Annotated in this window: 76 protein-coding genes and 1 pseudogene (1 of these 77 running past the window's edge); 43 read left to right on the plus strand and 34 right to left on the minus strand. The window is 71.7% G+C overall.

Going from position 1 to position 115343, the window contains the following annotated elements:
* Window positions 1–134: 134 nt before the first annotated feature.
* Complete coding sequence (locus CLV68_RS11455; RefSeq protein ID WP_121390329.1) at window positions 135–1403, minus strand: hypothetical protein; 1269 nt, start codon at window positions 1401–1403, stop codon at window positions 135–137.
* A 367-nt stretch (window positions 1404–1770) separates the two neighbouring features.
* Between CLV68_RS11455 and CLV68_RS11460 the strand changes: the two genes are divergently transcribed.
* The gene (locus tag CLV68_RS11460; protein ID WP_147459946.1) at window positions 1771–3057 is read left to right on the plus strand and encodes a hypothetical protein; all 1287 of its coding nucleotides are present in this window, start codon (window positions 1771–1773) and stop codon (window positions 3055–3057) included.
* On the opposite strand, the gene CLV68_RS11465 is transcribed toward CLV68_RS11460, so the two are convergent.
* A complete protein-coding gene (locus CLV68_RS11465) occupies window positions 3054–3362 on the minus strand; it encodes an ArsR/SmtB family transcription factor (RefSeq protein ID WP_246009762.1) in 309 nt (102 codons plus the stop codon). The genes CLV68_RS11460 and CLV68_RS11465 overlap by 4 nt on opposite strands.
* 88 nt (window positions 3363–3450) lie before the next feature.
* Between CLV68_RS11465 and CLV68_RS11470 the strand changes: the two genes are divergently transcribed.
* Window positions 3451–4626, plus strand: coding sequence for an MFS transporter (locus CLV68_RS11470; RefSeq protein ID WP_121390332.1), 1176 nt, complete (start codon window positions 3451–3453; stop codon window positions 4624–4626).
* 108 nt (window positions 4627–4734) lie between these two features.
* Here CLV68_RS11470 and CLV68_RS11475 read toward each other — a convergent pair whose 3' ends face one another.
* Window positions 4735–5016 carry an early set domain-containing protein gene (locus CLV68_RS11475; RefSeq protein WP_121390333.1) on the minus strand — a complete coding sequence of 94 codons (282 nt, stop codon included), beginning with the start codon at window positions 5014–5016 and terminating at the stop codon, window positions 4735–4737.
* 850 nt (window positions 5017–5866) lie between these two features.
* Here CLV68_RS11475 and CLV68_RS11480 point away from each other — a divergent pair.
* The 5 genes and pseudogenes from CLV68_RS11480 to CLV68_RS11500 all read left to right on the plus strand — a co-directional run bounded on the left by CLV68_RS11480 (window position 5867) and on the right by CLV68_RS11500 (window position 36084).
* Complete coding sequence (locus tag CLV68_RS11480) at window positions 5867–7207, plus strand: serine hydrolase domain-containing protein (RefSeq protein WP_121390334.1); 1341 nt, start codon at window positions 5867–5869, stop codon at window positions 7205–7207.
* A gap of 100 nt (window positions 7208–7307) precedes the next feature.
* Window positions 7308–14837 (plus strand): annotated as a pseudogene (locus CLV68_RS11485) (amino acid adenylation domain-containing protein); the annotation flags it as partial.
* Window positions 14838–14946: 109 nt separating this feature from the next.
* The gene (locus CLV68_RS11490; RefSeq protein WP_246009763.1) at window positions 14947–33831 is read left to right on the plus strand and encodes a non-ribosomal peptide synthase/polyketide synthase; all 18885 of its coding nucleotides are present in this window, start codon (window positions 14947–14949) and stop codon (window positions 33829–33831) included.
* Between the two features lie 817 nt (window positions 33832–34648).
* Window positions 34649–35890 carry an MFS transporter gene (locus CLV68_RS11495; RefSeq protein ID WP_121390337.1) on the plus strand — a complete coding sequence of 414 codons (1242 nt, stop codon included), beginning with the start codon at window positions 34649–34651 and terminating at the stop codon, window positions 35888–35890.
* Entirely contained in the window at window positions 35887–36084 is a 198-nt protein-coding gene (locus tag CLV68_RS11500) for an MbtH family protein (protein ID WP_121390338.1), read from the plus strand. The genes CLV68_RS11495 and CLV68_RS11500 overlap by 4 nt, the downstream gene beginning before the upstream one ends.
* 235 nt (window positions 36085–36319) lie before the next feature.
* Here CLV68_RS11500 and CLV68_RS11505 read toward each other — a convergent pair whose 3' ends face one another.
* Genes CLV68_RS11505 through CLV68_RS11520 form a run of 4 tightly spaced genes read right to left on the minus strand, consistent with a single transcriptional unit; the run spans window position 36320 to window position 40213 of the window.
* The gene (locus tag CLV68_RS11505; RefSeq protein WP_246009764.1) at window positions 36320–37255 is read right to left on the minus strand and encodes a LacI family DNA-binding transcriptional regulator; all 936 of its coding nucleotides are present in this window, start codon (window positions 37253–37255) and stop codon (window positions 36320–36322) included.
* Window positions 37252–38040: a carbohydrate ABC transporter permease gene (locus CLV68_RS35055; protein ID WP_121390340.1), complete on the minus strand. Its 789-nt coding sequence runs from the start codon at window positions 38038–38040 to the stop codon at window positions 37252–37254. Before CLV68_RS35055 ends, CLV68_RS11505 begins: the two co-directional genes overlap by 4 nt.
* Entirely contained in the window at window positions 38037–38924 is an 888-nt protein-coding gene (locus tag CLV68_RS11515; protein ID WP_246009765.1) for a carbohydrate ABC transporter permease, read from the minus strand. Before CLV68_RS11515 ends, CLV68_RS35055 begins: the two co-directional genes overlap by 4 nt.
* Window positions 38921–40213 carry an ABC transporter substrate-binding protein gene (locus tag CLV68_RS11520; RefSeq protein WP_121390342.1) on the minus strand — a complete coding sequence of 431 codons (1293 nt, stop codon included), beginning with the start codon at window positions 40211–40213 and terminating at the stop codon, window positions 38921–38923. Before CLV68_RS11520 ends, CLV68_RS11515 begins: the two co-directional genes overlap by 4 nt.
* A 283-nt stretch (window positions 40214–40496) precedes the next feature.
* Here CLV68_RS11520 and CLV68_RS11525 point away from each other — a divergent pair, with 283 nt between their 5' ends.
* The 4 genes from CLV68_RS11525 (at window position 40497) to CLV68_RS11540 (ending at window position 44405) form a co-directional block, all read left to right on the plus strand.
* Window positions 40497–41984, plus strand: coding sequence for a preATP grasp domain-containing protein (locus CLV68_RS11525; protein ID WP_121390343.1), 1488 nt, complete (start codon window positions 40497–40499; stop codon window positions 41982–41984).
* 100 nt (window positions 41985–42084) lie between these two features.
* Window positions 42085–43176, plus strand: coding sequence for a carboxylate-amine ligase (locus CLV68_RS11530; protein ID WP_121390344.1), 1092 nt, complete (start codon window positions 42085–42087; stop codon window positions 43174–43176).
* A 30-nt stretch (window positions 43177–43206) separates the two neighbouring features.
* Window positions 43207–44178 (plus strand): iron-containing redox enzyme family protein, encoded by a 972-nt coding sequence (locus CLV68_RS11535; RefSeq protein WP_121390345.1) that lies wholly within the window; start codon window positions 43207–43209, stop codon window positions 44176–44178.
* Window positions 44175–44405 (plus strand): CDGSH iron-sulfur domain-containing protein, encoded by a 231-nt coding sequence (locus CLV68_RS11540; protein WP_121390346.1) that lies wholly within the window; start codon window positions 44175–44177, stop codon window positions 44403–44405. The genes CLV68_RS11535 and CLV68_RS11540 overlap by 4 nt, the downstream gene beginning before the upstream one ends.
* A 45-nt stretch (window positions 44406–44450) precedes the next feature.
* Here the strand turns inward: CLV68_RS11540 and CLV68_RS11545 are convergent, their stop codons facing one another.
* The gene (locus CLV68_RS11545) at window positions 44451–45971 is read right to left on the minus strand and encodes an alpha/beta hydrolase (protein ID WP_121390347.1); all 1521 of its coding nucleotides are present in this window, start codon (window positions 45969–45971) and stop codon (window positions 44451–44453) included.
* A gap of 112 nt (window positions 45972–46083) precedes the next feature.
* Between CLV68_RS11545 and CLV68_RS11550 the strand changes: the two genes are divergently transcribed.
* Entirely contained in the window at window positions 46084–46461 is a 378-nt protein-coding gene (locus CLV68_RS11550; protein ID WP_121390348.1) for a YchJ family protein, read from the plus strand.
* Between the two features lie 77 nt (window positions 46462–46538).
* A complete protein-coding gene (locus CLV68_RS11555) occupies window positions 46539–48581 on the plus strand; it encodes a toll/interleukin-1 receptor domain-containing protein (RefSeq protein ID WP_170224222.1) in 2043 nt (680 codons plus the stop codon).
* A 3-nt stretch (window positions 48582–48584) separates the two neighbouring features.
* Here the strand turns inward: CLV68_RS11555 and CLV68_RS11560 are convergent, their stop codons facing one another.
* Window positions 48585–49544: a hypothetical protein gene (locus tag CLV68_RS11560; protein WP_121390350.1), complete on the minus strand. Its 960-nt coding sequence runs from the start codon at window positions 49542–49544 to the stop codon at window positions 48585–48587.
* A 358-nt stretch (window positions 49545–49902) separates the two neighbouring features.
* Between CLV68_RS11560 and CLV68_RS11565 the strand changes: the two genes are divergently transcribed.
* Window positions 49903–52092 carry a helix-turn-helix domain-containing protein gene (locus CLV68_RS11565; protein ID WP_121390351.1) on the plus strand — a complete coding sequence of 730 codons (2190 nt, stop codon included), beginning with the start codon at window positions 49903–49905 and terminating at the stop codon, window positions 52090–52092.
* Window positions 52093–52117: 25 nt separating this feature from the next.
* Here the strand turns inward: CLV68_RS11565 and CLV68_RS11570 are convergent, their stop codons facing one another.
* The 3 genes from CLV68_RS11570 to CLV68_RS11575 form a co-directional block, all read right to left on the minus strand.
* Window positions 52118–52741 (minus strand): SEFIR domain-containing protein, encoded by a 624-nt coding sequence (locus CLV68_RS11570; protein ID WP_121390352.1) that lies wholly within the window; start codon window positions 52739–52741, stop codon window positions 52118–52120.
* Between the two features lie 87 nt (window positions 52742–52828).
* Entirely contained in the window at window positions 52829–53068 is a 240-nt protein-coding gene (locus CLV68_RS33335) for a hypothetical protein (RefSeq protein WP_147459947.1), read from the minus strand.
* Window positions 53069–53328: 260 nt separating this feature from the next.
* Window positions 53329–54210, minus strand: coding sequence for a hypothetical protein (locus CLV68_RS11575; RefSeq protein WP_121390353.1), 882 nt, complete (start codon window positions 54208–54210; stop codon window positions 53329–53331).
* Between the two features lie 415 nt (window positions 54211–54625).
* Between CLV68_RS11575 and CLV68_RS11580 the strand changes: the two genes are divergently transcribed.
* Together CLV68_RS11580 and CLV68_RS11585 are read left to right on the plus strand one after the other, a co-directional pair.
* Entirely contained in the window at window positions 54626–56071 is a 1446-nt protein-coding gene (locus CLV68_RS11580; protein ID WP_121390354.1) for a GMC family oxidoreductase, read from the plus strand.
* A gap of 43 nt (window positions 56072–56114) precedes the next feature.
* Window positions 56115–57674 (plus strand): ABC-F family ATP-binding cassette domain-containing protein, encoded by a 1560-nt coding sequence (locus CLV68_RS11585; RefSeq protein WP_121390355.1) that lies wholly within the window; start codon window positions 56115–56117, stop codon window positions 57672–57674.
* Between the two features lie 18 nt (window positions 57675–57692).
* Here CLV68_RS11585 and CLV68_RS11590 read toward each other — a convergent pair whose 3' ends face one another.
* Window positions 57693–58580 carry a LysR family transcriptional regulator gene (locus tag CLV68_RS11590; RefSeq protein ID WP_121390356.1) on the minus strand — a complete coding sequence of 296 codons (888 nt, stop codon included), beginning with the start codon at window positions 58578–58580 and terminating at the stop codon, window positions 57693–57695.
* Window positions 58581–58705: 125 nt separating this feature from the next.
* Here CLV68_RS11590 and CLV68_RS11595 point away from each other — a divergent pair, with 125 nt between their 5' ends.
* Both CLV68_RS11595 and CLV68_RS11600 read left to right on the plus strand, forming a co-directional pair.
* Entirely contained in the window at window positions 58706–60460 is a 1755-nt protein-coding gene (locus tag CLV68_RS11595; protein WP_121390357.1) for an FAD-dependent oxidoreductase, read from the plus strand.
* A gap of 18 nt (window positions 60461–60478) precedes the next feature.
* Window positions 60479–62389, plus strand: a complete 1911-nt coding sequence (locus CLV68_RS11600; RefSeq protein WP_121390358.1) for a maleylacetate reductase and hydroxyquinol 1,2-dioxygenase domain-containing protein — start codon at window positions 60479–60481, stop codon at window positions 62387–62389.
* Window positions 62390–62396: 7 nt separating this feature from the next.
* On the opposite strand, the gene CLV68_RS11605 is transcribed toward CLV68_RS11600, so the two are convergent.
* The gene (locus CLV68_RS11605) at window positions 62397–63176 is read right to left on the minus strand and encodes a molybdenum cofactor biosynthesis F family protein (protein ID WP_121390359.1); all 780 of its coding nucleotides are present in this window, start codon (window positions 63174–63176) and stop codon (window positions 62397–62399) included.
* A 146-nt stretch (window positions 63177–63322) separates the two neighbouring features.
* On the opposite strand from CLV68_RS11605, the gene CLV68_RS11610 reads away from it, so the two are divergent.
* Window positions 63323–64021 carry an SDR family NAD(P)-dependent oxidoreductase gene (locus CLV68_RS11610; protein ID WP_121390360.1) on the plus strand — a complete coding sequence of 233 codons (699 nt, stop codon included), beginning with the start codon at window positions 63323–63325 and terminating at the stop codon, window positions 64019–64021.
* A 731-nt stretch (window positions 64022–64752) separates the two neighbouring features.
* On the opposite strand, the gene CLV68_RS11615 is transcribed toward CLV68_RS11610, so the two are convergent.
* From CLV68_RS11615 to CLV68_RS11640, 6 genes are all read right to left on the minus strand, one after another.
* Window positions 64753–65445 (minus strand): ABC transporter ATP-binding protein, encoded by a 693-nt coding sequence (locus CLV68_RS11615; RefSeq protein WP_121390361.1) that lies wholly within the window; start codon window positions 65443–65445, stop codon window positions 64753–64755.
* A complete protein-coding gene (locus CLV68_RS11620) occupies window positions 65442–67163 on the minus strand; it encodes a branched-chain amino acid ABC transporter ATP-binding protein/permease (protein ID WP_121390362.1) in 1722 nt (573 codons plus the stop codon). The genes CLV68_RS11615 and CLV68_RS11620 overlap by 4 nt, the downstream gene beginning before the upstream one ends.
* The gene (locus CLV68_RS11625) at window positions 67150–68010 is read right to left on the minus strand and encodes a branched-chain amino acid ABC transporter permease (protein WP_121390363.1); all 861 of its coding nucleotides are present in this window, start codon (window positions 68008–68010) and stop codon (window positions 67150–67152) included. Before CLV68_RS11625 ends, CLV68_RS11620 begins: the two co-directional genes overlap by 14 nt.
* Before the next feature lie 56 nt (window positions 68011–68066).
* Window positions 68067–69242, minus strand: a complete 1176-nt coding sequence (locus tag CLV68_RS11630; RefSeq protein ID WP_246009766.1) for an ABC transporter substrate-binding protein — start codon at window positions 69240–69242, stop codon at window positions 68067–68069.
* A gap of 368 nt (window positions 69243–69610) precedes the next feature.
* Complete coding sequence (locus CLV68_RS11635; protein ID WP_425454848.1) at window positions 69611–69988, minus strand: nuclear transport factor 2 family protein; 378 nt, start codon at window positions 69986–69988, stop codon at window positions 69611–69613.
* A 136-nt stretch (window positions 69989–70124) separates the two neighbouring features.
* On the minus strand, window positions 70125–70892 hold the full coding sequence (locus CLV68_RS11640; RefSeq protein WP_121390365.1) for a MoaF C-terminal domain-containing protein: 768 nt from the start codon (window positions 70890–70892) through the stop codon (window positions 70125–70127).
* A gap of 103 nt (window positions 70893–70995) precedes the next feature.
* On the opposite strand from CLV68_RS11640, the gene CLV68_RS11645 reads away from it, so the two are divergent.
* Window positions 70996–71325 (plus strand): hypothetical protein, encoded by a 330-nt coding sequence (locus tag CLV68_RS11645; protein WP_147459948.1) that lies wholly within the window; start codon window positions 70996–70998, stop codon window positions 71323–71325.
* A gap of 63 nt (window positions 71326–71388) precedes the next feature.
* On the opposite strand, the gene CLV68_RS11650 is transcribed toward CLV68_RS11645, so the two are convergent.
* Window positions 71389–73473 (minus strand): M4 family metallopeptidase, encoded by a 2085-nt coding sequence (locus tag CLV68_RS11650; protein WP_121390367.1) that lies wholly within the window; start codon window positions 73471–73473, stop codon window positions 71389–71391.
* A 389-nt stretch (window positions 73474–73862) separates the two neighbouring features.
* Here CLV68_RS11650 and CLV68_RS11655 point away from each other — a divergent pair, with 389 nt between their 5' ends.
* Complete coding sequence (locus CLV68_RS11655; protein ID WP_121390368.1) at window positions 73863–76505, plus strand: SpoIIE family protein phosphatase; 2643 nt, start codon at window positions 73863–73865, stop codon at window positions 76503–76505.
* Window positions 76506–77062: 557 nt separating this feature from the next.
* Here CLV68_RS11655 and CLV68_RS11660 read toward each other — a convergent pair.
* Window positions 77063–78178 (minus strand): MFS transporter, encoded by a 1116-nt coding sequence (locus CLV68_RS11660; RefSeq protein WP_121390369.1) that lies wholly within the window; start codon window positions 78176–78178, stop codon window positions 77063–77065.
* Between the two features lie 72 nt (window positions 78179–78250).
* Between CLV68_RS11660 and CLV68_RS11665 the strand changes: the two genes are divergently transcribed.
* From CLV68_RS11665 to CLV68_RS11675, 3 genes are all read left to right on the plus strand, one after another.
* Window positions 78251–79351, plus strand: a complete 1101-nt coding sequence (locus CLV68_RS11665) for an ROK family protein (protein ID WP_147459949.1) — start codon at window positions 78251–78253, stop codon at window positions 79349–79351.
* A gap of 97 nt (window positions 79352–79448) precedes the next feature.
* Window positions 79449–79709, plus strand: a complete 261-nt coding sequence (locus CLV68_RS11670; RefSeq protein WP_121390371.1) for a hypothetical protein — start codon at window positions 79449–79451, stop codon at window positions 79707–79709.
* A 23-nt stretch (window positions 79710–79732) separates the two neighbouring features.
* The gene (locus CLV68_RS11675) at window positions 79733–79918 is read left to right on the plus strand and encodes a hypothetical protein (protein ID WP_121390372.1); all 186 of its coding nucleotides are present in this window, start codon (window positions 79733–79735) and stop codon (window positions 79916–79918) included.
* A gap of 173 nt (window positions 79919–80091) precedes the next feature.
* Here CLV68_RS11675 and CLV68_RS11680 read toward each other — a convergent pair whose 3' ends face one another.
* From CLV68_RS11680 to CLV68_RS11690, 3 genes are read right to left on the minus strand one after another with little or no spacing between them, the layout of a single operon-like run.
* A complete protein-coding gene (locus CLV68_RS11680; RefSeq protein WP_246009866.1) occupies window positions 80092–80850 on the minus strand; it encodes a sulfite exporter TauE/SafE family protein in 759 nt (252 codons plus the stop codon).
* Between the two features lie 7 nt (window positions 80851–80857).
* Complete coding sequence (locus CLV68_RS11685) at window positions 80858–82216, minus strand: MBL fold metallo-hydrolase (protein WP_246009767.1); 1359 nt, start codon at window positions 82214–82216, stop codon at window positions 80858–80860.
* Window positions 82213–83361, minus strand: a complete 1149-nt coding sequence (locus CLV68_RS11690) for an FAD/NAD(P)-binding oxidoreductase (protein ID WP_121390374.1) — start codon at window positions 83359–83361, stop codon at window positions 82213–82215. The genes CLV68_RS11685 and CLV68_RS11690 overlap by 4 nt, the downstream gene beginning before the upstream one ends.
* A gap of 93 nt (window positions 83362–83454) precedes the next feature.
* On the opposite strand from CLV68_RS11690, the gene CLV68_RS11695 reads away from it, so the two are divergent.
* The 7 genes from CLV68_RS11695 (at window position 83455) to CLV68_RS11725 (ending at window position 92120) form a co-directional block, all read left to right on the plus strand.
* Complete coding sequence (locus CLV68_RS11695) at window positions 83455–84141, plus strand: GntR family transcriptional regulator (RefSeq protein WP_121390375.1); 687 nt, start codon at window positions 83455–83457, stop codon at window positions 84139–84141.
* A gap of 285 nt (window positions 84142–84426) precedes the next feature.
* Window positions 84427–84558: a hypothetical protein gene (locus CLV68_RS35600; RefSeq protein ID WP_281274657.1), complete on the plus strand. Its 132-nt coding sequence runs from the start codon at window positions 84427–84429 to the stop codon at window positions 84556–84558.
* Window positions 84559–84691: 133 nt separating this feature from the next.
* A complete protein-coding gene (locus tag CLV68_RS11700) occupies window positions 84692–86152 on the plus strand; it encodes an aldehyde dehydrogenase family protein (RefSeq protein ID WP_121390376.1) in 1461 nt (486 codons plus the stop codon).
* A 152-nt stretch (window positions 86153–86304) separates the two neighbouring features.
* The gene (locus tag CLV68_RS11705) at window positions 86305–88677 is read left to right on the plus strand and encodes a glycoside hydrolase domain-containing protein (protein ID WP_121390377.1); all 2373 of its coding nucleotides are present in this window, start codon (window positions 86305–86307) and stop codon (window positions 88675–88677) included.
* A complete protein-coding gene (locus CLV68_RS11710; RefSeq protein WP_121390378.1) occupies window positions 88677–89075 on the plus strand; it encodes a hypothetical protein in 399 nt (132 codons plus the stop codon). The genes CLV68_RS11705 and CLV68_RS11710 overlap by 1 nt, the downstream gene beginning before the upstream one ends.
* Before the next feature lie 64 nt (window positions 89076–89139).
* Entirely contained in the window at window positions 89140–89757 is a 618-nt protein-coding gene (locus CLV68_RS11715; RefSeq protein ID WP_121390379.1) for a hypothetical protein, read from the plus strand.
* A gap of 1202 nt (window positions 89758–90959) precedes the next feature.
* Window positions 90960–92120 carry a Fic family protein gene (locus CLV68_RS11725; RefSeq protein WP_170224223.1) on the plus strand — a complete coding sequence of 387 codons (1161 nt, stop codon included), beginning with the start codon at window positions 90960–90962 and terminating at the stop codon, window positions 92118–92120.
* Window positions 92121–92760: 640 nt separating this feature from the next.
* Here CLV68_RS11725 and CLV68_RS33340 read toward each other — a convergent pair.
* Window positions 92761–92946, minus strand: coding sequence for a hypothetical protein (locus tag CLV68_RS33340; RefSeq protein ID WP_147459951.1), 186 nt, complete (start codon window positions 92944–92946; stop codon window positions 92761–92763).
* A 76-nt stretch (window positions 92947–93022) separates the two neighbouring features.
* Window positions 93023–94225 (minus strand): vanadium-dependent haloperoxidase, encoded by a 1203-nt coding sequence (locus CLV68_RS11730; protein ID WP_246009768.1) that lies wholly within the window; start codon window positions 94223–94225, stop codon window positions 93023–93025.
* Window positions 94226–94421: 196 nt separating this feature from the next.
* Here CLV68_RS11730 and CLV68_RS11735 point away from each other — a divergent pair, with 196 nt between their 5' ends.
* Window positions 94422–95348: a hypothetical protein gene (locus CLV68_RS11735; RefSeq protein WP_121390383.1), complete on the plus strand. Its 927-nt coding sequence runs from the start codon at window positions 94422–94424 to the stop codon at window positions 95346–95348.
* Entirely contained in the window at window positions 95345–97549 is a 2205-nt protein-coding gene (locus CLV68_RS11740) for a hypothetical protein (protein WP_121390384.1), read from the plus strand. The genes CLV68_RS11735 and CLV68_RS11740 overlap by 4 nt, the downstream gene beginning before the upstream one ends.
* 67 nt (window positions 97550–97616) lie before the next feature.
* On the opposite strand, the gene CLV68_RS11745 is transcribed toward CLV68_RS11740, so the two are convergent.
* The 3 genes from CLV68_RS11745 to fxsA form a co-directional block, all read right to left on the minus strand.
* On the minus strand, window positions 97617–98525 hold the full coding sequence (locus CLV68_RS11745; RefSeq protein WP_121390385.1) for a hypothetical protein: 909 nt from the start codon (window positions 98523–98525) through the stop codon (window positions 97617–97619).
* Between the two features lie 496 nt (window positions 98526–99021).
* The gene (gene fxsT, locus CLV68_RS11750; protein ID WP_121390386.1) at window positions 99022–102708 is read right to left on the minus strand and encodes an FxSxx-COOH system tetratricopeptide repeat protein; all 3687 of its coding nucleotides are present in this window, start codon (window positions 102706–102708) and stop codon (window positions 99022–99024) included.
* 10 nt (window positions 102709–102718) lie between these two features.
* Window positions 102719–102889 (minus strand): FxSxx-COOH cyclophane-containing RiPP peptide, encoded by a 171-nt coding sequence (gene fxsA, locus CLV68_RS11755; protein WP_170224226.1) that lies wholly within the window; start codon window positions 102887–102889, stop codon window positions 102719–102721.
* A gap of 320 nt (window positions 102890–103209) precedes the next feature.
* On the opposite strand from fxsA, the gene CLV68_RS11760 reads away from it, so the two are divergent.
* Together CLV68_RS11760 and CLV68_RS11765 are read left to right on the plus strand one after the other, a co-directional pair.
* A complete protein-coding gene (locus tag CLV68_RS11760) occupies window positions 103210–104319 on the plus strand; it encodes an FxsB family cyclophane-forming radical SAM/SPASM peptide maturase (RefSeq protein WP_121390388.1) in 1110 nt (369 codons plus the stop codon).
* Window positions 104316–105389, plus strand: a complete 1074-nt coding sequence (locus CLV68_RS11765) for an aKG-HExxH-type peptide beta-hydroxylase (RefSeq protein WP_121390389.1) — start codon at window positions 104316–104318, stop codon at window positions 105387–105389. The genes CLV68_RS11760 and CLV68_RS11765 overlap by 4 nt, the downstream gene beginning before the upstream one ends.
* Here CLV68_RS11765 and CLV68_RS11770 read toward each other — a convergent pair.
* The 4 genes from CLV68_RS11770 to CLV68_RS11785 form a co-directional block, all read right to left on the minus strand.
* The gene (locus CLV68_RS11770; RefSeq protein ID WP_147459952.1) at window positions 105372–106154 is read right to left on the minus strand and encodes a hypothetical protein; all 783 of its coding nucleotides are present in this window, start codon (window positions 106152–106154) and stop codon (window positions 105372–105374) included. The genes CLV68_RS11765 and CLV68_RS11770 overlap by 18 nt on opposite strands.
* A 604-nt stretch (window positions 106155–106758) precedes the next feature.
* Complete coding sequence (locus CLV68_RS11775; RefSeq protein ID WP_121390391.1) at window positions 106759–107547, minus strand: ATP-binding protein; 789 nt, start codon at window positions 107545–107547, stop codon at window positions 106759–106761.
* Window positions 107548–107976: 429 nt separating this feature from the next.
* A complete protein-coding gene (locus CLV68_RS11780; protein WP_121390392.1) occupies window positions 107977–108696 on the minus strand; it encodes a DsbA family oxidoreductase in 720 nt (239 codons plus the stop codon).
* A complete protein-coding gene (locus tag CLV68_RS11785) occupies window positions 108693–109181 on the minus strand; it encodes a MarR family winged helix-turn-helix transcriptional regulator (RefSeq protein WP_121390393.1) in 489 nt (162 codons plus the stop codon). The genes CLV68_RS11780 and CLV68_RS11785 overlap by 4 nt, the downstream gene beginning before the upstream one ends.
* 176 nt (window positions 109182–109357) lie before the next feature.
* On the opposite strand from CLV68_RS11785, the gene CLV68_RS11790 reads away from it, so the two are divergent.
* From CLV68_RS11790 to CLV68_RS11825, 8 genes are all read left to right on the plus strand, one after another.
* Window positions 109358–109687: a rhodanese-like domain-containing protein gene (locus tag CLV68_RS11790; RefSeq protein ID WP_121390394.1), complete on the plus strand. Its 330-nt coding sequence runs from the start codon at window positions 109358–109360 to the stop codon at window positions 109685–109687.
* Between the two features lie 29 nt (window positions 109688–109716).
* On the plus strand, window positions 109717–110307 hold the full coding sequence (locus tag CLV68_RS11795) for a YceI family protein (RefSeq protein ID WP_121390395.1): 591 nt from the start codon (window positions 109717–109719) through the stop codon (window positions 110305–110307).
* Window positions 110308–111139: 832 nt separating this feature from the next.
* A complete protein-coding gene (locus CLV68_RS11800) occupies window positions 111140–112327 on the plus strand; it encodes an aminotransferase class I/II-fold pyridoxal phosphate-dependent enzyme (RefSeq protein ID WP_170224228.1) in 1188 nt (395 codons plus the stop codon).
* Window positions 112327–112842, plus strand: a complete 516-nt coding sequence (locus CLV68_RS11805; RefSeq protein WP_246009769.1) for a DUF6190 family protein — start codon at window positions 112327–112329, stop codon at window positions 112840–112842. Before CLV68_RS11800 ends, CLV68_RS11805 begins: the two co-directional genes overlap by 1 nt.
* Window positions 112843–112852: 10 nt before the next feature.
* On the plus strand, window positions 112853–113662 hold the full coding sequence (locus tag CLV68_RS11810; protein WP_121391126.1) for a dihydrodipicolinate synthase family protein: 810 nt from the start codon (window positions 112853–112855) through the stop codon (window positions 113660–113662).
* A complete protein-coding gene (locus CLV68_RS11815; protein ID WP_121390396.1) occupies window positions 113659–114528 on the plus strand; it encodes an iron-containing redox enzyme family protein in 870 nt (289 codons plus the stop codon). The genes CLV68_RS11810 and CLV68_RS11815 overlap by 4 nt, the downstream gene beginning before the upstream one ends.
* 2 nt (window positions 114529–114530) lie before the next feature.
* On the plus strand, window positions 114531–114794 hold the full coding sequence (locus CLV68_RS11820; protein WP_281274666.1) for a Rieske (2Fe-2S) protein: 264 nt from the start codon (window positions 114531–114533) through the stop codon (window positions 114792–114794).
* Window positions 114795–114812: 18 nt separating this feature from the next.
* Window positions 114813–115343, plus strand: the 5' portion of a protein-coding gene (locus CLV68_RS11825; protein ID WP_121390397.1) for a methyltransferase domain-containing protein. The gene runs 492 nt beyond the window's last position; only the first 531 of its 1023 coding nucleotides appear in the window; the start codon lies at window positions 114813–114815; its stop codon lies beyond the right edge, outside the window.

Below are 115343 nucleotides of genomic sequence, written 5' to 3' on the forward strand. Positions count from 1 at the left end.
AGGCCGTCGAGGACGTGGCACACGCGTGGGTGCGGTAGTCGCGGGATGGGGCGTCGAGTGGGAGCGCTGCGCGGAGACGCTGATTCGGCGGGTGCGGCCCAATGGGCGGACCGAGCACGGCCGTCGAGTGGGTGCTAGAACGGGGTTCGTAGGGCGGCGTTGATGGTGCCTGCCAAAGCCGTCGCCGACCTGGCGAGGGTGTGCCAGTCGGTGGTGGGGGTTGGGGTGGGGGGTTCCTCGGATTCCCAGTGGGCCTGGCGTTCGGCCAGGTGGGTGAAGAGGGGTTCGTAGGCCGAGGCCAGCAGGCGCCAGATCTGGTTGATCAGGGTGGCGGTGGTGCCCTCGACCGCGCGCGGTAGGCCGGGGGCGCGGGCCGGGAGCGGGATCGCGACGTCCTCGGTGGGGGTGGTGACCTTGGCGAGGGTGTCCGGGGTGGGGGGTGGGTCGACGCGCAGGACGAGGGTGTGGGGTGGGCGCCAGGGGGCTGGGTCGGACAGTTGGGCCGCGAGCCAGTCGGCGTCGGTGGTGATGCCGGTGAGGATGTGGTGCTCGGCGCGCATGGCCTGGTCCATCAGTTCCGCGCGCAGCCGGTTGGGCAGGTGGGTGTCCCACCAGGTCCGCTCGTCGCCGACGCGGGCCAGGTCGGCGGTGAGCCTGGACAGGACCGCGGCCCGGTCGGCGCGCAGGTGCTCGCCGATGCGGCCGATCAGCGCCAGTTGCCGGTCCGAGAGCTGGACCCGCAGCAGTTCCCAGGTCCTGGCCCGGCTCGACCTGCGGTCGATGGACTGTCCACTGTGCACTCTTCGGGCGTCGGCGATGGTCTCGCCCGCGCTGGTGGCCATCGCGGTGCACTGGTCGGCCAGCCGGGCGGCGATCCGGCGTGCGCGCAACCCGGCGCGCTCCTGCGGCGGCGCCGAGTCGAGCAGGAACGCCCGCACCGCCACCGTGGCCGGGTCGTCCGGCGCGGCACCGGGGCCGGACAGGACCGCGATCCGGCCGACCCGCGCGGAGATGTAGGTCAGCACTCGACCGCGTTCGGCCGAGGTGAGCCGGTCGAGCATGGTGACGACCACCGCGAGCGACGTGGTGTGCGCGGCGACCGCGTCCTCCAGCAGCCGCGAGTGCCCCGCGCCCCACACCCCGGTGGCGGGCACCGCGAGCAGCACCCCGTCGGTGTCGGTGACCGCCGCCAGCGGCGCCCCGCCCGGCTGCCACGGCGCCTCCAGCAGTTCCACCCCGGACAACCCCTCGCGCCCCAGCACCCGGCTGACCAGCGTGGACTTGCCCACCCCCGGCTCGCCGACGACGTTGACCCGCCAGCCGGGCCGGTCCCGGCCAGCCGCGAGCCGCTCGATCGCGGCCGAGGTCCTGCTCCGGCCGTGTTCGGCCGCCAGGCGCGCCACCTCGCGCAGCCACCGCGGTGTCGACGTGATGATCTCGCGGCTCTCGATGGTGCCTGCTCCCTCGCGATCGCGGCCACTGCGCGGTCATCATGGGCCGCGCCGCCCGCGCAGATGCCATCAGCGGAGGGGATTGCCCGAACTGCCCGCCATCCGGACGCCATTGCGGACCACTCTCCGGTCCACTGAGGACGACACCGCCGGGTGTCGCGGAAAACGGCCATCCAACCGTCTACTTGGGACGCGCGATGCCGGTGTGGCGGGAATCGGACGCCGAATGGCCCTGTGTCACCGGTTGTGCGGCGGTGTGGCAATCTGAAGATCGCGAACCGGCGTCGGTGGGGAGCGGGTTGGGGGTTTCGGCGTAGTGGTGAGGCGTGGACCCGCGGCGGTGCTGGTCGCGGTCGGGGGACTGGCGGAGTTCGCGGGGCTCAGGGATGTCGTGCACGCCGTCGAGGCGGATCCGGATGTGCTCGTTCGGTGGAGCGCGGTGGGCGGAGCCCCTGCGGTGGAGCGCGTGTTGCGCATTGCCTGCGTCCCATCGGTGCCGTGGTCGCGAGCCGACGGGTTCGACCTCGTCATCGCCTGCCACGCCACCGGCGAGGTCCCCGGGCTGGTCGTGAGCATCACCGACAGCCATGACATCCCGGTGGCGGTCGGCGTGTCGACCGAGCGGGACCGGCCCGCCGCGGAGGCGTCCATCCCGGGCGCGGCAGGACGGACGTTCGTGATGGGCGATCCGACCTGGGCCAGGGTCCGGGACGCGGCCGAGAGGCGGGCGGAGTTCCGCGAGCGGCTGGGCATCCCGGACGGCGTGACGCTGGTCGCGCTGGGGTGCGCGCGGCCGGACGCGGTCTCGCTTGTGTTGTCCCGGTTGCCTTTCGACGAGTTCCGGGTGGCCACGGTTGTCCCCGGCGGCACGGGCACCGGCGGTCTCGTCGCGGTCTCGCCGGAGTCCGAGTGGATCGCCGTGCTCATCGCGGCCGACGTGGTCATCGGCGACCCCGGTCCGGCCACCCGCTACGCGCGAGGACTCGGCCGGGCGACGCTCACCCCCGAGGTCATCGACGGCGACGTGTTCGCCGCCGTGCGCGGCACCAAGTCCACAGTGGAGCCCATGGCCGCGCCCGCGTCCCCGCGGCTGGTGCGGGACAAGGTCCGCGAACTCGTGGACCTACCGGCAATCGACACCACCGTCGCATCAAGACCGTTCGGATCGTTGGACCCGGCAACTGTGGAAGCCAAAGCCTTTCTGGTGTCCACAAAGGAATCGAACGACGTCGTCACGGTCGCCCGCGTCCCGTACCTGCCCAACAGCCGCGCGGGCGAGGACGTCCTGGCCGTCGACGCCGCCGAACCGGACCCGGTCTTGCGCGCCAACGCCGAGATCGTCGTCCATCCGAACGCCGACGACCCGGCCGCCTGGGTCGCCGAGGCGATCGCCACCTCCCACTGCGCGCTCGCCGTCGCCGCCGGGGATCGGGCCCACTTCGCCTGGTACACCGGGCAGACCTGGACCGCGGACGTCCCGGGTCTGGCCCTCATGGCCGTCGCGGGCGCGGTCTACCACCACGTGGTCGAGAACGACGCCATCGCCGAGCCGATCGACGTCCGCGTCGGCGGCACCACGGAGCGGGTCACCTTCAGCGCGGGCTAGTGCGGCGCGTTGAGGATGCCTTCGAGCAGACCGGGGTACAGCGCGTCCAGGTCGGCGCGGCGCAGCGAGGTGATGCGGGCGGTGCCGCTCGGCCGCACGGAGACCACCCCGGCCTCGCGCAGGGTGCGCAGGTGGTGGGTGCGGGTGGACTTGCTGACGGGCAGCTCGATCGACCCGCAGGCCACGCCCTCGCTCAGCGTGGCCAGCTCGCGGACCATGTGCAGCCGGACCGGGTCGGCGAGGGCGTGCAGCACCCGCTCGATGCGGATCTCGGCCAGGCTGGGGTGGGGCAGTTCCTCGGGCACCGATCCATAGTACGAGACATTTCGTAGTTTGATACATCTCGTACTACGATCGCTCTCGTACCAAGCACCAGGCCAAGGGGGAACTCGCATGTCACCACGCACGTACCTGCTCGCGGCGGGGGCGTTCACCGTGGGAACCAGCGGCTACGTCATCTCCGGGCTGCTGCCCGAGGTGGGCCGCGAGCTGCACGTCTCGACCTCGGCGGCAGGTCAGCTGGTCACCGCGTTCGCCATCGCCTACGCCATCGCCTCGCCGCTGCTGGCCGCGGTCACCGGCCGGTGGGAGCGCAAGCGGCTGGTGATCGCCGCCCTGGTCGTCAGCGCGGTCGGCAACGCCCTGTCCGCGGTGGCGCCCACCTTCGAGCTGCTGCTGGCCGCCAGGGTCGTCGCCGCGCTCGGGGCCGCGGTCTTCACCCCGGTCGCCACCGCCATGGCGACGGCGATCAACCCGCCCGAGCGTCGCGGCCGTGCGGTCGCGGTGGTCTTCGGCGGGCTCACCACCGCGCTGGTTGTCGGTGTGCCCGCAGGCAGCCTGCTAGGTGGCTCTATCGGCTACCACGGTGTCTTCGCCCTCGTGGCCGCAGCGTCCGCGCTCGCCGCCGTGGTGAGCGTCTTCTGGTTGCCCGTGGTCGAGGCCCCGCCCGCGGTGGGCATCCGGGAGCGGTTCGCGGTACTGGCCGACAGCCGCGTGCGGATGGTGTTGGGCATGACGGTGCTCGGCTGCCTCTCGGCGTTCGCGGTCTTCACCTACGTCGCGCCGCTGCTGGCGACCACGGCCGGGCTGCACGGGAGCGCGATCAGCCTGTTGCTGCTGTCCTACGGCGTCGGCGGGGCGATCGGCAACGTGCTGGGCGGGCGGCTGACCGACCGGTTCGGCAGCAGGCGGCCGCTGCTGTGGTCGTTCACCCCGTTCGTGATCATCCTGGCCACGCTCCCGCTGACCGCGGTCACCGCGGTCTCGGCCGGGGTCGTGTTCTTCCTGTGGGGCCTGTGCACCTGGTCGGTGAACCCGCCGATCCAGAACTGGCTGATCGAACTCGCCCCGCGCACCAGCGGCCTGCTGCTGTCGATCAACGCGTCGGCGATCTACCTCGGTGTCGGCCTCTCCGGGGTGGTCGGCGGGCTGGTGATCGACTCGTGGGGCGTTGTCGCGCTCCCGCCGGTCGCCGCCGCGGTGGCCTCGCTGTCCTTTGTGCTCCTCGTGCTGGCCGGTCGCCGCGACGGTGCGGTCGCCGAGGCGGAGCCGGTTCCGGTCCGGGCCTGAGCACCGCGACGACCCACAGGCCCGCGCCGGGTTCGGCGCGGGCCTGTGGTGTGTCCTGCGGGTTTTGCGAGGTTTTGCGCGGGTTCGTGTCCTACCCCGCTTCTCGCCCTAAACAGTTATCCGCGGATTGCCCTGTTTGTCACGGGTCTGCACGGCCGGGTCGTCGGACCACACGCCGCCCTCGGTGAGGTAGCGGAAGGACAGTGCGGTCCCGGCGGGTAGCACCACCGAGGTGGAGCGCTTGCCGTTGGAGCGGCCGCGCAACACGTGGCGGCCCGGTGTCCAGCCGTTGAAGCAGCCGACAACGCTGGTCGGTCCCGGCGGGGTGTCGCGGTCGAGGGTGAAGGTCACCCTGACCTTGGCGAAGGGCAGCGGCTTGAGGTTGATCATCTTCGGGGCGGGTTCCTCGGTGCTCGGGTGCGCTGGTCGAGCACGGAGCCTGCCCGGCCGCCGCCCGCGGCACCAGCGCCATCACCCGGACGTGTCGATTGCGACGAACGGCCGCGAATGCGCCGCCCATTGCCGAGCAGCCGAAACGACAGAACTCGGACATGGATGTTGAGACCTCGACCACATTCGGGTTCTCACGCTTCCCAGATGATGGTCCGATCGGGCGGGGTTGTGGCGCGAATCTCTCCGCCGCCCGATCCGGGTGTTACCCGGGGTCCGGTGTTCCCATTACTTCCCTTGGGGTGTTACTGGATCGTCGAGGGGCGTTAATGCCGATTCAGATGCACGTGCAAGTTACCCGCGAGTATCGAATGCGGCGAACGCGAGAGATATTCGGACACCGACTCCCGAGTGCGGAGTCGTTCGTACCAAAAGGATTCTGAACCGGCCACAGTGGACCATGGAATCGCTCCCCAATTCCTGTGATCGGGGTCACAGAAACGGGCTCGATAATCCGTCGTTGGGTCGCGAAACCGTTTTGCGAATGCGTCGTCTGATCGTTCAAACAAGTTTGGCGGGATTTCGCCGAGCCCCTCCCGGCAATGTGGTCGGCACAATGCATAGGGGTTCGATTGCTCCGTTCGGCGGTAGCTGGTCTCCTCCGCCGCTGGTCAACATTGATTGCGTTCGAGGATTGAATCCGGTGAACGCGGGGAACACAGATCACAGGTGTCGTCGGAGTCGGCGGACTTGTTTACCCGGTCGCCGACACCGCACCCACCACGCCCGGTCCCACCCGAATTCCGCGCGTGGCCCCACCGTGCCCACCGGCACCTACCAGTGAGGACCCATGGACGCATCCGCAGGTACCCAGATCGCGGCCAGACTCGGCGAGTTGGCCGCGGCGCACGCCGTCCCCGGCGCGCAGTTGGCCATCCACCACGACGACCGCACCTGGACCTGGTGCACCGGCGAGGTCCGGCACGGTTCCGGCGAACCGATGACCGACGCGCACGCCGTCCCGGTTGGATCGATCACCAAGGTGGTCACCGCGGCCACCGTGCTCGCGCTCGCCGTCGACGGCGACATCGACCTCGACGAGCCGCTCGCCGAGCAGGTGCCCGGCCTTGCCGTGCTGCCCGACTTCGCCGACACCACGCCGCGGCACCTGCTCAGCCACACCTCCGGCCTGCCTTCCGACACCAGGGAAAGCGCGCTGACGTCGGCTACCACACTGCGCAGGCTCCTGCACGACTCGGCCTCCGGGCTGACCCCGATCGCCGAGCCGGGCACCGCGTTCTCGTACTCCAACGTCGGCTACCTGCTGCTGGGGCACGCGATCGAGTCGGTGACCGGGATGGACTGGGCCGAGGCGGTCAAGGCCATCGTGCTCGGCCCGCTCGGCGTGGACACCCGGTTCGTGGTGGGTCGCCACGCGTCGACCAACGAGGTGGTGACCGGGCACACCGTGAACCGCTCGCACGGCTCGGTCCGCCCGGTCGCCCAGTCGCTGACCGCGCTGGAGGCCCCGGCGGGCGCCCTGGCCGCGAGCGCGGCGCAGCTGGTCCGGTTGGGACGCGCGCTGGCCGGTGCCGAGGGCAACGACCTGCTCGACCCCGGTTCGCTCAAGGAGATGCGCGGCGCGGTCCCCTCGGCCGAGCCGTTCGGCATGGCCGACGGCTGGGGCCTCGGCCTCGCGGTCTACGACAGCACCGGGCGCACCGTGGTCGGCCACGACGGCACCGGCGACGGCACCTCCGCGCACCTGCGGATGCACCCGTCCAGCGGCACCGTGGTGGCGTTCACCGCCAACTCGGGCTCCGGCTTCGCGATGTGGCGCACCCTGGCCGACGACCTGGCCGACCTGGGCATCCCGGTCGCGGGCTTCGACCCGGTGCCGCGCGTGGTCGAGCCGGTCCCGGTGCCCGCGGGCATCGCGGGCGACTACGCCAACGGCGACACCGTGTACTCGGTGATCCCCGGCGTCGGCCTGCCGCGGCTGACCGTCGACGGCGAGCCGTTCGCCGACCTGACCCCGCTGTCGGGCCTGCGCTTCGCGATGCGCGACTGCGACACCGGCGAGACCGACCAGGTCGGCCGCTTCCTCGCCGACGACTCCGGCGTGCCCGCCTGGCTGCAGGTCGGCGGCAGGCTCGCCCGCAAGACCACGGCCGCGTTCGCGGCCGCCTGAGCGCAACCCCCGTCCTCCCAGGCGCGCGGCCGCCTCCCCGCGCCCACCCGTCGTGCTCATGAAAGGTCAGACCAGGATGTCCGCCCGGTTAGCGAATCCGACGCTGTTGGACCTCTTCGCCGCCCAGGTCGCCCGCGATCCCGAAGCGCCTGCGTTGCGCTCGGGGAACCGGGTGGTCGACTACGGTGAACTGGACCGGTGGTCGGACCGGGTGGCCAGGGCGCTGGTCGCGCGCGGCGCCGGGCCGGAGCGGCTGGTCGCGCTGCGGCTGCCGCGGTCGGTGGACATCGTGGTGGCGCAGCTGGCGGTGCTCAAGGCGGGCGCGGCGTACCTGCCGGTCGACCCGGCGTACCCGGCGGAGCGGATCGCCGACATGCTCGCCGACGCCCAGCCGCTGCTCGTGCTGACCGATCTGTCCGAAATGGACGAGAACGCGGATGCCGAGCTGCCGGAGCGCGCCTATGAGGACCAGCCCGCCTACGTCATCTACACCTCGGGTTCGACCGGACGGCCCAAGGGTGTCGTGGTCACCCACCGCGGCCTGGCGACCTTCGCGCTCGCCGAGGTCGAGCGGTTCGACGTGCGCCCCGGCGACCGGGTGCTGCAGTTCTCCTCGCCGAGCTTCGACGCCTCGGTGCTGGAGCTGTGCATGGCCTACGCCGGTGGCGCCGCCCTGGTCGTCCCGCCGCCGGGGCCGCTGCTGGGTGAGCAACTGGCCGAGGTCCTGCGCGCCGAGCGGGTGACGCACGCGCTCATCCCGCCGGTCGCGCTCTCCACCGTGCCAGAGGGCACCGAGCTGCCCGACTTCCGGACCCTCATCGTCGGCGGCGACGCCTCCTCGGCCGACCTGGTGCGCCGCTGGGCACCCGGCCGCACCATGATCAACGCCTACGGGCCGACCGAGTCCACCGTGGTCACCTCGTGGAGCGACCCGCTGGTCCCGTCGCCCGACTCGCCGCCCATCGGCCGCCCGATCACCGGTACCCAGGTGCACGTGCTCGACGACGACCTGCGCCCGGTCCCCGAGGGCACCCCCGGCGAGTTGTACGTGACCGGTGTCGGCGTCGCCCGCGGGTATCTCGACCGCCCCGGCCTGACCGCGCAACGGTTCCTGGCCGCCCCCGACGGCACCCGCATGTACCGCACCGGCGACGTCGTGCGGGTCGACGCGGACGGGAACCTGGAGTTCGTCGGCCGCGCCGACCACCAGGTCAAGATCCGCGGCTTCCGCATCGAGCCCGGCGAGATCGAGGCCGAGCTGGCGAAAGACCCGACCGTGGGCCGCGCGGTCGTCGTACCGCGCACCGAGACCGGAATCAAGCGGCTGGTCGCCTACGTCGTCCCCGGCGACGGACACCCCGAACCGCACGCGCTGCGTGCCCTGCTCGTCGACCGGCTGCCCGCGCACATGGTGCCCGCCGCGATCGTCGTGCTCGACGCGTTCCCGTTGACCCCCAACGGGAAGCTCGACCGCGACGCCCTGCCCGCCCCCACGGTCGGGGTCGCCGAGGAAGACCATGTCGCGCCGCGCGACGAGCGGGAGCGGCTCGTCGCCGACATCTGGTCGCAGGTGCTGGGCGTGACCTCGATCGGGTCGGCCGACGACTTCTTCGCCCTGGGCGGCGACTCGATCCTGGCCGTGCGCGCGCAGACCCGGATCGCGTCGGCGTTCGGCACCACGGTGTCCGGTCGCGCGATCTTCGACGCCCGCACGGTGTCGGGTCTCGCCGCCCTGCTGCCCGAGCAGCCCGCGACCTCCGCCGTCATCCCGCCGGTGTCGCGCGACGAGCCGCTGCCGCTCTCGCCCGCGCAGCGCCGGTTGTGGCTGGAGGAGCAGACCTCGATCGGGCCGGTCAACAACACCGGGTTCGCGCTGCGGATCACCGGTGTGATCAACCGCCCCGCCCTGCGCCGGGCGCTGGACCGGCTCGCTGCGCGCCACGACGCCCTCCGGACCACAGTGGACGGTGAGCACCAGGTCGTCGCCGAGCACGCCGCCCTGCCGCTCGCCGAGCGTGACACCACCGACCTCGACACGACCCTCACCGAGCTCGTCGCCGCCCCGTACGACCTCGCCACGGGGCCGCTGACCCGGGTGACCCTGGTCGCGGAGGGCGCCGAGCACGTCCTCGTGGTCGCCCAGCACCACATCGTCACCGACGGCTGGTCGGCCGCCCTGCTGGTCGACGAGCTGACCGCGCTCTACGTCGAGGAGACCGGCGGCCCCGCCGCGGACCTGCCCGAGCGCACCACCCAGTACCCGGATTACGCCGCGTGGCAGCTGGAGCGCCCCGAGCCCGACCTCTCCCACTGGCGCAACCGGCTCGACGGTCTGCTGCCGCTGGACCTGCCCACCGACCGCCCCCGCCCGCCGGTGCGGGTCGGCTCCGGCGCGGTGCTGCGCCAGGACCTGCCCGCTGACCTCGCCGCCGGGCTCACCACCCTCGGCGCCGCGCACGAGGCGACGCTGTTCATGACCCTCACCGCCGCCGTGCAGGTGCTGCTCGCCGAGCACGGGCGCACCCGCGACGTCGCGGTCGGCGCTGTCCGGGCGGGCAGGCCGGTCGCGGAGTTGGACGCGGTCGCCGGGTTCTTCGTCAACACCCTGGTGCTCCGGTCCCGGATCGACCCGTCGCTGCCCTTCAGCGACTTCCTCACCGCGGTGCGGGAGACCGTGCTCGACGCCTTCGACCACGACGACGTGCCCTTCGACCGGCTCGCCGACCAGCTCAGCACCGTCCGCGACCCGAGCCGCACGCCGCTCGTGCAGGCCGTGGTGGCGCTGCAACAGCCGCTGGTCACCAAGCACGACGCCGCCGGGCTGCGCCTGGTCGACGAGCCGCTGCCCCGCCCGGCCGCCCGGTTCGACCTGGTCGTCGAGTTCTGGCCGTCCGCCGAGGGGCTGCGGATGGTGCTGGAGTACGACACCGCGCTGTTCGACGCCGCCCGGATCGCCGCGCTGGCCAAGGAACTCACCGCGCTGCTGCGGATCGTCACCGCCCGCCCGGACACCCCGCTGGGCACGCTGGTCGACCTGCCCGAGGGCACCGCCGTCGTCGTCCCCGCGCCCAGGCCCGCCGAGCCGAACCGCTATCTCGCCCCGCGCACCCCGGTCGAGGCGACGCTGGCCACGGTGTTCGCCCAGGTCCTCGGCGCGCCCAGGGTCGGCGTGCGGGACAACTTCTTCGCCCTCGGCGGCGACTCGATCCTCAGCATCCAGGTCGTCACCGCCGCGCGGGCCGCCGGGCTGCTGCTCACCGCGCGCGACGTGTTCGTCCACCAGACCGTCGCCGACCTCGCCCCGCACGCCACCGAGATCGGCGCCGACACCCGCCCCGAGGCCGGTCCGGAGTCCGGCGCGGTGCCGCTGACCCCGATCCAGCGCTGGTTCTTCGACCACTACACCGCCCACCCGCACCTGTTCGACCAGACCTGCGTGGTCGACCTCGGCCAGCCGGTGCTGCCGGATGCGTTGGCCACGGCCATGTTCGCCGTGCTGGAGCACCACGACGCGCTGCGCATGCGGTTCACGCGCGCCGCGGATTGGCACCAGGACAACGCCTCTGTCGGCGAGTCGGGCGCCATCGGTGAGCACGGGCCGATCTTCCTGGTCGAGCTGCACGGCGATTCCACTGTCCAGTTGCGAGCGCACCACCTCGTGGTGGACGGTGTCTCGTGGCGGGTGATCGCCGAGGACCTGCGCACCGCGCACCGGCAGGCGGCCGCGGGGGAGCCGATCGTGTTCCCCCGGCGCACCACGTCGTTCCGGGAGTGGGCGACCAAGCTCGCCGAGCACGCCGTCGCGGGCGGGTTCGCCGACGAACTGCCGCACTGGACCGATCTGCGCGCCGAGACCCGGGTCCCGCGCGACCACTCCGGCGCCAACACCGCCGCCTCCGAGCGCTCGGTGACCGTCACGCTCACCGAGGACGAGACCACCGCGTTGCTGCGGGAGGTCCCCGAGGCGTACCGCACCCAGGTCAACGACGTGCTGCTGACCGCGTTCGGTGCCGCGCTCTCGCGTTGGACCGGCCGCGCGGAAACCCTGGTGCACCTTGAGGGTCACGGCCGGGAAGACCTGTTCGACGGGGTCGACCTGTCCCGCACCGTCGGTTGGTTCACCACCATGTTCCCCGTCGTGGTCGGTAGTGCCGATGATTGGGGCACCGCGCTCAAGTCGGTGAAGGAGTCGCTGCGGGCCACTCCCCGGCGCGGCATCGGTTACGGCGCTTTGCGTTACCTCGTCGGCGCGGACCTGGACGGCGACGCCGAGGTGTCGTTCAACTACCTCGGTCGGTTCGACGGCACCGCGGACCTCGCGCTCGACGCGCACCCGGACTCCCGGCGCCCGCACGTGCTCGACGTGGTGGGCCAGGTCGAGCGGGACCGGCTCGCGATCACCGTCTACTACAGCGAGAACCTGCACCGCGAGACCACCGCGTCGACCTTCGCCGAGTCGATCGCCGACGCGCTGCGCCTGATCGTGCGGCACTGCGCCGAGGGCGGCCGGGGTCGCACGCCGTCGGACTTCCCGCTGGTGCGCCTCGACCAGTCCACTGTGGATCGCCTGGTCACCCCGAACGTGGTCGATGTCCTGCCGCTGACCCCGATGCAAGCGGGGATGATCTTCCACGGGTTGTCGCAGGGCGGCCAGGGTGGGAGGGCGGGTGAGGGAAAGCAGGGCGCGTACTTCCAGCAGACGGCGTTCGTGCTTGACGGCATCGAGGACATCGACCGGTTGGCATCGGCGTGGCGGCAGGTGGTGGACCGGGCGGCGATCCTGCGCTCCTCCATCGTCTGGGAGGGCGTCGCCGAGCCGGTGTCGCTGGTGCACGGGCACGTCGACCTGCCGATCGCCCAGCTCGACTGGACCGGCGGCAACCGCGAGGCCCTGCTGGCCGCGCTGCTCGACGCCGACCAGCGCAGGGGTTTCGACCTGGCCACCCCGCCGCTGATGCGGTTGGCGCTGGCCGAACTCGGCGGCGGCCGGGTGCAGGTGCTGTGGACGTTCCACCACGTGCTGCTCGACGGGTGGAGCATCTTCGGCGTCCTCGCCGACGTCGCCGGTGCCCACGCCGGTCGCGCGCTGCCGGACCGCCCGGACTTCGCCGAGTACCACCGCTGGCTGTCCCGGCAGGACCCGGCGGCGGCCGAGCTGCACTGGCGTTGCGTGCTCGGCGACCTGGAGGCCCCGACCCCGCTGCCGTTCGACCGGCCGCGTGCGTCGGTCCCCCAGCCCACCACCTCCGCCCGGCTCGACATCACGCTGACCGACGCCGAGACCGAGCGGCTGACCCGGTTCGCCAAGGACCACCGGCTCACCCTCGGCACCGTTGTGCAAGGCGCGTGGGCGCTGCTGCTGGCGCAGAACAGCGGTCACCGCACCGGCGGCCAGGTCTGCTTCGGCGCCACCGTCTCCGGCCGCCCCGCCGACCTGCCCAGGGTCGAGGCGATCACCGGCATGTTCGTCAACACGCTGCCCGTGGTGACCACTGTGGACGGACCGGTCGCCGGGTGGCTGGCCGGGGTGCAACGCGCCCAGGTCGAGTCCCGCGCCTTCGAGCACACCCCGCTGACCAGGCTGCACGGCTTCAGCGCGATCCCCGGCGGGGTCGACCTGTTCGACAGCGCGGTGATCTTCGAGAACTACCCGGCCGACGGCCCTCGGCTCAGCGAGCTGACCGCGGTGGAGAGCACCACCTTCCCGCTCAGCGTCACCGTCTACCCGGGCGAGCGGCTGCGGCTGCTGTTCGGCTACGAGCCCGGCCTGTTCGACGCCGAGACCATCGAGACCCTCGCGGCCCAGCTGAGCAGGCTCCTCGCCGAACTCGTCGTCGATCCTGACCGCCTGGTCACCGCCATCCCCGCGCTCACCGGCGCGGACCGCGACCGGGTCCTCGTCGAGTGGAACGACACAGCCGTCGACGTCCCGGACACCACGCTGACCGCGCTGCTGGTCGAGCAGGCGGCGCGAACCCCCGACGCGCAAGCGCTTGTCTGCGGGGACCGGCGGTGGACCTACGCCGAGTTCGACGCCGAGGTCAACCGGCTCGCGCACTGGCTCACCCGGCACGGCGCCGGTCCGGAGAAGATCGTCGCCGTCTCGCTGCCCCGCTCGGCGGAGTTGGTGATCGCCCTGCACGCGGTGCTCCGCGCGGGTGCCGCCTACCTCCCCGTCGACCCGGAGCTGCCCAGGGACCGGGCCGCGTTCCTCGTCTCCGACACCGACGCCGTGCTGCTGCTCGACGCCATGCCCGACACGCACGACCAGCCCGACACCACGCCCGAGGTGGCGGTCGCGCCGGACAACAGCGCGTACGTCATCTACACCTCCGGGTCCACCGGCCGCCCCAAGGGCGTCGTGGTCGCGCACCGGGCGATCGTCAACCGTCTGCTGTGGACGCAGGGCCGGTTCGACCTCGGCGCCGACGACCGGGTGCTGCAGAAGACCCCGGCGAGCTTCGACGTGTCGGTGTGGGAGTTCTTCTGGCCGCTGGTCGTGGGCTCCACCCTGGTCGTCGCCAAGGCGGACGGCCACCGCGACCCGGCCTACCTCGCCGAGTTGATCCGCGCCGAGCGGATCACGACCGTCCACTTCGTCCCGTCCATGCTGCGCGCCTTCCTCGCCCACGCTGACCTGACCGGCCTCGACGGGCTGCGCAGGGTGCTGTGCAGCGGCGAGGCGCTCCCGGTCGACCTGGCCGAACGCTTCCACGACGCGCTCGACTCCCAGTTGCACAACCTCTACGGACCGACCGAGGCCGCCGTCGACGTCACCCACTGGATGAGTCAGCCCGGCGAGTCGACCGTGCCCATCGGGCTGCCGGTCTGGAACACCCGGCTCTACGTCCTCGACGCCGACCTGAACCCTGTGCCGGTCGGCGCCCCGGGGGAGCTGTACCTGGCCGGGGTCCAGCTCGCCCGCGGGTACCTCGACCGCCCCGGCCTGACCGCGGACCGGTTCGTCGCCGACCCGCACGGGCGGCCCGGCAGCCGGATGTACCGCACCGGCGACCTGGTGCGCTGGAACCGGATCGGGGCGGTGGAGTACCTGGGTCGCACCGACCAGCAGGTCAAGATCCGCGGCATGCGGATCGAGCCGGGTGAGATCGAGGCCGCCCTCACCGCCAGGCCCGAGGTGGCCGACGCCGCCGTGATCGCCCGTGACGGCAAGCTCGTCGGCTACGTGACACCGTCCGATCTGGACACCAAGGCGCTGCGGGACGCGCTGGGCAGGGAACTGCCCGAGCACATGGTCCCCGCCGCGTTGGTCGCCATGGACGCGCTGCCGCTCACCCCGTCCGGCAAGCTCGACCGCAAGTCGCTGCCCGACCCGGACTTCGGCCCCGCCGCCGAGTTCACCGCCCCCGAGACCGGCACCGAGGAAGCACTGGCCGAGATCTGGGCCGAGGTGCTCGGCGTGCCCAGGGTCGGGGTCACCGACAGCTTCTTCGACCTCGGCGGCGACTCCATCCTCAGCCTCCACGTGACCGCCCGCGCCAACGCGGCGTTCGCGGTGGAGCTCACCCCGCGCGACGTGCTGACCGCCCGCACCGTGCGCGCCCTCGCGGACGTGGTCGAGGACCACATCCTGCGCGAACTCGAAGCCCTCGCGGGCGAGTCACTCTAAGCCCCGGGAGGCAACCACCATGACTGTGTCAAACACCCCCCCGCCCTCCCAATCATCGGACTCTCGCAGAAGCCGCCTCGACGCCCTCCCCGCCCACCTCCGTGCCCAGATGGAGAAGCGCCTGGCGGGCAAGGCCGGTTCCGCCAAGGTGGAGACCATCCCGACCGCGCCCCGCGACGGCGCGCTGCCGCTGTCGTCGGCCCAGCAGCGGCTGTGGTTCCTCAGCGAGTTCAACCCCGGCGGCAACGACTACAACTCCGGCACCGCCCTGCGCCTCACCGGTGAGCTCGACGCCCCCGCGCTCACCACCGCCATCCGGGCACTGGCGAACCGGCACGAGTCGTTGCGCACCACCTTCCGAGAGGACGACGGCAGGCCCGTGCAGGTCGTGCACGAGTCGGTCGAGATCGACGTCCGGACAGCCGACTGCACCGAGCAAGCGCTTGCGGACACGCTGCAAGCCGAGTTCTCGCAGCCGTTCGACCTCCGCCGAGGACCGCTGCTGCGGGCCCTGCTGCTGAAGTTGGGCGAGCGGGAGCACGTGCTGCTGCTGACGGTGCACCACATCGCGGTCGACGGCTGGTCGCTCGCGGTGCTCACCGAGGAGCTCGCCGAGCTGTACGCCGGGCGCGAGCTACCCGCGCCGACGCTGCACTACGCCGACTTCGCCGCGTGGCAGCAGGAACGGCTCACCGGCCCGTCGATGGACAAGCACCTGGCCTACTGGCGGGAGACGCTGTCCGGGGTCGAGCCACTCGCCCTGCCCACCGACCGCCCGCGCCCGCCCGTGCGCACCCCGGCAGGCGCGGCGCACCAGTTCACCGTCTCCGCCGCCGTCACCGCGCGGCTGGCGAACCTGGCGCGCGCCAACGACACCACCCTGTTCACCACCCTCATGGCCGCCAGCCAGCTGCTCGTCGCCCGCTACAGCGGTGTGGACGACGTCGCCCTGGGCACGGTCACCGCCGGGCGCGGCCGGGCCGAGCTGAACAAGGTCATCGGGTTCTTCGTCAACACCGTCGTGCTGCGCTCCACTGTGGACCAGAAGACCAGCTTCGTCGAGTTCCTGCGCGCTGTCAACGGCACCGCGCTGGACGCCTTCAGCCACGACGAGGTGCCGTTCGACCGGCTCGTCGAGGCCGTCGGGGCGCCTCGCGACCCCAGCCGCAACCCGCTGTTCGACGTGCTCGTGCTGCTGCAGAACGCTTCCCGTGGCCTGCCTGAGTTCCCCGGCCTCGCCGTGGCGGAGGTCGACCTGCGCCGCTGGGCGGCCAACTTCGACCTCAGCATCGAGTTCAGCGAGCGCGCCGACCAGCTCGACTGCGTGCTGGAGTACAGCACCGACCTGTTCGACCCGGCGACCATCGAGCGGTTCGCCGGACACCTGCTGACCCTGCTCTCGGGCATCGCCGCCGCCCCGGACCGGCCGATGACCGAGCTGCCCTGGCTCACCGGCACCGAGCTGCGGACCGTCACCGAGGGCTGGAACGACACCGCCCTACCCGTCGCCGCGGTCACCTTCCCCGCTGTGTTCGAGGAGCAGACCCGCCGCACGCCGGACGCGACCGCGCTGGTGTTCGCGGGCGAGGCGCTGACCTACGCCGAACTCAACGTCCGCGCGAACCGCGTCGCCCACCACCTCGTTGCACAGGGCGTGCGTCGCGAGCAGGTAGTGGCTGTGTCGCTGCCGCGTTCGGTCGACGCGGTGGTCGCCCAGCTCGGCGTGTTCAAGGCGGGTGCGGTGTACCTGCCGGTCGACCCCTCGCTGCCCGCCGAGCGCCGCGCCCACCTTGTCGAGGACTCCGGCGCTGTCCTGATCCTCGATGACGCGCTGCCGGTCGACGGGCCGGACACCGACCCCGAGATGGGGCTGCGGCCGGACAACACCGCGTACGTCATCTACACCTCCGGGTCGACCGGCAAGCCCAAGGGTGTCGCCGTCGAGCACCGGGCGCTGGTGAACCTGCTGCACAGCCATCGCGCCGACTTCGCCGGGGGCGACCGGCTGCGGGTCGCGCTCTCGGCCGTGTTCTCCTTCGACACCTCGCTCGAAGGTCCCGTGCTGATGGCGGGCGGCCACGAGCTGCACCTGCTCGGCGACGACGTGCGCCTCGACCCCGACGCGCTGGTCGCCTACGTGGTCGGCGAGCGCATCGACTTCCTCGACCTCACCCCGTCCTACCTGCGCAAGCTCCTGCCCGCCGGTCTGCTCGCCCACCCCGACCACAAGCCCGCAGTGCTGATGCTCGGCGGCGAGGCCCTCGGCGACGACCTCTGGCGTGAGCTGGGTTCGCTGCCGGACACGGCCGTGCACAACTTCTACGGCCCCACCGAGACCACCGTCGACGCACTGTCCACTGTGGTCGGCGGCGAGCGGGCCACGATCGGTCGCCCGCTGCGCAACCTCCAGGCGTACATCCTCGACGCCGACTTCCGGCCGCTGCCCGTCGGCGTCCCCGGCGAACTGCACATCGCGGGCGCCCAGCTCGCCCGCGGCTACCTGCACCGCCCCGGGCTGACCGCCGACCGGTTCGTCGCGGACCCGTTCGGCCCGGCCGGGTCCCGCATGTACCGCACCGGTGACCTGGCCAGGTGGACCAGCGACGGCACCGTCGAGTACCTGGGCCGCACCGACGACCAGGTCAAGATCCGCGGCTTCCGCATCGAACCGGGCGAGATCGAGGCCGCACTGCTGGCCCGCCCGGGTATCCGTGAGGCCGCTGTCGTGGCCCGCGAGGACGGCGGCCACCGCAGGCTCGTCGCCTACCTCGTAGCCGATGCCTTTGACACCAACGAGTTGCGCGCGGCACTGAAGGGGACGCTGCCCGACTACATGGTGCCCGCCGCGTTCGTGGGCCTCGACCGGCTCCCGATGACGCGCAACGGCAAGCTCGACAAGGCAGCCCTACCCGCGCCTGAGTTCAGCGCGGCCGAAGCCGAGTACGTCGCCCCGCGCGACGAGACCGAGGAACTGCTGGCCCAGTTGTGGGCCGACGCCCTGGGCACCGAGCGGGTCGGGGTCACCGACAACTTCTTCGCCCTCGGCGGCGACTCGATCCTCAGCATCCAGATCGTGTCCCGCGCCCGTCAGGCCGGGCTGCGGCTGACCTCGCGGGACGTGTTCGTCAACCAGACGATCGCCGAGTTGGCGCTGGTCGTCACCCGTGAGGCCGCGCCGACCGAGCAGGCGATCCCCGAGGGTCCCGCGCCGCTGACCCCGATCCAGCGCTGGTTCTTCCAGACCCACGGCCCCCGCGCGCACTTCACCATGTCGGTGCTGTTCGACCTGGCCGAGGACACCGACCTCACCGCGCTCGAAGGCGCTCTGCGGGCCGTGGTCGGCCACCACGCCGCGCTGCGCAGCCGGTTCCGCCAGGTCGACGGCCAGTGGCGGCAGGAACCCGCCGCGGTCCAGGTGGACCTCGCCAGGGGTGGCGGCATCGAGGCGGCCCGCGCGGAGATCGACCTGGCTGATGGCCCGCTGCTGCGCGCTCTGCTGCTCGACGACGGCAGGCTCTTCCTCACCGTGCACCACCTCGTCATGGACGGCGTCTCCTGGCGCGTCCTGCTCGACGACCTGGTCACCGCCTACACCCAGCTGCGCGACCAGAAGCCCGTCGACCTGCCCGCGGTCGGCACGACCTTCGCCGAGTGGTCCCACCGCCTCGGTGACCTCGTGACCGCCGGTGGTCTCGACTCCGCGCTCGACCACTGGGTCGCCGTGCCGGACCCGGCGCCGCTGCCGACCGACCGCACCTCCGACACCACGGGCAAGAACACCGCGGGGACCACCGCGTCCGTCACCGTGCGGCTCGAGTCCGCCGTGACCGACGCCGTCCTGCGCACCGTGCCCGAGCGCTACCGCACCCGCGTCAACGACGTCCTGCTCAGCGCGCTCGGCCGGGTGCTGACCCGGTGGACGGGCGAGCACACCGCCGCGATCACCCTGGAGGGCCACGGCCGCGAGGAGGTCGTCGACGGCGCCGACCTGACCCGCACCGTCGGCTGGTTCACCACCCAGTTCCCCGTCGCCCTCGACCTGCCCGGTGGCGACTGGGACACCGTGCTCAAGTCCGTCAAGGAGCAGCTGCGCGCGATCCCGCACAACGGCCTCAGCTACGAGGCGCTGCGCTACCTGACCCCGGACAGCCCGCTTGCCGGGCGCCCGTTGCCGCGCATCAGCTTCAACTACCACGGCCGCTTCGACACCGACGACGAGAACGGCCCGTTCGGCGCCCGCCACGACGCCGGTCCCGAGGTCGACCCGAACGCCGAGCGCGACTTCGACCTCGACGTCATCGGCCTGGTCGAGTCCGACGAGCTGGTGCTGACCTGGGAGTACTCGACGGCGCTGCACCACGGCGCGACCGTGCGCAGGCTGGCCGAGGCGATGCTGGCCGAGCTGCGCGGGATCGCCGCGCACTGCGCCGCCCCCGGCTCCGGTGGCCGCACCCCGTCGGACTTCCCGCTCGCGCGCCTCACCCAGTCCCAGGTGGACACGATCGCGGGCGACGGCTCCGACATCGAGGACATCTACCCGCTGACGCCGTTGCAGGCGGGCATGGTCTTCCACACCCTCGTCGACTCGGACAACGGCGCCTACGTCGACCAGGTCCGGCTCGTGCTCGACGGCGTCACCGAGCCGACCGCGCTGGTGGTCGCGTTCCAGACCGTCGTCGACCGCACCCCGGTGCTGCGCACGGCCGTGGTCTGGGCCGATGTCGCCGAGCCGGTGCAGGTCGTGCGCCGCACGGTGCCGCTGGACGCCGACGTCCGCGACTGGCGCGACCTGTCCGAGCGCGACCAGGACAAGGCGCTGACCCACCTGCTGGCCGTCGACCGCGCCAAGCCGTTCACCTTGGACACCGCGCCGCTGCTGCGCATCTCCGTGCTGCGCTTGACCGACGACCGCGTGCTGCTGGTGTGGTCGTCGCACCACGTGCTGCTCGACGGGTGGAGCACCGCGCAGGTCTTCGGCGAGGTCGTCGAGCGCTACACCGCGCTGGTCGAGAGCACCGCGCCCACCGCGCCGGTGCGCAGGCCGTTCCGCGACCACGTCCGCTGGCTGTCCGAACAGGACAGTGCGGCCGCCGACGCGCACTGGGCCGGGGTGCTGGCCGGGTTCGCCGAGCCGGTGGCCGTGCCGTGGGACCACGCTCCCGCACAGGCACACCGGACCGAGTCGAGCGCGTCGGTGAAGACCGTCATCGACCCGGCGGAGTCCGAGCGGCTGCGTTCTGCCGCTCAGCGCGCCGGGCTGACGGTCAACACCGTCGTCCAAGGCGCGTGGGCGCTGCTGCTGGCGCGCTGGGCGGGCACCACCGACGTCGTCTACGGCACGACCGTGTCCGGTCGGCCCGCTGAGCTCAGCGGCGTCGAGGCGATGGTCGGCATGTTCATCAACACCGTCCCGACCCGGGTCCTCGCCGACCCCTCCCGTCCGGCCGGGGCGTGGCTGCGCGACATCCAGGCCGCGCAGAGCGAGTCGCGCCGGTTCGACTACCTCGCGCTCTCGCGCATCCAGTCGCACAGCGCGGTCGAGCCCGGGGCGGCGCTGTTCGACAGCGTCGTCGTGTTCGAGAACTACCCCTTCGAGGACGCTTCCCGCGAGGGTGGCGTGCGGGTCACCGAGGTCACGGCGGTCGACACGACCAACCTGCCGCTGACCCTGTCCGCGCACGTCGACGACCGGGTCCACCTCGACCTGGGCTACGACCCCGCGCTGCTGGACCGGCCGACCGCCGAACGGGTCGCGTTGTGGCTGCGCACTCTGGTGACCGCGCTGGTCGAGGACCAGGACCGGGCCATCGGCACGCTGCCCTGGGTGTCTACTGAGGACCGCGAGCGGGTGCTCCGCGCGTTCAACGACACCGATCACCCGCTGCCGTACGAGCCGCTCACGGAGGTGTTCGAGCGGCAGGCCGCCTGCACCCCGGACGCGACCGCGCTGGTGTTCGGCGACCGCGTCCTGACCTTCGCCGAGGTCGAGTCGGCCGCGAACCGGCTGGCGCACAAGCTGATCGCCGATGGTGCCGGTCCGGAGACCGTCGTCGCGCTGACCATGCCCCGGTCGGCGGACACGGTGATCGCGATCCTCGCCGTGGGCAAGGCCGGTGCCGCGTTCCTGCCGGTCGACCCGACCCTGCCCGCCGACCGCGTCGCCTACCTGCTCGACGACGCCAAGCCGGTGCTGGTGCTCGACGGCACGACCGACACCAGCGGCTTCCCGGAGACCAGCCCCGGCCGGGAGATCCGCCCGGAGCAGACCGCGTACATCATCTACACCTCGGGCTCCACCGGTCGGCCCAAGGGTGTCGTCATCAGCCAGGGCAACCTGTCCGCGCTGCACCAGGACCACCGGATCGACATCACCAGCGTCGACCGCACCCGGTTCGCGCTGACCGCGACCTTCTCGTTCGACACCTCGCTGGAAGGCTTGCTGTTCCTGGTCGACGGGCACGAGGTGCACGTCATCGACTCGGACCTGCGCATCGACCCGGCTGCGTTCGTCGACTACATCAGCACGCGCGGCATCGAGTACGTCGACCTCACCCCCACCCACGCCACGCACCTGGCCGCCGCCGGGCTGCTGGACAGCGGGCTCAAGGTGCTGATGCTCGGCGGCGAGGCGCTGTCGGAGAAGCTGTGGCGGGACGCGCAGGCCAAGGGCTTGCGGGTCGTGAACTACTACGGCCCCACCGAGACCACAGTGGACGCGACGGTCCTGTTCTCCGGCGAGGCCGAGCGCCCGCTGATCGGCCGCCCGCTGCGCAACACACAGGCGTACGTGCTCGACGAGAACCTCGACCCGCTGCCGCCGGGCGTCCCCGGTGAGCTCTACCTCGCGGGCGTCCAGGTCGCTCGCGGTTACCTCGACCGCGCCGGACTGACCGCGTCCCGGTTCATCGCCGACCCGTTCGGTGCCGCCGGCACCCGCATGTACCGCACGGGCGACCGAGTCCGCTGGACCGAGAACGGGCTGCTGGACTACCTGGGCCGCGCCGATGATCAGGTCAAGATCCGCGGGTTCCGCATCGAGCCGGGTGAGATCGCGGCCGTGCTGCGCGAGCGGGCGGGGATCAGCGACGCCGCTGTCGTCCCGTTCACCGACGCCACCGGTACCCGCCTGGTCGCCTACGTCGTCGGTGCCTTCGACGGCGATCCGCGCACCGAGCTGGCCAAGCAGTTGCCGGACTACATGGTGCCCGCCGCCGTCATCGCGCTGCCCGCCCTGCCGGTCAACGCCAGCGGCAAGCTCGACCGCCGCGCCCTGCCCGCGCCGGAGTTCACCGCCACCACCGCGCACGTCGAACCGCGCACCGAGGCCGAACGAGTCGTGGCCGCCGCGTGGGCCGATGTCCTGGGGGTGCCCGAGGTGGGCGCCGAGGACAACTTCTTCGCCCTCGGCGGCGACTCGATCCTGAGCATCCAGGTGGTGTCCCGGCTGCGCGCCGCGTTCGGCACCCAGATCTCCCCGCGCGCGGTGTTCGACCACCCGACCGTTGCCGCCCTGGCCAGGGCCGTCCCGGGGGAGCGGACCGACGCCATCCCGGTCCTCGACCACAGTGGACCGGTCCCGCAATCGTTTGCGCAGCGCAGGCTCTGGTTCCTGGACCAGTTCGAGCCGGGTGACACCGAGTACGTCAGCCCGACCGCTCTGCGGCTGTCCGGCGATCTTGACGTGACCGCGTTGACCTCGGCGTTGACCGCGCTCATCGCCCGGCACGAGTCGCTGCGGACCACGTTCGACGAGGTCGGCGGCGAGGCTGTGCAGATCGTCCACGAGCCCTACCCGGCCGATCTGGCCGTTGTGGACGGTGACCCGTCGAGGGTGCTGGAGCGGGAAAGTGCCCAGCCGTTCGACCTGCGCCAGGGCCCGCTGCTGCGCACCACGCTCGTCCGGGTCGCGCCGCGAGAGCACGTGCTGGTCCTGACCCTGCACCACATCGTCACCGACGGGTGGTCCACCGCCGTCCTCACCGACGACCTCGGCGCCCTCTACCGGGCCGAGCTGTCCGGTGTGGACGCCTCGCTGCCCGAGGTCCCGGTCCGCTACACCGACTTCACGGTGTGGCAGCGGGAGCAGGGCAGCGACGTCGGCTTCTGGCAGGCCGCGCTGGCCGGGATCCAGCCGCTGGAGCTGCCGACCGACCGCCCGCGCCCCGCCGTGCGCACCACCTCGGGTGCCAAGCACGAGTTCACCCTGCCCGCCGCGACCCTGGACGCGCTGCGCCAGGTCGGTCGCCGGGTGGACGGGACGCTGTTCACCACCCTGCTCGCCGCCTGCCAGGTCCTGTTCGCCCGCTACAGCGGCCAGTCCGACATCGCGCTGGGCACCGTTGCCGCCGGCCGCGACCGCGCGGAGCTGGAGCGGGTCGTCGGGTTCTTCGTCAACACCGTGGTGCTGCGCTCCTCTGTGGACCTGCGGGCGCCGTTCGCCGAGGTCCTCGCGCGGGCCCGGGCGACCGCGCTGGAAGCCTTCGCCCACCAGGACGTGCCGTTCGAGCGGGTCGTGGACGCGGTGGCCCCCGAGCGCGACGCCAGCCGCAGCCCGCTGTTCGACGTGATGGTGCTGCTGCAGAACACCCCGGACGAGGTCCCGGCCATCGCGGGCCTGACCGTCACCGAGGTCGACACCCCGGTCACCACCGCGACCCACGACCTGACCGTCGAGTTCCAGGAGTCGACGACCGGCCTGCGCGGCGCGGTCGAGTTCAACCCGGACCTGTTCGACCTCTCGACCGTCGAGCGCTTCACCGGGCACCTGACCGCGCTGCTCACCGCCATCGCCGCCGACGCCGACCAGGTCGCGGGCGACATCGCGCTGCTGGACCCCGCCGAGCGGCAGCGGATCGAGGCGTGGCAGGGCACCCGGGGTGGCGAGTTCACCCCGCTGACCAGCCTGTTCGCCGACCAGGTCGCCCGGATCCCGGACGCGGACGCCGTCGTGTTCGGGTCGGACCGGCGCACCTTCGCCCAGGTGGAGTCCGCCGCGAACCGGCTGGCCCGCTACCTCGTCGCGCGGGGAGCCGGGCCGGAGCGCCTGGTCGCGCTCGCCCTGCCCCGCTCGGCCGACGTGGTCGTCGCGATCCTGGCGACGCTGAAGTCCGGCGCCGCCTACCTGCCGATCGACACGACGCTGCCGCACGAGCGGGTCGAGTTCCTGCTCGCCGACGCCGCCCCCACGGTCGTCCTCGACGCCATCCCCGACCTGGACGGCTGGGACGACTCCGCACTGGAGATCGACCCGCACCCGCGCGGCGCCGCCTACGTGATCCACACCTCCGGGTCGACCGGCACCCCCAAGGGCGTCGTGGTCGACCACGGCAACCTCGCCGCGCTCGCCGCCCACCAGGTCGCCGAGCTGATCGACCCGCTCGGCCCCGGGCTGCGCTACGGCCAGACCTCGGTGTTCTCCTTCGACACCGCCGTCGAGGGCCTGCTGTTCCTGGCCGCCGGGCACACCCTGCACGTCATCGACGAGGACACCCGGCTCGACCCGCACGCCCTCGTCAGCTACGCCACGGCGAACCTGGACGTGCTGGATGTGACCCCCGCGCACGCCCGCCGCCTGGTCGAGGCCGGTCTGCTCGACGCCGGTCTCCGGCTGTTGACCCTCGGTGGCGAGGCCATCGACCCGGCGCTGTGGCGTGAGCTGGCGGCCGCCGACCTCACGGCGGTCAACCTCTACGGGCCGACCGAGGTCACCGTCGACGCCACGTGGGCCACGATCACCGGCGACCGCGCCACGATCGGCAGCCCGCTGTCGACCACCCGCGCGTACGTCCTCGACCAGGACGCCCACCAGCAGCCGATCGGCGTGCCCGGTGAGCTGTTCCTGGCCGGACCGCAGGTCACCCGCGGGTACCTCGGCCGACCGGGGCTCACCGCGGACCGGTTCGTCGCCGACCCGTTCGGCGCCGCGGGCAGCCGCATGTACCGCACGGGCGACCGGGCCCGGTGGCTCGCCGAGGGGACCCTGGAGTTCCTGGGGCGCGCCGACGACCAGGTCAAGATCCGCGGGCACCGGGTCGAGCCGGGTGAGGTCACGGCCGCGCTGCTGCGCCACGAGAACGTCCGCGACGCCGCCGTTGTCGCCCGCCCGCACGGCGGCCACCTGCGGCTTGTCGGTTACGTGGTTGGTGACGAGTCCGACTTCGCCGCGTTCCTGCGGGTGACGTTGCCGGACTACATGGTGCCGTCGGCGTTCGTGCTGCTCGACCGGCTGCCGGTCACCCACAACGGCAAGCTCGACCACCGCGCCCTGCCCGAGCCGACCATCGTGGCCGCCACGCACGTGCCGCCGCGACCGGGCACCGAGACCACCCTCGCCGGGATCTGGGCCGGTGTCCTCGGCCTGCCCGAGGTGGGCGCGACGGACAACTTCTTCGCCCTCGGCGGCGACTCGATCCTGAGCATGCAGGTCGTGTCCCAGGCCAGGGCGGCCGGTCTGGCGATCACCTCCAAGGACGTGTTCGTCCGGCAGACCGTCGGCGAGCTGGCCACGGTCGCGACCCCGACCGCCGTCGCCGTCGCGCAGCCGCTGATCACCGGTCCCGCGCCGCTGACGCCGATCCAGCACTGGTTCTTCGCCACCCACACCGCGCAGCAGCGCGACCACTTCACCATGGCGATGACCTTCGAGCTGGCACCCGGCGTCGACCACGACCGGCTGCTGGCCTCGGTGGGCAGGGTCGTCGAGCACCACCCCGCGCTGCGCACCCGCTTCTTCGAGACCGACGCCGGATGGGTCCAGGAGCCGACCGACTCGGGTATCACCGAGGAGATCGACATCGCAGCGGGCCGGATGGTGCGGGCCGTCATCGCGGATGACCGGCTGCACCTGGAGGTCCACCACCTCGTCATCGACGCCGTGTCCTGGCGGGTCGTGCTGGCCGACCTGGAGCGCGCCCACCGCGGCGAGTTCCTGGCCCCGGCCGTCCCGTTCGGACAGTGGGCGCACCGGCTGGCCGACTTCACCCTCGGCGGCGGGTTCGACGCCGACCTCCCGCACTGGCAGGCGATCCCGTCTACCCCGGCGTTGCCCGTGGACGGTCACGGCGACAAGGACACCGCCGCCGGGTTCAGCGTCTCGATGCCTGCGGACGCCCTGCTGCACCAGGTCCCGGACGTCTACCGCACCCAGGTCAACGACGTGCTGCTCGCCGCGCTCGCCCGCGCCGTCACCGACTGGACCGGGCAGCCGCACGCCCTGATCACGCTGGAGGGCCACGGTCGCGAAGAGGTCATCGACGGCCTGGAGATCGGCGGCACGGTCGGCTGGTTCACCAGCCAGTTCCCGGTCGCGCTGCCCGTCGCCGACCAGTGGGCCGACACGCTGAAGGCGGTCAAGGAGTCGCTGCGCGCGATCCCGAACCGCGGCCTGGGCTACGAGGCGCTGCGCTACGTCAAGGGCAGTCTCGACCACACGCCCGAGCCGGAGATCGCGTTCAACTACCTGGGTCGCTGGGACGCCGGTGACGGCTCCGGTGACCTGCTGCGCGACCAGGTGGCCGACCCGGAGCGCCAGGGCCCGGTCATGCCGCGCAGCCACCTGATCGACGTCACGGCCGCCGTCACCGACGGGGTGCTGACCCTGGACTGGGAGTACGCGCCGGGGATCCACGACGAGGCAACGGTCCGCGGTGTGGCCGAGCGGATGGTCGCCGCGCTGCGGGAGATCGTCGCGCACTGCGCCGAGCCGGGCGCCGGTGGCCGCACGCCGTCCGACTTCCCGCTCGCCCGACTGGCCCAGTCCGAAGTGGACGTGTTGGTGGGCGATGGTTCGGACATCGCGGACATCTATCCGCTGACGCCGTTGCAGGCCGGGATGCTGTTCCACGGCCTGCTCGACGCTGACTCCTACGTCAACCGCACCCAGGTGCGGCTGCGCGGGGTCACCGACGTACGGCGACTCGGCCAGGCGTGGCACGAGGTCGCCGAGCAGAACCCGGTGCTGCGCAGCCGCGTCGTGTGGCAGGGCGTGGCGGAGCCGGTGCAGGTCGTGCACGTCGGTTCGCGGATCTCGGTGGAGTACGGGCCGATCGGCGAGGTCGGCATCGACCTGGTGCGCGGGCCGCTGACCAGGGTCGTGCTGCACGAGGTCGAGCCCGGCGTGGTCGACCTGCTGTGGGTGTCGCACCACCTGTTGCTCGACGGCTGGAGCACCGCGCAGGTGTTCTCCGACGTCCTCGCTCGGTACGCGGGCGCTACTATGGCTGCCCGCAGGCCGTTCCGCGACTACCTGGCCTGGCTGGCCGAGCAAGACTCCACGGCGGCCGAGCGGCACTGGCGCGCAGTGCTCGCCGGGGTCGAGGGGCCGACCGCGCTGCCGTACGACCGCCCGCCGGTCGACGCGCACCGGGCCCAGTCCAGCGCCCACGTCCGCGCCGCGCTCCCGGTCGGGGAGGTCGGCGCGCACGGGTTGACGCTGAACACGGTGGTTCAGGGCGCGTGGGCGTTGCTGCTGTCGCGCTACAGCGGCGACCGCGAGGTCGTCTTCGGCACCACGGTGTCCGGTCGGCCCGCCGACCTGCCCGGGGTCGAGGACATGGTCGGCATGTTCATCAACACCGTCGCCAGCCGGGTGCTGGTCGAGACCCGGGGCAGCGCCCTGCCCTGGCTGCGTGGACTCCAAGCGGCGCAAGCGGAGTCGCGGCGGTTCGACCACGTCTCGCTGGCGCAGGTCCAGGCGTGGAGCGGGGTCGGGTCGCTGTTCGACAGCGTCGTCGCGTTCGAGAACTTCCCCGACGGCGCCGAGACCGACGGTGCACCGGACGTGGAGACTGTGGACGGTGCCGAGGCGACGACTCTCGCGCTGAGCCTGTCCGCGCACCTCGACGGCGACCGGCTTCGGGTGGAGCTGGGGTATGACCCGGCGCTGTTCGCTGACGGTACGGCACAGACCCTTGTGGACCGGTTGGTCGCGCTGGTGTCCGCGTTGACCGAGGACCCGACCCGGGACCTGGCGCAGCTGCCGTGGCTCACCGAGGCCGAGCAGGCGCTGGTCCTCGATGGTTGGAACGACACAGCCGCCGAGGTCGAGCCCGTCGCGTTCCCCGCTTTGGTGCGGGGAGAGGCGGGGACCGTCGCGGTCGAGCAGGGGGACCGGGCGCTCACCTACGCCGAGCTGGACGCCGCCGCGAACCAGGTGGCGAACCTGCTGCGCACGCTGGGTGCCAGGGCGGAGCAGATCGTCGCGCTGCAGATGCCCCGGTCGATCGACCTGGTGGTCGCGCAACTGGCGGTGCTCAAGACCGGGGCCGCGTACCTGCCGATCGACCCGGGCTACCCGGCCGAGCGCATCGCGTACATGCTCGACGACGCGCAGCCGGTGATCACCCTCGACGCGCTGCCGGTCGCCACCGGGTTCCCGGGCACCGCGCCGGAGGTGGACATCGCGGTCGACTCGCCCGCGTACATCATCTACACCTCGGGATCCACCGGGCGGCCCAAGGGCGTCGTGGTGACCCACCGGGGGTTGGCGAACTTCGCCGCCGCCGAGGCCGACCGGTTCGACGTGCGGGCCGGGGACCGGGTGCTGGCGTTCTCGTCGCCGAGCTTCGACGCGTCGGTGCTGGAGCTGTGCATGGCGCTGCCCTCGGGGGCGACGCTGGTCGTGCCGCCTGCCGGGCCGCTGGTCGGGGAGCCGCTGGGGATCGCGTTGCGGGACCTGCGGATCACGCACACGTTGATCCCGCCGGTGGCGCTGGCGACCGTGCCGGACATCGAGCTGCCGGACCTGCGGACGCTGATCGTCGGCGGGGACGCGTCGTCGGCCGAGCTGGTGCGGAGGTGGGCACCGCACACTGGGCTGATCAACGCGTACGGGCCGACCGAGGTCACCGTGGTGGCCACGTGGACGGCGCCGCTGGCTGCGGGAGATGGGGCGCCGCCGATCGGGCGTCCGCTGCCGAACACCCGGGCGTACGTGCTGGATGACGACCTGCGGCCGGTTCCGCCTGGTGTGCCTGGTGAGTTGTACGTGGCCGGGGTTGGGTTGGCTCGGGGGTATCTGGGTCGGGCTGGGTTGACGGCGTCGCGGTTCTTGGCGAATCCGTTTGATGGTGGGCGGATGTACCGCACGGGTGATGTGGTGCGGTGGACGGCCGACGGGTCGCTGGTGTTCGTCGGGCGGGCTGACGACCAGGTGAAGGTGCGTGGGTTCCGGATCGAACTCGGCGAGATCGAGTCCGTGATCGGGGCCCAGCCCGGAGTGTCCTCTGTGGCCGTTGTGGTGCGGGAGGACGAGCCTGGGGTCAAGCGGCTTGTCGCCTATGTGGTCGGGTTCTCCGTCGGGCTGCGGGAGGCGCTGCTGCGTTCGTTGCCGGAGCACATGGTCCCGGCGGCTTTCGTTGAGCTGGACGCGCTGCCGTTGACCGCCAACGGCAAGTTGGACCGGCGTGCGCTGCCCGTTCCCGAGTGGACGGACAGTGGCGACTTCGTCGCGCCGCGCACTGAGGCTGAGCGGGTCGTTGCCGCTGCCTGGGTCGACGTGCTCGGGGTCAGTCAGGTCGGGGCGACGGACAACTTCTTCGCGCTGGGTGGTGACTCCATTCTCAGCATTCGCGTCGTCGCCCGGCTGCGGGACGCACTCGGGACCGATGTGTCGCCTCGGGTGCTGTTCGACAACCCGACCGTCGAGTCGCTGGCTCTCGCGCTCGGTGGCGCGCCCGCTGCCGAGACGATCCCGGTGTTGCCGGACTCGGCTTCGTCTCCGCTCTCGTTCGCGCAGCAGCGGCTGTGGTTCCTCCAGGAGTTCGAACCGAACAGCACCGAGTACGTCACGCCGCTGGCCGTGCGGTTGCGCGGGCCGCTGGACCTGGGTGCGCTTGAGGCCGCGATGACGGCGCTGTCGGCGCGGCACGAGTCGCTGCGGACCACGTTCCACGGCGAGGACGGCCAGGGGACGCAGGTCGTGCACCCGGCTGCCTCGGTCGCGGTGCCGGTCGTGGACATCACCGAGGCTGGGTTGGCCGCTGCTCTGGACCGGGCAGCGGGGGAGCCGTTCGATCTGGTGACCGGGCCGCTGGTGCGGCCGGTCGTGTTCCGGATCGACGCGCTGGACCACGTGCTGGCGCTCACGATGCACCACATCGTCACCGACGGCTGGTCCGCCGGTGTGCTGATGGCCGACCTCGCCGAGCTGTACCGGGCCGAAGTGGACGGTGGCGAGGCTGACCTTCCCGCGCTGCCGGTGCGGTACCGGGACTTCGCGGCCTGGCAACGTGGCCGGACCGACGTGCTCGCGGAGCAGTTGGAGTACTGGAAGTCCGAGCTGGCAGGCGTTCCCGCGCTGGAGCTGCCGACCGACCGGCCGCGGCCGGCAGTGCACACGACCTCGGGCGCGCAGGTGCTGTTCACGGTGTCCCGCGAGGTCGCTGACCAGCTGCGGGCGGTGGCGCGGGATCAGGACGCCACGCTGTTCATGGTGCTGGTGGCGGCGACACAGACGTTGCTGCACCGGTTCACCGGGCAGGACGACATCGCGGTCGGCACGGTCGCCGCAGGTCGAGACCACCCGGATCTGCACAACCTGATCGGGTTCTTCGTCAACACGCTGGTGCTGCGCTCTACTGTGGACTCGTCGGTGCCGTTCGCGGAGTTCGTCGGCCGGGTCCGGTCGACGGTGCTCGACGCGTTCGGCAACCAGGACGTGCCGTTCGAGCGGGTCGTCGACGCGGTGGCGCCGGAGCGCGACACCAGCAGGACGCCGCTGTTCCAGGCGATGGTCGTGCTGCAGAACGCCGTGGGCCGCGCGTCGGGGCTGGCCGGGCTGGACGCTTCCGATGTCTCGTTCCCGGTGGTGACGGCCGCCTACGACGTGACGGTCGAGTTCCACGAGGTCGAGGACGGCGGGCTGCACGCGACGCTGGACTACAACACCGACCTGTTCGACGCCACGACCGCGCACCGGCTGGTCGCCGGGCTGGATGTGCTGCTGGCGGCGGCTTCGAGTTCCCCGGCCACTCGGCTGGGTTCGCTGCCGGTGCTGACTTCGCAAGACCGGGACCAGGTGTTGGTCGCCTGGAACGACACCGCTGTCGCGACCGAGCCGCGAACCGTGCCGGAGATGGTGCGGGCGCAGGCGCTTGCCCGGCCGGATGCTCCGGCGATCATCAACGGCGACACCGTGGTGAGCTGGGGCGAGCTGGACGCGCGGACCGACCGGGTGGCGCGGGCGCTGGTCGCGCACGGCGCTGGGCCGGAGCAGGTCGTTGCTGTCCGGTTGGGACGGTCGGTGTCGTTGATCGTCGCCGAGCTGGCGGTGACCAAGGCCGGGGCGGCGTTCCTGCCGATCGACCCGAACTACCCGGACGACCGCATCGCGTACATGCTCGACGACGCGCGACCGGTGCTGGTGCTCGACGGCGAGCTGCCGGAGGCCGACTCGGGTGACCTGCCGGTGCCCGCGCTGGCGAACCCGGCGTACGTGATCTACACCTCCGGGTCCACCGGGCAGCCCAAGGGCGTTGTGGTGACCCACGCTGGTCTGGCGAGTTTCGCGGCGGCCGAGGTCGCGCGGTTCGACGTGCGGCCGGATGACCGGGTGCTGGCGTTCTCGTCGCCGAGCTTCGATGCGTCGGTGCTGGAACTGTGCATGGCGTTGGGTGGGGGAGCCGCTGTTGTGGTGCCGCCGCCGGGGCCGCTGCTGGGCGAGCAGCTCGGGGATGTGTTGGCCTCGCAACGCATCTCGCACACGCTGATCCCGCCGGTGGCGCTGGCCACCGTGCCGGAGCTGGACCTGCCCGCGTTGCGGACCCTGATCGTCGGTGGGGACGCGTGTTCCGCGGAGTTGGTGCGGCGGTGGGCTCCTGGGCGTCGGATGATCAACGCCTACGGCCCGACTGAGTCCACTGTGGTCGCAACCTGGAGCTCGCCGTTGGAGCCGGGTGGGGTTCCGCCGATCGGGCGGCCGATCGACAACACGCGGGCCTATGTGCTGGACGCGGACCTGTCGCCGGTGCCGGTTGGTGTGCCCGGTGAGCTGTATGTGGCCGGGGTCGGTTTGGCCCGGGGGTACCTGGGCCGGCCTGGGTTGACGGCGTCGCGGTTCATCGCCAACCCGTTCGATGGTGGGCGGATGTACCGCACGGGCGATGTGGTGCGGTGGACGGTCGACGGGGAGTTGGTGTTCGTCGGTCGAGCCGATGACCAGGTGAAGGTGCGCGGGTTCCGGATCGAGCTCGGCGAGGTCGAGTCGGCTCTGCGTGCGCACCCCGACGTGGTCGACGCGGCTGCCGCCGTGCACACCGACCCGGCTGGGCACAAGCGCCTCGTCGGTTACGTTGCCGGTCCCGCCCTGCCGGACGGTGCCGCGCTGCGCGAGTTCCTGACGGCGACGCAGCCCGACCACCTGGTGCCGACCGCGTTCGTGCCGCTCGCAACGTTGCCGGTGTCGCCGAACGGCAAGGTCGACCGCAAGGCCCTGCCCGCACCTGATCTGACGGTCAGCACCGTTGCCTACGTGCCGCCGTCGACGCCGGTGCAGGAAGCGCTGGCGAAGGTGTGGGCCGATGTCCTCGGTATCGACCGGGTCGGCTTGGCGGACAACTTCTTCGCCCTCGGCGGCGACTCGATCCTGAGCATCCAGGTGGCGGCGCGGGCCAGGCAGGCGGGCCTGAAGGTCGCCACGAAGGACCTGTTCCTGCACCAGACGATCGCCGACCTGGCGCCGGTGGTGACCTTTGTGGACACCACGGCCGACCGCGCGGTGGTGACCGGTCCGGTCCCGCTGACCCCGATCCAGCGCTGGTTCCTCGACACGCCTCGGGCGGGGTACCACCACTTCAACCAGGCGCACTACGTCGAGCTGGCCGCCGAGCCGGACATCGCCGCGCTGCGTGCCGCGCTGTCGGCGCTGACAGCGCACCACGACGCGCTGCGGCTGCGGTTCGCCCGGGACGACGACGGGTGGCGGCAGTGGAACGCGGACGTGGCTGAAGAGTCCCTTGTGGACCTGGTGTCGGTGGCGTCCGAGGCGGAGGCCGAACAGGTCGCCGACTCGGCGCACGCCGGGTTCGACCTGGCGACCGGGCCGCTTCTGCGCGCCGTGCTGTTCCGCTTCCCGGACCGCTTCCGACTGCTGCTGGTGGCCCACCACCTGGTGGTCGACGGCGTGTCGTGGCGCATCCTGCTCGACGACCTGGACACCGCGTACCACCAGGCCCGTCGCGGTTCGACGATCGACCTGGGCGCCAAGACGACGTCGTTGCAGGAGTGGTCGCGCAAGCTGACCGAGTTCGTGTCCACGGGCGGCCTCGACGACGAACTCCCGTACTGGACCTCGGTCACCGGCGCCGCACCGTTGCCCGTCGACCACCCCGCAGGCGCGCCGGCCGTGGACGCGGTCTCGGTGTCGCTGAGCCCAGAGGCCACCGACGCACTGTTGCGCGGCGCGCCGACCGCGTACCGCACCCGGGTCAACGACGTCCTGCTGGCCGCCCTGGCCTGGTCCCTGGGCCGCTGGACCGACCAACCCCGCGTCGCCATCCACCTCGAAGGCCACGGCCGCGAGGACGTCCTGTCCGATGTGGACATCTCGCGCACGGTCGGCTGGTTCACCACCATGTTCCCGGTGGGCCTCGACGTCCCCCAGGGCAACTGGCGCACCATCGTGAAGGACATCCGCAAGCAGTTGCGCAAACTCCCCGGCAACGGCTTCGGCTACAGCGCCCTGCGCTACCTGGGAACCCTCCAGGACGACGCCGACCCCCAGGTCTCCTTCAACTACCTGGGCCAGTTCGACTCCCGCTCCGCCGAGGAATCCACCACCCTCTTCGCCGAGACCCTGGGCGCCATCGGCTCCGACCACCACCCCACCGACCGCACCGGCCACCTGATCGACATCGTCGGCGACGCCACCAACGGCCGCCTCGAGTTCGCCTGGTACTTCGCCGCCGACCGCTTCGACCGGAGCACTGTTGAGGCGGTTGCGGGGGAGTTCGAGGCTGCCTTGTTGGCGATCGCCGAAGACTGCGCGGGTGGGCGGTGATGGTTGTCCACAAGGTCTTGGATCGTCCACAGGGCTCGGATTCAGCCTCTCAGTGGTGCCGGGGTCTCACGGTAGGCTGTGTGTTGGGGGGTGCTTGGCGCGGGTTGATCTTGGTTGGCGGGGTTGTCCACAGGGTGGTGCTCGGTCGGGCTGGATTGTCGGTGCTGCCCGGTAAGCTGTATATCGGGGGGTGCTGTGGACGGTTTTATCTTGAGCTGAGGGTGTCTGGCTCTCGTGCTCGGCTGCGCCGTCGACGGTCAACGGCTCGCCTGCGGCATTGCGGTGGGGCGCGAGTTTCGCGCTTTGCTCGATGCGGCGAACTTGTTTTGCGCGGGGCCCCTACGACACCCGGGCAGAACCACAAAGCAGGGGCCGAAAAGCAGGCCCTGCCGCGAACGACGCTACGTGTGCCGTCCCCCCACACAAAACAAGTCCACCCCATCGAGCCGGCCTGGCACCAGCGGATCCGAGGAGCGGTTGTTGGCCAACGCCTGTGGCGGGCGCGTAAGGGCCAACGTTGTAGGAGGGCACGTTGGAGCCAACGTTCTATAGGGGCGTGTTGGGGACAACGTTCCAGAGGGGCGTGTGGGTGGCCAACGTCGGAGGGGTTGGCAATGGTGCTGTGTCGAGAGCGCGCCTCGGAACTGTCACTGGATCTCGCGGGCAGTGGGCCAATGCCGCTCCTCGGAGCGACCGAGCTCACGCGGTTCGGGACTGTGCGGCGTCGGCCTCAAGCCGATCTTGTGCTGGGGCAGTGGTCGCGGTCCTTGGTTGAGGTTGCGCTGGTGGGGGAACTAGGGATCGGGGAGGGTGTGCGATGACGGCTGTGGAGCGGGTTGAGGTGCCGTTGTCGCGGAACCGCAACTACACGCTGTTGTGGGTGGGGCAGGCTTGCGCTGAGATCGGGTTCAGCGCGTCGATGATCGCGTTCCCGTTGCTGGTGCTGGCGCTCACCGGGTCGGCGGCGGCTTCGGGGTTGGTGCTTGCGGCGGACGCGGTGGCGCAGTTGGTCGTCGGGTTGCCTGCCGGGGCGTTGGTCGACCGGTGGGATCGCAGGCGGGTGATGCTTGCGTGCGAAGCGGCCAATGTTGTTGCGTTGGGGTCGTTGGTGGCGGTCATCGTTGCGGGGGCGGCGACGGTGCCGCACATGGTTGCGGTGGCTGTGGTGCTCGGTGTGTGCCGGGCGCTGTTCGAGCCCGCTGAGGACGCGAGTCTGCCGTCGTTGGTGCCGGACTCGCAGCTCGCGACCGCGATCTCGCTCAACGCCGCCCGGTCGTCCATCGGGCAGATGGCGGGCAACGCCCTCGGGGGCGCGCTGTTCGCGGTCGGCCGGTGGGTGCCGTTCCTGCTCGACCTCGTCACCCACTTCATCTCGTTCGTCGCCCTGGCGTTCATCCGGATGCCGAAGCGCGCGCCGAAGACCGAGGACAGCCACCTCGGGCGGGAGATCATCGAGGGCATGCGGTGGGTGTTGGCGCACCGGGAGGTCCGGGTCACCGCCGTGTGCGCGTTGGCGTTGAACTTCTTCTTCAGTGCGTTCTACCTGGTGGTCATCGTCCTCGCCGAGCGCGGTGGGGTGTCGGCGGCCGAGATCGGCATCATGGCGGCGATGCTCGGGGTCGGTGGCATCGTCGGCTCGCTCATCGCACCGTTGCTGCACCGGGTGCTCAGCCCGTACGTGTCCATCGTCGGGGTGTTCTGGGTGCTGACCGTGCTTGCCCCGCTCGCAACGTTGACCGACCAGGGGCTGTTGCTCGGTGCCCTGTTCGCCGGGATGGCCCTGCTCGCGCCGACCGCGAACACCACCATCACCACCCACCAGCTCCTGCTCACCCCAGACGAACTGCGTGGCAGGCTCAGCGGCGTCATGAGCGTCGTCGTCGGCGGCGCTGCCGCACTGGGCCCGGCCCTGGGCGGTGTGCTCGTCGAGGCCGTCTCGCCGGACACCGCGGTATTGGTGGCCGCCGCGGGGATGGCGGTGGTCACCCTGCTCGTCACGATCAACCCGACGCTGCGTCGGTACCCGGGAAAGTCCGAGAGAGAGGAAGCAACACCGTGAGGGACGACATCGCCTTCCAGGTCCTGGTCAACGACGAGGACCAGTACTCCCTGTGGCCCGCCGACCGCGAGGTCCCCGCCGGGTGGCGCCCCGACGGCTTCACCGGCACCAAGGACGAATGCTCCGCCCACGTCGACGAGGTGTGGACCGACATGCGCCCCCGCTCCCTCCGCGAGGCCATGAACCCCGCCTGACCCCACCCCGGCGGCGGCCACCCCGGCCGCCGCCGAAGGGCTCCGGTGCGCACGGGAGCCGGGATTTGCGATCACCGCCCCACCGCCGCGCTACGTGGCCGCGCGCCCGGATGTTCCAGGGGCCGCGATCGCGGCTCGGCCGCGCACAAGCCACCCCTGTCAACGGCGACACTGCGCCAAGCCAGATTCCCCGGCGTGCGCGCGACCACCCCTGAGCCGCCATGGGTGCCTAAGCTCAACTCGACGCGCGGACGACCAGTTCCGTCGCGAGGACGATCGACTGCGGTAAGTCCTGTTCCCCGCTCAGCTCGGCCACCAGTCGCCACGCGGCTGTGTTGCCCAGGTCCTCCGCCGACTGCCGCACCGTCGTCAACGCGGGTGTGCACACCGTTGCCGCGACGGAGTCGTCGAAGCCCACCACCGAGACGTCCTCCGGCACTCGTGCCCCCACCGACCGCAGGTATCGCACCGCCCCGATGGCGATCGCATCGGTTGCGCAGAACACGCCGTCGATGTCCGGGGTCGAGGCCAGTAGTCCGGCCAATGCCGCCGCGCCCGAGTCCGGTGTCAGTGCGCACGGCACCACCCCGGCGGGCGGCGACGCACCCAGGGCGCGCCGGAACCCGGCCACCCGGTCGACGCACGCCGCCACGTCAGGTGGTCCAGCCAGTACCCCCACCCGGGCCCGCCCGCGCGCCACCAGATGCCGCCCGGCGAGCACCCCGCCGCCGAGGTTGTCCGAGTCCACATAGGCCAGTCCGCCGCTCAGCGGCCGTCCGACGAGCACCACCGGCACCGACAACCCCCGCGGCAGCGGATCGTGCCCGTCCATGCTCACCACCAGACAACCGTCCACATCGGACACCGAGGGCGGGTTCACCGCCACCACCGCCCGCCGCCCGCCGAGCCCCGATGTCACGCCCCGCAACACCCCCGTCAGGAACGCGTCGTCGAACACCCGGTCGTGCACCTCGGACACGACCACCGCCACCGTGTCCGTGCGCGTCCCGGCCAGCGATCGCGCGGCCTGGTTCGGCAGGTACCGCATCGATGCGACAGCCGATTCCACCGCCGCGCGAGTCGCCGGGCTCACCCCCGAGGAGCCGTTGAGGACGCGCGAGACCGTCGACCGGGACACCCCGGCGAGCCGCGCCACCTCTTCCAGGTTCACCCCAGTGCTGCCCCGTCGAGGCCGCGGCGGCCGAACGCGGCGAACACCAGCAGGACCGGCACGGTGGCCAGGGTGGTGCCCGCGAGCACGAGCGGGTAGTCCACATAGTGTCCGGACTGCAACCGTTCCAGTGCAAGTTGCACCGTCGGGTGGTCCGCGTCGAGCGCGACCAGCGGCCACAGGAAGTCGTTCCAGCTGGCCATGAACGTGAACATACCCAGTGCCGCCAGTGCCGGGCGGACCGACGGCAGGCAGACGTGCCAGTAGGTGCGCGCCAGCGAGCAGCCGTCCACCCGCGCGGCGTCCACCAGTTCCGCCGGGACGGCCGAGAGCGTGTACTGGCGCATCCAGAACACCCCGAGCGCGGTCACCAGGTTCGGCACGATCACCGCCTGCAGCCCTCCAGCCCAGCCCAGCTCCGCCATCGCCAGGTACAGCGGGATGATCCCCAGCTGCGTCGGCAGCGCCATCGTCGCCACCACGAACCGGAACATCCGGTCCCGGCCGGGGAAACGCGCCCGCGCGAACGCGAACCCGGCCAGGCTGGCGAACACCACGGTCGAGACGGTCACGGTGCCCGCGACGACCACGCTATTGCCCAGTGCCCGCCAGAAGGGCACCGTGTCGAAAACCCGCCGGGCGTTGTCCAGGAAGTGCCCGCCGGGCACCAGGGTCGCGCCGGTCATCGACACCGCGTCCTGGCTGCCGACCAGGAACGCCCAGTAGTACGGGAACAGCGAGCCCGCCACGAACGCCAGCAGCAGCAGGCAGGTCGATGTCCTCACCCGTCGACGCCCGCCATCCGCTTGGTCAGCCGGTAGTTCCCCCAGGCGAGCACGGCGACGAGCAGCACCAGCACCCAGGCGAGCGCCGAGGCGTAGCCGAGCCTGCGCGTCTCGAACGCCGACTGGTAGACGTACAACGCGACGGTCTGGAACTGCCCGGACGCGCCGCCGTTGGCCGAGCCCGGTTGCGCGTCGAGCAGCTTGGGCTCGGTGAACACCTGGAGCCCGCCGATGGTCGAGGTCACCACCACGAACAGCAGCGTCGGGCGCAGCAGCGGCAGCGTGACGTGCCGGAACCGGCGCCACCGGCCCGCACCGTCCACAATGGCCGCCTCGTACAGCGTCGGCGGGATGGCCCGCATCGCCGCCAGCACGACCAGCGCGTTGTAGCCGGTCCAGCGCCAGTTCACCATCACCGCGATCGCCACGTGCCCGGCGAGCCGGTCGGCCTGCCAGTCGACGGGGCCGAGCCCGAGCCCGGCCAGCGCGGCGTTCACCAACCCGTATCGGGGGCCGAACAGGTTGGCGAACACGATCCCCACCGCCACCACGCTCATCGCCGTCGGCGCCAGCACCGCGACCCGCCAGCCGGTGCTCGGCCGCGGCGCCGCGTCCAGCAGCGCCGCGACCCCGACCGCCACCACCAGCTGCGGGCCGGTGGCGAGCAGGAAGATGCTGAGCGTGTTGACCAGCGCGGTGCCGAACCGGTCGTCGCCGAGCAGTTCGGCGTAGTTGGCCAGTCCGACGAAGGTGGGGGAGTCGCCGACCAGGTCCCACGAGAACAGCGAGACGTACCCGGTGTAGAGCAACGGGAACAGGCCGGTGACGGTGAACAGGACGAAGAACGGCGCGACCAGCAGGTAGGGCGCGAGCCTGGTTCTCACCGGGCGATCTTCTCGGCGCCCTGGACCAACCGCCGCCACCCCTCCTCCGGCGTGGTCCCCTGCTCGACCGCGCGCAGCGCGGGCGTCACCACGGCCTCCTGGATGCGCCCGTCGCCCGGCCCCTTGTACTGCGGCGTGGACACCTTGCGGGCCTGCGCGGCGAACAGCTCCCCGGTGCGCGCCCCGCCGAAGTACTCGTCGACGGTGCCCAGCAGCCGCGGCGAGGTGAGCGCCTCGACCTGGCTGGGGAAGTTCCCGGTTCGTGCGAACGCCCGGATCTGCTGCTCCGGCGCGGTGAGCCAGGCGGCCAGCTCGGCGGCCTCCCTGGGGTGCGCGCTCTGCTTGGGGACCGCCAGGTACGACCCGCCCCAGTTGCCGCCGCCACCGGGGAACGCGCCGGTGACCGCCCAGCGGCCCGCGTTCCCCGGACCCGCCTGCGCCTTGATCACGCCCAGCATCCAGGACGGGCAGGTCTTCGTGGCGAACGCGCCAGCCCGGAACCCGGCCTCCCACTCGGCGGAGAACGCGGTCAGCCCGGCGGACTGGCCCCGGCTGGTCGCCGCGGTCACCGCGTCCCAGTTCTGCCTGATGGCCGGGTTGGTCGCCACCACCAGGGTGTCGTCGGTGTCGAAGTAGCCGGTCGGCAGCTGGTTGTGCATGGCGTTGAAGATCTGCGCCGCCGAGTCGAACCACGGTTTGCCGGTGCGGGCGAGATAGGCGTCGCCGGTGGCGAAGTAGCTGTCCCACGAGGAGAACAGCGGCTTGACCAGCTCGGGGTCGGTCGGCAGGCCCGCGGCGGCGAACAGGTCGACCCGGTAGCACATGGCGAGCGGGCCGATGTCGGTCCCGTAGCCGATGAGCGAGCCGTCCCTGGCCTTGGCCGCGGCGTACTTCCAGTCCAGCCAGCGGTTCCCGGTGACGTCCCTGGGGCCGATCACCGCCAGGTCCTGGAACAGCCGGGCCGCGGCGAGGGCGTCGGACAGGTGCCCCTCCTCGATCGCGACCACGTCGGCGAGCCCGGATCCAGCGCCCAGGCGGGTGAACAGCTGTTGGTGGTAGGTGCCGCCCTGGCCGGTCCGCTGGTGCCGGACCTTGATCCCGGGGTGCTTGTGCTGGTACTCGATGAGCAGGTCCTCGTAACCGAACTCGGTGAACGTGGCGATGCTCAGTTCCAGCGGCGCACCGGGTTCGCGCGCGGCGATCCCGGTGCCACAGGCGGACGGTGCGGTGATGAGGGCGGTTGCGGTGGCGATGGCGAGGGCGCGGACCCTCCACGGTTGACGGCGCACGGGACCCCTCAGAAGTCGAGTCGGGGGTTGGGAGCGCTCCCACGGCGGAGCTGATCATCAGTGTGGCCTGGATTACACAGCGGTGTCAAGATCCCGGGAAAACGGGGTCTGACAAGGGAAATCGCCTGGGAACGCTCCCGGTCACGCCCGGCCGGTGCTCTAGACCACTCGTTTACAGTTCGCCCGCCGGAGGTTGCTCGCCGTGAGGGCGGCACCCACCATGGAGTCCCTCCGCTCAACCCACCACCCAGCGCGGCGGCGCCCGCGGTCGAAGGGGGACCAGGTGGACGACACCGGCGAGCACGCGGCGTTCCGCCGAGCCCAGCGGCGCGTGCCGGACCTGTTCACCCCCACCGGCGCGCCCCGCACGGTGGTCGTGGTGCCCAGCCTGAGCATGGACAGCACCAGCCTCACCAAGATCCCCGGCATCGGCCACTACGAGGAACGACTGCTGTTCCTGCTGCAGTTGCTCAGGGACCCGCACACGCGCGTGGTGTACGTGACCAGCGCCGCCGTGGCACCGGAGGTCCTCGACTACGCGCTGGACCTCGTGCCGTCGCTGCCCCGCGGGCACGCCAGGGCGCGCCTCACCATGCTCGACTGCGCCAGCACCGAGCCCATCCCGCTCACCGCGAAGATCCTGCGCCGCCCCGGGTTGCTCGCCCGGTTGCGCGGACTCGCCCGCCAGGACGCGGTCCTGGTGCCGTTCATCAGCTCCGACCTCGAACGCACCCTGGCCGTGCGGCTGGGGCTGCCGCTGTACGCGCCGGACCCGGACCTGGCCGAGCTGGGGTCGAAAACCGGTTCCCGCAGGCTGTTCCACGCGGCGGGCGTCCCGGTCGCCGACGGCGTCGAGGGCCTGCGCGACGTCGGCGACGTCGTGGACGCGTTGGCGCGACTGCGCGGACGCGACCCCACCACGGCCCGGGCGATCATCAAGCTCAACCACAGCTTCGGCGCGGGCGGCAACGTCCTGTTCTCCTTCGCGGGCGCTCCCGCCTCCGGCTTGGAACCCTGGCTGCGCCGGGAACTACCGCGCCGGGCGGTGTTCGCCACACCGCCGGACGAGTGGGAGCGGTACGCCGGTGAGGTGGAGGTCATGGGGGCCGTGGTGGAGCGGCTCATGGAGGGCGACGAGGTGACCTCGCCGTCCGCCCAGATGATGATGGGCACCTCCGGCGAGGTGCGGGTGTTCACCACGCACGACCAGGTGCTCGACGGGCAGGTCTTCGCGGGCTGCGCGTTCCCGGCGCGCGCGCAGTACCGGCTGGAGATCCAGGCACTGGCGTTGCGGGCCGCCCACGCGCTCGCGGCGCGGTCGGTCGTCGGGATCGCCAGCATCGACTTCGTCTCGGTGCGGACCGGTGCCTCGTGGCAGCACTACGCGCTGGAGCTGAACCTGCGGATGGGCGGCGGCACGGCTCCGTACTTCCTGCTGCACGGTCTGGTCGAGGGCGCTTACGACCCCGCGACCGGGCAGTACCTCACCCCGGACGGCACCCCGCGCTCGTACTTCGCCACGGACCGCCTGTACCGCACCGAGTACAGCGCACTGTCCCCTTCGGACGTCATCGACACCCTTGTCGGCGAACGCTTCCACTACCGCTCCGGCACCCGCACCGGGACCGTGGCGTACATGCTGGGCGCCCTGGAGATCGGCCGCTTCGGCGTGGTGTCCATCGCCCGTGACACCCCCACCGCCGAGGCCAGGCACCACGAACTGGTCCGGGCCTTCGACGCCCGGGTGGCCCAGGTCGCGCAGACCGGCTGATCGCGGTTCACCCGAACAGGGCTCGTGTGGACCCCAGGCGGTTGACCCGGGGCGGCCGCGGGTATCCCTGGTCAACCGATGTCACTCCAGGGAGACCGCCATGGCCGATCTCGACGGTGTCACCTTGGGGGTGGAGGAGGAGTTCCTCCTGGTCGACCCCCGCCGCGGCGCGCCCCGCCCGGTAGCCCCGGATGTCCTGGCCGACCTCCCGCACGCGCCGTGGACCGGTCAGGCCGAGCTCTTCCCCACCCAACTGGAGATCGCCACCGGCGTCTGCGCCGACCTCGACTCGCTTTCCGGTCAACTCCACGAAGCCAGGCAAGCGGTACGGAAAGCCGCCGAGGCGCAGGGCGTCGTCCCCATGGCTTCTGGCGTACCGGTCGTTGACGGACCTCTGCTCGAAAGGCCCGCGGGGCAGAGGTTCGCGGCGATCCACGAACGGTTCAGCGCCGTTGTCGAGGACTACCAGGCTTGTGGATGCCATGTCCACGTCGGCGTCGCGGACCCGGATCTCGCCGTCGCCGTGATCAACCACGTCACGCCGTGGATCCCGGTTCTGGCGGCACTGGCCGTCAACTCGCCGATCAGGGGCGGGCGCGACCGGGGGCACAGCAGCCTCAGACAACTGGATCAAGCCCGGTTCCCCGGTTCCGGGCTCCCGCCCTGGTTCGGCTCCGCCGCCGACCACGACGAGCAGGTGGCCCGCCTGGTCGACTGCGGGACCATCCTCGACGACCGGATGACCTTCTGGCTGGTGCGCCGGTCACCGCACCTGCCGACCGTCGAGGTGCGCGCGGCGGACACCGTGCAGCACCCGTGGGCGGCGGTCCTCCAGGCCGCGCTGGTGCGGGGCCTGGTGCGGGCGGCGCTCAAGGACCTCGAGCTTGGTCGAGAAGGGCCACGGCTCGACCCGCAGCTCGGCGCGGCGAGCCTGTGGGCCGCGGCACGGTACGGCACCGGGAAAGCGATCGACCCGGTACGCGGCGTGGCGACGACCGCCGAGGAAAGGGTGCGGGCCATGGTGGAGTGGATCGGGCCCGGGCTGCGCGAGGTCGGGGACTGGGAGTTCACCCAGACCGCGGTCCGCCGCGTGTTCACCGACGGCACCGGCGCCACCAGGCAACGGGACGCCCTCGCCCGGGGCGACCTGGTCGCCTCCGTCACACGTGTGGGGATCACGGAGTTGGGGTAACCGCGCCGCAGGTTACGGAAAGGACCTGCGATGACTCTGCCCTCCCCACGCGGTGAACTCTCGGCGGCTGTCTACTCCGCACTCAGCGGCCACCGCGGTCCTCTCCCCACCGCCGACCGCGCCGACCCCCACGGCGACGACCTGGCGCTCGCCCTGCACCTGCTCTACGAACTGCACTACCGGGGCTTCCCCGGAGTGCGGGCGGAGTTGGAGTGGGACCTCGACCTGCTTCGCCTTCGGGCAGGCATGGAACGAAGACTCCTCGACGCCCTGCGGTCCGAAGTGGAGGGTGGGACGGACGTCACCGGGGAGCTGGACGAGCTGTCCGTCGAGGTCGTGCCCGGCGCCGGGGTGTCGCACTTCCTGCGCGACCACGGGCAGTGGTCACAGGTCCAGGAGTTCTTCATCCACCGCTCGATCTACCACCTCAAGGAAGGCGACCCGCACGCCTGGGTCATCCCGCGGCTGAGCGGCCAGGCGAAGGCGGCGCTCGTCGCGGTGGAGTACGACGAGTTCGGGGCGGGGCGGGCGGATCAGGCGCATTCGCGGCTGTTCGCCGACCTGCTGGACGCAGCCGGGTTGTCGAGCGGGTACCTGCACTACCTCGACGTCGTCCCCGCGCCCGCGATCGCGACGGTCAACCTGATGTCGATGTTCGGGCTGCACCGGGCGCTGCGCGGTGCCCTGGTCGGACACTTCGCCGCCGCTGAGATCACCACCGCGCCCAGTGCCCGCCGCACGGTTTCCGCGCTGCGCCGCCTGTCCGCGCCGCAGGCTTGTGTCCGGTTCTACACCGAACACATCGAGGCGGACGCGGTCCACGAGCAGGTCATGCGGCACGACGTCGTCGGTGGACTGCTGAGCGACGAGCCGGACCTGGCTGCTGATCTCGTGTTCGGTGTGCAGGCGACCGAGCTGCTCGAAGGGCGGCTGGCCGACTGGCTGCTCGGCTCGTGGCAGGGCGGGCGTTCGTCGCTGCGCGAATCCCTGGCGGCGGCGTGACCGCGCGTGACACCACGGTCCGGATCACCGGCGGGCCGGTGCTGGTGGACGGGCCGGTGGTCGTGCACGGAGTGGACGGTTCGGTAGTCCGATCGGAACGGTTCGTGACAGCGGTGTGCACGTGTCGGCGCAGCAAGATCTACCCGTTGTGTGACGCCAGCCACCGCGAGGTCCGACGCGCCACCGGCTCCTGCGCCCCGGCGGACCGGGACGCAGGAGCCGAGTGAGCTACGGGTTACGGGTTACGGGGACAGCTTCTAGGGGAACAGCTTCTAGGGGAATAGCGGGGTGTCGGCCTCGCAGGTACCTGACGGCAGGGCGCCGTCGAGCAGGTAGCCCTCGATGGCCTTGCCCACGCAGGAGATCCCCACCGCGCCGTGCCCGTAGTTGGCGACGGGCAACAGGGCCGAGTTCGGCATCAGGCGGTGCAACGCCCTGGCGCCGCTGATGGGTGTGGACGGGTCGTGCGTGTTGTTGACGATCAGCAGTGGTGCCGAGGTCCACTTCTGCCACGGCCCCTGGTAAGCCCCCGGTGAGCGGACCGGCCACGCCCGGCAGGCGGACCCGGTCCAGCTCCACATCGGACCGAAGTCCGGTGCGGTCCGGCCAGCCCACGCGGCCGAACGCACACCCGCGTCGCGGTCGGTCGGGTTGTCCGTCTCACCGCAGGCAACGCCCTCGAACCCGGGCGAGACCTGGCCTGCCGTTTTCTTGAGCAGCGACAACGAAGAACTCGCCCGCATGCCGCGGCTGCTGGTCGCCTGGTAGGTCTCCTCGATGGCGGTCATGAGGACTGGGTAGGTGTCGGCGGAGAGCAACGCGGTGTGCGCGAGGCCGATGAGCAGCGGGTAGCTCACCGGCCCGTCCGGGGTCTGCAACGGGGCTTCCTTGGCCCGCCGTACGATCGCGTCCCACTTCTCGCGCGCCGAACCAGCCGCCGCGCAGCGCGTCGGGCCGACTCGGTCGCATTCGGACAACGCGCTGGTGAGCGCCTCCCACGCGCCGTCGCCGCTGGTGAGGCGAGCGGTGACGAGGTACCGCGAGTCCCCGCCCCTGCCGGTGCTCCACTGCACCGGGTCCACGACACCGTCGACGACCATGGTCCGGATCCGGTCCGGGTAGAGGGCGGCGTACGTCGCGCCGACGATCGACCCGTAGGACAGGCCGTAGAAGTTGAACATCCGGTCACCCACGGCCCGGCGGACCAACTCCAGGTCGCGGACGGTGTCGGCGGTCGACATGTGCCGGATGACCGGGTTGGCGCCCCGCGCGCACAGGGTGCGCAGGTAGTCGTCGTAGGCCAGCCGCGCCCGCAGGTCGTCCGCGGTGTACGGGAACGGGTCGTCGGGCTTGGCCACCTCGGCCGGTCCGCCCCGCCGGGGTGTGCAGGTGACCGGTTCGCTGCCGCAGCCCCTGGTCACGCAGTTGCGGGACCCGCCGATACCGCGCGGGTCCACCCCGACGATGTCGTAGCGGGCCCGGACCCGCTCGCCCAGCAATTCCCCCGCGACCAGCGTGAAGTCCGCCGCCGCGCCGCCGGGTCCACCGTTGTTGACGAACAGGGTGCCGACCTTGTGGCGCTGGTCGGTCGCGGGCAGCTTGGTCGCCCGCAGCGTGATGGTCGGACCACTCGGTCGTGCGTGGTCGAGCGGGACCACGAACGCCGCGCACTGGAGCACCGTGTCATCCGGACACTGCCGCCACCGCACCCCGCCCTGCGCCGCGGCGGTGCCGGGTAACGCCAGCGCCGCGACCGTGACCGCCGCGAGGACGGCCACCGATCTGTTGAACATCGTCGTGTCTTCCCCTCTGTCGTGCCTGCCCCACTTCTACGGAACAGTCACGTAGCCGGGACTCACACCGCGGGCTTGTCCTGCCGTCATTCCCCAGGTGGATACTGGCGCCATGCCCCCACGCTGCCCCTGCGGAACCGGCCACCCCTACGCCGACTGCTGCGGCCGAGCCCACCGCGGCACCCCGGCCCCCACCGCCGAAGCCCTCATGCGCTCCCGCTACACCGCCTTCACCCGCGCCGACACCGACTACCTCACCCGCACCTGGCACCCCGACACCCGCCCGACCAACCTCACCCTCGACCCCGACCAGCACTGGACCCACCTGGAAATCCTGTCCACAGAGGCCGGAACCCCCACCCACACCACCGGCACCGTCGAGTTCCGAGCCCACTACCACCACCGAGGCCACCCCGACTCCCTCCACGAACTGAGCCGCTTCACCCGCCTGGCCGACCAATGGCTCTACCTCGACGGCGACATCCGCTGACGCTTTCGCGTGACTGTCGTCTTTCTGTCGTGCCTTCACCGATCCCTGATCCGCCGACATCCGGCATCGTTGTCGGGGTGACCACCGCCCGGGTATTCCTCAGCCACGCCCCAGAAGACGAACCGCAGGCCGAACTCGTCGAGATCGCCTTGCGCGCCCGGGGAATCCCGGTGGCCCGCGGCCGGGACCTCACCCTCTTCGACGGCATCACCGACAAGTTGCGGCAGGCGGTCGACGAGGCGTCGGTGTTCGTCGCGGTCTGCTCGCCGCGGTACCTCGTGCGGCACGCGTGCCAGTGGGAGTTCACCCGTGCGGTGCTCGCGGCCCAGCGGTTGGGTGAGCCCGCGGACCGGATCGTCGCGGTGGGTTGCCAGGACCCCACCGGGTTGGCCGAATGGGTGCGTGCGGACGAGATCGCCGACGTGGTGGCGGCGAAGGTCGAGCAGGCGGGCCGGGTCCCGTTGTGCGGCACCCGCGAGCCGCAGCCCGAGCGGCTGGCCCGGCCCCGCCGCTTCGTCGGCCGGTACGCCGCGTTGTGGGACCTGCACCGCACGACCGGGCCCGTCGTGCTCACCGGCAAGGCCGCCAGCGGCAAGACGACGCTGGCCGAGCAGTACGGCGCGCTGTTCCGCACCGCCTACCCGGGCGGGGTGGAGTGGGCGGAACTCGACGAGCACGACCCGCTCGACTGGTACACCGCCGACCTGCGCCGGGTCGCGGCGGAGCGCTTCGGCGTCGACCTGGCCGGGCTCGGGTTGGACCAGGCCAGGGACGCCCTCGCCGAGTTGCTGACCGTCGCGGGTGCGGACGTCTGCTGGTTCGTCGACGGCGTGCCCCCTGGCTGTGACGCCCGGCGGTTTGTCCTACCGTCGCCGCGTGTGCGCACGGTGCTGACCGCGCGCGCCGCCGACCGCGGCTGGGGCTTCACCGAGGTAGCCGTACCGCCGTTCACGCCGGAAGAGGCGCGGCAGCCCGACCACCGCACCGGCGGGGACCACGTCCGGGCCGTGCTGGCGTTCGCCGCCGTGCTCGACTCCGTGCCGATCTCCGGAGACGTGCTCGTCGACGGGGTCACGCCGGTCTACGGCTCCGCCGCCCCGATGGTGGTGGCCCGGGTGCTCGACGACCTCGACGGCGTCCTGCACCCGGTGGACCTCCCCGACTGCGCCGGGCGCCAGACGTGGCGGCTGCACCCGCTGGTGGCCGCCGAGGTCCGCCGCACCACCGACGCCGCCGTCATGGTCGACCGCGCCGCCACCGTGCTCGACCGGGTGCTCACCGACCCCAGGGCGGGCCTGCACAGCCTCCGCCACGCCACCAGGGTGGCCCGGGACGAGGCGCTGGCCCCGGTGGCCCGGCAGGCGCTGCTGCGAGCCGTGGCGGTGCGACTGGAGGCACGGGGGGACAACGCCGCCGCCTTCTCGGTCCGGGTGGCCGCGGGCGACCACCTGGCCGCCGCGTGGCTCGCGCTCACCGCGGGCGCCGCCCCGGAGGTCCTCCGCGAGGCCGCGCTGCTCGAGGGCGATCCCATCAGCGACTACCGCGCCCGGTTCCTCACCGCGGCCGCCTACGACCTGCTCGGCGCGCACGACCGCGCGGACGCCGTCCTCCCCGGTCTGGCGACCGACCCGGTGCCGGTGTGGGCCACCGAGCCGGAACGCGGACGCATGGCCCTGATCCGGGTACGAGCGCTCCGGGCCCGCGGTCACCACGAGACGGCACGAACCCTCGTCGAGGAACTCCTCCCGCGGATCCAGCGCGCCTGCCCCGACCCGGGTCACCGCGGCGAGTGGGCGGCCGCCGCCGTGGAACACGCCCACCTGCTGCTGCTGACGGGCGACCGGGAAGCCGCGCGGGAGAAGGCGGCCGAGGTCGAGATCGTGCTCCGAGCCGCGGGACTCGCCCGGCACCGGCTCGCGCAGGAGGCGGGCGCCATCGTCGTCGAGGTCACCGCGGACGTCGCCGCCGCGTGCCGCGCCGTGCGGCGGGCCGAGACCTGGTACGGCCCGGCCGACTCGCTCACCACCCGCCTGCGCGAGGTCCACGGCAGGCTGACGGTCCCCGAACGGGCCGCCCCGAGATCGCGGCTGTCGCGGCTGCTGCGCGCGGTGTTCGACTGAGCCTCAGAACGCCCAGCCGATGCCGTAAGACCGGGCGGGCCGCAGGTCCGCGAACTCGGCCCGCGCCTCACCGGTGTCGTCGACGCGCGAGGACGGCCTGTTCGGCGTCGGGTCGGCGGCCTCCTTGGAGAACTCGCCGTCGATCCGCCACACCCGCGTGGGCAACCGGTGCGACTCGAAGCGCACGTTGAGGTCGAACCGCTCGCAGTCGAACTCGGGGGTGCAGCAGTAGAACGGCGCGATGGCCCGCGCGCGGACCCGGAAGAAGAAGTCGTGCTCGTCGCCGGGGCCCAGTGTCCTCGGCGGGCGCAGCGTGAACGCGACCCGGTCCGCGGAAACCTGTTCGAGCGCGCGCACCTCGCCGCCGGAGATCTCGTCGATGCCCAGTGCCGCCAGGTCCACCGGACCCCCGGCCTGCCCGGACGGGCCGACCGACAACGAGTGCCGCACGTCGAGCAGGTCGGGCTCGTGGCTGACGATGCGCCGGGTCTCGAACACCTCCACGTCGTCGCCGCGCAGCACCAGCCGCACCTGCAACCGCTTGGTGTGCCAGGGGACGCCGTCCGCGGCTCGCGCCACCTCGCGCGTCGGCCGCGCGCAGGCCAGCTCCGCCAGTAGGTAGACGACCTCGTCCGCGCGCCGCTGCACGGTCCGCAGGTCCCGGTCCACGACGCGGCCGTGCGCGGCCAGCCTGCCGGTGTAGGTCTCGTTCGCCGGGTTGTCCACGCCGAACACCGCCCGCGCCAGGTCCCGCCTGCCCTCGGGCAGCAGGCCGACCAGGCCGCGCACGAGGGCGACCAGCTTGTCGCGCACCGCCCCCGGCGGTTCCGCCTGCGTTACCCCCGCCAGCTCGCGCAGCACCGGTCCGGCCACGGTGGGCAACGAGACCTGGTGCAGGCCCAGTCCCTTGCGGACGTCCTTGAGCTCCTGGCTGAGGATCCTGAGCCGAGTGTCGGCGTCCACTCCACACCCCCATCTCACCGGCGGGCACCCGAGTCTACCCAGTGCACCGCCTCGGGCGGGTCCCACGTCCCGTTTCACGTTCGGCGTCGGCGCCGCTCCCCGGTGTTTCCCGCAGGAGGAAAAACCTGGAAACAGGAAACCCCTGTCGCCCCCCGCCGCCCGGCACAACCATTCGAGGTGTCGGATTCACCCGGCGCGGCGCGCGGGAACCACCCACCGAAGGAGAACACGATGCACACCCACTACGTCCTCACCATTGTGCTGCTGGCCGTCGGTCTGCTCGGATGACCGCGTTCACCCGGGGGTGGCCGACGCCCATCCCCGGGTGACCCATCCGAGGCGACGAGAACCAGGAGCCATGACCGAGTTCGGAACCCTGTTGCGCGACCGCAGGAAGGCCAAGGGCATGTCGCTGGACGCGCTGGCCGAGAAGGTCTTCACCAGTCGCGGGCAACTGAGCAAGATCGAGAACGGCAAGGCGAACGCGAACCCCACCGTCGTCGCCGCCTGCGACACCGCGCTCGAGGCGGGTGGCGAGTTGGTCGAGGCGTTCGGCAAGCACGAGGTCGACCGCGCCGGTGGTGGGTTGCGGGGCCTGCCCGATCCCACCGGGCACTTCGTCGGGAGGGCCGAGGCGCTCGACGTGCTCGCGTCCGTGCTGCGCGGCGAATCCGCCCGGATGTGCGTCGTGCACGGTCTCGCCGGGGTTGGGAAGACAACCGTCGCGATCACCGCCGCCCGCGCGGCCGAGGACGCGTTCCCGGACGGCCGGGTCTTCCTGGACCTGCGCGGCCACACCCCGCGCACCACCCCCGGCACCGGCCCGGTGGAGCCGCTCGAGGCGCTGCACACCCTGCTGAGCCTGCTCGGCGTCAGCCGCGAACGCCTCCCACCCGATGTCGACGGCCGCTCGAACCTGTTGCGGGACCTGGTGCGCGACCGGCGGATGCTGCTCGTGTTCGACAACGTCGCCACCGTCGCACAGGTGCGCCCGCTGCTGCCCGCGGGCGGTACCTGCCGGGTCCTGATCACCAGCCGCGGCAGGCTGCCCGCGCTGGACGAGGCGTGGTCGCTGCCGCTGGGCACACTCGGCACCGACGACGCCGTCGCCCTGCTGCGCTCGGTCGCTGGCGACCGGGCGCCCGCCGGTGCGCAGGCGCGGGAGATCGTCTCGTTGTGCGGCAACCTGCCGCTGGCGATCCGCATCGCGGCCGCCAGGCTGGTGGCCGGTTCCGGCACCCGGCTGCGCGACCGCCTCGCCGACGAGCGGACCCGGCTGCTGGTGCTCGACGACGGCGAGCGCGGTGTGGCCGCGGCGTTCGCCGTCTCCCACGACGCCCTCACCCCCGCCGAACGCGCGCTGTTCGGCCTGCTGGCCGTGCACCCCGGCCCCGTGCTGGAGATCCCCGCGGTCGAGGCCATGTCGGCGTTGCCCTTCGGCGAGGCCGAGGCGCTGCTCGACCGGCTGCACGACGCCGGTCTGATCACCCTCGACGCCGCCGGGCACATCGGCATGCACGACCTGGTGCGCACGTTCGCCCTGCGCCACGCGCTGCCGCCCGACCCCGGGGTGCGCGCGGCCGCGGTGGTCAACCTGGTCGACTACGCGCTGGCCAGGGTCACCGCCGCCGACGAGGTGCTCGAACCGTCGCGCTACCGTCCCGACACCGGCCGTCCCACCTCGTGCGCGCCCTTCGCCGACACCAGCAGCGCGCTGGCCTGGCTGCGCGTGCAGTGGCCGACGCTGGAACGGGTGGTGGACCTCGCCGCCGAGCACGGCCTGCACCGGTCCTGCTGGCAGTTGGCGTTCGTGCTGCGCGCGTTCTTCTTCCGCGACAAGCTCTACGAACCGTGGCTCGCGACGCACCAACGCGCGCTCAAGTCCACCGCGGCCCTGGACGACCTGTCGGCCACCGGGATGATCCGCAACAACCTGGGCATGGCCTACATCGACGCGGGTCGCATCAGCGACGCGGTCGACGCCCACGAACGCGCGCTGGCCGCCTTCACCGACGCGGGCGACGAGCGTGGCCGCACCGACGCGCTTTCCAGCCTCGCGTGGGCCCGGCTCTACCACGGCGAGGCCGCGATCTCGGTGCGCGACCTGACCACGGCGCTCGAGGCGTACCGGGCGGCGGGTCGGGTCCGCAACATGGCCATCGCCCGGCGCGGGATCGCGCTGGGGCTGACCAGGCTGGGCCGCCACGACGAGGCCGTCGAGCACGCCGAGGCCGCCCTCGCGCAGGCCGAGGCCGAACTGCAGCCGGTCGACGCGCTGATGGCGATCAACTGCCTGGCCTGGATCCACTTCTGCGCGGGCAGGCTCGACCTGGCCGTGGAGCTCTACACCAAGGCGTGCGGTCTCGGTGAGCTGGCGGGCAGCGCCTACGAGCGGGCCCGCGCGCTGACCGGCCTCGGGAACGTGGCCGCGCTGCGCGGTGACCGGGTCGCGGCCAAGCAGCACTGGGGCGAGGCCGACCGGCAGGAGACCAGGCTGCTCTCGGCGGTGCTGGAGGAGGCCAGGGTGCGCGCGGAACTGGGCCCGTGACGCACCCCGGCCCCCAGCCCATCGGCTAGCCCTGGGTCACGCTCCCGCCGGACTGGATGATGTTGCCGTGCACCACGGCACCGGTGATCGAGTTGACCACCCCCGGTTTCCCGTTGTGCGCCGGGGGCCGCTGCGGCGCGACCACGGTCCGCCGGGGCAGGTGCGGCTCCTGGCCGGGCGACGGGGGGACGTACGCGGGCTTGTCGAGCATGACCCGCAGCAGTTCCTCCATCCCCGCCGTGGTGAAGTCGGTGATCTTGTAGTAGTTCGCCCCGTAGGGCTGGAACACGATCGGGATCTCCTCGACCCCGTGCCCGGGCAGCAGCACCGGCAGGATCTTCTTCGTCCACAGTGGACGATTGCCCTGCAACCGGTCGCGCAGGATCGCCGCCTCGCACTGCATCCCGAGGTTCGCCGCCGCCGTCGCGTACCCGTCGGCGACCCCGCGGTACACCTCGCTGGCGACCACGACCACGAAGTCGGCCGCGTTCATCTCCCGGACCGCCCACGTGTACCAGTCCTGGCGCTCGAGGTGCCAGCGGTCCAGGCAGACGTCGATGCTGTTGTCGACCAGGGCATTGGCCAGCACCAGCACCAGGTCCTTGTGCTCCTCGGAATCGTGCGTGTAGGAAACGAACGCCCGCGGCATCGCTTCCCCCCTTTCCTGCAAGCGACGGAGAAAGCCCGCGAGCCGGTGCCCTCGGGCGGTCGGTTGGTTGGTGTGAACTCGCCCCCGCTACCTGGCCCCGTGGCGCGCGCGGACCATCTTGGTGATGATGTCCTGCTCCCGCCCGTCGGTCCACCTGCCCACACTGCCCAGGGTGTGCTGGCCACCGAGGCCGGTGGTCGGGCTGATGCTGCCGTTGGCGATCTTCATGGTGAACACCTGGCTGTGCGCCAGGTAGTACTCGCCGTCCGCGCGTGCCGGGTCGAGCGTGGGGCGCGACGGGCACCGCGCTCGTAGAACTCCTCGCACACCAGGCTCCACAGCACCCCGGCCAACCGGCCGTAGCGGGTGTGCTGCTGGACCATCGCCTGGCGGACGTGGTTCTCGACCCGGTCGATCTCCTCGGGTACCCGGTCGCGCGGCGAGCGGCCGTGCAGCAGTGCCGGCCGGGCGAGGAATGGTGAGCGAGCCGTGGACGGTGGAGTCGTTGACGGAGTTCCGTGGGTCTGTCATGCCTCACCTCGGGGACGGGAAGGGCCTCGTGGGTCGGGGAGTTCCGCCGGGGTCGGCTACCAGCGGACGCCGTAGGACAGGTGCGGGGTCAGGTTGGTGAACGTGGTCGCGATCTGGCCGGTCGCGTCGATGGGGATCGGCGGGTGGCTGGTGAGGTCGTCGTCCACCTCGGCAGGCAGGACGCCGTCCAGCAGGAGGGCGTGGGTCGGGAAGCGGGGCGGCGGGAACACGACCCGCAGGGAGAAGGTGGTGCACGGGGTGTGCGGGGTGCAGACGTAGAGCGGGTGCATGGGGTCGGGGTGCAGGCGGACCGAGATGGTGTGCGGCTGGCCCGCCCGCAGCGGGGCCGGGAGGCGCACCGTCGCCGCCACCCGGTTGCGGGACTTCCTGGTGCGCTCGACCAGGGTCCCGCCGTGCACCACGGCGATCGCCAGGTCCTCGACGCCGGTCTTGGTCGACCAGCCGAGGGTGATCTCGGTGAGGTCGGTGTCGGCGATGACGCGGCGGAACTCGAAGACCTCCGGCGTGCCCGCCAGCGACACCACGGCGTGCAGCTCGTCGGTGTGCCAGGACTGGCGCGGCCGGGTGGTCGCCAGTTGGGCGACGCTGGTGATGCCCTCGTCGACGCGGCGGCGGATCGTCCGGCTCTCCCGCTTGAGCTCGGTGCCCGCCCAGGTCAGCCGGTCGGCGTAGAACGGCTGGCGGGTCTGCTCGCTGAGCGCGAACGCGGCGGTGAAGCACAGCCGCAGGTCGTCGGGGAGCCTGCCCGCCAGCTCGGTGAGGGTGGTGATGACCTTGTCCCGCGCGGTGACGTCGTCGTCGTTGTCGGTGACCGCGCACAGCGCGCGCAGGGCGGGACCCAGGCGGGGTGGCAGCGGTGTCGTGTGCACGGCTCGGCCCCGGCGCAGTGCCTTGAGGTCGGTGGTGAGCGGATGCATGGGCCTCCTCTGTCGAGCAGAGTGAAGCGGCCCGCCGGGGTCCCGTGTCCTGTTGACCCGCTGTTGTCCTGGCTTTGTCCGGCCTTTGTCATGTCGGTGGGGGTTTCCCGGACCGGAACCGCGTTGGCGACAGGAAACCCGGGGCGGGCGGCCGCTCGGCGGTCACCATGGTGGGGAGGAACTGCGACGAGGAGGACGTCATGGCGATGTTGGTGGCACCGGGTCGGGTGGTCAAGTTGGGGTTCTGGTTGTTGGTCATCGGGTTCACCGTGGGGTGGTTGGTCGGTGTCACCTCGTGACCGGGTTGTCGCGGGCGGCACTGTCGTTGTCGGGGAGTGACGGGATGGGGGGTGCAGGGGGGCGGTGACGGGCGGGCGTTGCGAAGCTGTGGGCAGGCACACAGGGAGGCGGGTTGATGGACGTCATCGTGGTGGGCGCCGGGTCGGCGGGGGCGGTCGTGGCGCGCAGGCTGGTGGACGCGGGGGTCACCGTGCGGCTGTTGGAGGCCGGGGGGCGCGACACCAACCCGGCCATCCACGACCCGGCGCGGGCGGGGGAGCTGTGGCACGGGCCCGAGGACTGGGGGCACCACACGGTTGCCCAGGCCCACGCGGCCGGGCGGCGGCTGCACCTGCCGCGCGGGAAGGTCCTCGGCGGGTCGCACGCGCTCAACGCCATGATCTGGGTGCGGGGCGCGGCGTCCGACTACGACGGCTGGGGGCTGCCCGGGTGGGCGTGGTCGGACGTGCGGCCGGTGTTCGAGCGGGTCGAGCGGGACCTGCTGCCGATCACGGTGAACGAGCCGCTGCACCCGGTCCAGCAGTCCATTGTGGATGCCGCGGTGCAGATCGGGATCGAGTTCAACCCCGACTACAACGCGGGCACCCTCGACGGCGTCTCGGTCGAGCGGATCACCGCGCGCGACGGGCGCCGGGTCAACACCTGGATCGCCTACGGGGAGCCGATCGTCGGCAAGCCGGGGTTCACCGTCCACACTGGAGCCTTGGTGCACCGGGTGCTGTTCGAGGGCACCCGCGCGGTCGGTGTGCTCGCCGACATCGACGGTGTCGCAACGGAGCTGCGCGCTGACCACGTGGTGCTCGCCGCGGGCGCTCTCGCCTCTCCCGCGATCCTGTTGCGCAGCGGGGTCGGCCCGGCCGACGAGTTGCGCGCGCTGGGCATCGACGTCGTCGCCGACCGGCCCGGTGTCGGCAAGAACCTGCACGACCACCTGCTGGCCCCGGTGATCTTCGCGACCGACCGGCGCGAGGTCGAGCCGCCGGTCGCCGGGCGGTCGGTGACCCAGACGCACCTGTTCTGGCGCAGCAGGCCGGGGCTGCCGGTGCCCGACACCCAGCCGATCCACTTCAGCGTCCCGATGTACGAGCCGTGGATGACCGGCCCCCCGACCGGGTTCTCCCTGATGGCGGGCATGGTCACGCCGCGTAGCCGCGGGTCACTGCGGTTGTCGGGGCCCTCGGCGGCCGACGAGCCGCTGATCGACCTGGCCGCGCTGGAGCACCCGGACGACCTGGCCAGCCTGGTCGCCTCGGTCGAGCAGTGCCGTCGCCTGGGGGCTGCCCCCGCGCTGGCCGAGTGGGGTGCGCGCGAGCTCTACCCCGGGCCGGTCGACGACGTCGTGGAGTACGTGCGGCGGACCGCGATCACGTACCACCACCAGGTCGGCACCTGCAAGATGGGCACCGACGAGCTGTCCGTGGTCGGCCCCGACCTGACCGCGCACGCGCTGACCGGCCTCACCGTCGCCGACGCGTCGGTCATGCCCACCGTCCCCACCGGCAACACCAATGCCCCGGCGGTCATGATCGGCGAGCAGGCGGCCGCGTTCCTGCTCCGATAACCGGTTGGTGAAGCGGGCCGCCCCTGCTTACGGTGGTGGCCTGATGGCGATCTCGTGCACCGACCTCGCGTTCTCCTGGCCGGACGACACCCCCGTGTTCGAGGGGCTGTCCTTCACCGTCGGCGCAGGCAGAACCGGGCTCGTTGGGGTTAACGGCTCCGGGAAGAGCACTCTGCTGAAGCTGCTCGCCGGGGAGTACCGGCCGAGCGCGGGCAGCGTGGTGGTCGACGGGCTGGTCGGGTACCTCCCGCAGACCCTCCCGCTCGGCGACGACCTGAGCGTCGCCGAGGTGCTGGGCATCGACCGGGTCCTGGCCGCGCTCCTGGCGGTCGAGTCCGGCGACGTCCGCGACGAGCACTTCACCACCATCGGCGTCGACTGGGACGTCGAGGAGCGGACCAGGGCGCAGTTGGCCCGGCTCGGCCTCGCGGACGTCGACTTCGACCGGCGGCTCGGGACGCTCAGCGGCGGCCAGGTGGTCTCGCTGGGGTTGGCGGCGCAGTTGGTCACGCAGCCCGACGTGCTGCTGCTGGACGAGCCGACCAACAACCTCGACGCGGACGCGCGGGCCCGGCTGTACGAGGTGCTGGCGGAGTGGCCCGGCTGCCTGCTGGTGGTCAGCCACGACCGTGAGTTGCTCGACCGGGTGGACCGCATCGCCGAGGTCACCCGCGGTGAGGTCCGCGTCTTCGGCGGCAACTTCACCGAGTGGGACGCGGCGTCCCGCGCGGCCCGCGAAGCGGCGGAACGGACGGTGCGCGACGCCGAGCAGGAGGTCAAGCGCGAGAAGCGGGAGCTGCAACAGGCCCGTGAGCGCGCTGCCCGGCGGGCGGGCAACGCGGCGCGGACGTTGGACAGCGCCGGGCTGCCGCGGATCTTCGCCGGGAACATGAAGCGGCGCGCGCAGGAGTCGGCCGGGCGGGCGGACGGGACGCACTCGGCGCGGGTGAGCGGGGCCAGGGCGCGGCTCGACTCGGCGAGTCGCGCGGTTCGGGACGACGACCGGCTGGTGCTGGAGCTGCCGGAGACGACTGTCCCAGCTGGACGGACGTTGTTCCACAGGACCGGTGTGCAGGCGCGAGGGTTGTTCGCCCCGCCCGGGTTGACCCTGGACATCCGGGGCCCGGAGCGGATCGCGCTGACCGGCCCCAACGGCTCCGGCAAGTCAACGTTGCTCCGCCTGATCAGGGACGCGGTACCCGCCGCCTACCTATCGCAACGCCTCGACGTCCTTGACCCCACGTTGTCCGTCTCCGACAACCTTGCCCTCTCCGCCCCGTCGATGCCCCGCCCCGACCGCATGAACCTCCTCGCCCGTTTCCTCTTCCGCGGCGACCGCGCCCACCTCCCCGTGTCCGTCCTATCGGGCGGCGAACTACTCCGCGCCACCCTGGCGTACGTCCTGTTCGCCGAACCCGCCCCGCACCTGTTGTTGCTCGACGAACCCACCAACAACCTGGACCTCGCAGGCGTGACCCAACTCGAATCCGCCCTCACCGCGTACAAGGGCGCCTTCGTGGTGGTCAGCCACGACACCCGCTTCCTGGCATCGCTTTCTCCAACCCGCCACCTGACCCTCACCAACGGCACCCTGACCGGCTGACCACGCCTCGGAAGTTGCTCAGCTGTCGTCCGGGGTGGGGGTTCTGGCGAAGGGGTGGCCGAGGGCGTCGGGTTCCGGGGTGGAGAGGGCGGTGCGGAGGAAGCGGCGCATGACGGGGGAGTGTTCGTCGGGGCGCCAGCAGACGGCGGATTCGGTGATGGCGGTGTGTTGGCGCAGGGGGCGGGCGACCAGGCCGGGCCAGACCTGGGGGATGTGGTCGGTGGTGAGCAGGGCGACGCCCGCGCCGGACTCGACCAGGGCCAGTGCGTGCGGGACCGAGTCGGCGCGGTGGCGGGGTGGTACCGGGGACGGGGCGAAGTCGGTGTCGGACAGGGCGATGCGGTCGTCGAGCAGGGTCGTCAGGTCCACCCGCTCCGCGCCCGCGAACGGGTGTGCCGCGGGGAGCACCACGACCAGCGGCGCCCGGCTGACCACCGCCACCTCCAACCCGCTCGCCCGCCGCGGCGACGACCGGTGCAGCAGACCGGCGTGCGCCTCCCGGTGGTGCACCCGGTCCAGCACTTCCGCGTCCGACACCTCCACCAGCGCCAGGTCCACATCGGACCCCAGCGCCCCCACCAGCCGGGTCACCAGGCGCGGCGCGATCGAATGGCCGATGGCCAGGGCGAGTTTGCCGTGCGTCCCCAGTCCGACCGCGCGCACGGTCTCCGAGGTCGCGGACAAATCGGCCAGCAACCTGCGCGCGTGCTCGGCCAACAACCGGCCCGCCGCGGTGACCGTCACCCCCCGCCCGTGCCGCACCAGCAGCTCCACGCCCAGTTCGCGCTCCAGGGTCCGCAGCCGCACGGTCAGCGGGGGCTGGGTCATGTGCAGCCGCTCGGCGGCCCGGCTGATGGTGCCCTCCTCGGTCACCGCCAGGAAGCACTCCAGGTCCCGCACATCCATACGCGCAGAATATAGGACGGGTCCGCAAAGTGTATTGGACGTATGGCCCCGCGCTTCGCACACTCATCGGATGTGAGCCGGGGCACTGGCGGCGCACCCGGTCCCCACCGACAGAGCGAGGCGTTGTGAGCACCCTGACCACCGATGTGCTGGTGATCGGCAGCGGACCGGCAGGCGCGTCGGCCGCGTTGTTCCTGGCCACCCATGGCGTCGACCACATCGTGATCACCAAGTACCGGTGGACCGCCAACACCCCGCGCGCCCACATCACCAACCAGCGCACCGTCGAGATCCTGCGCGACCTGGGCGTCGAGGACGACGTCCTGGCCCAGGGCACCCCGCAGGACCTGATGGGCGACACCGTCTTCTGCACCAGCCTCACCGGTGACGAGATCGGCCGGGTGCGCACCTGGGGCACCCACCCGGCCCGCCGCGCCGACTACACGCTGGCCAGCCCGTCGAGCAACTGCGACCTCCCGCAGACCCTGCTCGAGCCCATCCTGATCGGCCACGCCGCCGAGCGCGGCAGCCGCGTCCGGTTCGACACCGAGTACCTGGGCCTCGAACAGGACGAGGACGGCGTCACCGTCACCGTGCGGGACCGCCTCTCCGGGCACACGTACCCGATCCGGGCCAAGTACGTCATCGGCGCCGACGGCGGCCGCAGCCAGGTCGCCAAGGACGTCGGGCTGCCGTTCGAGGGCCAGATGGACCTCGCGGGCAGCATGAACATCGTCTTCCACGCCGACCTGTCCCGCCTGGTCGAGCACCGGCCCAGCGTCCTGTACTGGGTGCTGCAGCCCGGTTCCGACATCGGCGGCATCGGCATGGGCCTGGTGCGGATGGTGCGCCCGTGGGACGAGTGGCTCATCGTGTGGGGCTACGACATCTCCGGCCCGCCGCCCGCGGTGGACGACGCGATGGCCACCAAGATCGTGCACGACCTCATCGGCGACGACACGATCCCGGTCACCATCCGCTCCACCTCGTTGTGGGGCAACAACAAGATGTACGCCACCCGCTACCGCGCGGGCCGCGTCTTCTGCGCCGGGGACGCCGTGCACCGGCACCCGCCGTCAAACGGCCTCGGCTCGAACACGTCCATCCAGGACTCCTACAACCTGGCCTGGAAGCTGGCCATGGTGCTCAAGGGCCAGGCAGGCCCGGCGCTGCTCGACAGCTACGACGCCGAGCGCGCGCCGGTCGGCAAGCAGATCGTGTTGCGCGCCAACAAGTCCATCGACGAGTTCGGCCCGATCTTCGAGGCGCTCGGGTTCACCGAGTCCGACGACCCGGCCGAGAAGATCGCCAACATGCGGGCCAGAACCGAGAACACACCCAAGGCCGCCGAGCAGCGGATCGCGTTGCGCAAGGCGTTGGAGCTCAAGGACTACGAGTTCAACGCGCACGGTGTCGAGTTAGGACAGCGCTACAGCTCCGGCGCGGTCGTCGCCGACGGCACCCCGGAGCCGGAGCACACCCGCGACCCCGAGTTGTTCTACCACCCGACCACCTGGCCGGGCGCGCGCCTGCCGCACTGCTGGCTCGGCCGCGACGGCCAGAAGGTCAGCACCCACGACCTGGCGGGCAAGGGCCGGTTCGCCCTGCTCACCGGCATCGCCGGGCAGAAGTGGGTGGCGGCGGCGGAACTGGCGGCCAAGCAGTTGGACATCGAGATCGCCACCTTCGTCATCGGCGCGGGCCGCGAGCACATCGACCTCTACGACGACTGGGCGCGGTTGCGCGAGGTCGAGGAGTCCGGTTGTGTGCTGGTCCGACCGGACGCGCACGTCGGCTGGCGGTCCTGGGCGCTGCCCGCCGACCCGGCCGGTGACCTGGCCGCGGCCCTCGCCCGGCTGCTCGACCGCGCCGCGAACTGATCGAGCAGGAGGCCATTCGTGTCCGATTTCCGCTACACCGCCGGGCCGACCCGGGTCGTGTTCGGCTCGCACACGCTGGCCGACGTGCGGCCCGAGGTGGAGCGGCTCGGGCGCACCCGGGTGCTGGTGCTGGCCGACCCCGGCCTCGGCACGGTCGGCGACCGGGTGCGGGAGGCGCTCGGCGCGCTGGCGGTGGGCCGGTTCGACGGCGCGGCGATGCACACGCCGGTAGCGGTAACCGAGCAGGCGTTGGTGCTACTGCGTGAGGTCGGAGCTGACTGCGTTGTCGCTGTCGGCGGAGGTTCCACGACAGGTCTAGCGAAGGCGTTGGCGGTAAGAACCGGCGTCGACCAGGTAATCCTGCCGACGACGTATGCCGGGTCCGAGGTCACGCCCGTGCTCGGCGAGACCGACGGCGGCGTTAAGACGACCAGGTCATCACCGGACATCCTCCCCGAGACGGTCATCTACGACGTAGAACTGTCGAGGGGTCTACCGCTGGGCATTACCGCTACCAGCGCGATCAACGCCATGGCGCACGCCGTCGAGGCCCTCTACGCCCCCGACACCAACCCCGTGACCGACCGGCTCGCGCTGGAGGCCATCGAGCGGATCGCCCGCGCGCTGCGCCGGGTCCGGGTCGACCCGACCGACGCCGACGTCCGCGCCGACCTGCTCACCGGCGCCTGGCTCGCCGGGACCTGCCTCGGCACGGTCGGGATGGGCCTGCACCACAAGCTCTGCCACACCCTCGGCGGCACCTTCGGCCTCCCGCACTCGCCGACGCACGCCGTCGTCCTCCCGCACGCCCTCGCCTACAACGCGCCGCACGCCCGGGACGCCGTCCGCCGCGTCGGCGAGGCGCTGGGCACCACGGACGCGCCTGCCGCGATCCACGACCTGCTCGTGGCGACCGGTGCTCCGACGTCGCTGCGCGAGCTGGGCCTGGCCGAGGCCGACCTGGCCCGCGCCGCCGAACTGGCCGCCGCGAAGCCGTACCCGAACCCGGCGCCGCTCACCGAGGACGGCCTCGCCGGTCTCCTGCGCGCGGCGTGGGCGGGGCAGCGGCCCACGCTCGGCGGCCCGCCCAGGCTGGACTGGCTCACCGACCAGGTCGTGTCCACCATCGCGGGCCCACCGCGGCTGCGGCACCTGCTCGGCGACCTGGTCCGCAGGCTGCACGGGTTCGCCGTCGACAACGACCTCACCCAGGCCGAGTGGCAGGCGGGCATCGGGTTCCTCACCCGCACCGGGCAGCTGTGCGACGACAAGCGGCAGGAGTTCGTGCTGCTGTCGGACACCCTCGGTGTGTCCAGTGTGGTCGACGCGCTGACCAACTCGCGCACACCGGACACGACGCCGTCCGCGGTGCTCGGACCGTTCTACGTGGAGGGTCCGCCGGAACTGGCGCACGGCACCGACGTGGCCGACGGGCTGCCCGGCGTCCCGCTGCACGTCGAGGTCACCATCACCTCGACGGACGGCAAACCCCTGCCCGGCGCGGTCGTCGACATCTGGCAGTCCAATGAGGACGGCTTCTACGACGTGCAGCTGCCCGAGCTGGAGGGCCCGGTGCTGCGCGGCCGGTTCCTGGCCGACGACGCGGGCCGGGTGCGGTTCTGGTCGATCCTGCCCTCGGAGTACCCGATCCCGGCCGACGGCACGGTCGGCGACATGCTCACCGCGACCGGCCGCCACCCGTACCGGGCCCCGCACCTGCACTTCATGCTCGCCGCCGAAGGTCACCAGCGGCTGATCACCCAGCTGTTCGTGGCGGGCGGCAAGTACCTGGACTCGGACGCGGTCTTCGGCGTCAAGCAGGACCTGGTCGTGGACTTCCCGGCGGGGGCAGGCACGCCCCCACCGGGGAGGTCGGTCACCGGCGAGTGGCGCGACCTGCGCTTCACCTTCCGGATCGCCCCGGCCTGATGAGGGGTCAGGCCAGGGCGGGGTCGTACTCCTCGGGGTGCACGGTGTTGCTGAGCAGGCGACCGTGCGCCCCGAAGGTGAAGTGGGTCGGCTGCTCGCCGGTCTCGTCGAGTCCGAACAGGACGCCGTGGGACCGCAACCGGTGGGTGTCGCGGTGGTCGGCGACGGTCACCGAGGCGCACGGGATGACCTTCTCGCGCCAGGTGAACACGTAGATGCCGGGGCGCAGCCGGTACACCGAGTTCTCGTCGGTGTCGGCAAGACCCTTCTCGGGGCCGGACAGGCACTGCCAGGTGTACCAGTGCTCGCTGAGGTAGACGTGCTCGTAGGCGTGCTGCTCGCTGTAGACCCACATGGTGCGGCGACCGATGAGCGCCCGGGTGGGGGCCGGTGCCTCGCCGGTGACGTCCGCGCCCTCGATGACGGCGGGGGTGAACACCTGGGTGACCCGGGGGACGCCACCGCCGTTGATGGTCGTGGTGACCACCAGGGCGCGGCCCGCGCGCAGGTCCAGGAACAGCGAGATCGCCTCGTTGGGGCGCGCCTGGGGGTGGAACTGGGTGTAGTAGAGGTCCTCGTCGACCAGGAACGTCTCGCACTGGTCGACCCCGTGGTCCCACTCGATCCGCGACCCGGCGAAGGTCGCGGCCAGCACCGGCCCGTCCGCCCCGCGCAGCACCACCGCCCGCCCGTGCAGGTCCCCGACCGTCGGCGCCTTGTTCTCGTCGAACCCGGGCGCCAACCCGTCGAGCGGCAACCAGGTCGAGGTGTCGGACAACGCGGTCATCGGCGTTCCTTTCTCCGGGTACCCGGAAGTCTCGACCCCGCACCCCCGCGCGCGGAACCGCGTCTACCCTGCCCGTGCGGCACCGAACAAGGACGGTGCGCCGCAGACCAACCACCGCCACCGGCGACAACCGCAGGATGTGCCCCATGGACCTCGGCCTCGACGGCAGAAAAGCACTGGTCACCGGCGGTGTCTCCGGCATCGGCCAAGCCTGCGCGCAAGCCCTGGAGGCCGAGGGCGCCCGAGTGGCGGTCCTCGACCGCGCCCCCGGCACCCGCTTCCGCGCCGACGTGACCGACTCGGACTCCCTGGCAGCCGCGGTGGGAGCGGCCGTCGAGTGGCTCGGGGGGCTGGACATCGTGGTGGGGTGCGCGGGCATCTCGGGGCCGGTGGGGAACCTGCTGGTGGACACCTCGGCTGAGGAGATCGCCGGGGTGCTGGCGGTGAACGTGCTGGGGCAGCTGCTGCTGGCGAAGCATGTTTATCCGCATATGGGGTATGACGGGTCGATTGTACTGCTGGGGAGCGACTCGGCGTTTGTTTCTGTGCCGGGGATGGTGCCTTATAGCGCGTCTAAGGGGGCTGTGGTGTCGATGACGCGGGCGTTGGCGGTGGAGTTCTCGCCGGTGCGGGTGAATTGTGTGTGTCCGTCTATTGTGGATACGCCGATGGCTCGGGGAGATCTTGGGGATCGGGCCATTGATGAGGCTGAGTTTCCGGTGCAGGCGGCGGGGGATGTGGCCAATCAGGTGCTGTACCTGGCTTCTGAGCGGTCTCGGACTGTTAATGGGCAGGCGATATTGACGGATTTCGGGTATTCGGCGCGGTCGGGGTTTCCTGCTTGAGGGGTGGTTCTCGGGGGCTTGTGCACATGGGGGGTGGTTGTCCACAGGCTGCTGCTCGCTCGGTGCGTTGTGTCGGTGCTGCTCGGTAAGCTGTGTATCGGGGGCTGCTGTGGTGGGTTTGATCTTGGGCTGAGGGGTGTCCGGCTCTCGTTCTCGGCTGCGCCATCGACGATCAACGCCTCGCCTGCGGCATTGGCCTGTGCGCGATTTAAGTGACAAGCTCGATGGGGCGAACTTGTTTTGCGCGGGGCCCCTACGACACCCGGGCAGAACCACAAAGCAGGGGCCCAAGAGCAGGCCCTGCCACGGTGAGCGACGCTACGGGCATCGTTCCCCCACGCAAAACAAGTCCGCCCCATCGAGCCGGCTTGGCACCAGCGGATCCGAGGAGCGGTGGTCGGGCCAACGTCTGGGAGGGGCACGTTGGGGCCAACGTCGTAGAGGGGCACGTTGGGCCAACGCCTGTGTGGGGCGGGTTGGGACCAACGCCTGTGAGGGGCACGTTAGGACCAATGCCTGTGTGGGGCACGTTGAGGACCATCGCCTGAGAGGGGCGCGTTCGGGCCAACGCTGGTGAGGGCCGACGATTGTGAGGGTCGGGTGAGGGCCAATGTCGGTGGGGCACGCGGGGAGCAAGGATCGTGGTGGGTGTGCAACAGAGGGGCGTGAGAGACCACAGGGTGGTCTCTCACGCCCTCGGTGATCGGGGTGGCCGCCGAGCAGCCTGGGGGTTATTCGCCCAGGTAGGCGGAGTGGAGGGTTTCGGGGGTGGCTAGGAGGTCTTGGGCGGAGCCCTGGTAGGTGACTCGGCCGGAGGAGACGACGATGGCGTCTTGGGAGACGCCCAGGGCTAGGTGGGTGAATTGCTCTACCAGGAGGATGGCGGCTCCTTCCGTGGCGAAGCGGGTGACCATGGGGAGGAGGCGGGTGAAGACGACGGGGGCCAGGCCGAGGGACATCTCGTCGATGAGGAGGAATTTGGGGCGGGCGGCGAAGGCGCGGGCCAGGACGACCATTTGCTGTTCGCCGCCGCTCAGCAGCGCCGTGGGGGAGTTTCGGCGCTTGTCCAGTTCGGGGAACAGGGCTAGCACCTCGTCGACGCGGGGCCAGGTGCGGGCGGTGAGTTTCAGGTTCTCCAGCACCGTCAAGCCGGGGAACACGGCGCGGCCCTGTTCGATGTGCGAGAGGCCGAGTTTGGCGCGCGCCACCCTGGAGTGCTTCGTGACCTCCACGTCTCCGATGTGGACGGAGCCCTTGGCGGCGGGGACGACGCCGGAGATGGCTTCCAGCAACGATGTCTTGCCCGCGCCGTTGGGGCCGACCAGGGCCGTGATGCGGCCCGGCTCCAGGGTGAAGCCGACCTCGCGGATGACCGGTCCGGCGCCTCGGGTGACGGTGATGTCTCGCACCTGCAACGCGCTCACAGCAGCTCCGTTTCGCCCATGTACGCCTTGAGGACCGCCGGGTCGGCCAGCACCTCGGCCTGCGGACCGCTGGCCAGCACCTGGCCGAAGTCCAGCACCGTGATCGTGTCGCACACCGAGCGGACCAGGTCCAGGTCGTGCTCGATCAGCAGGACCGACACGCCGAAGCGGGCCGGGACCTGGCGCAGCCGCGCGCCGAGGGCGACGTGCTCCTCGTGCGGCAGGCCGGCGGCGGGTTCGTCGAGCAGCAGCACCTTCGGCTTGGCCAGCAGGTGCCCGACGACCTCCACCAACCGGCGCGCGCCGACGTCGACGCGGCGCAGGGGAGTCCGGGCCGGGGGGCACCCGAAGAACTCCAGCGCCTCCGTGATCTCCGACGACGACAACCGGCGCCGGGCGACGAACCGCACGTATGCGCCCACGGTCAACCCGGCGGGCACACGGTCCTGTTGGAACGTTCGACGCAGACCGGCCCGGGCGCGCCGGGTCGGCGACAACCCGTTCAGCGAACGCCCATCCAGCTCCACCGCCCCGGTCGCCTGCGGCAAGAACCCGCTGATGATGTCGACCAAAGTGGACTTACCGGCCCCGTTCGGCCCGATCACCCCCAGCACGCCGTTCGACGGCACCGCCAGGTTCACGCCGGACAGCGCTTTCACCTCACCGAAGCTCACGCTCAGGTCGCGCACCACCAGCACCGGCTCGCCCGGCGGCGGCACGTCGACCTCGGCGGGAGGCGCGGTCAACTCGACCCCGGCCGCTTCCTTGCTCCTGCGCCGCCACAGTTCGCGCACGGCCGTGCCCAGGTTGCCGCCGGTGGTCAGCGCGTGCGTGCCCAGCAGGCCGAACACCACGAAACCCCAGTCCTGCGGCACACCCCAGCGCTTGAGCAGCTCCGGCACCGCGACCCACAGGACCGCGCCGAACACCGCCATGTCGATCAGGTGCGCGCCGGACATGATCGCCAGCACGTACAGCGCGAGCGACTGCATGGCCGTGAAGCTCGCCGGGAACGCCAACCCGACCTGCCCGGTCAGCAGTCCACCCGCGACACCGCCGAGCGCCGCGCTGACGGCGAACGCGCTCAGCTTGGACGTCCGCACGCTCGCCCCGGCCGCCGCGGTGCCGCGCTCGGAGAACGCCACCGCCTGCCAGCCGCTACCCCAGCGGGTGCGGCGCAGGAAGTGCACCAGCAGGCAGCACAGCGCCAGGACGATGGTGCCGAGCCAGAAGTAGCCCCGGTCGTCGGAGAACGACTCCGGTCGATCGACCGAGACCCCGTCCACCGTCCCGGGGAACTGGATCTGCACCAGCGTCAGGTCGGCCGCCGCGGCGAGACCGAGGGTGACGACCGCGAGGTTGATGCCGCGCAACCGCAACGCGGGCAGGCCGACCAGCACGCCGACCAGCCCCGCCGCGATCCCGCCGCACACCAACCACACCAGGAAGCCGCCGGGGGCGCCGATCCGGTTGAGCCCGGACACCACCCACGCGCCGACCGCCGCGAACGTCAACTGGCACAACGACACCATGCCCGCGCTGCCGGTGACCACACCCAGCCCCAGCAGCGCGATACCCGCCACGATCGCGCTCATGCCCAGGTACACGAAGTACCCGTCGAGCCCGACGCTGAACAGGTAGCCCACCACGATGGCCGCGCCCGTGACCACCAACGGGACCCCGAACCGGGTCAGCGGCCCGGATTCAGCGCGCGACATCCCACACCTCCTTGCGCTGCGACCACAGCAAGAGCCCGACGATGACGAGGAACGGCAGGAAGTAGCGGACCACCGAGAGGCTGTCGACCTGCGCGACGGCGCCCTGGGCCATGCCGAGCACGAGCCCGCCGACCACCGCGAGGTCGAGCCTGCGGAACCCGCCGAGCAGCGCGGCGGCCGCGGCGGGCACCACGAGCATCGACAGCGAGGTCGCGTCGTTGGACTGCGACGGCGCGACGATCGAGATCACCAGGGTGCTGAGCAACCCGGTCACCGCCCACACCGCGACCGCGAGCGGCTTGGCCGGGATGCCCATCAGCTCCGCGGTCGTCGGCCGCTCGGACAGCGCCCGCAGCTCCAACCCGAACGAGGTCCTGCCCAGCAGCGCCCGGCAGCCCACCGCGATGGCCACCGAGAGCACCACCGTCACCACCGTCACCTGGCTGACCACCACGCCGTTCACCGAGAACGCGGGGCCGTCGAGGATCGGGTGGAACGGTTGCGGCTTGTTGCCGAACAGGATGAACGACAGCGAGATCAGCAGCAGCAGCACCGCGACGGTGACCGCGGAGCGGGTGCCGATGTCGGCCTCGGCCAGCCAGGTGGAGATGATCCAGCCCAGCAGCGCGCTCAGCGCGCCGCCGAGCAGGATCCCCGCCACCGTGGCCGCCCAGGTCGGGAGTCCGGCGTGGACGGACAGGTACACCGCGACGTAGCAGCCGAACATCCCGGTCGCCGACTGGGCGAAGTTGACCACCCGCACCAGCCGCGACATGAGCGTCAGGCACACGGCGAGCACGGCGTAGAGCCCGCCCGCTGCCAGACCGGCCAGCGCTCCTTGCAGCATCGAGACTCCCTTGCCGGTGGACTTTCCTTGCCCTGGTTGGTTCTTGCGCGCGCCGACTAGCTCTTCGGGATGCGCAGCCAGTCGTCGGCGGCCAGTTCCCACTTGTTGCTGCCGGTGGTCAGCTTGATCGGCCAGCCCGCGGTGTTGTCGTGGTGGGTCTTGCCCTTGCCGAACACGTACGGGGTGCCGACCATCGGGTCGCTGATCGGCTGCATCTCCTGCAGCGCCTTGGTCACCGACTCGCGGTTGATCTCACCGGAGATACCCTTGATCACCTGCAGGAAGTACTTCGCCGCAAGGTAACCGCCCTGGCTGAACGAGGTCAGCGGGATGTTGTTCTTGGTCATCAGCTCCCGCCACTCCTTGTTCTGCGAGCTGGCGGAGTCGGTGAACGGGTAGAACTCGGCCGGGACGTAGACGCCCGCGCCCGCGTTGCTCACGGCCTTGGCGTAGTTCTCGCTGTAGACGCTGGTCAGCAGCAGCCAGGTGACGTCGTTCCAGCCCTGCGCCGCGGCGGCCTTGAGCTGGCCGATGGAGTCCGGCTCGACCGGGTTGACCGTGATGGACTTGCAGCCGGCCGAGCGCGCCTTGACGATGTAGGAGGTGTAATCGGAGCCGCCGTAGGGGACCGTGGCGTCCATGTAGGTCAGCTTCTTGCCGGTGATCTTCGTCCACTCGTCGATCGCGGCCTGGTAGGAGGGCAGCGTGTTGCCCGCGATCTCCAGCAGGGCGCAGATGTTGTCGAGCTTGAGCACCTCGGAGCCGTAGAGCAGCGTCAGCGTCATGTCGTGGTACGGGCCGACGTTGGCCGGGGAGATGTTGGGGCTGTTGAAGCAGGCCGGGTCCACGCCGATGCCGGAGATCGACAGGATCTTCTGCTGCTCGTAGTACTTGTTGTTGATCTCGCACTCGATCAGGCTCGACGAGCCGACCAGCGCGACGGCGTTGTCCGCGCCGACGACCTCGCGCGCGGCGGTCGCCGCGGCAGCCGGGTCGCCCTTGTCGTCGAGGGCCTTGTACTGGATCTGGCGGCCGTTCACCCCGCCTGAGGCGTTGGCGGCGTCGAAGACGGCCTTGGCCGCGGCCGACGCCTCCGGGAAGGTCGCCGCACCGCTGAGCGCGTTGACCGAGCCGACGACGATCGGCCCGCTGCCGGAGCCGCTGCCGCCACCGCTGTCGGCGCACCCCGCGGCGACGAGTGTGACCGCGGCGGCAACCGCCACGCTGCGCATGATCTTTCTCATAGCGGTCCCTGTCTGTGTTCTCGGCTGCGTTCGCTTGCGCTCGCAGGGGGCACGGGATCTGGAGGGGCGATCTGAAGGTGGAACGGACCTTACGAGTGGCCCGGCCCACGTTCCTTGACTTTGCGGGCACGCGTGTTGTCGTGCGCGGCACGGGGTGCGACCCAGGTCACGAACCGATCTCCCGGCGGAGGCTTTCCGCAGCTCACAGCCCTGGACGACAAGAAGCCGCCCTCGAGCACGGAGGTGCTCGGAGGGCGGCTTCCTGCCGCGCGAGTCGTCTCATCGGGTGATGGTCGACTCGATCGCCGGTGCTTCCTGACCGACGCGGCTGCCGGTCAGGGGTGCACCTGTGGGCCCTAATCGATGGCGGCGGCCACGGGTACTGAGTCGACGATCTGCTCGAAGCTGGCCACGGTGTCGCCGTCGAACTTCCAGACGTGCGCGACCCGCGCGGTGAACGACCGGCCGGATTTCTTGTTGGTGGCGTGGTAGTGGCCGAGCCCGATGACGGTCTGCCCGCCGTCGACCAATTCCGCGAGGGCGAAGGTGTAGCCGTCCCAGTCCTTGCCGATGGCGAAGAACACGTTCTCCCGCACCTCGTCCGGCCCGGTGTAGGTGCCCGCGTAGGGGAAGCCCTCGGCCTCGGTCCAGGTGGTGGTGGCGGTGATCGGGGCGAGCATGCCGTCGAGGTCACCGCGGTCGCTTGCCGCGTAGTGCGCGGCGACGACGTCCACAGTAGACAATTCGATCTCCTTGGTTGGGCGGATCCCTTCCAGCAGACCGGTCTCGTGCGCGCGGCCGAGCGGCGGTTGGGCCGCCAAGCCGGGCACGATGCCGGGTGGGGAAGAGGGGGTGGGTGGCGGGAGGGAGTTACACAGGCTGGACGTCGGGGTACACGACGGCGCCGAGGGGGTAGATGTGGCCGCCGCCGGTGGAGTGCTCGGAGCGGCCCTCGCCGTTGAGGCCGAGGAACACGCCGGTGGTGCGCAGCGCGATGCTCAGGTCGTGCAGCCACACGCTGGCCACGGCGATGCGGAACTCCCGGAAGCAGAACAGGTACAGGCCGTCGGCGAACTTCCAGACCGTGGACAGGTCGGTGTCGCCGTGCCCGCGCTGGATGCCCTCCAGGCACTGCCAGGTGTAGCGCTGCGAGGACACGTAGACGTGCTCGTAGAGGTGGTTCGGGCTGTACCGGTAGAGGTTGCGCTTGCCGATGAGGTCGCGCGACGGGCCGGGGGCCTCGCCGGTCGGCTCGCCGCCGTTGGTGGTGCCGGTCCAGAACGTCTGCTGGACCCGCGGCTGCCCCTCGACGTCCTCGCCGCCGATCACCGACAGCACACCGAGCGCGCGGTGGCTGGTGGTGGAGAAGACCAGGGTCAGCGACTCGCCCTCGACGCTGGTCAGCGGCAGGTTGACGAAGAACACGTCCTCGCGCACCGCCACCGCGTCATAGGGGTCGCGCACCCCGTTGCACGTCACGTGCTCGGCGTCCTCGAACCTCAGGTCGAGCACCGGGCCGTCTTCCAGGGCGATGACGATCTCGCGCCCGGTCAGGTCGGCGTTGGGCAGGCGGTAGGTGGCGATACCGTCGGCGAACTCGTCGTAGGTGCGCCACTCGTCCTCGGCAGGGGTCGACATGGCCCCATCGTGCGAGCCGGGTGGCCGACTCGGCCAGCGCGCGCACCCGCACCGAGCGCTGGCCGGCAAGAGTAGGGCGCTGGGGGTCAACTACCCTGGACCGGTGCGTCAGGTGGGGGCTTGGCTGTTCGGTGGGGCGGTGAACCTCGGGCTGGGGTACGCGTTCGTGATCCCGGCGCAGATGGTGGCGATCGCGCTGATCGCCTACGACGAGGAGATCAGGCCGGAGTTGGGGTTCGGGACGTTCCTGCTGCTCGTGGTGGCGATGGCGGCCTTCGTGCTCGGCCTGTTCGCCGCCACCTGCGTCATCGCGACCTCGGTGACGCAGGTGCCCAAGCGGCTGTACTGGTCGGTGTCGACCGCCCTGCTCCTCGCCCCGGCGGCGGTCTCGATCGCCTGGCCGTGGGCGTGGGACCGCGTCGGCTACTGGTGACACGCGGCGGGGCGGGCACCTCCTGCTGAGGTGCCCGCCCCGGTCCCGGTGAACTCGGTGGACTCAGCCCAGGGTGAGGGCCAGGTCGTCGAGGACGAAGGACGTCTGCAGGGAGGCGTCCTCGGTGCCGGTGAACTTCAGGGTGAAGGTCTGGCCCGCGAGGCTCGACAGGTCGACCGTGCGCTGGGTGTAGCCCGCTGCCTTGTTGGCGTTGGAGTACGTGGCCACAGTGGACGAACCGGCCTGCACGGTGAGCTTGTCGTAGACCGTGGTGCCGGTCTCGGCGGTGTCGATGTGCAGGTAGTAGGTCAGGGTCGCCTTGCAGCCGGCCGGGATGGTGACCGACTGCGCCACCGAGTCGGTGTGCGTCGCGCCGTAGCCGTTCAGCCACGCCGAGTAGGTGCCGCCGTGCGCGGGCTGGCCCTGCGAGCTGAACTGGCCGATGACGCCGGAGGTCTGGGTCCAGCCGGTGGCGCCGGACTCGAAGCCCGCGTTGGTCAGCTTCTGGCCGGAGCAGCCACCGGTGGGCGGCGTGGTCGTGGTCGGCGGGGTGGTGGTGGTCGGGCTGGTCGGCGGCGTGGTGGTGCCGCCGGTGCAGGTCGGGTCAGCGGACTGCGCCGGGACGCTCACCGCGTCCCACGCGGCCTTGACGGTGTTGAACTCGGTGCAGCTGCCCTGGTACAGGTTCTTGGCCGCCTGCAGCGTCCAGGTCCGGTACTTGAGGTAGGAGCTGGACGAGGTCTTCATCAGCATCGCGTTGTACATGATCTTGATGGCGGCCTGGATGCCCAGCCCGGAGATGGAGCTGTTGTTGCAGGTCGGGCTGGTCGGCTTGCCACCGCCGGGGTTGTTGCCCTCGGCGAGCAGGTAGAACCAGTGGTTGCCGGGACCGGCCGCCGCGTGCACCTCGCCGCCGGGGACGCTGCTGGAGTAGCAGTTGGCGTTGTTGTTGACCAGCGACGGGTTGTACATGTTGCGGATCGGGCCGCTGCCGACCAGGTTGATCTCCTCACCGACCAGGTAGTCCGGCGGGTCGTACTGGCTGGCCTCGTTGGCGAACGCCTCGGTCGCCGCGCCGAAGGTGTCGGCGACGAACTCCTGGGTGCCCGCCTGCGAGATGCCGCCGGGGGTGTGGTCGTCGACGCCGTGGCCCATCTCGTGGCCGACCACGTCGAGCGAGCTGATCCAGCCGTTGGACTGGTTGTGCCCGATCTGGACCTGGGTGCCGTCGTAGAAGGCGTTGAGGTCGTCGAGGCCGACCTTGATCGGCCACGCGCCGCCGCTGCCGTCCATGCCGTTGCGGCCCAGCCACTGGGTGAGCATCTTGCGCTCGGTCTCGGCGGCGAACAGCGCGTCAACGCAGCCGGTCTCCCGGTTGGTGGCCTGGCCGTTGCCCCAGCTGTCCGAGGTCTTGCTGAACGGGCTGGAAGCGCTGATGTCCTGGCAGGACAGGTTGGTGGTGTTCGGGTCGCGCAGCACGTAGTTGCTGCCCGAGTGCGTGGTGTCGAGGGTGACCGGGCCGCTGTAGGCGGAGCTGCCGCTGCCGTGCGCGACGTGCTCCTGGGTGCGCAGGACCTTGCCGTCGGTGGCGTCGACGTACACGCTCAGCCTGCTCGGCTCGCCCGCGGCGGTGGTGCCGGTGACGGTCGACTCCCAGGCCAGCTTCGCGGTGCCGAGCGACACCACGACCAGCCTGCTCGCCTCGGTGCCGGTGACGGTCTTGAGCTGACCGCGCGCGGTGGTCTCCGCCTGCTCCTTGCTGAGCTTCGCGGTGGTGGCGACGCCCTGGATGGTCTGCTCCTGGGCGACCGAGGTGTACTTCACCGACCCGGCGTTGTCGGTCACGACCACGAAGTCGCCGCCGACGACCGGCAGGCCCTTGTAGGTGCGGTCGTAGGAGACGTACTGGTTGCTGCCCGCCGAGTACACCTTGCGCTGGACGAACGTGTCGTCGGCCGAGGCGTGCAGTGCCGCGGGCCGGGAGTCGACGAGCGAGGCGGCCGCATGGGCAGCGGTGTCCTGAGCGACCTGGGCGGACTGCGCGGTGGTGGCCTGGGTGTTCGACGTCGCCGCGACAGCGCTGCCGATCACCACCAGACCCGACACCAGCGCGCCGCCAACGGCGAGCAGGCGATGACTGGGCTTCATGAGGGTGTGGCTCCTTTCCCGGCCGCGTCGACGCGAACCGGAAAATGCAGGGAATGCGCCAGTGGAAAGCGCACCGGAATCCGGTGTCGGCACTTCGGTCGAGTGTGGCCCCTCGCCGCTCTCCCGCTGCCTTTTCCGGACGGACTGACGTTAACTCCGGCGCACTTCACGGGGAACGCCAAGATATTCACACAGGGCAAGTGTTAACACGTCAATCCGGACGTCAGCGGCCACAATGGGCAATGGCTTCGCCCGATTCCTCCGAAAGGGGTGCGAAAGGGTTTTCACCGGAAATGGCGGGTAGATGAGCTCTGCCGCGCCGGGTCTGATTGCGCGCGGCCACCGGCCCGGGTTGTGCGGGTGGTGGTGAGCGGGAAGGCTCTGCGGCCATGGGCACCACGACACCGGACGCGGCCGCGTTGCTCGGCGGCCTCCCGGTGGTCGTCTGGGCCGCGCAGGTGGGCACCGGGCGGCTCACCTACGTCTCCGAGCGGGCCGAGGCGCTGCTGGGGCACCCGCGTGCGGCGTGGTTGGCCGACCCCGGGTTCTGGGCCGCCGTCGTGCACCCCGAGGACCGCGCGGCCGCGGTGTCGGCCCGCCGCGACCTGGTTCCCGGTGCCGACGGGTACGAGTCGGACTACCGGGTGGTCGCCGCCGACGGGTCGGTGCTGTGGCTGCACGACGTGGTGCACGTGGAGCGGGACGGCGACGGCGCCGCGACCGGGCTGCGCGGGGTGTCCTTCGACATCACCGAACGCAGGACCGCCTACGAGCGCGACCGGTTCCTCGGCGCGCTGGAACTGGCGTTGCAGCCGCTCGACGACGCCGAGGAGGTCGTGGCCACCGCGGTCCGGGCGCTCGGCGAGCACCTCGGCGCCGACCGGTGCGCCTACGCCCGCGCCGAGTCCGACGAGGACCACTTCGTGATGAGCGGTGACCACGCGACCGGTCTGCCGCCGCTGCCCGGCCGCTTCGCCATGTCCGCGTTCGGCGCGGGCGCGGTGACGGCCATGCGCGCCGGGCGGCCGTGGGTGGTCGTCGACAGCGCCGCCGACGACCGGCTCGTGCCCGCCGACGACGACGCGTACCGGGTGACCGGGATCCGCGCGGTCATCTGCTTCCCGTTGCACAAGGCGGGCCGGTTCGTCGCGGCGATGGCGGTGCACCAGGCGACGCCGAGGGTGTGGACACCGGAGGAAATCGACACGGTCGGCGTTGTCGTCTCCCGGTGTTGGGAATCCCTGCAACGCGTCCACGCCGGACGGGCGCTGCGGGAAGGCGAACAGCGCTATCGGATGCTGTTCGAACGCGCCACCGATGGCGTCTGGGTCGTCGACCACCAGTTGCGCTATGTGGAGGTCAACCCGGCGGGGTGCGTGTTGTTCGGCGCCACCCGCGCGGAGATCCTCGGCCGGACCGTCCACGATTTCCTGGCCCCTTATGAGAGCGACCGGCTGGCCGGATTGCTGCGCAGGCTGGGCGCGGGCGAGGTCACCACCGAGGTGTGGGACGTGCGGCGCGGCGACGGCGAGCTGATCGCCCTGGAACTCGCCGTGCAGGCCACGCCGACCGGGATGCAGGCCATCGGGCGGGACGTCACCGCGCGCAGGCGGGCGGAGGCGGAGCGTGAACTCCTGCTGCGCCGCGAGCACGAGATCGCCGAAGCGTTGCAGCGCAGCCTGTTGCCCCGCGAACTGCCGAGCCTGGCGCGGTTGGCCACGGCGGCCCGGTACCTGCCCGCGGCGAGGTACGCGCAGGCCGGGGGCGACTGGTACGAGGTGCTGCCGCTGACGGACACGGTGGTGGCGCTGTCGGTCGGCGATGTCGTCGGGAAGGGGCCCACCGCGGCTGCCGTGATGGGCCAGTTGCGCAGCGCGTTGGCCGGGTACCTGCTCGACGGGCACACCCCCGCGGCGGCCCTGGAGCGGTTGGACGCGTTCGTGGCGCGGACGCCCGGGGCCATGGGGTCGACCTGCGCCTGCCTGACCTTCGACCACGCGACCGGGCGGCTGTGCTGGTCGTTGGCCGGGCACCCGCCGCCGCTGGTGCTCGACTCCCGGCCGCGGTTCCTGACCGGCGCCGCGGGGCCGGTGCTGGGGGTCGCCGGGCGCGCGCCGTATGTGCAGGAGGAGACGGTGCTGGCGCCGGGCACGTCGGTGCTGCTCTACACCGACGGGCTGGTCGAGCGGCCCGGGGTGGTCATCGACGAGGGTCTCGGCAGGCTGTTCGAGGTCGCCGTGGCCGCGGCCGGGACCGCTCCGGACGACCTGGCCACCCGGGTGACCAGCACGCTGCTGCACGACGGCCACGGCGACGACGTCGCCCTGGTCGTGGCCAGGTTCATCCCCCCGCCCCTGCGCGAGCGCGACCTGCCCGCCACCACCGCCCGCCTCGGCTGGCTCCGCGTCGCGGTCGACGAGTGGGCCCGCGCGGCGGGCTTGTCGCAGGCGCTGCGCAACGACCTCCACCTTGCCTTGGGCGAGGCCGCCGCCAACGCCGTCGAACACGCCTACCCCGACGGCCCCGGCACCTTCGACCTCACCGTCGCCCGCACCCCGGACGGCGCCGTCGCCGTCGAGGTCCGCGACCGGGGCCGCTGGCGCCCCGAACCCGCCGACAACACCCACCGCGGCCGCGGCGTCGACATGATCCACGAACTCGCGGACGGCGTGACGTACACGCGGGAACCCGCCGGGACGACGGTGGGCTTCCGGATCACCGGCACCGGGTCACGTCCCGACTTGCCGGTGGGGCCGTCGATCGCGTCCGCCGTCCGGCTGAGGGGAGCGATCGACTTGGCTGCCGCGGGGGAGTTGCGGGAGTCGTTGCTGGTTGAGGCCGCCCGGGGGCCGCTGGCGCTGGACATGTCCGATGTGGACTACCTGAGCAGCTCGGGCGTGGCACTGCTGCTGGAAGTCGCCGCGGCGTGTGTCGGCACGGTGACTGTGCTGGTGACCGCTGGGGGTGCCGCGGCGCGGATCTTGGCACTGTCGGGCTTGTCGGCCGCACTGTCGATCCGGGTCGTGTCCTAGGTGGCGCTGGGGCGCTAGTTGACCGCTGGGGTCGGCTGCGAGGTCTATCGGTACTGGCGGGCGCTACGGGGGTGCGGTGGCGGGGGTTCGCCCGCGCCGATGGTGACACTTGGTCGGTGCGGCCAGCGAGTGCGCTGCCGGACTCGACATCGGGTGGGTTCGTGTCGCAGGTCTGGCTGGGATCTGTGCTGCGCGGCGGGAACCGACCGGTGGCGCTGTGTCGAGCATCTTGGCGTTGTCAGGGCCGTCGGCTGCGCTGTCGATCCGGGTCGTGTCCTGTGCGGTGCCGGAGAGTTGGTCGACTGTCCGGGGGCGTGGTCTCTCGGTACCGACGGGCACTACGAGGGCGTGGCGGCGGACCGTGTGGTGATGGTTCGCCGCGCCGATGTGCTTCTCGGTGGGGTGTGGTCGCCGTGCGGTGGCTGAGGTAGCGCTGGTGTTCCGCGTCGTGTGTCTGGCCGGGATCGGTCCTGTGCGGCGGGAGTTGATCAGCGGCGGTGTCGAGCATCGTCGTGGATCTTGGTGTTGTTGGCAGCGCTGATGACTCGGGTTGTGTCCTAAGTGGCGCTGGGGATGGGCCGGTGGCGGGAGGTCCAGAGGGCGGCGAGGACGCCCAGGGTGGCGTAGGTGGTGATGGCCAGGGGGATGGTGGCCGGGTGGTCGCGGGTGGTGACGGTGCCGACCAGGGCTGGGTGGATGACGTTGCCGAGCATGCTGCTGGTCAGCAGGGCGGAGCCCGCCAGGTGGGCGTGGGGCGTGATGCGGGCGAGCCAGACCAGGGCGGTGGGGATGATCGGTGCCAGTCCGAGGCCGGTGAGGGTGTAGCCGACCGGGGCCAGGGTGGGGTTCACGGCGATGACGAGACCGGCGGTGGCCAGCAGGAAGGACGCCGGGACGATCACCTCCGGGCCGCGGGCAACCAGGGGGATCAACAGCCTGCCGACCGCGAGACCCGCCCAGAACAGGGCCGTCATCCTGGCTGCCGCGGCCGGGTCGGTGCCGGTCCAGGTCAGGTGCGTGCTCACCCACGCGCCCGCGGACGTCTCCACGCCCGCGTACAGGAACCCGATCACCGCGAACGGCGCGATCGCCACCACCGTCGCCCGGTCCACCGGCGGTGTCGGCGTGTGCGCCCCGACCGGACCCGCCACCACCGGCAGCGCCACGACCGCCGCGCACGCGATCGCCGCCAGCACCGCGGGCAGGTCCCACTCGGCCACCAGCAGCGGCGCCGCGATCGCGCCGACGCCGAACACGGCGTTGACCAGGTTGACCATCACCACACCGCGCGGGCCCGCCGCGTACCCGGTGTTGAGCACCAGTACCGAGCCGCCGAAGCCGACACCCCCGACCACCGCGCTGACCAGCAGGAACCCCCACGTCGGCGCCAGCGCGGCAGCGGTGAGACCCCCGCCGAGCGCGATCAGCGCACCCGCCAGCACCGGCCGCGGCCGCAGGCGCCGCGAGAGCAGCCCGCAGGTCAGGATCGCGACCAGGGCGCCGAGGTTGTACGCGCTGATCACCTCCTCGCCGCCGCCGGTGCCCAGGTCGTAGCGCACGCGCAGCCACGGCAGCGCCGCGCCCCACGCCGCGGCCGAGGCGCCGAGGGCGAGGAAGGCCGCGAACCCGGACGGCAGGGTCGCGCCCGACCTGGTCCACAGTGGTCGGCGCACCGGCTCACTTCCCTTTTTGTCTCACCGCTGGATAAAATCGGACACGCTCCACCGTAGGCGAAGGAGACCCCGTTGCCCAGACCCACTGCTGTGGCGCGGCTCGCGCGGCTGCTGCACGACGAGGGGCCGATGAACCGCGCCGAGGCCACCACCCGCCTCGGCCTGACCCGCACCGCCGTCGGCGAGGCCGCCGCCTGGCTGACCACCGCGGGCGTCGTCGCGGCCACGACCGTGCCGCCGTCCGGTCGCGGTCGCCCGTCGCCGCTGCTCGGGTTCGACGACCGGGGGCCGGTGGTCGTCGTGGCGCACCTGCGGCCCCGGCGCGCGGACGTCGCGATCATCGGGCTCGGCGCGACCGTCGTCGACCGCGCGAGCGTGGCGGTGACCGGCTCGACCCCGCAGGCGGTCCTCAGGTCGCTCGCGGCCCGGATCCGCGCGGCCGCCGAGCGGTCCGGGCGACCGCTGGTCGGGGTCGCGGTGGGCATCGCGGGGATGGTCCGGCCGGGCGGGGTGGTGCGCACCGCGGTGCACTTCGAGTGGGCGGACGTCCCCGCGCGCGACCTGCTCCAACGGCACCTGCCCGACGACGTCGCGGTCGAGGTCAGCACTGACTCCGGGCTCATCGCGCTCGCCGAACGCCGCCGGGGCGCGGGTCGCGGTCCCGGGCCGGTCCTGGTGCTGAGCTGCGAGCACACCGGCATCGGCGGCGCGCTCGTCGGCACCGAGACCCGCGTGCTGGAACCGGGCCACCTGTCCATCGACCGCAAGGGCCTGCCCTGCCCGTGCGGCCAACGCGGCTGCCTCGAGCTCTACGCCGACGGCCGGGCCATCACCCGCACCACCGGCGTCGCACCCGAGCACCTGGCCCACGTCCTCGCCCGCGCCGAGTCCGGTGCCGCGCGCGAGCGCAGGGCCGTGCTGACCGCGGCCGACCACCTGGGGACCGGGCTGGCGAACCTGGTGAACGTGCTGGTGCCCGCGAAGGTCGTGCTGACCGGGGTGCTCGCCGACCTGCACCGCATCGGGGGCGATCGGATCCGGGAGCAGTTGGGCCGTTCGGTGGTGGCCTCGGCGGACGGGGTCGAGGTCGTGGTGGGCCAGGTGCCGCGGTCGGTGTTGGTCGGGGCGGCGGAATCGGCCTTCGAGCACTTCCTGGAGCGGCCGTGGTGCTGATCGGTCCACAGTGGAATCAGCGGTGCGGGGCGTAACGATTTCCGGTGCGCGCCGAGTGATCAGGTGACTCGACCACCGAGAGCACCGGGAGCGCGCGATGCCCAAGTACGCCAAGGCCGCGGCCAAGCCGAGGAACTTCGCCATCATCCTGGCCGGTCACGTCACCGCGGACGGGATCGTCAAGATCATCGGGGCGCTGCGGGCGATCGGGCCGGGGCCGGTCACCCAGCAGCCGGACCACATCCTGGCCAGGATCACCTGGAACACCGGGTTGGCCGACCTCGCCAACCTCAAGCTGAAGCTGGAGGCCGCCGCCGAGGAGCGGGACGCGGTGGACGAGATCGACCTGCTCGGTTGAGAACCCGCTGCTCGTGGTACGTCGTGGATAACCCGCTCGCCGCCGACTCCCCGGAGTTCGCCATGTCTGCCTTCCGCACCGCCACCGCCGCCATCACCCCGCCGCGGCCCTCCCGGCCCGTCGACGAAGCCGAGTACGACGACCTCTGCGCGTGCCGCTGCGGTCGCTTGCCGGGCACGCACACCGCCGGGCAGTGCACGCAGCGCTGAGCTCGGTCACCGCACTGCCGCAACAGCGATGGTCGCGGCCACGGCACTGCCGCAAACACGATGTTCGCGACTGCCGCATTGGCGATATCTGCGGCCAGTACACCGCTACGCAGGTGAATGTCCGCGGTTGCGCTCCGCTCGGCCGCCGCACCGCCGCTAGGTGACATCTGCGGCTACCGCACCGCCGCGAGGGTGACGTCGGTGAGCATCCCGGCCGACACCAGTACGAGCACCACCCCGAACGCCCGGCGCAGCACCACGGGGGACAGTGCCGCCGATACCCGCCGCCCGTCCCAGGCAGCCAGCACCGCCGTCGCGGCGAACGGGCCGACCACCGCCCAGTCCACGGTCGTCGGCCCGGTCGCCAGCCGAGTGCCCAGCGCCACCAGCGAGTTCACCGCGATCACCAGCAGGCTCGTCCCGATCGCCACCCGCATCCGCAGGCTCAACGCCGTCACCAGCGTCGGCACCGCCAGGAACCCACCCCCGACGCCGAGCAACCCGGTGACGGCACCGAGCCCCGCGCCCGCCCCGACCGCTCGCGCCGCCCGCACCGGAACGTCCACACCGGACTCCCTGGGTGCCGTCCCCAGCAGGACGACCGCCGCGACCCCGGCCAACAGGGCAAACGCGGCCGTCAGCGACCACGCGGGCAGGTGCCCGGACAACACCGCCGCGCCAGCCGACACCGGCACCCCGGCCCCCGCGAACAACAATCCGGTGCGCCAACAGATGTCACCCCCACGCGCGTGTCGCACCAACGCGACCACCGAGGTCACACTCACGATCAACAAACTGGCCGTGGCCGCCACCGACGGCGTCATCCCCAGCAGGTACACCAGGGCGGGCACCGCCAGCACACCCCCACCGCCGCCGAGCGCCCCCATCGCGAACCCGACCACACCCCCGGCCACCAGCGCCGCCACCATCATCGGCACCTCACCTGACCCACGCCGGGCTCGGTTGGTGGACGGGGAGACCGGCGGTGGTCCAAGCGGTGAAGCCGCCCAGGAGGTCGGTGGTGTCGGTGAAGCCGTGGGTGCGGAGCGTGGAGGCGGCGACTGAGGAGCGGTAGCCACCTGCGCAGAAGAGGACTGTGGGGCGGTCTGTGGCCAGTTCGCAGAGGCGGGATACCAGCTCGGGCAGCGGGATCAGGAGCGCGCCGGGGATGGTCCCGTGGGTGGCGATCTCACCGGGCGCGCGGACGTCGACCACTTGGCGGTCGGGCAGGACGCTGGAGAGCTCGGTCGGTGTCAGGCGGGTGGCGGTGACGATCGGCTGCGGTCGGGTGAACCCCCGCACCCGGTCGAAACCGATGCGGGCCAAGCGGTTGCGGGACTCCACGGCGTTCTCCGGCTCGCAGACGAGCACGATGTCGTGCTCCGCGTCCAGGACCGTCCCGGCGATCTCGGCGTACCGGCCGTCGAGGCCGACGTTGATCGACTCGGGTAGGTGGCCCGCCGCGAACGCCGCCGGGTCCCGGGTGTCGAGCAGCACCGCGCCGTCCGCGACGGGCACCTCGGGCACCGGGTCGTGCTCGTCGAAAACGGGTCGGGCCTCGCGGTTGCGCCCAGCGGCGTAAGCGAAGTAGTTCGGCGCCGTCGGTTGGCCCGCGCACACCGCGCGCACGAACTGGCGCTCGGTCATCGGCGCCAGCGCGTAATTCGTCCGCCGCTGCTCACCCAGGGTGCCCGAGGTGGCCGTCGACAGGTTCTTCCCGCACGCCGATCCCGCGCCGTGGCCGGGGAAGACCCGGGTCGAGTCCGGCAACTCCAGCAGCCTGCGCGTCGACCGGTACAGCGAGATCGCCAACTCCCGAGCCGTCCACCCGTTGGCGGACAACAGGTCCGGCCGCCCGACGTCCCCCAGGAACAGCGTGTCCCCGGTGAGCACACCATAGGGCTCTTGGTCCTCGGCGTGCTCCCGCACCACCAGGCAGATCGACTCCGGCGTGTGCCCGGGGGTGTGCAGCACCTCCAGGTCCACCTCGCCGAGCGAGATCCGGCGCCGGTCGGCCAGGCGGTGCACCGGGAAGTCGACCTCGGCCGCGCTGCCGTACCCGATCACCGCGCCGGTCGCCTCGGCCAGTTCCAGGTGCCCGGACAGGAAGTCCGCGTGCACGTGCGTCTCCAGCACCCACTCGATCCGCAACCCCAGCGCCTCGGCGTCGGCCAGGTACGCGCCGATGTCGCGGCGCGGGTCGACCACGGCGGCCAAGCCGCTCGCGCGGTCGCCGACCAGGTACGACGCCTGCGACAGGCACGCGGTGTAGTACTGGGTGAAGACCAGGTTCGTCACGCCCGCCCCCGCAGCATCAGGTTCCAGTAGAGGAACGGCAGGCCGTGGCGCTTGAGGTACCACATGTCCGCGCGCTCCCGGCTGGTGTTGATCACCGGTATCGATGGTGTCGGGCGCATCGTGTAGTCGAACTCGGCGAGCAGCACCCGGCGCCGCGCGGTCGTCAGCGGGCAGGACGCGTACCCGCCGTAGCGAGCGGTCGGCTCCGCGCCGCGCCGGGCTGCCAGCAGGTTCGCCACCAGCACCGGGGCCTGCTTGCGGATGGCCGCGCCGGTCTTGGAGTTCGGTGTGGAACCGGCGTCGCCCAGCGCGAACACCTCGGGGTACCGGACGTGGCGCAGGGTGTGCTTGTCGACGTCCACGTACCCGGACCCGGCGGCCAGCGGTCCCGCCTTGATCCAGTCCGGCGCGCTCTGCGGCGGCACGAGGTGCGCCATCGTGTAGGGCAGCGCCGTGCTCCCGTTGATGACCACCTCGTCGCCGCGCACCTCGGTGACCTCGCTGGAGAAGTGCACCGTGATCCCGTACCGCCGCACCACCCCGGCCAGCACCTCGGCGAACTCCGGCACCCCGAACAGCGTCGGCGTCGGCAGTACCAAGTGGACATCGATGTCGCGCAGAACGCCTTGCTCGCGCCAGTGGTCGGCGGCTAGGTAAGCGATCTTCTGCGGCGCGCCCGCGCACTTGATCGGACCGGACGGCATCGCGAACACGGCAGAACCGCGCCGGGTGCTCCGGATCAGCTCCCAGGTGCGAGGCGCCAGGTCCGCGCTGTAGTTGCTGGACGCCGTGCCCGCGAACGACTCCGTCATGCCCGGGACCGCGTCCCAGTCCAGCTGGATGCCCGGGCACACGACCACCTGGTCGTAGCGCAGGTCGGTGCCGTCGTCGAGACGCACGTGCCGGGCCTCGGGGTCGATCGAGACCGCCGCGCGCCGCACCCAGGTGACCCCCTTGGGCACGACCGACGCCTGTGGCCGCGCGCTGTCCCGCATCGGCGCCCGCCCGCCGCCCACCAACGTCCACAGTGGCTGGTAGTGGTGGGTGTCGGCCGGGTCGACCACGGTGACGTCGCGCAGCCCCGCTCGCAGCAGCCGCGCCGCCACGGTGATGCCCGCGGTGCCCCCGCCAACGATCACGACCATGCCGCCTCCTCCGTCCAGACACTCACTTGTCCAGACATTCACCGTAAAGGGTGACCGCTAGGCGGGGAGAGTAAAGGTAGGTACATTTAGCCGGTGGACATTCGGTGGCAGCGGGTGCAGGACGACCTCCTGCGGCGGATCCGGGCGGGCGAGTTCGCCGCGCACTTCCCCAGCGAGGCCGAACTGGTCGCGGAGTACCAGGTCAGCCGCACCACGGCCCGGCGCGCGTTGCAGCGGCTGCGGGCCGAGGGCGTGGTCACCGCCGAGCGCGGCAAGCGGCCCCGGCTGCGCGTCGAGCAGGGCGTCGAGCAGCCGCTCGGCACCCTCTACAGCCTCAACGCCTCGGTCAGGACCGCCGGTCTCACCCAGCGCAGCGTCGTGCGGCGGCTGGAGGTCCACGCCGACGGGGTCGTCGCCGACCACCTCGGCCTCGACGGGTCCACCCCGCTGGTCCACCTCGAACGGCTCCGCCTCGCTGGCGACGAACCACTGGCCATCGACCGCGTGTGGCTACCCGCCGAACACGGCCGCGCCCTGCTCACCGCCGACCTGACCGCCATCGGCGTCTACGCCGTCCTCGAACGCACCGGCCTGCACCTGGACCGAGCCCGCGAGAACATCCGCGCCGTCGCCTTCTCCCCCCTCGAACGAACCCTCCTCACCTGCCCCGTCGGCCTCTCCATCCACCGCCTCAGCCACGCCCAGGGCCAACCCAGGGAATGGCGCCACACCCTCGTCCGCGGCGACCGCTTCACCCTCACCGCGGCCTTCGACGGCTGACGCATCGAGACGCACGGGACGAACCGCGCGTCCGGCCAGCAGTCGTCCAGGTGGCGTTGAGCTTGTGGTTCTGGTGCGAGTGGCCAGACGCTTGCCCGTGGTCGAGTCGATCGGGTCGGCGCCGAAGAGCTAGGGACAGCCGGTCCAGGGCCCTCGGTGACGGCGCGGCCGGGCAAGTACGGGGTCGCGTCGCAGCGAGGGCCGTCGATGTTGCCGCCCGCCGTGGCTCGCCGGTCGTTGACCATCGTCTCGCCCGCTGTGTGGCCGCCGGCGGAGTGACCGGCCATGCCGAATCGCGTGTTGTCCGCGATCGCGGTGCCGCACCCAGTCGAGCGTGAACCGCGCGTCGGCATGGAATGGCGCCACACCCTCGTCCGCGGCGACCGCTTCACCCTCACCGCGGCCTTCGACGGCTGACGCCCGGTCGACCGTCACCGGCCGTAGACGGACGCCGCCGAGTGTGTCGACAGCAGGTAGAGGCCGGTGGGATCAAGTTGTCTCGGCTTCAACAATGCAGCAGGCTGGGCGGCACCGGAGGACGGGAGAGGCGATGGGACTGCTCGAGGACGGCGCGTGGCAGGGGAAGGTCTGGACCGGGGCGTGGACGGCGGGTGGTGGGGGGACCTACACCGCGGTCGAGCCCGCCACCGGGGAGGCGCTCGGTGCGGTCGGCAAGGCCACCCCGGCGGACGTGAGCGCGGCGGCGGCCAGGGCGGTCGCCGCGCAGCGGGCCTGGGCCGCGGCACCGTACGAGCTGCGCGCTGCCGTCCTGCGCGGGGCCGGTGACCTGCTGACCCTGCACGCCGAGGAGATCAAGGACTGGCTCTCGCGCGAGTCCGGCGCCATCCGCCCGTTCGGCGAGTTCCAGGTCCACACCAGCGCCCAGGAGTGCTACGAGGCCGCCGCGTTGCCCTCGCACCCGTACGGTGAACTCCTGCGCACCGGCGCGCCGCGGCTGTCGTTCGCCCGCAGGCTCCCGGCCGGGGTCGTCGGCGTGATCGCCCCGTTCAACGTGCCCACCATCCTGGCCATCCGCGCGGTCGCCCCCGCGCTGGCGCTGGGCAACGCCGTCATCCTCAAGCCCGACCCGCGCACCGCGATCTCCGGCGGCGCCGTCTTCGCCAGGATCTTCGCCGAGGCCGGACTCCCCGAGGGCCTGCTCCAGGTCCTGCCCGGCGGCGCGGACGTCGGCGAGGCGCTGGTCACCGAGCCCGCCGTGCGGGTCATCGCGTTCACCGGGTCGACCAGGGCCGGTCGCGCGGTCGGTGCCCTGGCCGGTCAGCACCTCAAGCGGGCGCACCTGGAACTGGGCGGCAACTCGGCGCTGATCGTGCTGCCCGACGTCGACGTCACCGCGGCCGCCTCGGTCGGCGCCTGGGGCACCTTCACCCATTCCGGGCAGATCTGCATGGCCACCAGCAGGCACCTGGTGCACGAGTCGATCGCCGAGGAGTACACCGCGCTGCTGGCCGAGAAGGTCTCCGGGCTGCCGGTCGGCGACCCCTACCGCGACCAGGTGGCGCTCGGCCCGCTGATCGACGCGGGCCAGCGCGACCGGGTGCACGGCCTGGTCACCGCCAGCACCGAGGGCGGCGCCACGGTCCGCACCGGCGGCACCTTCGACGGCCTGTTCTACCGCCCGACCGTGCTCGGCGACGTCCCGGTCGACGTGCCCGCCTACCAGGAGGAGATCTTCGGCCCGGTCGCGCCGGTCACCCCGTTCTCGTCCGTCGACCAGGTCGCCGCCCTGGCCGCGGACTCCGCTTACGGGCTGTCCCTTGGCATCCTCACCCGCGACGTCACCGCCGGGCTCGCCCTCGCCGAACGCATCCCGTCCGGCCTGGTCCACATCAACGACCAGACCGTCAACGACGAGGCAACCGCGCCCTTCGGCGGCGTCGGGTCGTCCGGCACCGGCTCCCGGCACGGCGGCGCGCAGGCCAACATCGAGGCGTTCACCGAGACCCAGTGGGTGACCCTGCGCGGCGACCTGCCGAAGTACCCGTTCTGACCCTCCGGGACCGGAAGCCAGTTGTGGAGGAATGGTGATGGCGTGCGGAGGGTCTGTGGTGACCCGCCCGCACGCCTGATCCCGCGCCGTATCCTCCGATCGCCCGGCTAGCGGCGGGCAGCTGACTTCTCCAGTCACGGGGGGCACCGGACATGGCCGACATCAAGGTTCTCGAGGCGCAGCAATGGGTCAACGCGACCTACGGCGCCGTCCCGGGGTACGTCCGGTGCCCCGAGGACGGCCGCACCGCGTGGAGCACGATGTTCTCGCTCACCCGGGCGCTGCAACACGAACTCGGCATCACCGCGCTGTCGGACAGCTTCGGCCCGACGACGCTGTCGCTGCTCACCCAACGCGGCAACGTCGGACCCGGGTACAGCAAGCCGAACATCGTGCGGATCGTGCAGCACGCCTTGTTCTGCAAGGGGTATTGGGGCGGCACGGTCAACGGCGTCTACGGCCAGCAGACCCTCACCGCCGTCACGCAGCTCAAGTCGGACATGGGCCTGGGCGGCGACGGGACCGTGCCGCCCAAGGTGTTCAAGGCGTTGCTCACCATGGACGCCTACGTGCTGCTCTCCGGCGGCGACGAGCAGGTGCGGGCCATCCAGAAGTGGCTCAACAGCCGGTACCTGGCCAAGTCGACGTTCTTCGTCATCCCCTGCGACGGGCACTACTCGCGCGACGTGCAGAAGGCGCTGATGCGGGCGCTGCAGTACGAGTTCGGCGTCCCGGAGGACCAGGCGACCGGCAACTTCGGACCCACCACACAGGATGGTCTGCGCGCGCACCCGGTGTCGCAGGGGCAGTCCGGGGTGTTCGTCCAGCTGTTCAGCGCGGCCTGCGTGTTCAACGGGCCGGTGCCGGACGACACCATCCCCGGCAACAACTCGCTGCCGGTGCGGGCGGTGTTCAAGTCCGCTTTCGACGCCGACCTGAAGCGGTTCGTCGAGTTCTTCCAACGGTTCTCGTCGTTGCCCGCCACCGGGTACGGCGACTACCCGACGTGGGCGCAGCTGCTCGTCTCCAGCGGCGACGACACCCGGCCCGCCACCGCGTGCGACACCCGGTTCCACATCAGCGTCACCCGCGCCCAGGCCCTGCGCGCCGCCGGGTACACAGTGGTCGGACGCTACCTGGACGAGGACGCCAATAGCACGCTGGACAAGGAGTTGCAGCCCGGCGAGCTCGAAGCGATCTTCGCGGGTGGGCTGCGGGTGTTCCCGATCTCGCAGTACAACGCCCGCCTGCTGGGCGACTTCACCTACGACCAGGGCTACCAGCACGCCTTGCGCGCGCACGCCAGGGCGGCGGGCTACAAGTTCAACCGGGGCGCGGTGATCTACTTCGCGGTCGACTACGACGCCACCGACGAGCAGATCGACAGCAACATCCTCCCCTACTTCCGCGGTGTGCAGGCGGGTCTGGCCAGCCAGGGCAAGTGGTACATCGCCGGTGTCTACGGGTCCCGCAACGTGTGCACGCGGGTGACCGACGAGGCGTATGCCCGGTTCTCGTTCGTCTCCGGGATCTCGTGGGGCTTCTCGGGCAACCTCGGGTTCCCGCTGCCCGCGAACTGGTCGTTCAACCAGATCAAGGAGTTCTCCTTCGTCGCCGGGGCCGACCGGTTCGACCTCGACCGGGTCGTGCACCGGGCGGGGAGTGACCCGGGTGTCGGGCCGGAGGGCGTCGGCGGGCAACAGTCCCCTGTGGACACCTACCTCCGGTACGTCGACGACCTCTACGCGACCGCGGTTCGTTACGGCAAGGGGGATCCGAACCTGCGGGTCGCGGAGTTCCTGCGGTACCCGACCTATGTGGACCTGTACTCGGGCTGGCAGAACCTGATCGGCGATGTGGACCGGGACTGGATCGCTTACGCCTCCACCAAGGGTCCCGCCAGGGTGAACCGCTACGCCGACCCCGGCTACGGCGTGGACATCGGCGTCGACCACTTCGGCGCGACGGTGAACGCCGTGCTGCTGCGGGGAACCGGGGCGGGCACCACGGCCGACCGCGGCGACTTCGGCGGCTGGGGCGGGGACCTGGCCACGTTCTACGGCGAGTGGCGGGCCAACGGCACCCAGTACGCCTCCGGGTACGCGTTCTGCGCCGAACGGCTTGCCAAGATCACCGTGTGCTCGTCGTTCCCGTTCAACGACCTGGTCGAGGACGTCGACGGCTACCTGGTCGGCACCGCGGTGCTGGCGGGCACCCCGATCAACACCGCCGTCCGCGACCACCTCACCGGCGGCTGCCTGTCCCGCTTCCGCCGCTTCGTCGACCTGCGCCACGGCGGCCGCGCCGACCACGTCGTCGCCACCGCCCGCTCACTGCTGGGCAACGCGGGCGACACCGAACTCGCCGCACTGCGCACCGCGGCGATCAAGAAGACCGGCGGCTGGGACGCGCTGCTGCCCGGGCACATGCCCGACAGCAAGCTCGACCCGTTCCTGCAGGGTTACGCCGACACGCTGCTCGGCCTGGTCGGCCAGGAGAACGCCCGCAGGGCTCGGTTGAGCTGATGGACCTGCCCGGAGCCGTCGCCACCACGGCGCCACTGCTCGCCGTCGCCGCCGTGGCGATGACGCTGGGGCACCGCGCTTTGCGACGACTCCCGGGCTCGGTCCGCCGATGGGTGGCGGTGTGCGCGGTGGCGGGGTTGCTGACCGTGGCGACCTACGGCTGGGGCGCGGCGCATCTGTACACACCGGACATCGCCGAGACCTGCGCCACCGTCCACCGGGTCGCGTGGGACAGCCGGTTCGGCACGACGAGCCTGCTGCCGCTGAGCAGGCTCTGCGCGGCGGGGGTGGACCTGGTGCCGGGGTACGTCAACCCGGCTCTCGCGGCGTTGGCGTTGGCGGTGGTGGCGTCGCTGGGGATGGCCGTGCGGGCACTGCGGCGCGTGGTCCACGTGTGAGTTGGCGTGACCGGTCTGGTGCCGGGCACGTGTTGGGGTGGAACGGGTCTGGAGGGGTTCGGGCATGGAACAGTTGGGGCGGCGGGGTTTTCTCGTCGGTGTGGGTGTGGTGGCGCTGTCGGCCGGGATGGCGCTGCCCGCGTCGGCCGACCGGTGGCCGGGGCGGTACTCGGCCAACGGCTGGCCGGTCCGGGCGAAGGGCCTGACCGAGGTCGGGGTCGAGGGCTCGGCCGCCGCGATGACCGTCCTCGGCGGCGCCGTCGCCACCCTGCTCGGCCACGTCGCGCGCCGCTTCCACTACGAGGTGGCCGAACTCGGCCCCGGCGACATCCACAGCCACACCACCGACCCGCGCGTCGGCGCGCCCCTGGAGTCCAACTACCTCTCGGGCACCGCCATCGCGATCCTGCCCACCCGCTTCCCCCTCGGCGCCACCGGCGGCCTGTTCCCGCACGAGATCGCCGTCCTCCGCGACATCCTCGCCGACTGCTCCGGCACCATCCGCTGGGGCGGCGACGACCCCACCACCCCCAAAGAAGGCCACTTCCAACTGGACGTCCCCCCACGCGAAGCCGCCCAAGCCGCCCACACCCTCACCAGCGCGGGCACCATCCCCGACCCGTTCGCCCCCACCCGCCGCTCCCGCGCCCTAGCCCTGGAACGCCGCCAACGCCGCCGCTGACCCCGACGTTCCCGCCACTCCCGTGTGCCAGCCTTGGCGTGCTTGGCGTGCTTGGCGTGCTTGGCGTGCTTGGCGTGCTTGGCGGGGCGGCTGGGTGACCGGGTGAGCGTGGCTGGGCTGCCGGGTGAGCTGTGGCTGGCTGAACGTGGGCGGGAGGTGTGGTGGGTTGTCCCCATGTCCTGGGTTGTCCACAGCCTGGCGCGCGGGCCTATTGACAGATCCGCCAACGCGATAGGTTCAGAGATGGGGCCCCGGGCCCCGGGAGGGTGGGCCCCCGGAGCCGAGTCGATCTTGATCCAGGGCCGCGGGCTTGGCCTCGCGGCGGACCAGCCGGAAAGCGGCCGGTCAGAGCGCGAGCAGGCCGCAGAACAGGCAAACCGGAGCGCGGGGTGATTGGAGCGCGAGTGTCCCGCAGAACAGGCAGACCGGAGCGCGGGCCGGTTGGGAGCGCGGGCCCGATCGGGTCAACAGGCCGAACAGGCAACGGCCCGACCAGGCAACAGGCTGATCGGGCAGTGGGCTGAACGAGCAGTCGGGCTCGTCAGGGGTGGCGGGCTCATCCGGGGTGGCGGACAGGTGGGGATGCGGGCCTGCCTAGTGCTAGGCCGCTTGGAGACGGGCCAGCCTGGTGGTAGGCCCGCTTGGCGACGAGTCCCGCCTTGTAGTGAGTTCGGAGTGGGACGGCAGAACTGCGTGGGCGGCTTTCGTGTCGCCCGTGCGTAGGTCCCTCTACTCGGTGTGCCCCGGCAGCCGCCTGAGGGTCTGCGGTGGTCTGGGTGTTGGCGATGAGTGCTGCTGGGAGTAGGGCGGGGTTGGTGATGCCTGCCGACTCGGATCCGCGTGGTGGGGAAGCGGTCGGGGGGTGGGAGTAGTGGGTGGTGCTGCGATAAGCCGAATGGGTTGCGCCGTTTCTCCGGGGCTGCCCGGCGGTGGCGGGACAATTGCGTCCTTCGGGTGAACTTCGCAGGTTGCACGGGAAGGAGCACGCGCAAAGGGCTCGTGCGTGGCGGGTGATCGACTCGGTGGGGTGGACCACTGGTGGTCGTGGTGGCCGGGTGTGGCGATCGGAGGTGTGGGGCGATCTGCGGATAGCCGGGATCGGCTGGTGGACCAATCCGGGGATCCGGCGGGCGGTGTGGGGCGGCGAAGTGGAGATCGCACCGTTTGTGGATATGCGGGCGGGTCTTGGAGGCTTCCCGGCCATGGCGACGACGCGGTCATCTCCCGCGGGTATGTGGATCCCGGTGCACGACGAGTGGGACGGGGTGCCGGTGCGGCTGCTCGGCGAGGGGGCGTTCCTGCCCAAGCCCCTGCCGTCGGACGTCGCGCTGTCCTCGCGCACGCACCGGGGCCTTGCCGACGCGCAGGAGGCGTTGGGGCGGTTGGACGAGGCGACCGTGCGGCTGCTCGACACCTCGGCGCTGGTGCGGGCAACGCAGGTGCGCGAGGTGCAGCGGTCCGCCCGGTTGGACGGGATCAGCGCGGCGCTGCTGGAGGTGCTGGTCTCACAACTGCCCGGCGTGCGCCCGGAGACGGCGGTGGAACCGGCGATCAGCAGCTACCTGCGCGCGGGTGACACCGGGTTCGCCGCGGTCGGCGCGGGCGTCACCGACCACGTGCAGCTGATGTCGTCGGTGGCCGAGGCGTTCGCCGGGGTCGACCACGCGGGGACCGGGATCTGGCGCACCCACCACTCCTGGCTCGGCGGCACCGAGCCGTTCCTGCTCGCCAGCCCACCCGGTGCGGCGAGCCGGGCGGCGTTCGAGCAGTTCTCGGCGTGGTCGTCGGGCGAGACGGAGGTCCCGGTGCTGGCCAAGGTCGCGCTGGGGCACTTCTTCCACGAGGTGGTCCGCCCGTTCCGGCACGGCAACGGCCACATCGCCCGGCTGTACGTCGGCCTCGAACTGGCGCGGTCCGGGGTGCTGCGCGGCCAGGTCCTGCCGCTGTCGACGTGGATCGACCGCAACCTCGACGAGTACCGCGCCCGCATCCGCCGCCTCGCCGACGAGGGCGACTACGAGCAGTGGATCGCCTTCTTCGCCGACGGCATCCGCACGGTCTCCCGCGACGAACTGCGGCTGATCACCGAACTGGAGGCCGCGCACGAGGCCCTGCTGCGCCGACTCCCCGGCAGGCGCACCGGCAACATCCGCAAGGTCCTCACCACCCTGATCGCCACCCCCGTCACCAACCACCGCCAGGTAGCCGAACGCCACGGCATCACCACCAAGAACGCAGGCGACGTCTGCGCCCGCCTGGTAGACGTCGGCGTCCTCCACCGCCTTGACGAAAAACCCTACGCCAAGGCGTACTACGCCCCAGACCTCTTGCGCCTACTCAGCCTGACCGGCACCACGCCCTAGATCACCAGACCAACAGACGGGCACAACAACCACGAACGCCCCCGCACCGTCGCGAGCCTCCTCTAGCAGAGAAACACCAGCCCAACGCTGCCCTTGTCCGGGACCCGCAGACACAACCAGACCAGCCCACCACCCGATTAGCCCACCACCCGATTAGCCCACCACCCGATTAGCCCACCACCCGATTAGCCCACCACCCGATTAGCCCACCACCCGATTAGCCCACCACCCGATTAGCCCACCACCCGATTAGCCCACCACCCGATTAGCCCACCACCCGATTAGTCCGCCACTCCGGATGTGCCCGCCACCCCCGACGAGCCCACTGCTCGTTCAGCCCGCTGCCTGTTCGGCCTGTTGCCCCGATCGGGCCCGCGCTCCCAACCGGCCCGCGCTCCGGTTTGCCTGTTCTGCGGCCTGCTCGCGCTCTGACCGGCCGCTTTCCGGCTGGTCCGCCGCGAGGCCAAGCCCGCGGCCCTGGATCAAGATCGACTCGGCTCCCGGGGCCCACCCTCCCGGGGCCCGGGGCCCCATCTCTGAACCTATCGCGTCGGCGGATCTGTCAATAGGCCCTCGCACCAGGCTGTGGACAACCCAGGACATGGGGACAACCCACCACATCCCACCCGGTCACTGACACTCAACCAGCAGCCCAGCCACGCTCACCCGGCTTCTCGGCGCACCAGTTCACCGGCTGCTCAGCCAAGGTAACCGGCCGCCCTGCCACGCTCACCCGGCGACCAGCGGCGTCGACGAAGACCTCCAGGCCATAGGCGCCGTCCCACAGCGCGAACTCCGCGTGCAGCGGCCAAACCTGTTGCCCCACAACGACTCAAACAGTGCTGCCCAAGGCGGAGCGGCCGGTGCGGGACGTAGCCCGGTGTCCCGCACCGGCCTTCCCCCTACCCCACCACTCGGTCGAAGTTCGCCAATGCGTGGCGGGCCACGGTGCGCCCCAGGTCGACGCCCACCTCGTCTGCCACCCGCGTGTGGATGCCCGACCACACCCGGGCGTTGACGTTGTCGCGGGTCAGGTCTCGCCAAGCCTGGTACTGGATTGTCACGCCGGGGGCCGTGGGGCTGGTCAGCGTGAACGCCTGGTGGGAGCGGGGGCCGGTGAGCGAGGTCAGCACCTGCTCCGAGAAGCCCGCGTAGGTCGCGTGGCCGCTCGGGTAGTCCGGATGCGCGGGAGTGACGTGCAGCGGGGTCCAGGAAGGCAGCCCGCCCGCGCGCAGTGCGGTGACCGGGCGCCAGAGTTGGTAGGCGTACTTCGCGTCGGATGTGGCGATCTGGGTGTCGACCGCGGCGACGTTGTACTTGGCCACCAGGGCGACGCGGTCCGGCACTGTGGCGCGGGACTCGGAGAGCGCCACCCGCAGCGGGGTGATGAAGGCCGGTTGTGAGCCCTGGTACCAGAACGACGCGATCCGAGTCTGGGACTCGGTGCGGACCGTGCTGTCGATCGAGCCGTAGTCGCGGACCTCGGCGAGGTCGCGGCGGTACCGCGCGGAGTCCAGCGCGGGCGGTGGCGCGGGGCGGAACTGGTCGGCGCGGCGCAAGGTGAAGGGCTTGGCCGCGCGGTTCCCGTACTGGATGGCCGGGGCGTACGCGGGCGGAGTCGGTTGCCACACACCAGGTCCGGCGGCGGGGACGGGGAACGGCGCGTTCACCGACGCGGGGTCCAGACCATCTCCCTCGCGCTCGGCCAGGGTCCGCCGGGCCTGGTCTGAACCAGCCGCGACGCCCCGTGCTTTCGCCGGACCGTCGGGGACGCGGGCCAGTGTGCGTGCCAACGCCTCGTCCACCTCCGCGGCCCGGCTGGGCACCAGGCGGACCAACGAGTCGTGCACGGCGGAGGCCACCGCGGCGTCGGTGAACGCCCGGTCGTGCCCGTGCCGGACCGCGCGGGCGGCGGCCAGCCAGCCGATCGCCCACGTCCGGTTGTTGGTGATCTGCGTCGGCGCGGGCGCGGCGGCCAGCACCCCCGCGGTGACGTCGTACCACTCCACCACCACGTCAACCCGTTGCCGCGCCTGGGCTTGCGGCGCGGCGACGACCGCGCTCACCACCACCGCGGCCGCCAACCCACCAAGTCGGTATCGCACGTGCCCTCCCCGTTCCGAACACCCGTCGTCACCGTTCAACCACGCGCGAGCACCGCACGTCCAGCGGGCCCACTGGGTGGATCGGGGGTTGCCTTCCCGCTGGGAGTCGGCAAACGCGCCCGGACCTCGGCTGCGCTCGGTAACATCGGCCACCCCCGGCGTGACGGTCGCGCCGACGAGAGGAGCGGGTGCGGTGATGGCCGACAAGGCCCCGTTCAACCCGTTCGTCCCGCCGCAGCGCCGGGTGGGCAAGGCCATGCTGAGCCTGCGTCCCATCGACGACCCCGCGCACGACGAGCACTACGTGGACGTGTGCGGCAGTGCCCGGGCCTACCAGCGGCTCACCGGCTCACCGGACGTGGTCGAGGACATCCTGACCACCGGCGGGTACGTGCTGGCGTTCGGCGAGTCCGGCTGCGGCAAGACCGCGCTGGTCAACCGGTGCGCGAACTGGGTGCGCGCCGCGCTGCGGGAGGCGTTGGACGCCAAGGTCCTCGTCGTCGACCTGCGCCGCCACGCGCTGGCGTTGGAGTCCTCCAGCGTGGCGACCAGGATCGGCTGGGCGTGCGGACGGCTGGTGCGGGCGCTGCGCGACGAGGACGCGCTGGTCGACCCGGCCGCCCCCGAACTCGACTCCGGCGACCCCGACCTGATCCTCCCCGAGCTCGACGCCCTGCTCGACCCCAGCCTCGCGCTGGTCGTGCTGCTGCCCGACCACCTCGACCTGGTCCGCGAGGTCCTGCTCTACGCCAGCGGCATGCTCAGCCCCCGCGTGCTCTACCTGGCCGAGTCCGCGCTGCTCACCGACGCCCAGGTGCGCGGGATCGAGCTGGCGCTGGAGGACACCCGGCCGCCGATCGTGCTCCGCTTGCGCACCTTGACCAGGGCGGATGTGGCGCGGTTCGTCGACGACCGGCTCCGCCGCCACCGCGCCGCCGGCCGCTACCCGGGGGTCGCGGACCCGGCGCTGACCGAGCTGGTGTCCACCAAGTCGGTCAAGACGCTGCAGCGGACCCTGGTCGGCACGTTCGAGATGTTGCGCGGAGAGGCCGTGAACTACAGTGAGTCCTACGCGGTGACCCTCGAGGATCTGAATCGATACACCAGAGGAATCCAGTCATGAGCGGCCTCGATCCGACCCCGGGGCGGGAGCACCGGCGCAACCCGTACACCGCGATGGCGGTCGCCACCACGTCCGTGGTCGACGGCGACGCGGACACCGCCGACGTCACCGTGGTCACCGACGCGATGCGCCGCGCGTACCGGACGCTCGACGACTACCTCGAAGCAGGCCCCGGGGCGTCCTCGGGCGTCGTGATGGCCCTGCTCGGCGACTACGGCCTGGGCAAGACGCACCTGGCGGTCCGACTGGTGCGGCGCGCGCGTGCCGCGCTCGGCGGCCCGACGAAGGCGATCTACCTCGACGCCAACGCCGAGGACTTCCTGTCGCTGTACCTGCGGTTCATGCGGGAAGTCGGCAAGGACGCCCTGGTGGCGCAGGTCCGCGACTACTACGCCGACGTGGTCGCCGCCGCGTTGCAGGAAACGGGGTTGTCCGGGGACGCGTTGCAGGCGCTGACCGCCGGGCAGGTGACCCCGCAGCGGGTCATCCGCGAACTGGGCATGCTGGAGAGCGCGCTGCTGCGGCGGGTGCAGGAGACGCTGGTCGGGGTCACCGGCGACCACGACTACAGCACGGTGCTGACCCTGTTGCTGCGCAACGGGTTCGACGACGCCGTGTGGCAGTGGCTCACCGGCGGCGAGCCGGACGAGATCCTGGTCGACCGGGGTATCGCGCGCCGGATCGACGACGAACTCGTCGCGCTGGAGGCGTTGCGGGTCATCGCGCTGCTGTTCTCGGGGCTGCGCAACCGGTTCGTGCTCGTGATCGACGAACTCGACAAGATCTTCTCCGCCCGGCACCGTCCCAGTGAGACGCTGATGGCCCGGTTCCAGGACCTGCTGGCGGTCAGCGCGCGCACCGGTGCCTGTCTGGTCCTGTGTGGACTCCCCGATGTCTGGGAGGTGCTGACCCCGGCTGTGCGCGAACGGATCCCGGTTCGGGTCGAGCTGGCCGGGCTCACCGACGCGGAGATCTCGGAGTTCCTGCTGGAGTCGCACCGCTCGGTGCTGCACCAGGACGGGATCGAGCCGTTCACCGCCGTTGCCGTGCGCACCATCGGGAGGCTGACGCGCGGGTACGCGCGGGACGTGATCAGGTTGTGCCGCAAGGCTTTCCGCCTGGCGGACAACGCCTCGGTCGCCGCGGGGGACGAGGTGCTCGTCGACGAGGCGGTGCTCCAGGCCGCCGCGGCCGACGAGTTCGGCGCGCCCAACCTCGACGACGTCGCCCACCGGATCTGGCGGCTGGCCGAGGGGCAGGGCTGGCACCCGCACCGCGACCACATGCTCGGCGCGTCCCCGGCGGCCAGGGCGGACTTCTGGATCACCTTCCCGGAGTTCGACGGTGGCTGCGCGCTGCTGGTCACGCCGTCGCTGGTCTCCGCCGCGGCGGTGGCCGGGCTGCTCGACCGGATCGCCGCCCTGCGCGCCGCCGCGCCGGGGGCCGAGGTCGTGGTGGTCGTGGTGGGCGTGCCGACCGACGTGGCCGTGGTGCGGGTGCGTGACGCGCTCGACCGCGACCCGCTGGTGGTCCGCCCGGACAGCGTGGCCGCGGATGTGTTGGCAGCACTGGAATCCGCCCGCACCCGCCTACCCCGCCGCGACGACACCGACGACGTCAGCGGCCTGCGCAGGCAGATCGACACCTGGCTCGCCCGCATCGCCAACGGCCAACGCGAACTGGCCGACACCCTCGCCCGCCGCGTCGACGACATCGCCGCGACCGTGCACCCGGTCGTCGTCCAGGACGCCACCCTGCCCCCGACCCTGTCTGGCCTGTTCGACGAGGCCACCGCCGCGCTGTCCGACCTCGCCGAGATCCGCGTGGCCCCGGAGTCCTTCGCCCACGACGTCATCACGACCGCCGACCCGCTTGTCGTCGACCTGCGGCAGCACTCCGTGGTCGCCGCCACCGGCTCGGCAGTCCTGCTGCGCCAGGTCATCGAGACGTTCCGGGTGGTACTCGCCCAGTGGTACCGCACCAGCACAACCCCCGTGGACGCCACCGCCCGCGACGTCCTGGACCGCATGTGCGACACCTACGACAACATCGCCGACTCCTTGCCATCGCGAGGCTCCCTCACGGAACTGGTGCGATCGGGACTGCTGGCGGGATCGGTGCGCCAGCGCGCGGAACGGGCCTTGGCGGACTTCAGCTTCCGGGTGCGCGAGGCCGTGCTGGACTCGGTGGCCAACCGCTGAATGCTGTGGTCCACTGTGGACGCTTGAGGGACGACTTCGAGGGGTGCTGCCTGCTCGGCGTCAGGAGTCAGGGAGAGGTGAGGTGCTGGGCCAGGGCGTGCATCTGGTGGTCGGTGTGGCGGACTCGGGTTTGGTCGAGGGTCACGCCGACGAGGTAGTGCTGGCGGGGGAGGCGGCGGTAGTAGATGGCGCCTTGTTGGACGTCGAGGACTATGCGGTGGAGGGGGCCGCCCAGGGCTTCCGAGGTGGCTTGGTTGAGCTGGTTGGCCAGGCCGGCCAGTTCGTGGCCGAGGGTGTTGTAGAGGGTTCGGCGGTCCTCTGGGGTGGCCAGTTCGTGGAAGCGGGACAGTTCGGGGGAGTCGAAGCAGTCGGCTGCCGCCAAGCGGTCGCCGCGGGCGTAGTAGGCGAGGCCGTGCAGGCCGTCCAGGCTCAGGGTGGGGAGCAGGGCGGCCAGGATGTCATCCGGGCCGGAGGAGCGCAGGACGGGTTCGGCGGCGGGGATGGCGGGGCCCTCGTCGGCGAAGCCGCCGTGGTTCTGGGTGGGCAGGCGGTCGGCGGCGCGCAGGTGGTCGACGACCCCGGCCAGCGCCGCGTCGGCCCGCTCCCGCTCCGCCACCGACGCCGCGGCCGCGACGGTCCCGATCACGTGCCGCCCCGGCCGCACCGTCTCGCAGAACACCGCGCCACCCTCGGCGTCCAACACGGTCCGGATCAACCGCCCCGTCCGCAACGGCTGCACCTCCCGGTCCAACCCCCGCCACGCGACGGCCAACCGGACCCCGAGCCGCAGCACCGCGTCCCACCGGTCCGCGCCCGCCACCCGGTTCACCCCGTACACGAAGTCGTCCTGGTCGAAGAACCCGACGCAGTCCAACCCCGGCGCGGCCGCGATCGCCCCGCGCAACTGCTCCGGCAACTCGACCGGCACCTCGGCGTGCTCATCAGCGGTCTCGACCCGCCAGCCCGTCTCAGGCACCGCCCACCTCCCGGGATCTCCCAGCCACCGCGCAGACGGCATGCAGACGACGAAGGCGAGCGGCAGTGCCCCCAGGCGGCGTGACCCGGATCCGCTCGCAGGCGGCTCTGGACTGCCTGCCCGGCTCAGACATCGCCGGCCTCCAGCATCGGCGCTCGTGCAGTTGTGCCGACGAGGACGAGCGGAATCCCCCGCGGTGCGACCTGGATTCGCGCGCGACCGTCGGCGGCTTCGGACTGCCTGCCGGTGTCCGACATCGCCCACCTCCCAGGACTCAACCCTGGGGGCGAGCCGGTGCCTGCGAGGGGAACAGCAGGATCCTCCGGCGGTGTGATCAGCGCGGTGGCGGGTATGACCCGCTGGCCTGTCTCAGGCATCGCTCACCTCCCTGGACCCGGCCCTCGCCCAAGCGGCCGACTGGTGACGAGGAGGGCGGGCGGCGACGGTTTCCGTTGGTGTGGCCGGGGTTCGCTTGGGTTCACCGGTGGCGTCAGCCTCAGATCTGCGGGATGTCGACATCGATCACCTGCCAGGGGCCGGGGGCGCCGTCGGCGACCTGGGTGTTGGTGGTGGCGGTTGTGGTGAAGGGGTGGTCGAGGGGGAGGTACTCCTCGCAGGCGGCGTGGGCGGTGGTGGCGATGGTGAGCGCTTCGGGGCGGTTGCCCGTGGCGGCGGTGGCGGCGGCCAGGGTGATCGTGGCGGCCAGGGTCCACGGGTGGGCTCGGCCGAGGGTCGACTCCAGTGTGGACTGTGCGGCGCTGATCTCGACCAGGCCCGCGTCGGCCGCGCCCCTGGCGTCCAGGGCGAGGCCCAACCCCAGCTTGCCCAGTGCCACGAACGGATGCGAGGCAGTCAACCCGATCGTGTCCACCAAGCCGGTCAGCGCCGACCTTGCCAGGCGTTCGGTCTCGGCGGGTTCCCAGCCGTAGACGCGTTGGGTCGCGGCGAGGGACAGCATGCAGGCGAACCGGTCGGGGTGCGTGTCCCGGCGGACGGAAGTGAGGTGGCGCAACGCGTTGGTGATGTCCGCCCGGGCGGATCGGGGGTCGCGGCCGCGTTTGGCGATGCCCAGGTGCCACTCCATGCTGCCGCGCAGTTGCAGGTCGCCCCAGTGCGTGTGCCGCGCCTGCCTGCTCGCCTCTTCCAGGTACGCCTCGGCTTCCGGCAGCCCCAACTGCGACGCGTAGATGCCCGCCTTGCCCAACGCCCACACGGTGTCCCTGTGGTCGTCGCCGTACAGGCGGGCCAACCGCTCCAGGTGGGCGCGCTGGGTGCGCAGCGCGGATCCGGCGTCACCGGCGAGGAACTCCGACACGGCGAGGTTGTTGGTCGCCCACTGGGTCTCCGGGTGGTCCGGACCGAGCACGGCGGCGTGGTGCTGCCGCGTCACGGTGTCCTGCACCAGCGCGTCCGCGAACCGCCCGAGGCCGCGCAGGTTGCCGCCCCGGTCGCGCGCGGTGGCCAGGGTGCGCGGGTCGGCCACCCCGTGCACCCGCTTCTGCACCCGCAGCACCGCCTCGTCCAGCGCCAGCGCGCCGTCGCGGTCGCCCAGTTCGCGGCGCAGGTTCGCCAGTTGCGTGCCCATCCGCAGCCGCAGCTCGTCCTGCTCGCCGAAGCGCTCGGTCCACGACTCGAACACCTCCTGCCCGGACGCCAGTGCCGCGCGCCGCACCCCCACCCCGCCGAAGGCGAAGAAGAACCTGGCCTGGTTCACCAACCACCTGCGCACCGCGGGGTCGTCGCTGCCGGTCGCCCCGGACGGCCCGATGTGGGTGCCCAGCTCGACGAACCGCGCCCGGTGCCCGGCGGTCACCTCGAACGGCGCGTACCCGGCCAACGCCCGCAGCACCGCGGTCCGCCGCGCCAGCCTGGTCGCCGGGTCGATCAGCTCGGCGATGGTCGAGCGCAGCACGTCACCGACCCGCACCCGCTCCCGACCCCAGTCGACCTCGAACAACCCGTAGCGCTCACCCAGCCACAACGCCCGATCGATCAACGGCGGGAACACCAGCAGCTCGTCGGCCGCAGGCCCGATCCCCAGCCCGAGCTCCGCCCGCCACGGCAGGGACCGCACCAGGTCCAGGGCCGCGCCGAGCGGGGACAGGAACGCGCCGAACTCGGCCACCAGGGCCGCCACCGCGCCCAGGTGGCGGTCGATCGGGGCTAGACCGGGGGTGTCGTGGTCGCGGGCGGTGGCAAGAGTCAGCCGGGCCATCCGGTGGATGGCGGTGGGGCCGGTTGTGTCGGCGCGCAGTCGGGACAACAGGTCCGTGCCCGCTACCTCGGCCGCTTCATAGACATCCAGGTAGCTCGACCTCGTGCCGTCTGTCAGAACCGTGACTTGCTCGCTGAGCCAGCACGCGGCCAGGTTCAGCGCCAGCGGCCAGTGGTCGAGCTCGGCGGCGACCTGGGCGGCCATCTCGGGTGGCAGCCCCGTCGCACCCCGGCGGACCAGCGCGGCGCCCTGCTCGGTGGACAACCCCGTCACCGGGACCTCGGCGTCCACCTCGTCGCCCTCGGCCACGCTGGCCACCGTGATGATCACGTGGCCCCGACCGCTCTTCGGCAGCAGGTCGACGATCGCGGACACCTCGGGCACACCGTCGTAGACCAGCAAGAACCGCAGGTTGGTGTCAGAGGCGAACCGATCGAGCGCGGCCATGCTGCCGTAGTGCTCCGGCTCGGCGCGTAGGCGGCTCGCGAGTTCCGCAAGCTGCACGAGGGTGGCTTGCGGCTCATGCGCTGGTAGCCACCACACGACGTCGTACGCGAAGGCGTTGCGGTGAGCGTAAGCGAGAGCCAGTTCCGACTTACCGACTCCGTGCGCGCCGGTCAACGCCACGGTGGTGACACCGTCCGACGCAGGTAGCGCTGCCCGCAGCCGGTCTAGCTCAGCGTCCCGGTGGCCGAAACGAACGCTGGACGCAGGTAGCCCGAACACCGCCGACGGCAGACCAGGCACCTTCGGTGGAACGTCCGGCGGCAGCGGCGGTGTCGGGTAGCCGAGACCGCTGAACAGCCGCTCCCGCAGCACGTCGACCCGGTCGCGCACCGACCTGAGCATGGCCTCGCTGATCCGCCCACCGGGCACCGACACCGGGTGCAGCAGCACATCCGCGCCACCCGGATCCGCCGACCCGAGCGCGGCGATCCGCACCACCGGCAGGTCACCGGCGCCCGCCTCGCACACCGACACGTTGACCTCGGCCAACTCCGCCGCGACCCAGTCCACCCACGGCCGCAGCGCCGGTTCCGCGGTCACCACGACCCGCTGCTCGTCACCCACGTCGATCCCGGCCACGCGGCGGTACCGGCCGCGCACCAGCTCACTGACCCGCCGCGGCGCCACACCCCGGTCGGCGTCGACCATCGTCGCCAGCCGCACGTACCGGGACCACAGGTCGTCGGCTTCCTCCGCGACGACCGCGAGCAAGGGGGTGGCGGTGACATAAGACAGCTCGGGCAGCTCTACATACGGGTCGGTCAGCCGCGAGCGAGGAGGCAACACCGGGCCGAACGCCTGCCGGATCGCCGTGCGCAACCCGTTGACGCGGTGCTCGGCGTCGTCGACCCGGAACCGGGTAGCCGCGACGACGATGTCGACCCGTAGCGGCGCCGATCTGCGGACAGCGTCAACAGTGTCGACCGCGGCACCTAGCGTCGGTACCAGCGGCTCGAAGCACACGACGACCGTGTCCCCGAGAACGCTTGCCGCGCGCAGGGTGGCGCTGTGGCCACCAGAGGGCAGCGCTACCAACACATCGTCGTAGTCAGCGGTGGTCAGGGTCTTACGCAGGTCGGCCAAGGCGTGTTCGTCGACCGTGGTGTGCCGCAGCGACGGCAGCCCACCATCGAGGGAGAGCACGTCAACCGACCCAGGCAGGCTGGGAACCACGTGCGCCGCCAACTCCCGCTGGTCGCGCACTCGGCCGCCGCCAGCGCCACCGACCGCCTGCGCCGCCGCCCACACCTTGTCCGGGCACGCCTGCCGCCCGGTGTGGAAGACCCGCAGGTAGTCACGCACGGAGGTCAGTTCGTCCGACCAGTCGAGCACCAGGACCCGCCGACCGGCCCCGGCGAGCACACCGCACAGGTTCGCGACGGCGTCGACCCGGCCCGCGTTGTCCACCACGGACACGAACACGGTCACCACGGCCTGGCCACCGGTCGTCGGCACGCTCATCGCGGTCCCCTCACCCGGCCGTCCCACCCGACAGCGAGCTCTGGTGCGCCTGGTACCGGGTCGGCAGCGCGGCGAGCTGACCGAGCACCCCGGCCAGCGACTCCCGCAGCACGCACTCCGGCAACGCGGCCAGCTTCGCGAAATCGAGGGCGGAAACGTCGAGCAGGTGTGAGCGCAACACCCCCGAATCCCCCGGGGAAGGGCTTTCCGAGCCGTCCACCCGCACCCCCTCCGGCGAATCCTGGCGCACCCGACGCGATACCCGACCCGCTCGAACCCCCGATCGGACCGGTCTGCTTCCCCGACCCTATCCGCCGGTGCGTCGCGGAGTGCTCACGCGGAGCGAAGATACACCGATCAGCCGACACCCGTGGCCGCCTCGGCCGTGTTAAGTGGGAGTCGGACCCGGGCCGCCGCGCGCCGCCCGGGGCGCACGCGTGCGGGTCGGTGGACCGCGGGAAGCCGTGCGCGGGACCGGTGTGCGCGGGGACGGGGAGGCGGATGCGGGCACGGCTGCCGACGCGCCAGTTCGTCGTGAAGCTGCACGGCCGCTGCGACCTGGCCTGCGACTACTGCTACGTCTACGAGATGGCCGACCCGCGGTGGCGCGCCAAGCCCGCGGTGATGGCCGGGGCGACCGTGGCCGCGCTGGTCGAGCGGGTCGCCGAACACGTGGTCGCGCACGGGCTCGACCACGTCGACGTCGTGCTGCACGGCGGCGAGCCGCTGTTGGCGGGCCCGACGCGGATCGAGTCGTTGGTGCGCGCGGCGAGGGAGCGGATTCCGGCGCGCGTCGCGTTCACCGTGCAGACCAATGGGATGCGGTTGGACGAACGATTCCTGGCGCTGTTCGCCGAGTGGGACGTCCGGGTCGGGGTAAGCCTCGACGGGACAAAAACGGGACATGACCGACATCGTGTCCGTCGTGACGGCCGTGGAAGTCATGACGCGGTCACCGCGGCGCTGGGAAAACTGACCGGACCCGATTTCCGGCACCTGTTCGCGGGCTTGTTGTGCGTGATCGACCTCGCCGCGGACCCGCTGGCGACCTACCGCGAACTGCTCCGCTTCGACCCGCCGGTCGTCGACTTCCTGCTGCCGCACGGCAGTTGGAGCCGCCCACCGCCCGGCAGGCACCCGGGTGACCCGGCGACCCCGTACGCCGACTGGCTGATCCCGGTGTTCGACCAGTGGTACGGGGAGTCACCGCCGCGCACGGTGGTGCGGCAGTTCGCCGAGGTGATCACCCTGTGGCTGGGCGGGACGTCCGGGGTCGAGGGACTCGGCGCGCAGGTCTCGCCGCCGCTGGTCGTGGCCACCGACGGGGCGATCGAGCTGTCGGACATCGTCGCCGCCGTGGAGCCGGACGCGGTCGACACGGGGCTCAACGTCCTTGCCGACCCTTTCGACGCGGTGGCCCTACCGCCCGCCGTGTTGGCGCACGAGTGCCTGACATGCCCGGTCTTAGCCGCGTGCGGTGGAGGTCACCCAGCGCATCGTCATCGCGCGGGAGAGGGGTTCGCGCACCCGTCGGTGTACTGCCCTGACCTGTTCCGGCTGACCAGCCACGTTCGGGCGCGGTTGGTCGACGACCTCGCCGCGCTGACATGAGCGCCGAGCTGGTCCGGCACACGCTGTCCGGGGCGGTGTTCGACGACCTCGCGGCGGGTGGCGGCGGGCCGGACGTGGCGCGGGCGCTGGTGTCCGCGCGCCGGAGTCGGACGGTGGCGTTCCTCCGGCTGCTCGCGGTGGATCCGGCCGCTACCAGGGCGTTCGCGGTGTTGGGGGAGTTGCACGCGCGTGATCCGGTGGCGGTGAACCGGGTGCTGGACGATCCGGTGGTCGGGCTGTGGGCGACCTCGGCGTTGCTGCGTCGCGGGATGCCGGGCTGTCTGTCGCACGTCGTGGCGGCGGCCGCGATCCGGGCGGGGGCAGTGGTGGACGTGCCGGATCCGTTGGTCGCTGTCCTGCCGTCGTTGGGGGCGCTTGACCCTGTCGCCGGGGTCGTGCGGACGGATCGGTTGCGGTGGAAGGCTTTTCCGGCGGTTCGGCTGGCCCCTGGGGTGAGGTGGACCCTCGGTGGGTGGCCATCCGGACTGCTGCCGGAAGGGTTGGGGGTTGCCGCGACGCCGGACCTGGGTCGGTGGCGGGAAGGGTTGTCCGGTGCTTGGGAGCTGCTGAGCGCGGATCACCCTGTGCTGGCTGAGGAACTGGCCGTGTTGGTCACCGCTGTGACACCATTGGAACCGTCGGACGTGGGGGAGGCGAGCGCGACTGTGGGGGACGCGCTCGGGTGTGTGTTCCTGTCACTTAGCGCTGACGCCGAGACGATGGCGGTAACGCTGACGCACGAGTTGCACCACGCCAAGCTGACCGTGCTGATGGACCTCTTCCCCTTGTTCGATCTCACCGACACACGGCTGTTCCACGCCCCCTGGCGGACTGACCCCCGTCCCATCGCGGGCCTGCTCCACGGTACTTACGCGCACCTGGCCATCGCCGCGTTCTGGCACGACCGGCAACGGATAGCGCCGTCTTCCAGAGCCCGCCGAGAGTTCGCCCGGTGGCGTGAGGCAACGTGGACGGTTGCGCGGACCCTGCTCGACAGTGGGGCGCTGACGCCGCTGGGGCAGCGGTTCGTGCGGGGGATAGAGGAACAGGCTTCAGGGTACGGCCGGTAGGGACGTCGGGATTCGGTCCAGGATATGGGCTCCTGCGGTGAACAGGACGTAGGTCACGACGATGGCCGGGGCCACAACCGTAACCGTGCCGGGAAAGTTCGGCTCTAGGAGCAACGCCAGGACGATCGCGGTTAAGCCGTTCTGCTGGCTTAGGGCAAGACACCAGCGGTCGTATCGGGGAAGGCGGATGGCGATAAGAGAGCCGACCAGCATCTGCGCCCCGAACGCCGCTACCCCTAGCAGCAGCCCTTTCAACAGCAATCCCAACGATCCTGGCCCCACGACGCCCGCCAACACCGCTCCCAGCGCGACCCCTGCCAGGAGCAGCGCCCCGGTCAGGATCCGCTCGACTGCCTTCTCCGCCCGGGGTTCGCCTTCGAACGGCCGCACCACGAGCCCGGCCAGCGCGATGCCCAGCATCAGGCCCTGCGTCGCCGCGACCGCGAGGGCCGCTGGTGCTGCCAGGAGTACCAGCCATCCGGGAAGCCGGGAGCGGAGGAGGAGCCACAGCCCGGCCACCACGACCGCGTACCCGGCGTTGAGGAGCAGGCTGGTCCCGAAGTCCGCCAAGCCCGCGGCGAGGACACCCGGTGTCCCGAGCGCGAACGCGGAGAAGTAGACGACGAGCAGCACGGTCACCGGATCGTCGAACGCCGCCCACGCCGACAGGATCGCCTTGGCCCGCTCCGACATCCGCCGATCCATCGTCGCCGCCACCGACAACGGATCAATCTGCGCGACCGCCACCCCCAGCACCACACTCACCGGCCGCGAATCAACCAAGTACATAACCCCGGCAATCAACGCAGTCTTAGCCAGCACGCCAACGGTCACCGCGAGCACAACCACGCCTACATTGCCCCGCAACTCCTCTAGCGCAATACCCCGCGTACTCCCGTAGAGCCCAACGGCAAGCAACACCACGACAAACAGGTGGTACGCCGCGCTCGTGTGCACCCCACTGACCCCGAACAACCCCGCAACAGCCCAACAAACCCCGATAACCCCCACCAACACCAGCGGCAGCCGCGCACCCCCCGACAAGACCGCTGCCACCTCATCCCACACCCGACGAATCCCCGATCGTATCGCGCTTCGCCACCGCACCAGTGCCACGACAGACCTCACCTCACTAGGCCGAACGTGTGGCCGCTATCCCAGATTCGCGACTGGCCGCCGTCCCGCCGTCCCGCCGCCTGCCCGCCGCTGCCCGCCAGCCCACCTATCGACCCCGGCGACTTGTCAATAGGGCTTGGCCGAGGGCTGTGGATGGTTGAAGGGGTTGTGGACAGATCCCCTGACGCCCGGTCGGTAGCACGATCTGGCGCGGGAGAGGGGACCTCTCGGCGAAATAGTCCACTGCGGACGGTCACGGCTGGTCGAGGAGGCGGCGGAGGCGGCTGGTCATGATGGCGTCGAGGTCGACCTCCGGGGTGCCGCGGTGGTGGGCGTCCTCGTACGCCTCGTGCAGGAGGCGGCGGAGGGCTTCGGCGGAGAGGCCGGTGGGGGACCAGCGCTGTTCGATCCAGTCGATCGCGGCGGGGCTCAGTGGGGGGATCGAGGGGGCGGCGGCGGTGAGGCGGGTGGTGGCGAAGCGGGCGATGTCGCCGGGAGCCAGGGGGCCGAGGGGCAGGACGACGACGTCGTCGGGGGCCTCGCGGAGGTGGGACGACTCGGTGAAGAGGATCATCCGGTCCCCGGCCGCGCCCGCGTACCAGCGGAGTTCGGCCGGGAGTTCCACCGGCGGCAGGAGCACGACCAGCAGCGTGTCGGTGGGCAGCACCGCGTCGACCTCGTCGAACACCCCGCGCGGGTCGTCGCACGGGACCTCGAAGTGAGCGGCCAGCCCGCGGCAGACCGAGTCGATCCGTTCCCGCACCGTCAGCGCCAACGGCTCCCGGGACAGGTCCACGCACACGACCGGATCGCCGGTGTCCAACAACCACCGGGCACACCGCTGCGCCAACGTCGACTTCCCGCACCCCGACGGCCCCGTGACCAGCACCAACCGCGGCGGCGAGTGCGTGAAGGCGCCGGTGAACCGGGTGAACCCGGCCGCGAAGTGGTCGATCTCGGCGACCACCGCCAGCAGTTCCGGCCGCTCGACCAGGGGCAGGGCCGCGGCGGTGAACGGGTTGGTCCACCGCGCGTGGGTCATCTGCCCGTCCCTGGTCCGCGTGCCGAGCGAGCCTGCACGCCGATCCAATACCACCGGCGCTCGGTGATCAAGAGACCGCGCGGCGCCTCCACAGTGGACCAGGCGCCACCCGCGCCCGCACGGCCGGTACGAGCGGCTTCCCGCCCACCCGGGAACCACGCGGATCGCGAGTCCACCCACCGGACAGCGCCCGGGAGAGCGGGTCCGGCATCGCGCCCAAGCTGTGCCAGACGGTGCCGCGGCGCAGGCCGCTGACCTGGCCCCCCGACCGCACCTGGTCGGCCATCAACGCCACCGGTCCGCGACCGCGGTTCCGACCGCCGCGCCCAGGCGCCGCCGCCGATGATCCGGTACTGGAACGCCCGCCGTGGTCCGCGTCCGCGCGCACGGACGCCACCCGGATCGCGAGTCCTACCTCCCGGCCTGCGCCTAGGGCAGCAGCTCCGCCGCGTGCTCGAGCAGCCGGTCGTAGGCGGCCGGGTCGTCGGCGTCGATGACCGGGAAACCGACGCCGAAGTCGCCGTTGACCCACCTGGCGGACACCCCGGGGTTGGCCTCGTCGGTCCCGTCGTGCAGGAACACGTGCGGGCTGCAGTTGACCCTGCCGCCGCCCGCGGCCTCGAACTGGTCCATCACCGCGCGCCGGGCACGGCCGTCGTCGATGGCCTCGGCCAGCGCGGTCACGTCCACCACCCGCGTCTCGCGCGCCACGTCCAGGATGACGTGCCGCATCGAGATCGTCCGCCCCTCGGCCCAGAACGCGACCCGCAGCGCCAGGTCGAGCGCCTCGCTCTCGGGCAGCCCCTGCGCCTTCGCCGCCTGCACCGCCTCCAGCGCGGGCAGCGTCGTCACCGGGTACGTCCAGTCCGGGCCCTGCCACAGCCGCCAGCCCGCCTCGGGCTCCAGCGCGCCGACCACGGCGATCTCGGAGTCCACCCCGGGGCGCTCGTTGACCGAGTGGTTGAACAGCTCCAGCGGGAACGCCCGGTGGTCGAACCACAGCCGCCCGGCCAGCCCCAGCCTGCGGCGCGCCTCGTGCAGCCGGTACACCCCCAGGTGGGCGAACGAGCAGTTCAGGTCGCTGTACACCACGACGCTGCTCGGGGCCTTGGGCAGCCGCGGGTCGACCCCGGACCGTTCAGTGCTCATCTGGTGTCCTCCTTCACCGGGTCGCAGGCGCCAGGGCGGTGGGCCTGAGCCACTTTGAGCAGGCCGGTGGCGCAGACCTGCTTCTCCTCGTCGGTCAGGTGCGCGGCGAAGTGCTGCTCGATGCCGCGCAGGTAGACCGGGACCGCCCTGCGGAAGGCGGAGCGGCCCTCGTCGGTCAGCACCGCCCACACCACGCGGCGGTCCTGGCCGTCGGTCTCCTTGCGGACCAGCCCGTCGGCCGCCATCTCGTCGACCAGCCTGCTGACCCGGGTGCGGCTGAGCACCACCCGGTCGGCCAGGTCGCGCATGCGCAGCCCGGGAGCCTCGGCCGCCTGGAGCTCGAGCAGCACGTCGTACCAGGTCAGCGGGACGGTGCCCGCCCTGTCCAGCTCGGCCTCGATCGCGCGCAGGGCCGCGTTGTAGGCCAACAACACGGACCGCCACGCCTCGATGCCGAGATCTTCGGTGCGCAGGGGGAGTCGCATGCCGATGAGTGTAGGCGATTGCGTGCGTCCGCACATATCTGTTACAGTGCGTGCAGACGCACATTTTCTCGGATACCACCGAGCACCGCGTCGACCGCACCACCCACTCGACCGCACCACCACTCGCCCGGCCCGCCGCACCGGCGCCGCCAGGTCACACCAGAAGGGGGGCCGTCATGGCTCGCGTCATCACCACCGACGAGGTCAAGCAGCGGATCGACACCGGGTCGGCTGTCGTGCTGGAGGCACTGCCGCAGTCCTACTACGACGAGGCGCACCTGCCCGGCGCGAAGAACCTGCCGCTCGACGAGGTGGACGACCGCGCCGCGGCGCTCATCCCGACCAAGGACGCCGAGGTCATCGTCTACTGCTCCGACGACACCTGCTCCAACTCGGGCATCGCCTCGGAGCGGCTCGCCGAACTCGGCTACACGAACGTGTTCACCTACGTCGCGGGCAAGCGGGACTGGGTCGGCTCCGGCCTGCCGACCGAGTCCGCCGAATAGCCCCCCCGCGCACCGAGAAGGAGACAGACATGACCAACACCGAATCGGCCGGTACCGCCGCTGGTCGCGTGCTCGGCGGCGTGGAACTGCCCGCAGCGGGCACCTGGAAGGTCGACCCGGGGCACGCCGAGGTCGGCTTCGTCGGCAGGCACTTCATGCTCACCAAGGTCCGCGGCCGGTTCACCGGCGTCGAGGGCGTGGTGACCGTCGCCGAGCAGCCGGAGGACAGCTCCGTCGAGGTCACCATCGACATGGCCTCGGTCACCAGCGGCGACCAGACCCGCGACGACCACCTGCGCTCCGACGACTTCTTCGACGTCACCGAGCACCCCACCGCCACCTTCCGGTCCACCTCGGTGTCCTGGATCGGCGCCGGTGGCGTCCTGGAGGGCGAGCTGACCATCAAGGGCGTCGCCCGCCCGGTGACGCTCAAGGTCGAGCACCTCGGCCTGGTGCGCGACCCGTGGGGCAACGACCGCGCGGTGTTCTCGGCCAAGGGCAGGATCAACCGCGAGGACTGGGGCCTGAGCTGGAACATGGTGCTCGAGGCAGGCGGCATCCTGGTCTCCAAGGAGATCGACCTCGAGCTCGAGGTGGAGCTCATCCACGAGAAGGGCTGAGCGGGACCCGGCCACCCGGGGCGCCGCGCCGACACCGGGCGCGGCGCCCCGGCGCGTCGGGGGCAGGACCGGACTCGGGAGGCGTGCGCTCCCCGCGGCTGAGGGGCCCGCGGGGAGCGTTTGTCGTATCCGGACCCGTGACCGTGAGGGGGTGCGCCCGGATGTGGGCGGATCGGATGAGGGGAATCAGCCGCTTGGCCAGTTGTTGTCCATCCGAAGGGTGTTGTTCGTCGTTTGTGGGACGCGCTCGGTGGACATTGCGGAAAGCGACAACGGGCGTTCACAGCGTGATTTAGCCAGCTTCCGACCTTGTCCGATGCGTCCGGCTCGGGACACCCGACAAGGTGCGGCGGACTCCTTATCGAGTGAATTCCAGACAGCTTGTTGCCCGGTGCGGTGGCGTGTGGCATCGTCTGCGACATCGGTTTCGACTCGATTAAATGGGGGTCTCCGGTTCGTTGTCACGCGAACGGATCCCGGTGTGGTCACAGTGCGGCGCCGCGTTGTCCAGCGCCCTGACCAGCTGAGATCACACCTGGCCTGCCGCGTGGACCGGAGGCGGGGAATAGGGCTGCACGTTCATCATCGCGTTCATGCACGCGCGCTCACCGCAGCGCACTGACGTGGTGAGGTGGGGCACGAGGGGGTTAGGGGCGCCGTAGCCGCAGGTGCGGGGGAAAACGCAACCTGGGCGCGCGGACCGGGACGGTCGTGTCGATCACGGCCGTCCTGCTTTCGCGCGCCGGAGGTCGCGTGGTCATTTCCGCGCCGCCGCCGTGGTGCCGCCGCGCCGTCGAGTGCGGCCACCGGCCACAGGGGGAGGAAACTTAGCGTGAACACCACGCCGACCACCACAGAGGTGTTCTCGACCGGGTTGGTCGACCTGACCCAGCACGAGATCCAGGCGCTCAAGACCGAGTTCAACCTGGCCGACGCGCACACCCACCAGCGGCAGTCGCCGAGCCAGCGCGCGATCGTGGCCCGGCTGCCGCAGCTGTGGTACGAGGCCGAGGAAGGCAAGCAGGCCGACTACGAACACCGCTTCACCGACGCGTTCTTCCGGCTGCACGGCCAGCACACCGCCCTGACGCTCAACCGCACGCTGCTGTCCTACGCGGCGTCCATCTCGACCCTGGTCGCCGCCATGTACCTCAAGCGGCACCGGATGTCGGTCTCGCTCGTCGAACCCTGCTTCGACAACCTGCACGACGTCCTGGGCAACGTCGGCGTGCCGCTGTACCCGGTCGCCGAGTCGCTGCTGGACGAGGTCGGGTCCATCTACGACAACCTCGCCGCGCACGTGCGCACCGACGCGCTGTTCCTGGTGGACCCGAACAACCCGACCGGCGCCACCCTGCTGCGGCACGGCAGGCGCGGGTTCGAGGAGGTGCTGCGGTTCTGCCGCGACCACGACAAGCTGCTGCTGATCGACTTCTGCTTCGCCTCCTTCACCCTGTTCGACGACACCCTGGAGCGCTTCGACATCTACGAGCTGCTGGAGGACTCCGGCGTCACCTACATCGCGCTGGAGGACACCGGCAAGACCTGGCCGGTGCAGGACGCCAAGTGCGCGCTGCTCACCAGCAGCCGCGACATCTGGCTCGACGTCTACAACATCCACACCAGCGTGCTGCTCAACGTCTCGCCGTTCGTGCTCAACATGCTCACCCAGTACATCGAGGACTCCGCCGCCGACCGGATGGCCTCGGTGCGCTCGGTGCTCGACACCAACCGCGACGCCGCCATCCGCGCGCTGGCCGGCTCGCCGCTGAGCTACCAGGAGCCGGTCGCGAAGGTGAGCGTCGCCTGGTTCCGCGTGCTGCCGCCGCTGTCGACGGCCAGCAGGCTGCAGAGCGTGCTCGCCGACGACGACCTCTACGTCCTGCCCGGCCGCTACTTCCACTGGAGCGAGCCGAGTCGGGGCGAGGAGTACGTGCGGGTGGCACTGGCCCGCGACCCGCGGATGTTCGCCAAGGCGATGACCAGGCTGCGGGCCGCCGTCGACGCGCAGGTCCGGTAGTGGCGCCCGCGACGCTCGTCGCCGAGTTCGTCGACGCCGCGCTGTTCATGGGCATGCACAGCGCCGACGAGCGGGTCCGCCTGGCCTGCAAGGGGTTCTTCGTCGACCGGCTGGCGACCGGGGTGGTGATGAGCCTGGAGCAGGTGGGTCGGTGCGACGACATCGTGTGGTCCTACCCGCGCGAGGTCCAGGACGCCTACTACCCGTTCATGGACAACCTGCACACCGACATGGCGGTGTCCAGGGTCGGCTACACCGCGACCGACGTCACCGCCGCGTTGGGGTTCACCGACCTGGCGCACCTGCCGCTGACCGAACGGCTCACCGTGAGCCAGGTCGTCGCCAGGGGCGGCACACTGTTCACAGTGGACAGTCGGTACCCGACCGGCGGTGGGCTGCCGGTGCGCGGACCGGACCAGGTCGACACCGAGCCCGTGTTCCCGGACAAGCTCGAACAGCTCTACCGGGAGTCGCTGGTGCTGCGGGTCGCCCACTCCGCAGGCGGAAGGCGGTGACCCGGCGGTGGTGACCGTTCTCGGTGTCCCCAGCGGCGGCGTGATCGTCCCGCTGGTCACCCCGCTCGCCGCGGACGGGACGGTGTCCGAACCGGACGTGGCCAGGCTGGTGGCCGCGGTGGCCGGGCACGTGGTCGCCCTCGTGCCCGGTCTGAGCACCGGCGAGGGCTGGGCGCTCGACGACGACCGCTGGTCGGCCGTGGTCAGCCACACCCTCAGCCACCGCAGGGGGTTGCCGGTACTGGCGGGCACCCAGCGGCGCACCACCGCCGAGGTCGTGGCCAGGGCGGCCAAGGCGGTCGCCCTCGGCGCGGCCGGAGTCGTCGTGCCGACCCAGTCCGGGTCGGGCGTCACCCAGCGGGAGATGTACGAGCACTACGTCGCGGTCACCGCGACCGTGGCCGCGCCTGTCGTCGTGTACCACGAGTCCGCGGTGACCGGGAACCTGCTCGACCCGGCCACCCTGCTGCGCGTGTGCGAGTTGGAGGGGGTCGTCGCCGTCAAGGACAGCGGCGGCGACCCCGCCGCCACCCGCGCCCTGCTGGCCGCCGCGCCACCGGTCGCGGTGTGGCAGGGCTACGAGGACCTGGTCGCCAGGACGCCCGGGGTGGACGGCTGCGTGCTGGCCCTGGCCAACCTGGAACCGGACCTGTGCGCGCGCTACCTCGCCGGGCAGGCGGCCGCGGCCGACCTGGACGCGGCGTGCGCCCGCTACCGGCTCGCCGAGCCGGATTGGTACCGGCACGTGAAAGCACACCTGTGCCGCCGAGGGGTCATCTCGACCGCGGCGGCCGTGACCCCGGTGGGGGAGGAACCTTGACGACGGCGGTGGACAAAGACCTGTCCCTGCTGCGGACCGGCGACCGGCCGCAGCGGGACCTGTTCCTGGACAACAGGAGCGTGCCGACCGCTGCCCGCTACGCGCGGATCGAGGCGGCCGAGGCGGACTGGATCGTCGCGCTGGTCGCCGACATCGAGGCCGACACCGCGCCGCTGGCCACCAGGGCGGACTGGGTCGCCGCGCTGGCGGTGATGCTGGCCGAGGAGCGCGACGGCGCGCCCAGCAGCCGGTACCTGGCCGGCGAGGCGACCAGGGAGCAGTTCGCGGTCGTGGTGGAGGAGTTCGCGCCGGACGGGCTGACCGAGGCGCAGAACTTCTTCCCCGCGGTGGCGCGGTTGCCGATCCGGGCGCAGATGGCGGTGATGCGGGTGATGATCGACGAGTTCGGCTGCGGCAACATCGCCCAGGCGCACTCGCAGCTCTACCGCGACCTGCTCGCCGAGTTGGACTTGCCGGACGAGCTGCCGGAAGTGTTGCGCGACACCAACGACGAGACCTACGCGTTCCTGAACTCGTTCTACTGGTTGGCTTCCCGCGCGGTCGACGTCGAGTACTTCCTCGGCGCGCTGGCCTACCTGGAAGCCGCCATCCCGGACGCGTTCGCCTTCCAGGCCCGCGCCTGCGAGCGGTTGGGCATCGCCAACGGCCGCTACTACACCGAACACATCCACATCGACGACTTCCACATGAGGGAGATGCAGACCGCCATCAAGGAGTACGAGGCGGCGCGCGGGCTCGACCCGACCAAGTTGCTGGTCGGCGCGACCCTGCTGTCGTCGCTGCTCGGCGCGGCGATGGACGCCGCGGTCGAGAAGGCGGTTGCCAAGACCGCCGGTGGGCGGTGACCGTGGCTGGGGAGCCGACGATCCGCCAGGTGTCGGAGCAGGAGGTGGTGATCACGGTGGGGGAGCGCGAGTTCCGGATCGCCGCCGAGTGCCCGCACCGCTTGGGCCGACTGGTGCACGCGCACGTCAACCCGCGCACGCTGCGGGTGACCTGCCCGCTGCACAAGTCGGTGTTCGACCTGGCCACCGGGTGCCGGGTCGCGGGACCGGTCAGCGGCGACCTGCCGGTGACCGAGGTCGTCCCGGAACACCGACCCGGGACGTGAAGGGGGAGAGCAACAGCTATGAGCCAGACATACTCCGCTGAGCAGGTGTGGCTGCCCGCCTCGGAACTGGTGGCGGACTGGGACTCCGGGTTCCACGACCTGCTGCTCGGCGACCGGTTGCGGATGAGCGCCTACGCCGAGGCCATCGCCGAGGTGGTGCGGCCGGGCGCGGTGGTGCTCGACCTGGGCACCGGCACCGGGATCCTGGCCAGGTGGGCGCTGGAGGCGGGCGCGGCCAGGGTGTACGGGCTCGACTTCGCCGAGTCGGTGCTGGCCACCGCCGCGGCCCGGCTCGCCGAGGCGGGGTTCGCCGACCGGTTCGTGCCGGTCGCGGGCCTGTCGTTCGAGGTGGACCTGCCCGACCGGGTCGACGTGATCATCTCGGAGACGCTGGGCAACCTGGTCGACAACGAGGGCTGCGTGGCGATCCTGGCCGACGCCCGGCACCGGTTCCTCGCCGAGGGCGGCGTCGTGCTGCCGCGCTCGGCCGAGTGCTACCTCGTGCCGGTCGCCGCGACCACCGCGCACCAGCGGGTCACCACGGGTGAC

This window comes from Actinokineospora cianjurensis (assembly GCF_003663795.1).
GTDB lineage: Bacteria > Actinomycetota > Actinomycetes > Mycobacteriales > Pseudonocardiaceae > Actinokineospora > Actinokineospora terrae.

Coding starts and splice junctions, on each gene's coding strand:
- CLV68_RS11470 (WP_121390332.1), top strand. CDS start 3,451: ATGTCACCACGCACGTACCTGCTCGCGGCGGGGGCGTTCACCGTGGGA.
- CLV68_RS11475 (WP_121390333.1), bottom strand. CDS start 5,016: ATGATCAACCTCAAGCCGCTGCCCTTCGCCAAGGTCAGGGTGACCTTC.
- CLV68_RS11480 (WP_121390334.1), top strand. CDS start 5,867: ATGGACGCATCCGCAGGTACCCAGATCGCGGCCAGACTCGGCGAGTTG.
- CLV68_RS11490 (WP_246009763.1), top strand. CDS start 14,947: ATGGAGAAGCGCCTGGCGGGCAAGGCCGGTTCCGCCAAGGTGGAGACC.
- CLV68_RS11495 (WP_121390337.1), top strand. CDS start 34,649: ATGACGGCTGTGGAGCGGGTTGAGGTGCCGTTGTCGCGGAACCGCAAC.
- CLV68_RS11530 (WP_121390344.1), top strand. CDS start 42,085: ATGGCCGATCTCGACGGTGTCACCTTGGGGGTGGAGGAGGAGTTCCTC.
- CLV68_RS11535 (WP_121390345.1), top strand. CDS start 43,207: ATGACTCTGCCCTCCCCACGCGGTGAACTCTCGGCGGCTGTCTACTCC.
- CLV68_RS11545 (WP_121390347.1), bottom strand. CDS start 45,971: ATGTTCAACAGATCGGTGGCCGTCCTCGCGGCGGTCACGGTCGCGGCG.
- CLV68_RS11550 (WP_121390348.1), top strand. CDS start 46,084: ATGCCCCCACGCTGCCCCTGCGGAACCGGCCACCCCTACGCCGACTGC.
- CLV68_RS11565 (WP_121390351.1), top strand. CDS start 49,903: ATGACCGAGTTCGGAACCCTGTTGCGCGACCGCAGGAAGGCCAAGGGC.
- CLV68_RS11570 (WP_121390352.1), bottom strand. CDS start 52,741: ATGCCGCGGGCGTTCGTTTCCTACACGCACGATTCCGAGGAGCACAAG.
- CLV68_RS11575 (WP_121390353.1), bottom strand. CDS start 54,210: ATGCATCCGCTCACCACCGACCTCAAGGCACTGCGCCGGGGCCGAGCC.
- CLV68_RS11580 (WP_121390354.1), top strand. CDS start 54,626: ATGGACGTCATCGTGGTGGGCGCCGGGTCGGCGGGGGCGGTCGTGGCG.
- CLV68_RS11585 (WP_121390355.1), top strand. CDS start 56,115: ATGGCGATCTCGTGCACCGACCTCGCGTTCTCCTGGCCGGACGACACC.
- CLV68_RS11590 (WP_121390356.1), bottom strand. CDS start 58,580: ATGGATGTGCGGGACCTGGAGTGCTTCCTGGCGGTGACCGAGGAGGGC.
- CLV68_RS11605 (WP_121390359.1), bottom strand. CDS start 63,176: ATGACCGCGTTGTCCGACACCTCGACCTGGTTGCCGCTCGACGGGTTG.
- CLV68_RS11610 (WP_121390360.1), top strand. CDS start 63,323: ATGGACCTCGGCCTCGACGGCAGAAAAGCACTGGTCACCGGCGGTGTC.
- CLV68_RS11620 (WP_121390362.1), bottom strand. CDS start 67,163: ATGTCGCGCGCTGAATCCGGGCCGCTGACCCGGTTCGGGGTCCCGTTG.
- CLV68_RS11625 (WP_121390363.1), bottom strand. CDS start 68,010: ATGCTGCAAGGAGCGCTGGCCGGTCTGGCAGCGGGCGGGCTCTACGCC.
- CLV68_RS11630 (WP_246009766.1), bottom strand. CDS start 69,242: ATGCGCAGCGTGGCGGTTGCCGCCGCGGTCACACTCGTCGCCGCGGGG.
- CLV68_RS11640 (WP_121390365.1), bottom strand. CDS start 70,892: ATGTCGACCCCTGCCGAGGACGAGTGGCGCACCTACGACGAGTTCGCC.
- CLV68_RS11650 (WP_121390367.1), bottom strand. CDS start 73,473: ATGAAGCCCAGTCATCGCCTGCTCGCCGTTGGCGGCGCGCTGGTGTCG.
- CLV68_RS11655 (WP_121390368.1), top strand. CDS start 73,863: ATGGGCACCACGACACCGGACGCGGCCGCGTTGCTCGGCGGCCTCCCG.
- CLV68_RS11670 (WP_121390371.1), top strand. CDS start 79,449: ATGCCCAAGTACGCCAAGGCCGCGGCCAAGCCGAGGAACTTCGCCATC.
- CLV68_RS11680 (WP_246009866.1), bottom strand. CDS start 80,850: ATGATGGTGGCGGCGCTGGTGGCCGGGGGTGTGGTCGGGTTCGCGATG.
- CLV68_RS11690 (WP_121390374.1), bottom strand. CDS start 83,361: ATGGTCGTGATCGTTGGCGGGGGCACCGCGGGCATCACCGTGGCGGCG.
- CLV68_RS35600 (WP_281274657.1), top strand. CDS start 84,427: ATGCCGAATCGCGTGTTGTCCGCGATCGCGGTGCCGCACCCAGTCGAG.
- CLV68_RS11700 (WP_121390376.1), top strand. CDS start 84,692: ATGGGACTGCTCGAGGACGGCGCGTGGCAGGGGAAGGTCTGGACCGGG.
- CLV68_RS11705 (WP_121390377.1), top strand. CDS start 86,305: ATGGCCGACATCAAGGTTCTCGAGGCGCAGCAATGGGTCAACGCGACC.
- CLV68_RS11710 (WP_121390378.1), top strand. CDS start 88,677: ATGGACCTGCCCGGAGCCGTCGCCACCACGGCGCCACTGCTCGCCGTC.
- CLV68_RS11715 (WP_121390379.1), top strand. CDS start 89,140: ATGGAACAGTTGGGGCGGCGGGGTTTTCTCGTCGGTGTGGGTGTGGTG.
- CLV68_RS11725 (WP_170224223.1), top strand. CDS start 90,960: ATGGCGACGACGCGGTCATCTCCCGCGGGTATGTGGATCCCGGTGCAC.
- CLV68_RS11735 (WP_121390383.1), top strand. CDS start 94,422: ATGGCCGACAAGGCCCCGTTCAACCCGTTCGTCCCGCCGCAGCGCCGG.
- CLV68_RS11740 (WP_121390384.1), top strand. CDS start 95,345: ATGAGCGGCCTCGATCCGACCCCGGGGCGGGAGCACCGGCGCAACCCG.
- fxsT (WP_121390386.1), bottom strand. CDS start 102,708: ATGAGCGTGCCGACGACCGGTGGCCAGGCCGTGGTGACCGTGTTCGTG.
- CLV68_RS11760 (WP_121390388.1), top strand. CDS start 103,210: ATGCGGGCACGGCTGCCGACGCGCCAGTTCGTCGTGAAGCTGCACGGC.
- CLV68_RS11765 (WP_121390389.1), top strand. CDS start 104,316: ATGAGCGCCGAGCTGGTCCGGCACACGCTGTCCGGGGCGGTGTTCGAC.
- CLV68_RS11775 (WP_121390391.1), bottom strand. CDS start 107,547: ATGACCCACGCGCGGTGGACCAACCCGTTCACCGCCGCGGCCCTGCCC.
- CLV68_RS11780 (WP_121390392.1), bottom strand. CDS start 108,696: ATGAGCACTGAACGGTCCGGGGTCGACCCGCGGCTGCCCAAGGCCCCG.
- CLV68_RS11785 (WP_121390393.1), bottom strand. CDS start 109,181: ATGCGACTCCCCCTGCGCACCGAAGATCTCGGCATCGAGGCGTGGCGG.
- CLV68_RS11790 (WP_121390394.1), top strand. CDS start 109,358: ATGGCTCGCGTCATCACCACCGACGAGGTCAAGCAGCGGATCGACACC.
- CLV68_RS11795 (WP_121390395.1), top strand. CDS start 109,717: ATGACCAACACCGAATCGGCCGGTACCGCCGCTGGTCGCGTGCTCGGC.